Origin of the sequence: Bradyrhizobium australafricanum, from assembly GCF_020329495.1 — a bacterium.
GTDB classification, from domain to species: Bacteria; Pseudomonadota; Alphaproteobacteria; order Rhizobiales; family Xanthobacteraceae; genus Bradyrhizobium; species Bradyrhizobium australafricanum.
Genome location: NZ_JAGKJL010000017.1, coordinates 1 through 114825, shown reverse-complemented (window position 1 = coordinate 114825; position 114825 = coordinate 1). Strand labels below are relative to the sequence as shown.

The 114825-nt window shown below is 60.9% G+C and carries 112 protein-coding genes, 1 tRNA gene and 4 pseudogenes (1 of these 117 only partly in view); 82 read left to right on the top strand and 35 right to left on the bottom strand.

The genetic code is table 11. The features are described 5' to 3' along the window. The 5 genes from dxs to J6525_RS17405 form a co-directional block, all read right to left on the bottom strand. Positions 1-240 carry the beginning of a 1-deoxy-D-xylulose-5-phosphate synthase gene (gene dxs, locus J6525_RS17425; protein WP_050387827.1) on the bottom strand. The gene continues 1689 nt to the left of window position 1, outside the view, so the window shows 240 of its 1929 coding nt (coding positions 1-240); its start codon is at positions 238-240; the stop codon falls past the left edge of the window. A gap of 545 nt (positions 241-785) precedes the next feature. Continuing rightward, a complete protein-coding gene (locus J6525_RS17420; RefSeq protein WP_028334494.1) occupies positions 786-1037 on the bottom strand; it encodes an exodeoxyribonuclease VII small subunit in 252 nt (83 codons plus the stop codon). Positions 1038-1164: 127 nt separating this feature from the next. Beyond that, a complete protein-coding gene (locus J6525_RS17415) occupies positions 1165-2091 on the bottom strand; it encodes a histone deacetylase family protein (protein ID WP_092083616.1) in 927 nt (308 codons plus the stop codon). 330 nt (positions 2092-2421) lie between these two features. Continuing rightward, on the bottom strand, positions 2422-4092 hold the full coding sequence (locus J6525_RS17410) for a bifunctional metallophosphatase/5'-nucleotidase (protein WP_225645577.1): 1671 nt from the start codon (positions 4090-4092) through the stop codon (positions 2422-2424). 61 nt (positions 4093-4153) lie between these two features. Continuing rightward, entirely contained in the window at positions 4154-4915 is a 762-nt protein-coding gene (locus J6525_RS17405) for a crotonase/enoyl-CoA hydratase family protein (protein ID WP_092083615.1), read from the bottom strand. A 396-nt stretch (positions 4916-5311) separates the two neighbouring features. On the opposite strand from J6525_RS17405, the gene paoA reads away from it, so the two are divergent. The 3 genes and pseudogenes from paoA (at position 5312) to paoC (ending at position 9123) form a co-directional block, all read left to right on the top strand. Further along, a complete protein-coding gene (paoA, locus tag J6525_RS17400) occupies positions 5312-5953 on the top strand; it encodes an aldehyde dehydrogenase iron-sulfur subunit PaoA (RefSeq protein ID WP_057015220.1) in 642 nt (213 codons plus the stop codon). Further along, positions 5950-6900 carry an FAD binding domain-containing protein gene (locus J6525_RS17395; RefSeq protein ID WP_225645576.1) on the top strand — a complete coding sequence of 317 codons (951 nt, stop codon included), beginning with the start codon at positions 5950-5952 and terminating at the stop codon, positions 6898-6900. Before paoA ends, J6525_RS17395 begins: the two co-directional genes overlap by 4 nt. Positions 6901-6931: 31 nt before the next feature. Next, positions 6932-9123, top strand: a pseudogene (gene paoC, locus J6525_RS17390) (aldehyde oxidoreductase molybdenum-binding subunit PaoC). A 78-nt stretch (positions 9124-9201) separates the two neighbouring features. On the opposite strand, the gene J6525_RS17385 reads toward paoC, so the two are convergent. Continuing rightward, positions 9202-9930: an alpha/beta fold hydrolase gene (locus tag J6525_RS17385; protein WP_225645575.1), complete on the bottom strand. Its 729-nt coding sequence runs from the start codon at positions 9928-9930 to the stop codon at positions 9202-9204. A 107-nt stretch (positions 9931-10037) separates the two neighbouring features. After that, on the bottom strand, positions 10038-10601 hold the full coding sequence (locus tag J6525_RS17380) for a DinB family protein (protein ID WP_225645574.1): 564 nt from the start codon (positions 10599-10601) through the stop codon (positions 10038-10040). 144 nt (positions 10602-10745) lie between these two features. Here J6525_RS17380 and J6525_RS17375 point away from each other — a divergent pair, with 144 nt between their 5' ends. Together J6525_RS17375 and J6525_RS17370 are read left to right on the top strand one after the other, a co-directional pair. After that, entirely contained in the window at positions 10746-11438 is a 693-nt protein-coding gene (locus tag J6525_RS17375) for a VOC family protein (protein ID WP_225645573.1), read from the top strand. A 75-nt stretch (positions 11439-11513) separates the two neighbouring features. Further along, on the top strand, positions 11514-12584 hold the full coding sequence (locus J6525_RS17370; protein WP_225645572.1) for a lytic transglycosylase domain-containing protein: 1071 nt from the start codon (positions 11514-11516) through the stop codon (positions 12582-12584). A gap of 44 nt (positions 12585-12628) precedes the next feature. Here the strand turns inward: J6525_RS17370 and J6525_RS17365 are convergent, their stop codons facing one another. Continuing rightward, on the bottom strand, positions 12629-13015 hold the full coding sequence (locus J6525_RS17365; protein WP_225645571.1) for a DUF1330 domain-containing protein: 387 nt from the start codon (positions 13013-13015) through the stop codon (positions 12629-12631). 144 nt (positions 13016-13159) lie between these two features. Between J6525_RS17365 and J6525_RS17360 the strand changes: the two genes are divergently transcribed. The 3 genes from J6525_RS17360 (at position 13160) to J6525_RS17350 (ending at position 15015) form a co-directional block, all read left to right on the top strand. Continuing rightward, a complete protein-coding gene (locus tag J6525_RS17360) occupies positions 13160-14152 on the top strand; it encodes a LysR family transcriptional regulator (protein ID WP_225645570.1) in 993 nt (330 codons plus the stop codon). A 291-nt stretch (positions 14153-14443) separates the two neighbouring features. After that, on the top strand, positions 14444-14653 hold the full coding sequence (locus J6525_RS17355; RefSeq protein ID WP_028339489.1) for a cold-shock protein: 210 nt from the start codon (positions 14444-14446) through the stop codon (positions 14651-14653). Positions 14654-14757: 104 nt separating this feature from the next. Then, complete coding sequence (locus tag J6525_RS17350) at positions 14758-15015, top strand: hypothetical protein (protein WP_225645569.1); 258 nt, start codon at positions 14758-14760, stop codon at positions 15013-15015. 108 nt (positions 15016-15123) lie between these two features. On the opposite strand, the gene J6525_RS17345 is transcribed toward J6525_RS17350, so the two are convergent. Next, complete coding sequence (locus J6525_RS17345) at positions 15124-15366, bottom strand: hypothetical protein (RefSeq protein WP_092083607.1); 243 nt, start codon at positions 15364-15366, stop codon at positions 15124-15126. Positions 15367-15455: 89 nt separating this feature from the next. Between J6525_RS17345 and J6525_RS17340 the strand changes: the two genes are divergently transcribed. After that, the gene (locus J6525_RS17340; RefSeq protein ID WP_028334475.1) at positions 15456-15698 is read left to right on the top strand and encodes a DUF6894 family protein; all 243 of its coding nucleotides are present in this window, start codon (positions 15456-15458) and stop codon (positions 15696-15698) included. Between the two features lie 22 nt (positions 15699-15720). On the opposite strand, the gene J6525_RS17335 is transcribed toward J6525_RS17340, so the two are convergent. Continuing rightward, complete coding sequence (locus J6525_RS17335; protein ID WP_225645568.1) at positions 15721-15954, bottom strand: DUF6894 family protein; 234 nt, start codon at positions 15952-15954, stop codon at positions 15721-15723. A gap of 498 nt (positions 15955-16452) precedes the next feature. Here J6525_RS17335 and rpsU point away from each other — a divergent pair, with 498 nt between their 5' ends. Beyond that, on the top strand, positions 16453-16758 hold the full coding sequence (gene rpsU, locus J6525_RS17330; protein ID WP_075968627.1) for a 30S ribosomal protein S21: 306 nt from the start codon (positions 16453-16455) through the stop codon (positions 16756-16758). A gap of 85 nt (positions 16759-16843) precedes the next feature. Beyond that, positions 16844-17119, top strand: a complete 276-nt coding sequence (locus J6525_RS17325) for a hypothetical protein (protein WP_225645567.1) — start codon at positions 16844-16846, stop codon at positions 17117-17119. 384 nt (positions 17120-17503) lie between these two features. On the opposite strand, the gene J6525_RS17320 is transcribed toward J6525_RS17325, so the two are convergent. Further along, positions 17504-19294, bottom strand: coding sequence for an acyl-CoA dehydrogenase family protein (locus J6525_RS17320; RefSeq protein WP_225645566.1), 1791 nt, complete (start codon positions 19292-19294; stop codon positions 17504-17506). Between the two features lie 220 nt (positions 19295-19514). On the opposite strand from J6525_RS17320, the gene J6525_RS17315 reads away from it, so the two are divergent. Beyond that, a tRNA-Gln gene (locus J6525_RS17315) sits at positions 19515-19589 on the top strand. A 292-nt stretch (positions 19590-19881) separates the two neighbouring features. On the opposite strand, the gene J6525_RS17310 is transcribed toward J6525_RS17315, so the two are convergent. Both J6525_RS17310 and J6525_RS17305 read right to left on the bottom strand, forming a co-directional pair. Further along, positions 19882-21213: a hypothetical protein gene (locus J6525_RS17310; RefSeq protein ID WP_225645565.1), complete on the bottom strand. Its 1332-nt coding sequence runs from the start codon at positions 21211-21213 to the stop codon at positions 19882-19884. Positions 21214-21857: 644 nt separating this feature from the next. Continuing rightward, complete coding sequence (locus tag J6525_RS17305; RefSeq protein WP_225645564.1) at positions 21858-22148, bottom strand: hypothetical protein; 291 nt, start codon at positions 22146-22148, stop codon at positions 21858-21860. Between the two features lie 286 nt (positions 22149-22434). Here J6525_RS17305 and J6525_RS17300 point away from each other — a divergent pair, with 286 nt between their 5' ends. Together J6525_RS17300 and J6525_RS47475 are read left to right on the top strand one after the other, a co-directional pair. Beyond that, complete coding sequence (locus tag J6525_RS17300; protein WP_225645563.1) at positions 22435-22635, top strand: hypothetical protein; 201 nt, start codon at positions 22435-22437, stop codon at positions 22633-22635. Between the two features lie 916 nt (positions 22636-23551). Continuing rightward, entirely contained in the window at positions 23552-23734 is a 183-nt protein-coding gene (locus J6525_RS47475) for a helix-turn-helix domain-containing protein (protein WP_225645562.1), read from the top strand. A gap of 174 nt (positions 23735-23908) precedes the next feature. Here J6525_RS47475 and J6525_RS17290 read toward each other — a convergent pair whose 3' ends face one another. Then, positions 23909-24220 carry a hypothetical protein gene (locus J6525_RS17290; RefSeq protein ID WP_225645561.1) on the bottom strand — a complete coding sequence of 104 codons (312 nt, stop codon included), beginning with the start codon at positions 24218-24220 and terminating at the stop codon, positions 23909-23911. 63 nt (positions 24221-24283) lie between these two features. After that, positions 24284-24532 carry a hypothetical protein gene (locus J6525_RS17285; protein ID WP_225645560.1) on the bottom strand — a complete coding sequence of 83 codons (249 nt, stop codon included), beginning with the start codon at positions 24530-24532 and terminating at the stop codon, positions 24284-24286. Positions 24533-24617: 85 nt separating this feature from the next. Here J6525_RS17285 and J6525_RS17280 point away from each other — a divergent pair, with 85 nt between their 5' ends. The 6 genes from J6525_RS17280 to qatD all read left to right on the top strand — a co-directional run bounded on the left by J6525_RS17280 (position 24618) and on the right by qatD (position 30059). Continuing rightward, positions 24618-24887 carry a hypothetical protein gene (locus J6525_RS17280; RefSeq protein WP_225645559.1) on the top strand — a complete coding sequence of 90 codons (270 nt, stop codon included), beginning with the start codon at positions 24618-24620 and terminating at the stop codon, positions 24885-24887. A gap of 7 nt (positions 24888-24894) precedes the next feature. Beyond that, the gene (locus tag J6525_RS17275; protein WP_225645558.1) at positions 24895-25230 is read left to right on the top strand and encodes a HigA family addiction module antitoxin; all 336 of its coding nucleotides are present in this window, start codon (positions 24895-24897) and stop codon (positions 25228-25230) included. 242 nt (positions 25231-25472) lie between these two features. Beyond that, a complete protein-coding gene (locus tag J6525_RS17270; protein WP_225645557.1) occupies positions 25473-27236 on the top strand; it encodes a KAP family P-loop NTPase fold protein in 1764 nt (587 codons plus the stop codon). Beyond that, positions 27237-27992, top strand: coding sequence for a Qat anti-phage system associated protein QatB (locus tag J6525_RS17265; protein WP_225645556.1), 756 nt, complete (start codon positions 27237-27239; stop codon positions 27990-27992). Continuing rightward, positions 27992-29305 carry a Qat anti-phage system QueC-like protein QatC gene (gene qatC, locus J6525_RS17260; RefSeq protein WP_225645555.1) on the top strand — a complete coding sequence of 438 codons (1314 nt, stop codon included), beginning with the start codon at positions 27992-27994 and terminating at the stop codon, positions 29303-29305. The genes J6525_RS17265 and qatC overlap by 1 nt, the downstream gene beginning before the upstream one ends. After that, entirely contained in the window at positions 29298-30059 is a 762-nt protein-coding gene (gene qatD, locus J6525_RS17255) for a Qat anti-phage system TatD family nuclease QatD (protein WP_225645554.1), read from the top strand. Before qatC ends, qatD begins: the two co-directional genes overlap by 8 nt. Before the next feature lie 328 nt (positions 30060-30387). On the opposite strand, the gene J6525_RS17250 is transcribed toward qatD, so the two are convergent. The 3 genes from J6525_RS17250 to J6525_RS17240 all read right to left on the bottom strand — a co-directional run bounded on the left by J6525_RS17250 (position 30388) and on the right by J6525_RS17240 (position 35796). Next, complete coding sequence (locus J6525_RS17250; RefSeq protein WP_225645553.1) at positions 30388-32073, bottom strand: SIR2 family protein; 1686 nt, start codon at positions 32071-32073, stop codon at positions 30388-30390. A gap of 498 nt (positions 32074-32571) precedes the next feature. Continuing rightward, positions 32572-33465 carry a DEAD/DEAH box helicase gene (locus J6525_RS17245; RefSeq protein WP_225645552.1) on the bottom strand — a complete coding sequence of 298 codons (894 nt, stop codon included), beginning with the start codon at positions 33463-33465 and terminating at the stop codon, positions 32572-32574. Positions 33466-33972: 507 nt separating this feature from the next. Beyond that, positions 33973-35796, bottom strand: coding sequence for a hypothetical protein (locus J6525_RS17240; protein ID WP_225645551.1), 1824 nt, complete (start codon positions 35794-35796; stop codon positions 33973-33975). Positions 35797-36369: 573 nt separating this feature from the next. Between J6525_RS17240 and hxsA2 the strand changes: the two genes are divergently transcribed. The 15 genes from hxsA2 (at position 36370) to J6525_RS17165 (ending at position 53996) form a co-directional block, all read left to right on the top strand. Continuing rightward, on the top strand, positions 36370-36651 hold the full coding sequence (gene hxsA2 / locus J6525_RS17235) for a His-Xaa-Ser repeat protein HxsA2 (RefSeq protein WP_225645550.1): 282 nt from the start codon (positions 36370-36372) through the stop codon (positions 36649-36651). Continuing rightward, positions 36635-36985, top strand: a complete 351-nt coding sequence (locus J6525_RS17230) for an HxsD-related protein (protein WP_225645549.1) — start codon at positions 36635-36637, stop codon at positions 36983-36985. Before hxsA2 ends, J6525_RS17230 begins: the two co-directional genes overlap by 17 nt. A gap of 17 nt (positions 36986-37002) precedes the next feature. Further along, a complete protein-coding gene (gene hxsB, locus J6525_RS17225; RefSeq protein ID WP_225645548.1) occupies positions 37003-38451 on the top strand; it encodes a His-Xaa-Ser system radical SAM maturase HxsB in 1449 nt (482 codons plus the stop codon). Beyond that, on the top strand, positions 38448-39683 hold the full coding sequence (hxsC, locus tag J6525_RS17220) for a His-Xaa-Ser system radical SAM maturase HxsC (RefSeq protein WP_225645547.1): 1236 nt from the start codon (positions 38448-38450) through the stop codon (positions 39681-39683). Before hxsB ends, hxsC begins: the two co-directional genes overlap by 4 nt. Positions 39684-39799: 116 nt before the next feature. Then, positions 39800-40636 carry a hypothetical protein gene (locus J6525_RS17215; RefSeq protein ID WP_225645546.1) on the top strand — a complete coding sequence of 279 codons (837 nt, stop codon included), beginning with the start codon at positions 39800-39802 and terminating at the stop codon, positions 40634-40636. Between the two features lie 38 nt (positions 40637-40674). After that, positions 40675-41019: a KTSC domain-containing protein gene (locus tag J6525_RS17210; RefSeq protein ID WP_225645545.1), complete on the top strand. Its 345-nt coding sequence runs from the start codon at positions 40675-40677 to the stop codon at positions 41017-41019. Positions 41020-41394: 375 nt separating this feature from the next. Next, positions 41395-41736, top strand: a complete 342-nt coding sequence (locus tag J6525_RS17205) for a thermonuclease family protein (protein ID WP_312009801.1) — start codon at positions 41395-41397, stop codon at positions 41734-41736. A 140-nt stretch (positions 41737-41876) separates the two neighbouring features. Further along, entirely contained in the window at positions 41877-42059 is a 183-nt protein-coding gene (locus J6525_RS17200; protein ID WP_225645544.1) for a hypothetical protein, read from the top strand. Between the two features lie 438 nt (positions 42060-42497). After that, positions 42498-43460 (top strand): ArdC family protein, encoded by a 963-nt coding sequence (locus J6525_RS17195; protein ID WP_225645543.1) that lies wholly within the window; start codon positions 42498-42500, stop codon positions 43458-43460. 103 nt (positions 43461-43563) lie between these two features. Next, positions 43564-45678, top strand: a complete 2115-nt coding sequence (locus J6525_RS17190; RefSeq protein WP_225645542.1) for a ParB/RepB/Spo0J family partition protein — start codon at positions 43564-43566, stop codon at positions 45676-45678. Between the two features lie 186 nt (positions 45679-45864). Then, entirely contained in the window at positions 45865-50187 is a 4323-nt protein-coding gene (locus J6525_RS17185) for a strawberry notch-like NTP hydrolase domain-containing protein (protein ID WP_225645541.1), read from the top strand. Then, on the top strand, positions 50187-51248 hold the full coding sequence (locus J6525_RS17180; protein WP_225645540.1) for a DUF7146 domain-containing protein: 1062 nt from the start codon (positions 50187-50189) through the stop codon (positions 51246-51248). Before J6525_RS17185 ends, J6525_RS17180 begins: the two co-directional genes overlap by 1 nt. A 337-nt stretch (positions 51249-51585) precedes the next feature. Continuing rightward, positions 51586-52509 carry a DUF2493 domain-containing protein gene (locus J6525_RS17175; protein WP_225645539.1) on the top strand — a complete coding sequence of 308 codons (924 nt, stop codon included), beginning with the start codon at positions 51586-51588 and terminating at the stop codon, positions 52507-52509. Continuing rightward, positions 52506-53099, top strand: coding sequence for a hypothetical protein (locus J6525_RS17170; protein WP_225645538.1), 594 nt, complete (start codon positions 52506-52508; stop codon positions 53097-53099). The genes J6525_RS17175 and J6525_RS17170 overlap by 4 nt, the downstream gene beginning before the upstream one ends. Positions 53100-53675: 576 nt before the next feature. Further along, the gene (locus tag J6525_RS17165; protein ID WP_006018714.1) at positions 53676-53996 is read left to right on the top strand and encodes a DUF736 domain-containing protein; all 321 of its coding nucleotides are present in this window, start codon (positions 53676-53678) and stop codon (positions 53994-53996) included. Between the two features lie 102 nt (positions 53997-54098). Here J6525_RS17165 and J6525_RS17160 read toward each other — a convergent pair whose 3' ends face one another. Continuing rightward, positions 54099-54347, bottom strand: coding sequence for a helix-turn-helix domain-containing protein (locus J6525_RS17160; protein ID WP_104462270.1), 249 nt, complete (start codon positions 54345-54347; stop codon positions 54099-54101). A gap of 146 nt (positions 54348-54493) precedes the next feature. Here J6525_RS17160 and J6525_RS17155 point away from each other — a divergent pair, with 146 nt between their 5' ends. The 23 genes and pseudogenes from J6525_RS17155 (at position 54494) to J6525_RS17045 (ending at position 74957) form a co-directional block, all read left to right on the top strand. After that, positions 54494-54766, top strand: a complete 273-nt coding sequence (locus J6525_RS17155) for a DUF2285 domain-containing protein (protein ID WP_225645537.1) — start codon at positions 54494-54496, stop codon at positions 54764-54766. Positions 54767-54931: 165 nt separating this feature from the next. Then, positions 54932-55126, top strand: a complete 195-nt coding sequence (locus J6525_RS17150) for a transcriptional regulator domain-containing protein (RefSeq protein ID WP_130230439.1) — start codon at positions 54932-54934, stop codon at positions 55124-55126. 79 nt (positions 55127-55205) lie between these two features. Continuing rightward, positions 55206-55703 carry a DUF2285 domain-containing protein gene (locus J6525_RS17145; protein ID WP_225645536.1) on the top strand — a complete coding sequence of 166 codons (498 nt, stop codon included), beginning with the start codon at positions 55206-55208 and terminating at the stop codon, positions 55701-55703. Positions 55704-55835: 132 nt separating this feature from the next. Next, a complete protein-coding gene (locus tag J6525_RS17140; RefSeq protein WP_225645535.1) occupies positions 55836-56117 on the top strand; it encodes a helix-turn-helix transcriptional regulator in 282 nt (93 codons plus the stop codon). A 22-nt stretch (positions 56118-56139) separates the two neighbouring features. Further along, positions 56140-57021 (top strand): replication initiator protein A, encoded by an 882-nt coding sequence (locus tag J6525_RS17135; protein ID WP_225645600.1) that lies wholly within the window; start codon positions 56140-56142, stop codon positions 57019-57021. Positions 57022-57310: 289 nt separating this feature from the next. Then, complete coding sequence (locus J6525_RS17130) at positions 57311-57775, top strand: DUF2840 domain-containing protein (RefSeq protein WP_225645534.1); 465 nt, start codon at positions 57311-57313, stop codon at positions 57773-57775. After that, positions 57772-58284, top strand: coding sequence for a S26 family signal peptidase (locus J6525_RS17125; RefSeq protein WP_225645533.1), 513 nt, complete (start codon positions 57772-57774; stop codon positions 58282-58284). Before J6525_RS17130 ends, J6525_RS17125 begins: the two co-directional genes overlap by 4 nt. Before the next feature lie 2 nt (positions 58285-58286). Then, on the top strand, positions 58287-59117 hold the full coding sequence (locus J6525_RS17120) for a lytic transglycosylase domain-containing protein (RefSeq protein WP_225645599.1): 831 nt from the start codon (positions 58287-58289) through the stop codon (positions 59115-59117). 385 nt (positions 59118-59502) lie between these two features. Next, positions 59503-61266, top strand: a complete 1764-nt coding sequence (locus J6525_RS17115; protein WP_225645532.1) for a relaxase/mobilization nuclease domain-containing protein — start codon at positions 59503-59505, stop codon at positions 61264-61266. A 36-nt stretch (positions 61267-61302) separates the two neighbouring features. After that, a complete protein-coding gene (locus J6525_RS17110; RefSeq protein ID WP_225645531.1) occupies positions 61303-63291 on the top strand; it encodes a conjugal transfer protein TraG in 1989 nt (662 codons plus the stop codon). Positions 63292-63297: 6 nt separating this feature from the next. Continuing rightward, entirely contained in the window at positions 63298-63723 is a 426-nt protein-coding gene (locus J6525_RS17105; RefSeq protein ID WP_225645530.1) for a ribbon-helix-helix protein, CopG family, read from the top strand. A 134-nt stretch (positions 63724-63857) separates the two neighbouring features. Continuing rightward, a pseudogene (locus J6525_RS17100) lies at positions 63858-65184 on the top strand (MFS transporter). A gap of 228 nt (positions 65185-65412) precedes the next feature. After that, on the top strand, positions 65413-66327 hold the full coding sequence (gene trbB / locus J6525_RS17095; protein ID WP_225645529.1) for a P-type conjugative transfer ATPase TrbB: 915 nt from the start codon (positions 65413-65415) through the stop codon (positions 66325-66327). A 1-nt stretch (position 66328) separates the two neighbouring features. After that, a complete protein-coding gene (locus tag J6525_RS17090) occupies positions 66329-66652 on the top strand; it encodes a TrbC/VirB2 family type IV secretion system protein (protein WP_225645528.1) in 324 nt (107 codons plus the stop codon). Continuing rightward, on the top strand, positions 66652-66915 hold the full coding sequence (locus J6525_RS17085) for a VirB3 family type IV secretion system protein (protein WP_225645527.1): 264 nt from the start codon (positions 66652-66654) through the stop codon (positions 66913-66915). The genes J6525_RS17090 and J6525_RS17085 overlap by 1 nt, the downstream gene beginning before the upstream one ends. Positions 66916-66925: 10 nt before the next feature. Next, positions 66926-69367 carry a conjugal transfer protein TrbE gene (gene trbE / locus J6525_RS17080; RefSeq protein ID WP_225645526.1) on the top strand — a complete coding sequence of 814 codons (2442 nt, stop codon included), beginning with the start codon at positions 66926-66928 and terminating at the stop codon, positions 69365-69367. Then, complete coding sequence (gene trbJ / locus J6525_RS17075; protein ID WP_225645525.1) at positions 69364-70092, top strand: P-type conjugative transfer protein TrbJ; 729 nt, start codon at positions 69364-69366, stop codon at positions 70090-70092. The genes trbE and trbJ overlap by 4 nt, the downstream gene beginning before the upstream one ends. Beyond that, positions 70092-70460 carry a putative entry exclusion protein TrbK-alt gene (gene trbK-alt / locus J6525_RS17070; RefSeq protein ID WP_225645524.1) on the top strand — a complete coding sequence of 123 codons (369 nt, stop codon included), beginning with the start codon at positions 70092-70094 and terminating at the stop codon, positions 70458-70460. Before trbJ ends, trbK-alt begins: the two co-directional genes overlap by 1 nt. Further along, the gene (gene trbL / locus J6525_RS17065; protein ID WP_225645523.1) at positions 70457-71686 is read left to right on the top strand and encodes a P-type conjugative transfer protein TrbL; all 1230 of its coding nucleotides are present in this window, start codon (positions 70457-70459) and stop codon (positions 71684-71686) included. Before trbK-alt ends, trbL begins: the two co-directional genes overlap by 4 nt. Positions 71687-71785: 99 nt before the next feature. Further along, on the top strand, positions 71786-72469 hold the full coding sequence (gene trbF / locus J6525_RS17060) for a conjugal transfer protein TrbF (protein WP_225645522.1): 684 nt from the start codon (positions 71786-71788) through the stop codon (positions 72467-72469). Next, the gene (trbG, locus tag J6525_RS17055; protein WP_225645521.1) at positions 72466-73500 is read left to right on the top strand and encodes a P-type conjugative transfer protein TrbG; all 1035 of its coding nucleotides are present in this window, start codon (positions 72466-72468) and stop codon (positions 73498-73500) included. The genes trbF and trbG overlap by 4 nt, the downstream gene beginning before the upstream one ends. Continuing rightward, complete coding sequence (locus J6525_RS17050; RefSeq protein ID WP_225645520.1) at positions 73497-74708, top strand: TraB/TrbI/VirB10 family type IV secretion system protein; 1212 nt, start codon at positions 73497-73499, stop codon at positions 74706-74708. Before trbG ends, J6525_RS17050 begins: the two co-directional genes overlap by 4 nt. Positions 74709-74711: 3 nt before the next feature. Next, entirely contained in the window at positions 74712-74957 is a 246-nt protein-coding gene (locus J6525_RS17045; RefSeq protein ID WP_225645519.1) for a DUF2274 domain-containing protein, read from the top strand. Here the strand turns inward: J6525_RS17045 and J6525_RS17040 are convergent. From J6525_RS17040 to J6525_RS17025, 4 genes are all read right to left on the bottom strand, one after another. Next, complete coding sequence (locus J6525_RS17040; protein ID WP_225645518.1) at positions 74924-75883, bottom strand: LysR family transcriptional regulator; 960 nt, start codon at positions 75881-75883, stop codon at positions 74924-74926. The two genes, J6525_RS17045 and J6525_RS17040, sit on opposite strands and share 34 nt — an antisense overlap. 83 nt (positions 75884-75966) lie before the next feature. Beyond that, the gene (locus J6525_RS17035) at positions 75967-76599 is read right to left on the bottom strand and encodes an acyl-homoserine-lactone synthase (RefSeq protein WP_225645517.1); all 633 of its coding nucleotides are present in this window, start codon (positions 76597-76599) and stop codon (positions 75967-75969) included. Positions 76600-76684: 85 nt separating this feature from the next. Further along, positions 76685-77413, bottom strand: coding sequence for a LuxR family transcriptional regulator (locus tag J6525_RS17030; RefSeq protein ID WP_225645516.1), 729 nt, complete (start codon positions 77411-77413; stop codon positions 76685-76687). Between the two features lie 293 nt (positions 77414-77706). Next, positions 77707-78306 (bottom strand): TetR/AcrR family transcriptional regulator, encoded by a 600-nt coding sequence (locus tag J6525_RS17025; protein WP_225645515.1) that lies wholly within the window; start codon positions 78304-78306, stop codon positions 77707-77709. Positions 78307-78637: 331 nt separating this feature from the next. Here J6525_RS17025 and J6525_RS17020 point away from each other — a divergent pair, with 331 nt between their 5' ends. The 8 genes from J6525_RS17020 to J6525_RS16985 all read left to right on the top strand — a co-directional run bounded on the left by J6525_RS17020 (position 78638) and on the right by J6525_RS16985 (position 87516). Continuing rightward, a complete protein-coding gene (locus J6525_RS17020; protein WP_225645514.1) occupies positions 78638-79840 on the top strand; it encodes an LLM class flavin-dependent oxidoreductase in 1203 nt (400 codons plus the stop codon). A 28-nt stretch (positions 79841-79868) separates the two neighbouring features. Continuing rightward, a complete protein-coding gene (locus J6525_RS17015; protein WP_225645513.1) occupies positions 79869-80663 on the top strand; it encodes an enoyl-CoA hydratase/isomerase family protein in 795 nt (264 codons plus the stop codon). A gap of 162 nt (positions 80664-80825) precedes the next feature. Then, positions 80826-81692: an enoyl-CoA hydratase/isomerase family protein gene (locus tag J6525_RS17010; RefSeq protein ID WP_225645512.1), complete on the top strand. Its 867-nt coding sequence runs from the start codon at positions 80826-80828 to the stop codon at positions 81690-81692. Positions 81693-81694: 2 nt separating this feature from the next. Then, entirely contained in the window at positions 81695-83596 is a 1902-nt protein-coding gene (locus J6525_RS17005) for an AMP-dependent synthetase/ligase (protein ID WP_225645511.1), read from the top strand. Positions 83597-83610: 14 nt separating this feature from the next. Further along, positions 83611-84402 (top strand): creatininase family protein, encoded by a 792-nt coding sequence (locus J6525_RS17000; RefSeq protein WP_225645510.1) that lies wholly within the window; start codon positions 83611-83613, stop codon positions 84400-84402. Then, entirely contained in the window at positions 84399-84887 is a 489-nt protein-coding gene (locus J6525_RS16995; RefSeq protein WP_225645509.1) for a flavin reductase family protein, read from the top strand. Before J6525_RS17000 ends, J6525_RS16995 begins: the two co-directional genes overlap by 4 nt. 132 nt (positions 84888-85019) lie before the next feature. Continuing rightward, on the top strand, positions 85020-86246 hold the full coding sequence (locus J6525_RS16990; RefSeq protein WP_225645508.1) for an ABC transporter substrate-binding protein: 1227 nt from the start codon (positions 85020-85022) through the stop codon (positions 86244-86246). Positions 86247-86937: 691 nt separating this feature from the next. Further along, on the top strand, positions 86938-87516 hold the full coding sequence (locus tag J6525_RS16985; RefSeq protein WP_225645507.1) for an NADPH-dependent FMN reductase: 579 nt from the start codon (positions 86938-86940) through the stop codon (positions 87514-87516). Between the two features lie 295 nt (positions 87517-87811). On the opposite strand, the gene J6525_RS16980 is transcribed toward J6525_RS16985, so the two are convergent. Beyond that, positions 87812-88189 carry a helix-turn-helix domain-containing protein gene (locus J6525_RS16980; RefSeq protein ID WP_225645506.1) on the bottom strand — a complete coding sequence of 126 codons (378 nt, stop codon included), beginning with the start codon at positions 88187-88189 and terminating at the stop codon, positions 87812-87814. A 500-nt stretch (positions 88190-88689) separates the two neighbouring features. On the opposite strand from J6525_RS16980, the gene J6525_RS16975 reads away from it, so the two are divergent. The 6 genes from J6525_RS16975 (at position 88690) to J6525_RS16950 (ending at position 94504) form a co-directional block, all read left to right on the top strand. After that, positions 88690-88953: a hypothetical protein gene (locus J6525_RS16975; RefSeq protein ID WP_225645505.1), complete on the top strand. Its 264-nt coding sequence runs from the start codon at positions 88690-88692 to the stop codon at positions 88951-88953. Between the two features lie 240 nt (positions 88954-89193). After that, positions 89194-89889 carry a GntR family transcriptional regulator gene (locus J6525_RS16970; protein WP_225645504.1) on the top strand — a complete coding sequence of 232 codons (696 nt, stop codon included), beginning with the start codon at positions 89194-89196 and terminating at the stop codon, positions 89887-89889. A gap of 80 nt (positions 89890-89969) precedes the next feature. Continuing rightward, positions 89970-90989, top strand: a complete 1020-nt coding sequence (trxB, locus tag J6525_RS16965; RefSeq protein WP_225645598.1) for a thioredoxin-disulfide reductase — start codon at positions 89970-89972, stop codon at positions 90987-90989. A gap of 64 nt (positions 90990-91053) precedes the next feature. Further along, positions 91054-92418, top strand: a complete 1365-nt coding sequence (gene dctA / locus J6525_RS16960; protein WP_225645503.1) for a C4-dicarboxylate transporter DctA — start codon at positions 91054-91056, stop codon at positions 92416-92418. Between the two features lie 95 nt (positions 92419-92513). Further along, positions 92514-93953 (top strand): YbbN family protein, encoded by a 1440-nt coding sequence (locus J6525_RS16955; RefSeq protein ID WP_225645597.1) that lies wholly within the window; start codon positions 92514-92516, stop codon positions 93951-93953. Next, positions 93950-94504: a UGSC family (seleno)protein gene (locus J6525_RS16950; protein WP_225645502.1), complete on the top strand. Its 555-nt coding sequence runs from the start codon at positions 93950-93952 to the stop codon at positions 94502-94504. Before J6525_RS16955 ends, J6525_RS16950 begins: the two co-directional genes overlap by 4 nt. A 164-nt stretch (positions 94505-94668) precedes the next feature. On the opposite strand, the pseudogene J6525_RS16945 reads toward J6525_RS16950, so the two are convergent. Continuing rightward, a pseudogene (locus J6525_RS16945) lies at positions 94669-95601 on the bottom strand (cation diffusion facilitator family transporter). Between the two features lie 239 nt (positions 95602-95840). Here J6525_RS16945 and J6525_RS16940 point away from each other — a divergent pair. Next, positions 95841-96149 carry a UBP-type zinc finger domain-containing protein gene (locus tag J6525_RS16940; RefSeq protein ID WP_225645501.1) on the top strand — a complete coding sequence of 103 codons (309 nt, stop codon included), beginning with the start codon at positions 95841-95843 and terminating at the stop codon, positions 96147-96149. A 252-nt stretch (positions 96150-96401) separates the two neighbouring features. Continuing rightward, the gene (locus J6525_RS16935; protein WP_225645500.1) at positions 96402-97871 is read left to right on the top strand and encodes an aldehyde dehydrogenase family protein; all 1470 of its coding nucleotides are present in this window, start codon (positions 96402-96404) and stop codon (positions 97869-97871) included. Between the two features lie 56 nt (positions 97872-97927). Here the strand turns inward: J6525_RS16935 and J6525_RS16930 are convergent, their stop codons facing one another. The 3 genes from J6525_RS16930 to rpmI all read right to left on the bottom strand — a co-directional run bounded on the left by J6525_RS16930 (position 97928) and on the right by rpmI (position 99666). Then, the gene (locus J6525_RS16930; RefSeq protein ID WP_225645499.1) at positions 97928-98173 is read right to left on the bottom strand and encodes a hypothetical protein; all 246 of its coding nucleotides are present in this window, start codon (positions 98171-98173) and stop codon (positions 97928-97930) included. 732 nt (positions 98174-98905) lie between these two features. Further along, a complete protein-coding gene (locus J6525_RS16925) occupies positions 98906-99196 on the bottom strand; it encodes a hypothetical protein (protein ID WP_225645498.1) in 291 nt (96 codons plus the stop codon). Between the two features lie 269 nt (positions 99197-99465). After that, the gene (rpmI, locus tag J6525_RS16920; RefSeq protein ID WP_141340122.1) at positions 99466-99666 is read right to left on the bottom strand and encodes a 50S ribosomal protein L35; all 201 of its coding nucleotides are present in this window, start codon (positions 99664-99666) and stop codon (positions 99466-99468) included. 545 nt (positions 99667-100211) lie between these two features. On the opposite strand from rpmI, the pseudogene J6525_RS16915 reads away from it, so the two are divergent. After that, positions 100212-101160: pseudogene (locus J6525_RS16915) on the top strand (polyphosphate kinase 2 family protein). A gap of 380 nt (positions 101161-101540) precedes the next feature. Here J6525_RS16915 and J6525_RS16910 read toward each other — a convergent pair. Further along, entirely contained in the window at positions 101541-101906 is a 366-nt protein-coding gene (locus J6525_RS16910; RefSeq protein WP_225645497.1) for a type 1 glutamine amidotransferase family protein, read from the bottom strand. Positions 101907-101927: 21 nt separating this feature from the next. On the opposite strand from J6525_RS16910, the gene J6525_RS16905 reads away from it, so the two are divergent. The 4 genes from J6525_RS16905 (at position 101928) to J6525_RS16890 (ending at position 104690) form a co-directional block, all read left to right on the top strand. Continuing rightward, a complete protein-coding gene (locus tag J6525_RS16905; protein ID WP_225645496.1) occupies positions 101928-102185 on the top strand; it encodes a hypothetical protein in 258 nt (85 codons plus the stop codon). A 44-nt stretch (positions 102186-102229) separates the two neighbouring features. Next, positions 102230-102433, top strand: a complete 204-nt coding sequence (locus J6525_RS16900; protein WP_225645495.1) for a hypothetical protein — start codon at positions 102230-102232, stop codon at positions 102431-102433. Between the two features lie 70 nt (positions 102434-102503). Then, positions 102504-102803 carry a hypothetical protein gene (locus J6525_RS16895; RefSeq protein ID WP_225645494.1) on the top strand — a complete coding sequence of 100 codons (300 nt, stop codon included), beginning with the start codon at positions 102504-102506 and terminating at the stop codon, positions 102801-102803. Between the two features lie 1626 nt (positions 102804-104429). After that, the gene (locus tag J6525_RS16890; RefSeq protein ID WP_225645493.1) at positions 104430-104690 is read left to right on the top strand and encodes a hypothetical protein; all 261 of its coding nucleotides are present in this window, start codon (positions 104430-104432) and stop codon (positions 104688-104690) included. 557 nt (positions 104691-105247) lie between these two features. Here the strand turns inward: J6525_RS16890 and J6525_RS16885 are convergent. The 6 genes from J6525_RS16885 to J6525_RS16860 all read right to left on the bottom strand — a co-directional run bounded on the left by J6525_RS16885 (position 105248) and on the right by J6525_RS16860 (position 111613). Then, the gene (locus J6525_RS16885; RefSeq protein WP_225645492.1) at positions 105248-105598 is read right to left on the bottom strand and encodes a Mom family adenine methylcarbamoylation protein; all 351 of its coding nucleotides are present in this window, start codon (positions 105596-105598) and stop codon (positions 105248-105250) included. 270 nt (positions 105599-105868) lie between these two features. Next, on the bottom strand, positions 105869-106075 hold the full coding sequence (locus J6525_RS16880) for a hypothetical protein (RefSeq protein ID WP_225645491.1): 207 nt from the start codon (positions 106073-106075) through the stop codon (positions 105869-105871). Between the two features lie 432 nt (positions 106076-106507). After that, entirely contained in the window at positions 106508-107950 is a 1443-nt protein-coding gene (locus J6525_RS16875) for a hypothetical protein (RefSeq protein ID WP_225645490.1), read from the bottom strand. A gap of 115 nt (positions 107951-108065) precedes the next feature. After that, entirely contained in the window at positions 108066-109868 is a 1803-nt protein-coding gene (locus tag J6525_RS16870) for a DUF8225 domain-containing protein (RefSeq protein ID WP_225645489.1), read from the bottom strand. A gap of 845 nt (positions 109869-110713) precedes the next feature. Continuing rightward, on the bottom strand, positions 110714-110935 hold the full coding sequence (locus tag J6525_RS16865) for a hypothetical protein (protein ID WP_225645488.1): 222 nt from the start codon (positions 110933-110935) through the stop codon (positions 110714-110716). 402 nt (positions 110936-111337) lie between these two features. Continuing rightward, positions 111338-111613 (bottom strand): hypothetical protein, encoded by a 276-nt coding sequence (locus tag J6525_RS16860; RefSeq protein WP_225645487.1) that lies wholly within the window; start codon positions 111611-111613, stop codon positions 111338-111340. A gap of 116 nt (positions 111614-111729) precedes the next feature. Here J6525_RS16860 and J6525_RS16855 point away from each other — a divergent pair, with 116 nt between their 5' ends. From J6525_RS16855 to J6525_RS16845, 3 genes are all read left to right on the top strand, one after another. Beyond that, on the top strand, positions 111730-111924 hold the full coding sequence (locus J6525_RS16855; RefSeq protein WP_225645486.1) for a hypothetical protein: 195 nt from the start codon (positions 111730-111732) through the stop codon (positions 111922-111924). 1109 nt (positions 111925-113033) lie between these two features. Further along, positions 113034-113366 (top strand): S49 family peptidase, encoded by a 333-nt coding sequence (locus tag J6525_RS16850; protein WP_249796064.1) that lies wholly within the window; start codon positions 113034-113036, stop codon positions 113364-113366. A 1263-nt stretch (positions 113367-114629) separates the two neighbouring features. Further along, the coding region (locus tag J6525_RS16845; protein WP_225645485.1) for a transposase at positions 114630-114825 on the top strand (196 nt) is incomplete at its 3' end.

Genomic DNA, 114825 nt, shown 5'->3' with positions numbered 1-114825 from the left:
CTGGTGGCCGACGTCCCAGATCAGGCGGTCGCGCGGGGTGTCGAAGATGTAGTGGATGGCGGTGGTCAGTTCGACCACGCCGAGGCCGGCGCCGAAATGGCCGCCTGTCACCGACACCGCGTCGATGGTTTCCTGGCGCAGCTCGTCGGCAACCTGCTGCACCTGCTCGACCTTCAGCTTGCGCAGGTCATCCGGCGTGTGAATAGTGTCAAGAAGCGGCGTCTTACTAAATGTGGTCACAGCGAATTTCCAATTTTTGCCTGTCGGAACGAACCGCCCGACGCGAGATGGGATGGCGCGCACACCGCGCAGCGAATGCCAGACACTGGGTGCCGCCCCGGCAGGCCGGTGCCTGGTTGTAAGCCTAGATTCACTCCGGATTGGACCACGTGATATGCATCACCTTGGTCGCTCTTCACCCGTCCCGGTTCAGTTTTGTCGAACCATTTGAGATGCATGCCGCCCGAAAAGTCGGGCTGCCCGCCACTCTCAAATGCCCATAGAACTGGAAGCATTACACCAAAGCCGCAGCCAAAGCCAACCCGATAGGGGGCGCAGGGTTCCTACGCGGCGCGCTGGAAAAACCTAGTCTTTTCAATGCTTGGGTGGGGGCTGGGTTCCAGTTCGCCTAATTTGGCGGCAGCCGGCCGGGCCGGCTCGGCCTGATTCGCAGCCGTACCCGACCCCGCGGGTAGCCCCGGAGGTTTACGGGTGGCTGGAAATGCGCAGCAACAATTGCCCGCCATGGCGGCCATCGCGCCGCACGATCGAGGTCGTCGGTAGCGCTACTGCACGTCGAGCGGCTCGGTGCCGGTCGGCTGGCCCGAGGCGTCGGTGGTGATCTTGTCGACGCGGGCTTCGGCCTGACGCAGCAGTTCCTCGCAGCGCCGTTTCAGTGCCTCGCCGCGCTCATAGATCGCGACCGATTCCTCAAGCGGGACCTTGCCGTCCTCGAGCCGCTTGACGATCGATTCGAGTTCCTCGATCGCGCGTTCAAAGGAGAGCTTCTTCACGTCGGCTTGGGTGTTCTCGGCCATTCTTGCGTTCCCGATTGCGTGGATCAGATCGCAACCTGATCTTGTCGTCCAAACATGACCTGTCGCAGGCCATGCTCGCCCCGGCGCAGAATCAATCGAATTTTTGCGGGCGTATTGTGGCGGGGATTTACCCGTCCATCAATGCGGTGACGTGAGATGCCACCGACTCTTTCAGGCCCTGCAGGTCGTAGCCGCCTTCCAGGACGGAGACGACGCGGCCGCCGGCGCTCTTGTCGGCGAGATCCATCAGCTTGCGCGTGACCCAGCCGAAATCCTCGCCCGTCAGGTTGATCGAGGCCAAGGGATCGCGGTGATGCGCGTCGAAGCCCGCCGAAATGACGATAAGTTCGGGGGAGAACTTCTCCAGCTGCGGCAGGATCAGGTTCTCGAAAGCGGAGCGGAACTTGGCGCCGCCGTCGCCGGGCGCCAGCGGCGCGTTGACGACAGTGTCGTGCTCGCCACGCTCGCCGGCGGCCCCAGTGCCGGGGAACAGCGGCATCTGGTGCGTCGAGCAATACATCACGGTCGGGTCGGCCCAGAAGATATCCTGCGTGCCGTTGCCGTGATGGACGTCGAAATCGATGATTGCGGCGCGCTTGATGCCGTATTTGCGCTGCGCGTGGCGGGCGGCGATCGCGGCATTGTCGAAGAAGCAGAAGCCCATCGGCGTCGATTTCTCGGCGTGGTGCCCGGGCGGGCGCACCGCGACGAACGCGTTTTGATGCTTGCCCTCCATCACCGCATCGGTGCCGGCCACCGCGCCGCCGACGCCGCGCATCACCGCTTCCCAGGTGCCCGGCGACATCGAAGTGTCGCCGTCAATATAGATCATGCCCGAGGTCGGCGCGATGTGGCGGAGTTCGCCGACATAGTGCTCGCCGTGACAGAGCAGCACGGTGTCGAGGTCGCCTTCCGGCGCGGAATCGCGCACCAGCGCCTTGAAGCGATCCTCGCCGAGCACCTCGGCGACCGCCCGCAGCCGGTCGGGGCGTTCGGGATGTCCGGGAGGCGTCAGGTGGTCGAGACAGGCGGAATGCGTCAGAAGCAGTGTCATGCAAATTCCCGGCGCAATCGATGCGCGTGCGAGGGCGCATGATCCGGAAAAGTGCGCAGCGGTTTTCCGACCAAGATCATGCAAGAGCAGGCCCTAATCTAGGCCGTTAGCGGCGTTCCGGAAAGGGCCGCGTTTGATCTCGCTGTTCCGGTGCTCGTTCTTCGACACCTTGCCAAGGTCTCTGAGAGTCCGCCCGCCTGATCCCCGAACTCGTCATGCCCGGCCTTGTGCCGGGCATCCACGTCTTTGGTCCGAAGGCGCTAACGCTAAAGAGACGTGGATGGCCGGGACAAGTGTTTAGCCCGGCCATGACGAAGACGAGTTTGCGGCTCAATTGATCCGCTCGATCCGCTTGCCTGCCGTTGGGGCAACTGGGCTGTTAGCCTTGAAGTAGGCATAGAGCGCATCGACATCGTAGATGCCGAACTGCTGCGCGGTTCCTCGCTTGAACACCGTGAAGCCGTCGCCGCCCTCGGCGAGATAATTGTTCACTGTGATGCGGTAGCTCGCGGCCGGGTCGATCGGCTTGCCGTCCAGCGACATCCGTGCGGCGATGATGCGCGCGCCATCGGGCTTGCTCGCATCCCACGCATAGGAGAACCCCTTCGAGACCTGGAGGGCGCGCGGCCGCTTCGGATCGGCCCATTGCTGCTCCAGTGCGTCCTTGAGCTGCTTGCCGGTCAGCGTCATCGTCACCAGCTGGTTGCGGAACGGCTGGCTTGCGAAGATATCGGCATAGGTCACCGCGCCGTCCTCGCGCTTGACGATGTCGGTCCGCACGCCGCCGGGATTGGTGAAGGCGATCACCGCGCCGCCATTCGGCTCAGCGCTGGTTGCAAGCAGCTGTGCATCGGCGACGATGTCGCCGAGCGGGCTCTCGCCAGTTTCGGCAGGCGTACGCGACAGTGTTTCGGTGACCGAGCCTGCCGCGCGGCTCGCGATCGGCGCGGCCAGCCGGTCGTAGGATTCCAGCAGCGCGCTCTGCTCGGAATCCTTGGCGGTGCCGGCGATCCGCACGATGGTGTTGGCGGCCCTGGCGCTGATCACGTCATGACTGTTCGGATCGAGCTGAAGATCGATCGCGGTGACCAGGGTGCCGTACTTGTCGCCGGAGGTGACGAGCCGTCCGTCGATCTCGCAGACATAGGCCTGGTGGGTGTGGCCGGAGACCACGACGTCGACCGCGCGATCGAACTTCTTGACGATGTCGACGATCGGCCCGGAGATCCCTGGACATTCATTATAGTCGCCGGTCGGAAAGCCGCCTTCGTGGATCAGCACCACGATCGCCTCGACGCCCTTCGCCTTCAGCTCGGGGACCAGCGCATTGACGGTCTCGGCCTCGTCGCGAAAGTCGAGGCTCGCGACGCCGGCCGGCGACACCAGGTTCGGGGTGTTCTTCAGCGTCAGCCCGATGAAGGCCACTGCAATGCCGTCGAATTGCTTGATCTCGTAGGGCGGAAATACCGGCTTGCCGGTCGCCTTCTCGATCGTGGAGGCGGCGAGATAGCGGAATTTGGCTCCTGTGAACGGGTGCGGCCCCTGGCATTTGTCGATCGGATGGCAGCCGCCATTCTGCATCCGCAGCAGCTCGTCCTTGCCCTCGTCGAATTCGTGATTGCCGACCGAGGAGATCGCAAGCCCCATCAGCGAGAGCGACTCGATGGTCGGCTCGTCGTGAAACATCGCCGATAGGAACGGGCTTGCGCCGATCAGGTCGCCGGCCGCAACGAAGATGTTGTTCTTGTGGCCCTCGCGCAGCTGCTTGACGACGGTGCCCATCCGCTCGGCGCCGCCGGCGGGCTCCATGATCTTCCTGGTCGCGTCAGCGGGGTCAGTGATGCGGATGCCGCCCGGCGGCGGCCGCAGATAGCCGTGGAAATCGTTGATCGCGAGAATGCGCAGGCTCACCGGCTCCGCGGCCTGCGACGGGCAGGGGCTTGCTGCGGCCAGTCCGAACGCGCAGAGCGCGGCGAGAGGGAAAAGGCGGGGCTGTCTCATGACCTGTCCATGGAGCACGGGATCATGGCGCCGCGCCACTACAATATTGCGACGCTTCGTTTCAATCCTTCGGGCGAGCCATGAATGCCTTGAACGCCTCGACTGCTTCCTCGGAGCGCATCCGTTCGCTGAACAGATGGTTCTCCTGCTCGATGCGGCGGGTGACGTCCTCCGGCGGCAGCCGGATCAGGCGCCGCGAGATCGCCACCGCCTCGGCCGGCAGCGCGCAGATCTCGCGCGCCACCTTGTGCGCCTCCACCTCGGCATGCCCCGGCGCTACCACGGTATTGACGAAGCCGGCGACGCGGGCGTCGTCGGCCGACATGGTGCGGCCCATCACCAGCATCGCGAAGGCACGCTGGTGGCCCATCATGCGCGGCATCAACAGGCTCGAGGCGCCTTCCGGCACCAGGCCGAAATTGGAGAACGGCGTCGAGAACAGCGCGGTCTTGCTGGCGAGCACATAGTCGCAGTGAAACAGCATGGTGGTGCCGATGCCCATCGCGACGCCGTCGACGGCGGCGATGATCGGCTTCACATTGTGGGCCAGCGAATACAGGAACTTGACGAGGTCGGAGGCCGGCGGCGTCTCACTGGTCGAGGTGCCCTGCGCGAGCAGGTCCTCGATGTCGTTGCCCGCAGTGAACACGCCGGAGCCGCCGGTGATGATCAGGCAGCGGATCTTCGGATTGTTCTGCGCCTTGTCGATCGCGTCGCTGATCGCGCGAAACATCTCCTGGGTGATCGCGTTCTTCTTTTCGGGCCTGCGCAGCCGGATCACGCGCGTGGCGGCTTCGTCGGTCACTATGACATGCGCGGTCATCGAGCGGTCCCAGGGTCGCCGGCATCGTCGCCGGTGGAGTTCTGCCGCCATCCTACATGATACGGTGCAAGCCCCAAGAGCTCCAGCGTGTTCCGGGCCGCTTTTCCCCGTGGGCGAGCATGAGAGCGGCGCAATGCAGATAACCGGAATCTTGCGATTCCGGGCAGGGGACGTTGGTCGTAGGCCGGACGCGCACGGCGATATTGCCCTCCGCCCGCGCCACGATGGCGCCGGTGCTGCCCGCCTGCCGCGCCCGTGGCAATCGCGACGAGTTTAACTTCCCCGCGAGAAACATTCCGCTGTTCGCGGCATTCCCCCCTTTGCTGACAGGCCGAGCAGACCTCGACACGTCGTTGTCGTGGTTCCGGGTCCGGCTGACTTGAGGAGAGCGGCGGCATGCAGATCTCCGGACGTTTGGAACTATCGCGGCGCCATCTGTTGATTGTTGGAGCCGCCTCGCTTGCGGCGTCGTCGATCGCGACGCCTCCGCCTGCGGCCGCCCAATCTGCCCCGACCGGAGCGCCCGTGATGACGAGAGTATCCTTTGACGTGAACGGCGAAACCCACCAGCTCGAGCTCGACACCAGGACCACGCTGCTCGATGCCCTGCGCGAGCACCTGCATCTGACCGGCACCAAGAAGGGCTGCGACCACGGCCAATGCGGCGCCTGCACGGTGATCGTCGACGGCCGGCGGATCAATTCCTGCCTGACGCTCGCCGTGATGCATCAGGGCGACGAGATCACGACGATCGAGGGGCTCGGCACGCCGGACGGGCTGCATCCGCTGCAGGCGGCATTCGTCGAGCATGATGGCTATCAATGCGGCTATTGCACGCCGGGCCAGATCTGCTCGGCGGTCGCAGTGCTTGCCGAGGTCAAGGCCGGCATCCCGAGCCATGTCACGGCGGATCTGAATGCGCCGCTGCGACTGACCAATGCCGAGCTCCGCGAGCGCATGAGCGGCAACATCTGCCGCTGCGGCGCCTATTCCAACATCGCCGAGGCGATCAGCGAGGTCGCCGGGAGGAGCGCATGAGATCATTCAGCTATGAGCGCGCCGCCTCGCCGGGCGCGGCGGCCGCAGCCGCCGCCGGCACCGCGAACGCCAAGTTCATCGCCGGCGGCACCAATCTGCTCGACCTGATGAAGCTCGAGATCGAGACGCCGGCGCATCTGATCGACGTCAACGATCTGGCGCTCGACCGCATCGAGGAGACCGCGGACGGCGGCTTGCGGATCGGCGCGCTGGTGCGCAACACCGATCTCGCCGCCGATATACGCGTGCGGCGGGACTATGGCGTGCTGTCGCGCGCGCTTCTCGCCGGCGCCTCCGGCCAGTTGCGCAACAAGGCGACGACCGCGGGCAATCTGCTGCAGCGGACGCGCTGTCCTTATTTCTACGACACCAATCTGCCCTGCAACAAGCGCCAGCCCGGCAGCGGCTGCGCCGCGATCGGCGGCTTCAGCCGCCAGCATGCGGTGGTCGGTGTGAGCGACGCCTGCATCGCGACCCATCCGAGCGACATGGCGGTGGCGATGCGCGCGCTCGACGCCGTCGTCGAGACGGTGCGGCCCGATGGCACCACGCGCAGCATCCCGATCGCCGAGCTGCATCGTCTGCCCGGCGACAGCCCCGAGATCGAAACCAGCCTGGTGCCGGGCGAGTTGATCACCGCGGTGGTGCTGCCGAAACCGGTCGGCGGCGCGCAGGCCTATCGCAAGGTGCGCGACCGCGCCTCTTATGCCTTTGCGCTGGTCTCGGTTGCCGCGATCGTGCAGCGCGACGGCACCGGCCGCGTCGCGCTCGGCGGCGTGGCGCACAAGCCTTGGCGCGTCGAGGCGGCGGAGGCGGAATTGCCTGCTGGCGCCAAGGCCGTCACCGCGCGCCTGTTCGCCGATGCGAAGCCGACCAAGGACAATGCGTACAAGCTGCCGCTCGCCGAGCGAACGCTGGCGGCGGTGCTGCGCGAGGCCAGGGCTTAAGATCCAGGGCTTAAGAAGAGGGCCTGACATCATGCGTTTTGAACATCCCGCCACCTTCAATCCGATCGACCAGCTCAAGGTGATCGGCCACCCGACCAGCCGGATCGAGGGGCCGCTGAAGACCACCGGCACCGCGCCCTACGCCTATGAGCGGCACGACGTCGCGGCTAACCAGGCCTATGGCTATGTGGTTGGATCGGCGATCGGCAAGGGGCGGATCGGTTCGGTCGATCTCGAGGCGGCGAAGTCGCCATCGTCACAGCGGACAATGCCGGCAAGCTCGGCAAGGGCGAGCGCAATGCGGCGCCGCTGCTCGGCGGGCCCGAGATCGCGCATTATCACCAGGCCGTCGCCGTCGTCGTCGCCGGGACCTTCGAGCAGGCGCGGGCCGCGGCGCAGCTGGTCCGTATCGACTACGTGAAAGGCGACGGCAAGTTCGATCTCGCCGCGGAGCGGGACAAGGGCGTCACGCCGCACCCGTCATTCGGCGGCCCGGCCGATACCGCCGTCGGCGATTTCGCCGCCGCCTTCGCTGGTGCGCCCGTACAACTCGATGCCACCTACACCACGCCCGATCAGGGCCACGCGATGATGGAGCCGCATGCTTCGATCGCGGCCTGGGACGGCGACAAGCTCACGGTCTGGACCTCCAACCAGATGATCGCCTGGGGCGCCGAGGACATGGCGAAGACGCTTGGCATCGCCAAGGAGAATGTCCGTCTGGTGTCGCCCTATATCGGCGGCGGCTTCGGCGGCAAGCTGTTCCTGCGCGCCGAGGTGCTGCTCGCCGCGCTCGGCGCCCGCGCGGCCGGCCGGCCGGTCAAGGTCGCGCTGCAACGTCCGCTGATGTTCAACAACACGACGCACCGTCCGGCGACGATCCAGCGCATCCGCATCGGCGCCGAGCGCGACGGCAAGATCACCGCGATCGGCCACGAAAGCTGGTCCGGCAACGTCAAGGACGGCGAGCCCGAGATGGCGGTGAGCCAGACGCGGCTGCTTTATGCCGGCGCCAGCCGGATGACGGCGACGCGGCTTGCAGCGCTCGATCTGCCGGAGGGCAATGCGATGCGCGCGCCCGGAGAAGCCTCCGGCATGATGGCGCTCGAGATCGCGATCGACGAGCTCGCCGACAAGCTCGGCATCGACCCGGTCGTGCTGCGCATCAGCAACGACACCCAGGTCGACCCCGAGCATCCGGAGCGGCACTTTTCGCAGCGGCAATTGGTGCAGTGCCTGAGCGATGGCGCGGCGCGGTTCGGCTGGGACAAGCGCAACCCGAAGCCGGGCGAGGTCCGCGACGGACGCTGGCTGGTCGGAATGGGCGTCGCCGCGGCGTTCCGCAACAATCTCGTGACCAAGTCGGCGGCACGCGTTCGTCTCGACCAGAATGGCATCGTGACCGTTGAGACCGACATGACCGACATCGGCACCGGCTCCTACACCATCATCGCGCAGACCGCGGCCGAGATGATGGGCGTGCCGCTCGACAAGGTCGCGGTGCGGCTCGGCGATTCCGACTTTCCGGTGTCCTGCGGCTCGGGCGGGCAGTGGGGCGGCAACAATTCGACCGCCGGCGTCTATGCCGCCTGTACCAAGCTGCGCGAGGCCATTGCGCAGAAGCTCGGCTTCAATTCCGCGGAGGCGGTGTTTGCCGACGGCGTGGTCCGCTCCGGCAATCGCAGCGTGCCGCTGGCGCAGGCCGCCGGCGGCGGCGACCTCGTGGCGGAGGATGCCATCGAATACGGCGATCTCGCGAAAACCTACCAGCAGTCGACCTTCGGCGCGCATTTCGTCGAGGTCGGCGTCGATGCCGACACGGCGGAGATCCGGGTGCGGCGGATGCTTGCGGTCTGCGCGGCGGGCCGCATCCTCAACCCGAAGGCGGCGCGCAGCCAGGTGATCGGCGCGATGACCATGGGTGTCGGGGCGGCGCTGATGGAGGATCTCGTGGTCGACAGGCGTCATGGCCTGTTCATCAATCACGACCTTGCTGCCTATGAGGTGCCGGTCCATGCCGACATCCCGCATCAGGAGATGATCTTCCTCGACGAGACCGACCCGATCTCATCGCCGATGAAGGCCAAGGGCGTCGCCGAACTCGGCATCTGCGGCGTCGCCGCCGCGGTTGCCAATGCGGTCCACAACGCGACCGGCGTGCGGGTGCGCGACTATCCGATCACGCTAGACAAGCTGCTCGCAGGAATGCCGGAGCCGGTGTAGCGCGCGACGCTTCACCTCGCCCCGCGTGCGGGGAGAGGGAGCACAGCCGAGTCGGGGGCGCTGTTCGACCTAAATGCTTTAGCCGCGCCCGACGAACGAGCCGATGCCCCGGCCGATCGCGGCGCCGTGCTGAAACAGCGCGCCGAGGTGATCGCCGGGCACCGACATCGCATCGAGGCCGTTCTCCGCGGCGAAGCGCTGCATCGGCGCATGGGGTCCGTCGTCCTGTCCGTTCCACAACAGCACCGGCACGCGCGAGAGCAGCACCGCGTCCTTGGCGCCATCGACCTGGCCGAGCGCATTGAAGCAGGCACGCACTCCGCCTTCGAGATCCGGCGTCACCCATTCGGCGAGCTCCGGCACGGTGCGGCGGGCAAAGGTGATGAAGGCGCCATAGGTCAGCGGGCCGGCATTGCCGCGCGGCAGTCCGGTGAGAAAGTCCCAGCCGCCGATCGCCAGCGACGCCAGCCGTGCCGGGAAAAATCGGGCGACGCCGACCGCGACCCAGCCGCCCATCGAGTGTCCCACCACATGGGCGCGCTCGTCGCCGAGATCGTCGATCACGGCGACGATGTCGCCGGCGCGCTGCGCCTGGTTATAAAGCGCCGGATCGGCGGGCTTGTCGCTCAGGCCATGTCCGAGCGAATCGACGCAGACGACACGAAAGCGATCGGCAAGCGCGTCGACCACGCCGCATTGCTTCCAGCTCGCGGCGTCGAGCAAGAGACCGTGCTGAAGCACGATCATCGGCCCGGATCCCTCGACGGTGTAATGGATACGCTGGCCCCGGTGATTGGCGAATGGCATTGATAGAGTTCCCCACGTTTTACCAGAGGTGAGCGTGGAGGCGCCGGGTTTCAAGACCTCGTTCCGGATCAGGAACCGCATCGCCGATGGCGGGCGGAACCTCGCCTTCAGCCGCCCCACACGGTGGCTTCGCTCCAGCCGAGATCCCTGAAATCGGCTGCCCGGAGCGGGGCTTCGCCGGCGGCGAAGAATTCGTCGAGCTGCGGCGGCTTCACCGTGGTCTCCGAGAGCATCGCATGGGCCTGGCCGCGATGATGGATCTGGTGCTGGAACAGATGCATCAAGAGGCGGTCGCGCCGCTCGGTCTGCACGCTCGTGTCGCGATTGATCTTGACCACATCATCGAGCCGCTCAGCCGTCAGCGCATCGCAGTGCATGATCAGCTGCTGATCGATCGCGCGCTGGGCGTCTTTCAGTGCGGCGACTGACCGGTAGGGCACCTCGTTGGCCCACGCCTTCGGCCCGAGCCAGCCGCCCTCGAGCGCGTCAATGTAGAAGAGATCGATGACATGAATGTGGTTCAGCGTCGCCTGCAGGCTCGGGAAGAACCCGGTCCGCGCGGCGGCGAACTCCGCCTGGCTGAGACCGGCGCAGGCCGTGAGCAGGCGGTGATTGGCCCAGGCATTATTGTACGCAAAAGCGCGAAAGGTCTGAACGAGGCCTGCTTGCATATCGGTCCTCACTGGATTGACTGTTTCAGGCAGGTGCACCGGCAGGCCGGCCGACCTGCGACAGTGATCGTGGTGCTTGCGTTGGTGACTTGTTCCTCGCAAAGCTAATCCATCGTGGTGCACTTCATCCGAAGGCGGGAGCAGATGCAACTGGCAAAGAACGTGATCGACGTCGGCCTTTCCTTCAACGATCTCGAACCGATGCTACGGTTCTGGCAGCAGGAGGCTGGACTTCGCTTCGATCATGTGCAGCCGATCCGCCGCGGGCAGAAGCAGTATAGGCACGACGCGCACGGTTCGGTCATCAAGCTCAACCATCATGTCGAGCCTCTGCCGGACGTGGCGCCGAGCGGCTATCGCGAAGTGATCATTGCGCGCGCCGGCGTCGACGCACCGCAGCGCATGGCCGACCCCGACGGCAACAGCGTTTGCCTCGTCCCGCCCGGACATGACGGCATCGCCCAGATCGGCGTCGTGATGGCGGTGCGCGACCTTGCCGCGCATCGCAGGTTCTACGGCGACATCCTCGGCTTCACCGAGCAGTCATGGTCTGATGGTCCGGCGTTTCGCCTCGGCGACAGTCTGATCCTGCTCAGGGAAGATCGCGCCGCAACCGTCGATCCGGTTCGGGGCGCGCGCGGCTGGCGCTACATCACGCTGCAGGTCGCCGACATCGACGCCGTGCATGACGAGTTGCGCGCCAAGGGCGTGCGGGAAGGCCTTGCGCCGGTGACGCTCGGCGAGGCCGCACGGATCTCCATGATCCTCGATCCCGATGGCAACTGGATCGAACTGTCCCGCCGCGCATCGATCGTTGGAAGCCTGTCCAACCGCTAGGCAGCAAATTTTCTGGCCGCCCGGGCGGCGCCGATGATATGATTCCGCAAGTGCATCCAATTTGATGATCGCTTTATGCAGTCGATTTTCGGGCCGCGGCGGGTTCATCGATCGATTTTGCCAGCGGCTATCGGCTCGGCTTGCCTGCTGCTGTTCGTCCCCGTCGCAAGCGCCCAACCTCTCGGCGATCCAGCGGTCACGCCCGGCGCGCAACGCGCAGAGCCGGCGCAGACAGAAACATCGCAAACGGAAACGTCTCGTCCGGATAGCAACGCCGGAGTGCGCAACGCCGAGGCCGATCGGTCGGCGTCCGATCAGCAATCGTCATCTGTTCCGTCGCCGGCGCCGACACCTTTGCGTCCAAAGCTCGATGGGCCGCAGCAGTACTGCAAGGCGTTAGAGGAGGCTGCGTTAGAGAACGGCCTGCCGCCGGATTTCTTCGTCCGGCTGATCTGGCAGGAAAGCAATTTCGATCCCAACTCGGTCAGTTCGGCCGGTGCCCAGGGGATCGCCCAGTTCATGCCCGGTACTGCGCGGTGGCGCGGTCTGGCCGACCCGTTCGAGCCATTGCCTGCCTTACAGGAATCCGCGCGTTGGCTCCGCGAGCTGCGCGCGCAGTTCGGCAATCTCGGTCTTGCGGCGGCCGCCTATAATGGTGGTCCACGGCGCGTTCAGGATTGGTTGGCGGGACGTGGAAGCCTGCCGGGCGAAACGCGCGCTTATGTCAGGATCATCACCGGCAAGTCCGCCGAGGAATGGGCGCAGGGTTCGCTTGAGGATCGGGTCCACACCGACGCGGCCATGGCCTGCGGTGACATCGTGCGCGGCATGCTCGTTCGGGCGCTTCCCGCGGGCCCAAGAGAGTCCGTGACAATCGCGCAGCAAGCTGCGTGGGGGCCCTGGGGACTTCAATTGGCCGGCGGCCCGTCGCAATCGAGGGTCCTCGCCGACTACCAGCAACTTCAGAAACGATTTGCATCCGTGCTCGGCGATCGCGCACCGCTCGTTCTGAGATCGCGCATGGCCGGGCCAGGCTCGGCCACCTGGTATCTGCTCCGGGTCGCCGAGACGACCCGTGAGCGAGCTAATCAGCTGTGCGCCCGGTTGGAGGCAGTCGGCGGGCGCTGCCTGGTGTTTCGGAATTAGGTGGCGCACGTTGCAGGTCGCAGCGACCGACGGCGTGATGAGGGCTAATTGGCGACGGAGCCCTCGACCGCAAATGTGTGGTACCTCGCGTATTTCTCGCCGACCGCCCGAACCTGCACGTAGGCCGGATCGTGTCGCCAGGCCCAAAGCGCCTCCATGCTCGGATACATGTAGATGACGACGCGCTTGGGTGGATCTCCATCGACGGCAACGACCTGTGAACCGGTTGCCGCCGCGCCGGCAGCCGCGATCAGCTTGCCGCCATGTGCCTTGATGATCTCCTTCGCCTGCGGGAGATATTCCCTGGCATAACCATCTGGATCGGTGACCTCGATTTGGCCGATCAGATAGGCGGGCGGCCTGGCTTCGCCATGCAGTGCGTCGGTGCCAAGAGCGCCGATCGCGGTACAACTCAACATGGCCAGAGCCATCTTGCCTCCAGAGTTCATGGGAGCTCCTCCGATGCCAGTGCCGATGCCGCATGCCGCAAGCCTGACAGGACTCTCCACGAGGCTTCGAAATACGTCCAATACATATATTTTCTCGAACCTTATGCTCGAATGGTATAAGCGGGCATGAACCTTCAACAGGCGCTCACGTTCTTGACGGTGGCGGAGCTCGGCACGGTCTCAAAAGCCGCGTTGCGGTTGCGTGTCGCCCAACCCGCTCTGTCCAGGCAAATCATCGGTCTCGAACGGGAGCTCGGCTTGCAGCTCTTCGATCGCGTCGGGCGCCGGCTTCTATTGACCGGCGAAGGCGAGCAGTTGATTGCGGGCTGCCGTCTGCTGCTCAACAGCGTCAATTCCTTGAAGGAGCAGGCTCAGCTGCTTCGTCAAGGAGATACCGGGGTCCTAAGGATCGCCGGCTCGCCGCAACACATCGAAAGCGTGCTGTCGAAATTTCTGCACCGGTACGCGGAGCGATATCCCAGGGTCGAGATTAGGATCAGGGAGGGGACGGGCAGCGAGATATTGGCGATGCTTGAACGCGGCGAAGTTCATCTCGGCCAAAATTTGCTGCACGCCGTCAGACTGAACGAACAGCACTTCGGCAGCCTTCCGCTTGGATCCGTGCAGTTACTGGCTGCTGGTCATCCGTCGATGCCACTTGGTCCCCGTTGCACAATCGAGATCGCTGACCTCGCCGAACTTCCGTTGCTGCTGCTGGACAGCGGGTTCGGGTTTCGCCGTGCTTTCGATGCGGCAAGCCGTATGGCGGGGCTGAAACCGAAGATCATGTTCGAGAGTCGCAGTCCGCACACCTTGCTGGCGCTCGCCGAGGCGGGGCACGGCGTCGCGATCGTTCCCTCCCAGCTTCAGTGCTGGCGCTACGAATTAAGGATTGTCGGTCTCACGCACGGACGCCGCGTGTTGCAGGAGCCGCTCACCATCTCATGGGACAAGCGGCGTCCGTTGCCTCGTTTCGCGACTGACTACTGTGCAATGCTGGCAGCGCATATGCGGGAGACGTTTCCGATCACGCGCCCGACGGAGCCGGCAGCGGCAAAAGTAAGTGTTCGGACGCGCGCTAGGCGAGTTCCACGCAAGGCGAAAAGTTCGGGCGGTTGAATATCGCGATTTGCGTCCGCGTCACCGATCACCGAGTTGCGCGGCGGCTCAAGCCCTTACGCGAAACATGGTTCGGTTTATCGGAACGGCAGCTCGGTGAAGCTCCGCTCACCCCGATCGACGGCGCTTCCGAGCTTGCCCTAGCGGATTAAGTGTGTATGCTTGCAGCGTTCGATTTGCCGTTGTGCCTTGTTGAATGGTCAAAGCGGCCCTTTTCCAAAGAACATCGTCGGTTGAAGGATGATGCGGAACCAAGCGCGAATTCACGTGCGTCCGCTTTGGAGAAGACAAATGCCTACAGGTACTGTGAAGTGGTTCAACGGCCAGAAGGGCTTCGGTTTCATTCAGCCCGATGATGGCACGAATGACGTGTTCGTTCACATCAGCGCTGTCGAGCGGGCCGGACTTGGCGGTCTCGCCGAGGGCCAGAAGCTGTCGTTCGAACTCAAGGTCGACAAGATGCGTGGCAAGACCAGCGCCGAAGATCTTCGGCTGGCTTGAATCGATCTGTCATTCCACGGATGTACTGGGATGACAGCCGCGGCCCGCTCGATCCTCTGATGGGTTGAGCGGGTCTCGCTGCTTTTCAAAGGGCTCATTCGCTCATGGCCAAGAAGCCGGAAGAACTTTCCGCCGAGCGCCTGGCCAAGGCCCAGCGCCAGCGGCTTGCCGCCGAGGCGGGCGCGCAGGCAATCGCTGAGGTCGAGCGCGATGCGATCGCCGTGCGCAAGAACATGGTGCGTCTGCGGGCTCTCCGTGAAGCGCGTGACGCCGAGGCGGCCGCGCAGGCTGGCTCTGCACCCGCTGGCGCGGCATCTGTGGCTGCCAAGAGAACCAAACGGGTCAAGCGCATCGTGCGCTAAGCCGCGCAATCACGCACGTCTCCGAGTCCGTTGCTGATACGAAGCGGACCTGTTGTTTCGCGGCGTCGGCCGCTACGTTCAGGTCGCGAAGCCTGGCCGTTGCCCGAACTATTTGGGACGATCGGCTTCCTTCCTGTTCGCCGCCTTCAGTCTGATCCTGATGTAGTCAGTGACATCGCCGGCCGCATCACGCAGATCCTGTTCCGTCAGGCCTTGCTGTCCCGCCATCTCGATGCACCGGCGCGCCAACTCGGCAACATCCTGCGAGGCACCCGGCGTTCCATACTGCTCGGCAGCGTGGACGCTGTTTTCAATCCAGAAATCAAGGAACTCTCTCGCTTTTGCGGTCATGACTCACCCGGACGGCTCGCGCGCCACTGTCCTCACCGGCCACATTCCCCGGTCTTCGCAGGAACAATCGAGAGCTGGGGTAAATTACCATGCCGATGACGCGCTATTATTTCGATCTTCGTGACGGCGGCGGCCTGGCGATCGACGAAGAGGGCATGGAGATGTCCAGCTTCGGTGCGGTTCAGGAGGAGGCTGCGCGCGCCTTGGCCGACGTCATTCGGGATTCCTTTCGCGGTCACAATTTCCATCAGATTGCCATCGAGGTCCGGGACGGCGACGGGCCCGTGCTTGAGGTGGCTATCGCTTGGCGCAGTTGCCGGCTGGATTCTTGAGCTGGGCTACGCAGCGCGGCAGCTAGCACCTTGTGATGCCCAGACTGAGACTGACCTGAAACAGCGGGCCTTCGTCCGTCCGGACCTCAAACGCCAGCAGCCTGTGTTTGTCCAAAGGCGGGTTCTCCTTGGCTATGCTGAGCAATGACTGCATCGCTTCGTGCGCGGCAGTTTCCTCGTCGCGTAGCTCGATGCCCTGTTTGTCGGCATAGAGTTGCTCGCCGTTGCGGATATCGAAATAGAAGCGGGTTGCCATCTTCGGCTCCCTTTGGTGGCGGGAGCTGCCCAGGCTCTCAGGTGCCGGCGCTCAATAGTCATCCGGCAGCGCCGTACTCTGCGCCTGTTGGAGCGAATTTGCTACTCGGCAACGATGGAGATTTTTGGGGAACCGCTTTTCGCGTTCGCGGTCAAGCCGCCATCGCCGTTCAGCCATGATCTCGCCGTGGCTGAACCGTCGGATATAATTCTCGCGATCTGCGATTGCGTCTTGCATAGCTGAGATAAGTGCATAACTGTACTAGATCGACTGGCCTTGAGCCTTGTAGATCGGTCCCAGGACCTTTTTCCAAAGACATCGTCGGATGAAAGCGAGGACGCGTGCTTGTAGCACCGCGGCTGAAGCTTCCGCGACGTTGTCGGTCGGCTGCCGTTCCACGGATGTACTGGAATGGCAGTGCGGCCCGCTCTGTCATTGATAGAGCGGGCTCTGGTCTTGTTCATTCAAAGTGCGTTGTACCGCGAGAGAGGTGATCCGTTGCAAGTTCTTGTCAGGGACAACAACATCGACCAGGCGCTTCGAGTTCTAAAGAAGAGGTTGCAGCGCGAAGGCGTCTTTAGAGAGATGAAGCGCCGCAGATCGTTCGAAAAGCCATCGGAAAAAAGGGCTCGAGAGAAATCCGAGGCCGTGCGGCGAGCCCGCAAGCTTGCCCGCAAGCAAGCGATACGGGATGGATTGATCGCGGCGCCTCCGCGGAAACCCAAATTCCCGGCGTCCAAACCTTCGGCGCCAAGGCAATCACCACAATCGCCACAGCAAGCAGGCGGCACACGGGAGACTTAGCCCGTACCGATCCTGCTGGAAGGATCGTGCAGGATGACGCGGCGATCTTATCGAGGCAACGGATGCCTCCAGGAACGCATCTCCGATGAGATATGTCGTCGGCGAGCCGTGGATCGGGATGTTCGGTCGAGGCACGACGATCAACGGCGACGTGCGCAGAACCTGGCCGGCACGGCCATTAACGCAACGGCAGATCATTCCGCCAGCCAGTTCGATCGGGCCGCGCGCAAGCGTGACTTGCTCGACGGCCCGGAGGAATTTCGCGCGTTTCGCGCGGATCGCTGATGAAACGTATGATTCGGCGGTAGGCGAAAAACTCGATGTCGTCCCGGGCAAGCGAAGCGCGACCCGGGACCCATAACCGCAAGCGCCGAATGGTTTGCAAAGCTGTGGCCCCAGCGCGGCATCACAACTGCATGCGGTGGTTATGGGTCCCTGCTTTCGCACTAGCGTATATACATATCCTCCGCAGTCTTTCCGGAGTCTTCTCAAAGAGTTGGCCGAAAACCGCAGAGAACTTACTCATCTGCACTAGGGTTGCGCCCGCCGATTTCGGCTCTCGCCTAGTAGCTAACCCCTTGATGATGAGTCGGTTTTCTAGCCTCGAAGAGATGTGTAAATGCCCTAGTGCTTTCGCAGGGACGACAGTTGTGATGCCGCACGCCGTGTGCATCAAACGAGCGAGAAGGGCCTTTGAGCACAGCGCTTTGGGCCCTTCCACCTCGCAATGACGGTGGAAAGTATCTTACCCCGCCAGCACCGCATCAGCGCCAGTCACCGCCTCGGCGCTTTCGGTCACGGTCTTTTCCAGCGACGGCGCCTGCACGGCGATGTTCTCGGCGAAGAAGCGCGCCAGCGCGACATAGCGCTGCGGCTCGGCTTCGCCGTTCGCCTTGGCGGCCAGCGCCTCGCCGGCGAGCATGCAGCCGCCGAGCGTTGCGGCGAACAGCCGCAGATAAGGCGTTGCGCCGGCCAGTGCCTCGTTCGGCGCCGAGGCGAGGCGCTCGAGCAGCCATTTGCTGGTGCGCTCCAGCGCGGCGTGCGCGTCGCGCAGCTTGGCGCCCGTGGTGCCGAACGCCGGGTCGTTGGAGGTCTCGACCTGCTTGATGAGGGCAGCGAGCTCGTCCAGCAGCGCCCAGACCGAGGCGCCGCCATTGGCGCCGAGCTTGCGGGTGACGAGGTCGATCGACTGGATGCCGTTGGTGCCCTCGTAGATCGAGGTGATGCGGGCGTCGCGATAATGCTGCGCGGCGCCGGTCTCCTCGATGAAGCCCATGCCGCCGTGGATCTGCACGCCGAGATAGGCGACCTCGTTGCCGATGTCGGTGGAGAAGGCCTTGGCGATCGGGGTCAGCAGCGCGCCGCGGGCCGCGGCCTCGGCGCGCACCTTGGCGTCCTTGGCGCGCACCGAAACGTCGAGCGCGACCGCGGTGGCGTAGCAGATCGTGCGCGCCGCCGCCGTCATGCTGCGCATCAGCATCAGCATGCGCTTGACGTCGGGATGCACGATGATCGGATCCATCCCGTCGCCCTTGTGACCGATAGCCTTGCCGATAGCTTTCCCTTGCCTGCGCTCCTGCGCATAGGCCAGCGCCTGCTGATAGGCGCGGTCGGCAATGCCGACGCCTTCGAGGCCGACGCCGAGGCGGGCCTGATTCATCATCGTGAACATGCAGCGCATGCCCTGGTTTTCCTCGCCGATCAGATAACCGATCGCGCCACCCTTATCGCCCATCGTCATGGTGCAGGTCGGCGATGCGTGCATGCCGAGCTTGTGCTCGACGCCGCTGGCATGGATGTCGTTGCGCTCGCCAAGCGAGCCGTCGGCATTGACCAGGAATTTCGGAACCAGGAATAGCGAGATTCCCTTGGTACCCGAGGGGGCATCGGGCAATCGCGCAAGCACGAAATGCACGATGTTGTCGGTCATGTCGTGCTCGCCATAGGTGATGAAGATCTTGGTGCCCTTGATGCGGTAGGTGCCGTCGGGGGCGCGTTCGGCGCGGGTGCGCAGCGCGCCGACGTCGGAGCCGGCATTGGGCTCGGTGAGCTGCATCGTGCCGGTCCACTCGCCGGTGACCAACTTCTCGAGATAGGTCTTCTTCAGTTCGGCGCTGCCATGGGCATCGAGCGCCTCAATTGCCGACAGCGTCAGCAGCGGGCAGAGGCCGAAGGCGACGTTCGACGCGCTCCAGATCTCGGTGCAGGCGGCGTTGACCGCGAGCGGCAGGCCCTGGCCGCCGAACGCCTCCGGCCCCGACACCGCGTTCCAGCCCGCGGCGGTCCAGCGCTGGTAGGCGTCGGGCCAGCCCGGCGCGGTCGTCACCTTGCCGTTGTCGAGCTTGATGCCGTGCTCGTCGCCGACACGATTCAGCGGCGCCAGCACGTCGGAGGCGAACTTGCCGGCTTCTTCCAGCACCGCAGCGGTGATGTCGCCATCGAAATCGCCGTAGTGGCCGGCCTCCACGGCGGCAGCGAGCCCCGCACCGTGATTGAGGGACAGCAGGATATCGTTGATCGGCGCACGGTAGGTCATGGCGTTACTCCCGACGAAGCGTTTGCAAATTGTCATCCCATGAAACCGGCGGCCTCTCAACAGTCCGAACGGACATCGCACGGTCTGTTTCGGCCACCGCGGCGTCGCCTTATAATAAGAGTACCGTCATCATCCTGCGGCTTTCGTGCCTTTTCGATCGCCGCCCTGTTGAAATGGCGGGACTCACCCTATAGACCGACGTGGCCTTCGATCGGCGCGTTGGGGCGTAGCCAAGCGGTAAGGCAGCGGATTTTGATTCCGCCATTCGGAGGTTCGATCCCTCCCGCCCCAGCCACAGCCAACTCACTGATTTTGTTGCAAAAACGGCCTTATCCAAGGCAGAATTTCCCGCGCATTTGGAAATTCCGTTTGCCTCCCATTTGGAAATTCTGTGCTGGTTTCGTTTTTGCCTGAAGGCAGATGAAGGTCGGCGCGCGTTGAACGTCGCTCAACTTATAATAATACGAATTGAGCGGATGAACGCTGTCTGCGCGTTGCAGCTTCCGAGCTCTGCCGTTGACGTCGCATGCGGGATCGACAATTGCAGAACCCCGCCGCCTTTTGCGGCGTTCAACGAGGCGCCAAGTCTATCCTTGAGATCGGACGTTAGTCTTCGAAATTGGGGAGGTCGGCGTTCCGTCTCGAGGTGATGCTGCTACATCAGGATTCTGCTGATCGAGCTCCTTCTGCGCCAAGAGATGTGCATGCCGCTTACGAGTCGCAGCCAACGCTCGCATCATTGTTTCCTTGGCATAGCCGCGATAGGCCTGTGCGGTCTTGTGGCCCGAGAGTGCACGACCCTGGCCGTCCGTCAGCTCGGCTTCCTCGAGTTCGGTCATGCCGCCGTGTCGACAGGCATCAAGCGTGAAAAGCTTTGATACGCCGTCGATCTTCTTGCGCATCTGCTGCACCACTTTTTCCATGCCAGGGTAGGACCACACTTTGGCATCGCCCTTGCGTTCACCCTTTTTTATCCGACGCATGATCATCGGGACGCCGAGCTTGGGCAGATGGCTCAAAATGTCCTCCGCTTCGGCGTAAAACTTGACGGTCTCTCCATCGAGAGTCTCTTCGAGCGGATGCCAGACCAACGCCTTGTTCTTGTGGTGCTCGATGCGCACAGCGTGTGGCCAGTTTTTGCTGCGATAGTCGGGCCAAGTCAAAAACCCGGCCACCACGTTCTCCGGCCGTTGCAGCCATTCAAAGCAGATCACGGCGACGGCCGCTGGTTCAGGCCGCCCTTCTTTGATGCAGCCCCATGCAAATTTATAGACCTCTTCTCGAGTGACCGCGTGCTTCTTGGTCTTGGTACGGCTCTTGAGAGTGAAATCGTCCCAGGGGTTCGGGTGCTTCTTATCGAACAACTCCGGGTGCAGCCGACGCATGATCCGCCATGCCTTTCGGCAGAGGCCGACGACCTTTTCTCCCTGCCGCAGCCTGATCCCGTTCGGGCCGTTGATGATTTTGTCGTAAATCTTGTCAGCAGCTCGTGGTGTAACTTCCATGATCTGCCGTTCGCCAATCCGCCGTCCATTCTTATCGACGGTGTCGCAGATCATTTGCATGATCCGTTCGTAATCGGGGCGGGACCGAGGTGAGACCTTCTCGGTATACGCCTTCTCTGTCTTGTATTGCCGGAACAGCCAATCGACCGTGCCGTAGCGCGCGATTTTGCCCTGTTCAACCGGCTGCCCTCTACGCCGGTGGTTCCATTCATCGAAGAGGGCGTTGAGTGTGGCAGCGCGTCCGCCTTTTCCCTCCTCACCGCATGCGACTTCGTAGCTCGTCCCAAGTGGCTCATTCGCCATCTCGCAGCCGAGTTTCCTGTAGTGAGTGGGGATGCGGAAGTAGAAAGCCGCAGCCCCACGGGCAAGCCGCCGTACCTCGACGAAGCGTGGAAGTGGGCGCTCCAGCGTCACAAATCCTCGGCGAGGTCGCCCGGCACCATGTCCGGCGCGATGGCTCGGTCCAGATCGTCTCTCAACCACAGCTGACGCCTCCCTTCTTTCACACGTGGTCGAGGATACTCCTTACCGACTCGCTTGAGAAAGGCTTCGACAGTCAATTCTCCGCAGTACCCTGCTGCGATTCCAGCAGACATACGGCGTGGCCAAGAACCCGCTGGAATGATGGCAGGACGTGTCATCGGATAATGGCGTGAGCTGCTGAAATTGGTTCTTTGCTCCTACTGCCCATCATGATGATCACCAGCAGGATTTGAAACTGCGACGGCAACCGGATCGAACAGGAGCGTAGTGCAGCGCCTGAAAAGGACACCTCGGACCTACTTACCTCCGACGCTAGAGCGCGCCGTGAGTAGGCCCCGGGGCAGGAAGTGACCCGTCGGCGTAGCAGAGAGTGAGGCGGGAGGCGGCCGACACGGAGCTCGGAGAAATTGGTAGAGAGGGCAGTGGACCGAAGTCTGACGCGCGGAGGCAGTCCGCCCAGTAAGCTCGGCGCGTCGAGCTGGGGCCGTATGACGGCGGCCACGTCAAACCGGCTTTCGCGGAGCCCAGGGTCGTCGCCCAGATTGTTCTTCGGAGCTTTGTAGTCCTTCAGCATCCTAAACATAGATTTTCAAATGCGAAAACGGCTGGGTTACGAAGCGCGGGGGAAAGCATCCGAGCTTTTGAGAAAGCGTGACAAAGAAATCATCGGCGTCCCAATCACCCCAAAAGTGCGCGCCGCGTCCGGGGATGAGGAGCTGTTTGGAGACATTGGGCGGCGGCGTCTTTCCATAGCCTATCCAATAAAGCCCGTACTCGAACGTTTCGATGTTGGCCAGAAGATCAAAAACCGGATCGTTCTCGCCAACTATAACCGACCACAATCCAAATCCGGCCTTTGTGCGCATCCTCGAAAACAGGCTTCATCGCCGCGCATCCTCTGCCAGCAGGGTTACCAAACATCGCCGGCCCCACAGTGAAGTAGGATTTGGCCCTACATCGGTCAGTTTGCTTCAAGTTGTAATTCTGGCCTACCAGGAATTGCCGCAACAATTTGATAGGTCGGGCAAATCGGCTGCAATACCGACAACTCGAGCGAGTTGACGGATCGTGCCAGCATAGAGCCAAGCGATGGAGAGTTGCGCCTCAATGCGGCTGTGCTACTACGCCCTCGCTCGAATCGAGGAGTTAAAAGTGGCGAAGAAGGCAAAGAAGACGGCTACGAAGAAGAAAACTTTGCGTCGCGAATACACAAAGGCTGACGTGAAAGAGCTGCGCGCTCATTCGAAAGCGAAGACGCCGGTTGCAAAAATCGCGCAGCTCACAAAGCGCTCCGAAGGCTCACTCCGCCAAAAGGCGCTCAAGCTTGGTATCCGACTGGGTCATCAGCGCTAGAGACAGAATCGTGACGCTCTTTAATAGGGTGTTCTCGACCAGAACGTTGTTGCAAATCATCTGCGTTCTCGTCGCTGTTTTCGCAATGAGGTTGTTGAGCGCTCATTTTGACTTCAGCTGGGCAACCGCAGTGGCGGTTGAGTAGGGGGACAACCTCGAAGGCTGAGCAGAAAAGAAGCCAATCTAGTGGCGAGCTATCGCGTGGCGTTCAAGCGTGCGTAATGAAACCGGAGGGTAATGGAGGTGAGTCAAAACTCAAGCGCAGGTGATTTCCCGATATGTCCGGGAGGCCTCGAACCGGCAACCAGGCCGTTATGAGCGATGGACTATCGACCAGCTTTGTTGATTTCGTTACACTTTCGTTCGAGTTCGATTGCGTTCGTTGCGCCTCGAAACTGGTGCAGTGACGCCTGCTCATGCAGACGAGCCGGGCGACCTCCGCGAGGTATCCATCGCAGGACCTCAAGCGGATCGATCTTACCCTCTCAAGGCTGAAACAGGGGTTCGATTCCCCTAGGGAGCGCCAGCAATCTCAGGCACTTAGGTAGCCTTCAGCCGAATTCGTTGAATAATGGTTGAATAAGACGCTGGTGAACAGCGGCGAACGCTTGGGGAATTTGCTGCCGACATTAGCAGACTAGCCTCGTCGCGATGCTCTCACTGTGGATGGAGCATTCGCGAAAAATTTCCTCATCGCACTTGGCTATCCAGAAATACTCAAACCGTCGCTGACGTGCGCTGTCGTACGCCAGCGCCCTCGGACGTGCGCATTGACGTTGCTCCTCGCGCAACCAACTCTCGTATCAAGCTTTGTGCGAATAGGAGGGCCATGTGAGATACAATCGACGTGAGAAAACCAGCGGACAACAGTCACAAGTCAGTCTAGCCGCTCCGAAAAGCCGCAGAACCGAGCACGATGCCATTCGCCCAGCGGCTTACCTGCACGATTGACGATGCATGCGAAGTGATCGGCTTGGGACGCACAAAGCTTTACGAGTTGATAGGAGCTGGGCGTGTCGTCACGACAACGATCGGACGTCGGCGACTAGTAGTGGTGCGCTCACTTCTCGCACTCCTTGACACCAACGTGTCGAACTAATGCACGTGCGATACCCCCGAACTTCTCCCGAACTGGGAGCGGGGTCGTTCCGCGTTCCGCCGACACAACCTGTGATCGAGGGGACGCCCGGCCGGCCGGCGCCGGCGCGGCTGCTGCTTGGAAGCGCCGGAAACAACCGGGGTGGACTTGACGAATGTAATGATGTGCATTACATCATGTCTTATGATCGCAAATGCCAACATCAAGATCGATTGGGCTCCAAATCACGCCGGCATGTGCGTGGTGCTGGACACGGGCGTGCTCGTTGCCCAGGAACCGGACCTGTACCACTCGGTCGGCCTTGCCATCCTGGGCAGCAGGCAGGCGCAGGCCGCGCGCGCCCTTCGGCTCGAGCTCGAGGCGCTCGATCACGGCATCAAGGCGGTCTTTTCCCGCGCCCATGAGCAGGCCCACATCTTCGCCGAGGCGCTGTTCTCGCAAAAGCGGTTCTGGCGTCTCTACCGCGACATCGACAACACCGCCCACGGCTTCACCGGGTACGGCGCGTTTGGCCGGAACAGCGGCCCATGGCCAAGCCCGCTGCAGGGTCTAGTGCAGGGACCTACGGGTCCGCTTGCCGAGCTCGAGCTGTCGTCCCGCCAGATCGCCCACATCCTGCGCCACATGCTCGACGGCCTCAGCCAGTCCGAGCAGGACGACCTGGCGCTGGCCACCGCCCTTCGCGCTCTCCTGCTCAAGGAGATCGCTCGCCTCGCCGCGTTCAAAGTCGTTCAGTTGCGCCGCGCGCCGACCGCCGCCAGGTCGCTGCGCGACCGCGTCCTCTGTCTTGAGATTCACACCGGAAGTTCACCCCCGGCAACGGCTGCCGTCAGCCTTGCCGCGTGCAAGGCAACATCCCCGATTGCAGCCTTGCAGGTGAACCATGCAACGATATGCCACCAAGATCACCGAACTCATCGCAACGACCCGCTTCGGCGGCGGCATCCGCCAGCACATCACGGTGGCGGCGCACGAGATCATGCAGCTTCTCGTCGTCTGCCACTCCCTTCAGGACATCGGCGTCATCGGCCCTATCACCCGCTTTGCCAAGACCGAGGGGCTCTACGGCCTCAAGGTCGAGGGCAAGTGGTGCGTCACCTTCCGATGGTCGGAGGATTTCGGCGCCTACCTGATCCGGCTCGAACGACGATAGGCTTGCCATGACTACGGCGAAGTACGTTCCGGCACCCCCGGTCCCCCCCGGGGACGTGCTCCGCAAGCGCATCCTCGGCGCCGACATCACCCAGGACACGCTGGCCAAGGCGATGGACGTGTCGCGCTTCTCCGTCAGCCAGATCATCAACGGCAAGCGCGCCGTCACGCCCGAGATGGCGTTGCGCCTGTCCCATGTCACCAGCACCACGCCGGAGTTCTGGCTCGACCTGCAGCGTCAAGTCGATCTCTACGCGGCCCGTCGCAAGCTCGGCGCTGAGCTCAAGCGCTTGCAGGTCATCCGCGCGCCGAAAGCCGAGCGCGAGCTCTTTTCCGACGCGTAGGCGACAGCCCCGCCACCCTCAAGGCGCTCGCTCCCCGTCCGCCGCCGCAACTTAGCAGCCGTCCTCGAGAGCGAAGTCGTTTCCATCAACGGCGCAAATTCATAACGGTGCGCATTCGACCGCACCCGGCAACCCTAGTTGTTGCCCGAAACGGTGTACAACCAAATGAAGGTAGCGTAATTGAAGGATTGCAGCCGGCTGCTCAATCGCGGCGCTTGCATATGGTGGGGGAAGGGTAAGGGGTGTGGGCAGACACTGAAACCAGCGTCGATTATCTGAACTACTCGGAAGTGGCCGAGCTCGTATCGGAGCTGATCGCCAATCCCGATCTGCTGCCGCTGTCGCTCGGGGTGTTCGGAGGGTGGGGTGTCGGCAAATCCAGCACTCTTCGTCTGGTCGAAGCCGAGCTGAGCAAAACTGCCGATCGGTTCCTTCTAGTCCACTTCGATGCCTGGCTGTATCAGGACTTCGACGATGCGCGCGCTGCGCTCATGTCGGTGATCGCGTCCTCTCTCGTTGCGGCCGCGCCGGAAGGTCTTGTGCAAAAGGCCAAAAGTCTCGTCGGGCGGGTGAACAAGCTGCGTGCGCTGGGGCTTCTCGTCGAAGGCGGCGCTGCACTGGCGGGCTTTCCGACGTTTGGGTTTGCCAACAAGGCGATTGCCGCTGCCTCGGACCTGCTCACAGGCAATGTCACGAAGGAGGACGTCGACGCTCTGAAAGGGGCGGGCAAGGAAATCCAGGACCAGAGCAAGGGCCTGTTCAATCCCGCCGAAAAGCATGAGCCGCCGGAAGAGATCACCGCGTTCAGGAAAGAATTCGGCGAGGTGCTTGCGGGTCTCAATCGCACCTTGGTGGTCTTCATCGACAATCTCGATCGTTGCTTGCCGCGCAACGCGATCCATACGCTGGAAGCCATCCGGTTGTTTCTGTTCATGCCGAATACGGCCTTCGTGATCGCGGCCGACGAGGACATGATCAGGCACGCTGTGACGCAGCATTTCCACAACCCCAGCGAGCGCCACGTTGTCGACTATCTGGATAAGCTCATCCAGCTACCCGTTCGCGTTCCGCGAGCCGGCGTGCAGGAAGTGCGCGCTTATTTGTTCATGCTGCTGGCCTCGCCAAGCATAGATGCCGGCGGCCGCGAAAAGCTTCGCCTCTATCTCATCGACAAGCTTCAGCAGTCCTGGAAGGACGATAACGATTTCAAGATCGATGAAGTGTTGTCGCTCATCGGCAAGTCGGAGGATATTGAGCTGCGTCGTGCGCTGACCATGGCTGACCGCATGTCGCCAATGCTCGCCTATTCCGCTCGTGTCCAGGGCAATCCACGCATCGTGAAGCGGCTGCTCAACGTTGTCCGCATGCGCGCCGCCATCGCGCGCAAGCGCAAGATGCCGCTTGATGAGGCCGTCATCGCCAAGCTCGCCCTGTTTGAGCGGTGTACTGAGACGGCCGCCGTTGAATTCCTGCATGATCAGATCAATGCGGCCCCAAACGGCAGGCCCGATCTGTTGGCGCGGCTTGAAGCGGCAGAAACACCGACCGAGCTCGGTGAGCTGACGCCTGAGCCCTGGCAGAAATATGCGGATGTGGTGAAGGATTGGATCGGGCTGGAGCCGAAGTTGACGGGTATCGACCTGCGTTCGGCTGTCTATCTGGCCCGCGAGACCGTTCCGTTGCGACTGACTGCTGCGGCGCTGCCTGCCAAAGTGCGCATCGCCGTGGAGACGTTGCTTCAAACGGCAACTGTGAGCTCGCGCGGCGCTGCCGAAGCGATCGGGACGCTTGACGGCGGCGAGCGCGTTCTCGCCATGGAGCAGATCATTCGCGAGATGCAGAAAGATCCTGCCTGGGAAAGGGCCCGGTCCGATTTTCGCGGCGCCATCTTGCTTGCACGCAGCTCGCCGGAAGCTGCCAAGCAGCTTCGTCGCTTTGTCGAAGCATTGACCGAGCGTCCGGCGTGGCTCAACGCGCAAGTCCGAAACGAAGCATGGATGGTTTAAATGGGGACGTCAGCGTCTGGAAAAGGACCAAATTCCCGCTCGCCGCTGGTTCCTCCGCATGCCGATGCCAACCCGAACGCGCCGATCCCCGAGCCCGCGCCGCAGCGGTTCAGGAGCTTTCGGACCGAATTTGGCCGCGTTGCGGCTGGTGCGGCGGGCGCCTCGCTTCGTTCGGCTGTCCGCGAGTATGCGCGTGAGGCGACCGGTGGCTCTACGGTTGGGCCGCGACGTTTCGGGACAGCCTATGTCGCCGGGGCCAATCTTGCCCAAGCCCTCAACCAGCTCCGTTCCGGCGGACCAGTCCAAGGTCCAACGGGCGTCGACCTGGCACAACTTCGCGGTCAACCCATTGACTATGCCGCGCAAGAGCTGGCTCGCGCACTCGCGCCCGAAAATGCCGACGCCGAAATGGTTGCAAACGCCATCCAGGAGGCGGTTGCTGAAGCCCTGCCTGACGTGGAGGTGTTCGATCCCGCGACGATCATCGATGATCAGCTCATTCACCTCCTGGTGGAGTTCTTCAGTCGAATCCTGTTTCAGGAAATCACCACCGCGGCCGGCGATGCCTGGAATAAATCAACCTCATCTCGCCAAACAACCCGCGTTGAGGCTGACCTCCTCGAGCTCATTCGGGTGACGATGGACAAGCATCTTTCGCCCCGCCTCGCCAACGGTCTTGCGGGCTTCACCCGCGAGCAATTCCAGGCGATCGAGCGGGCCGCCGTGGATGATGTGTGGCGGGAGTGGGAGTCCTGATGCCACGCCTCGTCTTTCACGTCGAGCGAAAGACGTTGCCGCCAGCGCCCGTTGACGGGGAGATCCACGTTTGGCTGTACGGCGGCAGCGCGCCGGCTGCCCACATCGGCGTGGTGGGATCGCAAGCGTTTGATGCGGCATCGCGTCTCTGTGTCCAGCCAAGCCGCGCTGCGATGGACTTTCTGTCAATCGCTATGGCCGTGACCGCCGCAGACACATTCGTATTGCGCGACGCGGCCTTCAACCGTTGGAACAGAGGGTTCGAAATCGTGCTGCCGTTGGCCGACCCGGCGCGCTGGGAATCGGTACAGAGAGAACTCGAAGCCGCACTCATGTTCCTGAGCGGCGACACGTGGCGCTTCAGGTTCGAGGCCGGTGGCGTTTGGCCGCCGCCGATGGAGGCCATCCGGCGGCGGGTTGACGTCGTCGACCTGTCGAAGGTCGACTGTGTGGCGCTTTTCTCCGGCGGTCTGGACAGCGCCATCGGCGTCAAAGATCTCATTGGCCGGGGCGATCGTCCGCTGCTCGTCAGTCATGCGCCCCGAGGGGATGCCGACCACCAAAACCGTGTTGCAGCCCTTCTGCCGCCCTCCTGCCAACGCATGTCGGTCAACACATATCCGACGCTCAAGAACGTCGATGATGACAGCATGCGGACGCGCAGCTTCCAGTTTCTGGCGTTGGCTGCCTTGGCTTGCCAAACTCTTGCAAGCTTCAGAGGCTTGACTGCGGCCAAGCTCTACATTTGCGAAAACGGTCTGATCGCGCTCAATCCCCCTCTTACACCAAGGCGCATTGGGTCGTTGAGTACGCGGACAGCCCATCCACGCTTCCTCTCCGCCATCCAGAACGTCTGGACGACGGCCGGAATACCGGCGTTTATCGAGAATCCGTACGCGTTCGAGACCAAGGGCGAAATGGTGCATGCGCGGAGCGAAGACGAGGGCTTTGCGCATTTTGTGGCAGAAACAGTTTCGTGCGGTAAATGGAAGCGTCGCAACCAGCAATGTGGTCGGTGTATACCTTGCTTGATTCGACGATCCTCGCTTCATGCCGCGGGGGTTGCCGATGCGACCCCTTACGAGTTCGACAATTTGCACGAGGTGATGGCGGATACGAACGGACGGGACGACCTCATCGCCGTGCAAACTGCAATATTGCGCCTCCGCAATCAACCGATGGGGCGGTGGGTCTTGCAGGCGGGGCCATTACCTTCGGAACCGGAAATCCGGCAGAGATACTTTGCCGTCGCCCGACGTGGTATGAATGAGCTGGAGGGGTATCTGCGTTCGGTAGGGTTTGATCTTGATTGACTTCCATTGTCATTTGGATCTGTTCGACAATCCGGTGGATGTGGCGTCGCGGGCGGAGGCTGCGCATATCTATGTCCTCTCAGTCACAACGACGCCGAAAGCCTGGCGAAAGACGGCAGCGCTCGGTCATGGTAAGACATACATCCGGACAGCGCTGGGATTGCATCCGCAACTGGCGCACGAGCGCTCAAACGAATTGCCGTTGTTCGAGGCGCTTCTGGACGAAACCCGCTATGTCGGTGAGATCGGTCTCGACGGATCGCCCGAGTACGGCGCTTTCGCGGACGTGCAAAAACGTGTCTTCGAAACCGCCCTTAAGTGGTCGCAAGAGCGTGGCGGAAAAATACTGACAATTCATAGTCGTCGAGCGGCCGAGGAGGTCCTTCGCGCGTTAAAGCGGCACCAGTGCGCCGATACGGCGGTCTTGCACTGGTTCTCGGGAACTTCCCGTGAACTTACCGAGGCCATCTCGCTTGGGTGCTGGTTCTCCGTCGGTCCGGCAATGTTGCGATCGGAGCGTGGTCGTCAAATTACAGCGATGATACCTCGAGATCGACTTTTGACGGAAACTGATGGACCCTTTGGTCTGAGAGGAAACAAGCCGCTCGAACCAACGGACGTGAGATTTGCAGAAGCTGCTTTGGCGAAGATCTGGCAAGTCGAGCCAAAGGAGGTTTCACAAACACTTCTGACAAACCTCAAGACTTTGGTGGAGCGTGTTCCCGCCGATCCCAATAGAGCTACAGCGAATTGACAGCGTCAGTCTCGATAGGTCTCCTGGAGGATTCGAGAAGGCGATAGCTAACCAAAGCTAAAAGGACGGTAGCACAGGCGCGTGCGCAAAGGGGGCAATATTCGGAGCCGCGACACAGTCGTTTTCAGAATCTCGACGTGAGCGCCTTTACGAGTTCATGTGCCAGCGGGCGGGCACCACCGTGCACTCCTGCGCCCAGCGAAGGGAGCGAGCTAAACCTGGGCTAGATCTCGATCATTTGAGGCGCATAGCCGCGCGGAGCGAAACAATTATCGTCTACGCTGCGGGGGCTGAAGCTCAACCGCAGGCCTCTCGGCATCCGCCACCCCTACCTTGCTCCCTCGGACCGCAGAATGCGGCGCTCCAGATTGCGGCGCCGGCGCTTTTGTTCAGCGGACACGGCCGCGGCCTGCTTCAGATAAACCGCCTTTTCCTTTCCCTTCAATTTCTTGGTGAATTCCAGGATCGTATAATACCAGCTGTGATGCGCGGCTGTATCTGCCGGCTCAATCTCTGCAGCCCGGCGGTATTTCTCAAATGCCGCCTTATAGCTCTTGGCGGCGCCGGTCCTACGGGCGAGATCGGCAAGTGCGTGGCCCCAGCTCAGATAGACGCTGTAATAGTTTGGATTAGCCGCTCCTGCAGCTTGGAAATGCACCATCGACTTCTTAAACAGCACGAGGTCGTCCGTGATGCGCGCCAAATCATGTAATGCCTTGGCAAAATTATTGTGAACGACATCGGGCGTCCGGGTGTGTCGGAGCGCCGCTTCGTAGTGACCAAATGCTTCTCTCAGTATCCCATTGTCGCTGCGCGGATATTCTGCGCGCGCCAGATCTGTCAACGCATTTGCCAAATTGTTGTGGGCGTCTGAAAATTGAGGATCTATTGCCAGTGCAGCCCGATATTTCACAACGGCGCGCTTGAGCAGCGCTTCCGCCGCCCTGGTCATCACTTCCGTTGCGCCATACCGGGCTGCCCGAGACAGGTCGAACAGGACATTGCCCCAATTGTAGAGCGCATCAGCTTCTGTGACCCGAATTTTCGCGGCGATGGCGAAATGCTCAGCGGCTTTCCGATAAACGTCACGATCATCGTCGATTTTCGCCGCTGAATGCGCACGATCGCCCAGAATCATTTGGGACCAGCCGTAAGTGTCCCGTTCCCGTTCGGTCAGCTTCTTCAGCTGCCGGCCCTTGAACAACGCGGCAACGCGCTCATGCTCGCCTGCGAGGAAATAGTATTCGGCAGATAGGGCTTGCTCCTGGCCGGCGATCAGGGCGTCGAGCTGGGGCCGTATGACGGCGGCGACGTCAAACCGGCTTTCGCGGTGCCCAGGCTCGTCGTCCAGATTGCTTCTCGGAGCTTTGTAGTCCTTCAGCATCTGAAACGTAGATTTCAAATGCGAAAACGGCTGCGTTACGAAACGCGGGGGAAAGCATCCGAGCCTTTGAGCCAGCGTGACGAAGAAATCATCGGCATCCCAATCACCCAAGAAGTGGGTGCCGCGTCCGGGGGTAAGGAGCCGTTTGGAGACATGGGTCGGCGGCGTCTTTCCATAGCCTACCCAATAGAGCCCATACTCGAACGTCCTGACATCGGCCAGAAGATCAAAAACCGGATCGTTATCGCCACTATAACCGACCACAATCCAAATCCGGCCCTTGTGCGCATCCTCGAAAACAGGTTTCACATAGCGCCGATGTTTGTTCACCTCTTCGCGCGTGTTGAGAAGTACAAAGCCATCACGCTGCCCATGGAGATGGAATATCGATTTTTCACTCACCTGGTCGGGATTGAAAAGATGCGATGCGGCGAAGTCATAAACCGCCGGGAACGAATTTATAAGTGAGCAGGCCCTGGAAACGAGAGGATCAAAATTGGTGGTAAGTACCCGATCGATAAAGTCGTGATCAATAAGTTGAGCGAGCGCGAGGTGGGCCCAATTAATTTTCGCATTGTCGATGTATCCGCCAATAAGGTCGCGCCGGACCCCCCGGTCGAGACTGGCCATGCATCCAGGATAGTCTTTCGGGGTCGCGCGCGCGTAGGCGGCAGGATATGTGGTCCTAATATGCTCGACCACGGCACCTGCCGACGGAATCCCCGCGCTGATCGAACAGCCGGCACCGAGTAGCACGGTGCATTTTCGCGTTGTGCCTGGTTTCGGCCGCAGCGCCTCTACAATGTCTTCTAACGTACGCGGGGGCGTTGGCATCAAGCTAACTCATGTTGGGATTGACGATTCTCAGCGTTTCAAAAGGTCTACCGACAACCCTTGCGCGGATAGAATGCGAGGAGTCTTGGAAGGCTGCCATAGGTCCGCTCGGCAATCTAATAGTTGGCATGGGTCCCCGCGCATCTCTTCTACTAGTAGCGTTATCAAGCATCGCCGGCCCCACGGAAAAATTAGGATTTGGCCCTACATCGGTCAGATTACGTCAAGTTGCAATGTTGGCACAGTTGCGCCTCAATGCGGCTGTGCTAGTACGCCCACTTTGGAATCGAGGAGCTAAAAGTGGCGAAGGAGGCAAAGAAGACGGCTGCGAAGAAGAAAACTGTGCGTCGCGAATATCCGATCTACGCGTGGCAGGTTCTTGATTACAAGGTCTGCAATTTTCCGGATTTCAGAGTAGGTGCCAGCGTAGACGAGTGATTTCTGGTCGCCAGGAGAAATCAGCTCAATCAGCTTCGCGCCTTTCTTCGCGGGGTCTCCTCCAAATTCCTTGTAAGGTTCTTGGATATTCAAGTACACCGTATTGAAATTGAGGAGTTCAACAAACTCCATGTCGCGCGTGAACGCATTGTCATTGAGTTTTTTGATGTTCGGCGCAAGGTAGTACCGCTGGCTCGCCTTCTTCGAAAGTTTTAGAATTGCCTTTATGAGAGTGGAGGCCCGCTCGGGGTCGTGCTCTTGGCTCGCCTTGTAGAATTCATCGACTACGAGAAGGTCGATCGTTTCCAGGGCGGTCAGATATCCGAAGGCGCGCTCCTGCGGAAAGATGAAGATGTTCTTGGGGCCAAGCCGTGTATCTGGAGCGGTTATGATGGTGTAGTATTCAGAGAACTTCTTGAACAGCCGCCTTCGTGTTTCGTCCATCAGCGCAATTGTCGGAACGATGATCACAACGGTGTCGGGGTGCTTCGCCGCGACAAATGCGTCAATGATAAAGCTTTTTCCGAAGCTCGTTGGGGCGCTGACCGCGATGCTCTTTCCGTTCAGGAGCTTGGCAAGGACAGAGGATTGCTCTCGGTGCAGGGTTGCCAACCGGCGGCCAACGTCGACCTCAAACGCGTGATGCACGTATTTCTGATCCCACGATGCGCTCTCGAGCTGCAGGTAGGGAAACAGGCCGGTGGCTCGGATCATATGGTTCACTAACTGCGGGTAGGGCGTCTTGAGCAATATTGTCCCACAGGTAACTTTGGAATTTGAGATACCGCCACTCTGCGTCCTCGAAGTCGTTAATCAAGCTAAGGACCCGCTTGTTCACCAAAGTGGTGAGCTGAGACACGGAAGTGATTCCGGCAAGAGCGTCATCAATAAGAATTTCGAATGACAGGCCTGTCATTGATATAATTGCCCCCAAAAACATATACATAGTCCAGATTGGTGCAGGTTCCTACTGCACATTCGTAGGTAGCGAAGCGAGCCGCATGCATTTGCCCCGCTTTTTTGACTGAAGAGAGTTTCCGTGGTCCAAGGCGACGGCTAGGGGCTGGTTCAAGTGGAGGCGGAGACCACCGAAACGGCGCAGCAGGCCATGGCGCGCGTTCCCTACGGTGGTGGGCCACGAAGCGCGAAGAGAGCTTTCGCCAATGGCGCTAAGGCTCCGGCGGGAGATTGGCATGCCGCACGAAACGCAAGCATTGACTAGAGAACCAGCGAGAAAGCCTCGATTCTTAGCGTCAATCAGGGCTGGCAGATGACATAGCCGACCGCGCCGACCTCTGCGCATGCGGAGAAAAACGAGTTCAGCAACCAGTAGAGCTGGACAAAGTGTGCTGATGGACGCTTGCCATCCCCAATACTCGCGAACGCATCCTCAACGGCCTTACGGCTTAATGATGAGGTTACAATCGAGACACGTCTCACCACCTCGGGAGAGGTACGAAAACGTGCCAGATGCTGCTCTATTTTCGACCGCGGTCCGCCTCGCATCAGGCGTGCAATTTCGGTTTCCTTTTTCGCGTTCTCATAAGGCTTTGCTTCCCACCCGTCGAACTTTGCGTTCATGGCGGCCTGAGGAAGAGCAAGGCGGCCGAGATTTTTCTCCGCCTGGCTCACACTTATATGGAACGACGAAGCTCCTAGCGACAATTTGCCGTGTTTGGCATGATAAAAGGTTATCATGGGTGGCACACCCTTGGTGTTCAGTCCAATAAAGTCCGCCCATTCATCCCCCAAATCGTCGCAGATTAGCACGTCGTCTCCAACGGCTATCGTGCTCTCGATCTGAGCGAAGACGGACTTCGGAGCGAATTTCTTCTGCTTAGCTCGAAAGGCGCCTTTCTCGCTCGATGCGTCCTTTAGACACTTCTCGGGGATAAGATGGCGGAGGAAGGAAGCGCCGCCGTCACGCATTGCCTTGTCCTCAAAAAGCTCGCCGTTCAGATAGGCAACGCTCACGTCGTCGAACAGCACGAGAAACAGGTTTTCCCTGTCAAGGTACATCTTGAGAGCGGTCTGGTGATCCTTGTCGGTACTCTGATCGGCGGGTGCAACGTGGATCCTGTCGATCTCGCTCGGGGAAAAAGTTGAGAGGCCAATGCGAGCTTTGCCCCACTTTAAGATTCCAAGCACAGCTCCGCTCGGTCCGTCGAGGATACGGAGAGCGTCGCGAGGCCCCTCAATTTCAAACTCCCGGTCAAGCGCTTGCAGCACATCCTGGCATTCCTGGATTGTAAGCTCGCGGAACTTCCCGGACTTCTCCTTCTTAGTTAGCTTTATCAAAGGTGTCTCCGAGAAGAGGCGGTCGGCAAGCTCTGCTCCATCGACGGCGAAGCTGACCGGACTTGTGGCGGCCGACAACGAGGCCAAATCGATAGGACGGGCAAAGTTCGCAATAAAAGGGGCGACGTCTCCGGTCAGCCGCGTGAGCTCAGCCATGACCTCAACCGACCAATCGATAGCGGCTCCATACCCGGATCGGTCCGAGCTCTGAGCAATGCGGCCGGTCGTAGGGGTGGCCGTATAACGGGTACTTCCGCGCCGGACCCGATAGCGCTGAGACACATAACGGCTCGCACTAGCCATCGGCATTGCGTTCTCGAGATCGTCCGCTTCGAGCGTCTTCGTGCGAAGCGCCTGCTTGGACGTGGACATCGAGCGCATCCGCATCGATTCGAACTTAGCATCGGCCTTCGCGATGGCACGTTCCACGTTACTGCTGCCTACGTGTCGCAGCCACTCACTCTTGAAAGTCGCCGGAATCTCAAGGCTTGATTTATGGATTGCGACGAGTTCCTCGTGTTCAACGACGAGCATGAAGCCATGAATGCGATCCGACAGTCCTGCGTCCTCTGCGAGGAAGCTGGGCTGACGGTCGTAGGGGAAGCAGATTGCCGAGTAGGTGCGCGCGGCCTGCCTTCTGCGTACGTCTCGAAAAAGACAGACCCCAGCATTCGTAACCGAATCCCGGAGAGCCTCGAATAAGTCCTCGATGGCTTTACCGTTAAGTTTCTTGTTGCTTGAAAAGAAGTAGGCCGACCAGCCGATCCGCAAATGTTCAATCATATGAGCCTCCCGCAGCAATTCTAATACGGCGGGAAACCTATTCTAGCGCAAATCAAGCGCTGCCTATGCCAATCAACGGGCCATTTCGTGTGTCGATGTTGAGGGTTGATTGACGGCGTTGGGGAGGCCCGCCAGAGTGGGCTTCGGCCGCCCCAATGATGGCGAAGGCGGTGCTATCGCCGTTGGGATAGGAGTTTGCGCAAGCGCACATCATGAGCGGGGAAACGTTGGCACTCCTTGCGGCCGCGCCGGGCGCACCGAGTAGACCGTACTTGTATCGGGTCATAACCGGCCCCTCGAAAGAGGTTGCAGAGCGATCAGAAGCACCATCTGCTTGTTGTCTCGCGCGGAGTAGCGCGCCACCTCCCTTACGGCGCCGAAATCGCCGTAGTACGCTTCCGTAGCGCTGAGAGCTTCTCGAAGAAAAGATATAACAATATCAACTGGCTGTGCGTTTCTCGCTGCGAGACGCCGTGCGGACCGCAAGCGCCCTCGACCAATAGAACTATGGACTTTCCGCCCTCGGAAGTTGTAAGAATGCGTATTCTTTGAGCAAATTAAACGTGGGGCGATATGTCTGAGAAATCAAAAGCTGTGCTTTCGCTAGGCGCTGCACTCGCATCACTCACCGGAATGTCGGTTCAGGGCGCGGAAGCTAAGGCAGCAGTTGCCAACGAGGCAACCGCCGTAGCGACCGAAAAAACCGACATGCAGGTTCAGGCAAACGCCCACTATCAGGTGGGCGAAGAACTTCTGGGGTTCGTCATGACGAAGCAGGCCGACGGCACAATCGTCGCCCAGCATGCTTCCCACGCGTCGCATGCTTCACATGCGTCCCATGCCTCTAGCCGCTAAGATCTCTGCGGCGTCTCAGGTCGAGGTAGCTGTCGATTTCGATGCACGCATCCAAAGCCTTAGCGCTTTGGATGCGGCAGCCTATCGTCTGATCGGAACGGCGACCTGCCAGATCGACCAGGCTGGGGACCGCTATCTTTGCCGCTTGGTTTCTTCTGTCAATCCGCAAAAGGGGACCGTGCTCAGCTCGGCCGAGCTGAAGGAGCGGTTCCTGAATCTTGTTGCCGACGAAAACCTGCGGATTCGCGTCGCTGAAAAAACCGAAGGCGTTCGGAATGTCATCCTCGCGCTTGCCTTCGGAGCTCTGGCCGCTAACCAAAATGATGCCGGATAAAGTTCTGCCGGAGGAGCATGGCGCGGTTTTTACCTCGTGAGAACTTCAGCGCGGCAACCGAAGATCTTTCGTTGTTGCCGTTCAATTTTGAGCGCACCGGATCGAACGTGTATCTCGTCGCCAACATGGTCGGCGATTTCATCCGCCTGTCGGAAGATGAACTGAACAGGCTCGTCGACCTTCAGGTTCGGCCCGGCGACGGCCTCTACGAAAAGGCCTATGCCGCCCATCTGGTGACGGGTGCGAACCAAAAGGCACAGCGGCAGCTTTTGGCCGCCCGGCTGAGAAGCCGGATGTCGTTCCTGCAGCAGACGACGCCGCTGCACATCTTCGTTGTAACGCTGCGCTGCGAACATTCTTGCCCATATTGCCAGGTCTCGCGCCAAAGCGCCGACCGCTCGCGCTTCGACATGAGCGAACAAACTGCGATGCGAGCGCTGGACATTGCATTCGCCAGTCCTGCGGCTCGCATTAAAATTGAATTCCAGGGTGGGGAGCCGCTTCTCAATTTTCCGCTGATCAGGACGATCGTGGCAGCCGCGAGGGCACGGTCCGGCAAAAAACTCGACTTCGTCATCGCGTCAAACTTGGCCTTGTTGGACGACACCGTTCTCGAGTTTTGCAAGACGAACAACGTCCTCCTCTCGACGTCCCTCGACGGCCCCGCCGATCTGCACAACAAGAACCGCCCGAGACCTGGCGCAAACAGTCATGAACTAGCTGTTGCCGGAATCCGGCGGGCCAGAGAGATATTGGGCCTCGATAGGGTCGGGGCCTTGATGACCACCACGGAGGCGAGCCTCGACCGGGTCGATGAAATCATCGACGAATATCTTCAATTGGGGCTGGATGGCATCTTCCTGCGACCGCTTTCCCCGTTTGGTTTTGCAATTAAGACAAAGCAGTTCGCCAAGTACGACGCGCAGAAGTGGCTTGCCTTCTATGAGCGAGGGCTACGCCGGGTTCTGGAGATCAACCGACAGGGCACCCCGTTCCGGGAGTTCTACGCCGCGCTGCTTCTCATACGGATGTTCTCGGACCGCCCAATTGGCTACGTCGATTTGCGCAGCCCGGCCGGCGCCGGCCTTGGCGCACTGGTCTACAACTATGACGGCAGTGTTTTCGCGTCGGACGAAGGCAGGATGCTGGCCGAGACCGGTGATGACGCGTTCCGGCTCGGTCACGTAGATCACGACAGCTACGGTTCTCTCATCCTGTCCGATAAGCTGATAGGTGCGATTTCGTCGTCGCTCACCCAGTGCGCGCCCGAATGCTCGACCTGTGTGTATGAGAGTCACTGCGGCGCGGACCCCGTCTATCATCACGCGACGCAGGGTGACGCCTTGGGAATCAAGCCTTTGTCGGCATTTTGCGCTCGCCAAAAAGGCATCATGGGCCTGCTGCTGGACATTCTGGAGAACTCCCCGGAAGATGCTGCCATCTTGCGACGATGGGCCGCCGCATGACCCTTCCCCTCTATGGCACAGCCTCGCAGAGCGCTGGATTTTCCTCGGACAAGGCCCGATCGGTCCTCAGGCTCCGGTCGGTCGACAGTGCCGCCGAACGTCACGTGGCTGATTTCGCGCTCGCCCGAACGCCAGACGACATCCGGCGCGCGATAGAAGCCGATTGGCCGTCCATCCTTGTCGTCTCCGACGGCTCAATCGATCTACCCGGTACGTTTACAGGGCGGCTCGTCGCCGTTCCCCCGAAATATTGCTATCTCGCGGACGGCGATGTCATCGGCTTCGATCATGCATCGAGGAAATTCCGCACGCTGTATCGCCGGAATTCGGCGCACAACTCGTTTCTGGTCACGGAACGCTGCAACAATTACTGCCTGATGTGCTCGCAACCCCCGAAAGACGTCGATGACCGGTGGATACTCAGCGAAATCAAGGAAAGCCTGCCTCTCATTGACCCGGCAACGCGCGCGCTGACGTTCACCGGCGGAGAAACCTTGTCGGATTGGAAAGATTTCATCGCCGTCCTGAAGGAGTGCAGCGACCGGCTGCTGACGACCGCCATCCAGGTGCTGACCAACGGTCGGGCGTTCGCCGACTCGCAGATTGTCGATGCCTGGAAAGATATCGGCCATCCGAATCTGACGGCGGCCATTCCGGTCTATGCCTCGGTCGATCACATCCACGATCACGTCGTGCAGGCTAAGGGTGCGTTCGACGAAACAATTCTAGGCATCCTGAAGCTCAAGGACCGGGGACAACGCGTCGAAATCCGCGTCGTCCTGCATGCATTGACCGCCCCGATCATCGAGGACACGGGGCGGTGGATTGCCCGCAATCTACCGTTCGTCGATCACGTCGCCTTGATGGGTCTCGAGAATACGGGCTTTGCCATTGCAAACGATGCCGTGCTCTGGATGGATCCTGTGGACTATAGCGACGGGCTCGCCAGGGCCATCGATCATTTGAGTGCCGCTGGCGTCAATGTATCGATCTACAACCTTCCGAAATGTGTCCTTCCAAAGTCAGTCTGGCCACATGCACTCCAATCCATTTCGGACTGGAAAAACGGCTTTGTCGAAGAATGCGATCGATGCGACGAAAAGAACAGCTGCAGCGGCTTTTTCACGACCGGACGCCCGCGGTTCAGCCGGGGCGTACGCGCGATCACTTCCCAACGAAACGAATTGGCCGCTTGGCCGACTAGCAGACACAGAACTGGGGAACGAGCATGAGAATCGATAGTGGTCTCCTTGTTGCAGCTGCAGTTGCCTGCAGCGTCTCAATAGCTCCGGCCTTCGCAAAGACTGCGAAAGAGTGCACGGCGGAGTGGCGCGCGGACAAGGCCGGGATGCAAGCTCGCGGCGTGACCGAAAAAGCTTACGTCGAGCAATGCAAGGGTGGGGCGGCCCCAACTGTCGCGGCGCCGGCGGCCAAACCGACCGAGGCGCCGCCACCTGCACCGGCACCCAGGCAAGCGACGGCCACCGGATCAAAAACCGCGAAAGAATGCACCGCGGAGTGGCGCGCGGATAAGGCCGGGATGCAAGCCCGCGGTGTGACCGAAAAAGCGTACGTTGAACAATGCAGGGCAGGCGCGGCGCCAGAGGCTTCCGCTCCTCCGCCGCGGCCGAGCGCCGCGACGCCACCGCCCCCCGCAGCGCCGTCACCGTCAACCAGCACCTCGTCTTCCCAGAAGACCGCCAAGGAATGCACCGCCGAATGGCGGGCCGACAAGGCGGGCATGCAAGCCCGCGGCATCACCGAGAGGGCCTATGTCGAGCAGTGCAGGGCCGGCGGCACCATGCCGAGCGCGACCGCTCCCGAGCCAAAGCCAGCCCCTGCTGCACCCCCGCCGAGTCGGCCGGCGCCGACCGCGACGCAAGCTGCGCCAGCCCCAGCACCGCAAAAGCCGGCCCCCACAACGACCGCGGCACCTGCGCCGGCTCCACAGCAAACCTCCGCGCCGAAAGACCAGGCAACGCTCGAGGCCGGGCAGTTTGCAGATGAAGCTTCCGCAAAGGCACGCTGCCCGACCGACACCGTCGTTTGGGTCAACCTGCCGTCCAAGATCTATCACTTCGCGGGAACTAAGAGCTACGGCACAACGAAGCGCGGCGCCTACATGTGCGAGAAGGAAGCCATCGCCGCCGAAGATCGCGCTTCGAAAACCGAGAAACATCCCTGAGGCCAAATCCAAAGGGTGTGACCGAGGAGACATCCTCCATGCTTCGCTTTGCCGCCCTCATTGCAGCCTCTCTCGCCGGCGCCACCTGGGCGGCGGCGGAGACGATCGACGTAAAGTATTACGGCAAGCTGGATCTTGCGCCCTTCGCTTGCACCGATATCTCGCGGAGCAGCTTCATCAACCGAGCGTGCTATGACAAGTCTAAGCAGTTCATGGTCGTGCAACTGCGATCGGTGTATTATCCCTATTGCGAGATGCCCGCAGCGACCTTTGAGGCCTTTTTGGCGGCCCCGTCGATGGGGCAATACTACAACGCCAACATCAAGGGCTCTGGCTCAGACGGACCCTTTGACTGTCGTACGCATCGCGTTCCCCAATATTAGGTCCTTGATGCGCGGCCACCCGAGCGCAAGCCGGTCCGGTCCGGCGCGACGGGCTATCCTGAGAAAAGCTGCAGCTTCGTTGCCTCGATCGAGAGCTGCTGCCGCCAACCCCATCTCGGTTTGAGCGTTGAAACCCAAACCCAGGGAGTCCAATGCTCGGGGTTTCCGAACAGCACCACCATCAAGGGGCGGCGAGCGCGCGCTTCGCGTGACTTGATTACGCGCCGGATAGAGCGCCGATCGGTCCCACTGAGGTCGCCCGATCTTGCCTCGGGATGTGTGTGCCAGTCGCCGATATAGACGTGCGAACGCCCAGATCGATGATAGTGAAGGGCGATCTGGGAAAGCACGCAGCTATGCCGCGGTGAGGACAGTTTGCAGTACCGCTGTGGTTCGAGGGCTGCGAACGATCTCGATGCTTACATTGCCCGGCGCTCCGTCAACTGCATCCCTCTCAGTCTCGACCAATATGGCCGCACGGTCGCGATCTGTTCCGTCGCGGGCGGAGATCTTGGGGAATGGCTTGTGCGCAACGGTCTCGCGCTGGATTGGCCGCACTACTCGAAGGGCAGATATCACGAGTCTCAGCGCGAGGCTGAGCGCGCCGGCCTGGGACTCTGGAAGGGCAGCTACGTCGAGCCGTGGCTCTATCGTGCATGCATCCGTGCAGGCGGAAAGCCGTCCGACTGTTCGGGCGATGCAAATGCCCATCCCTGATGGGATGCAATGCGAGGCGTCAATCCACGATGTGCGATGGCCGGCCTCCGCGGTTTTGCGGGCGGCTCTAGTCTGGCGCAGCTTAGGCGACTCACGCTACTTCATCATTCTCAACCACCTCGCTACATAATGGGAATGAAATGGTTGCTGCCAACCGTGAACTGCCGGCCTCTGGTTACGCGCTTGAAGTGGACGGTCGACTCAAAGCCGAATTTGCAACCAGAGACGGCGCCAGAGCAGGTGGCAAAGAACTAAAGAAACGTTTTCCCACGCTCCAGATCAGGATCTATGACGCGCAGAAGAATGCGCTTGAGGAAATCTAGATCTTAGGTTTTGGCGGAGTCTTCCGCGTGCGCGCGTGCGGCTAGTGCCGCACCGGGCTCTCGTGAACCGAGCCGCTTTGCGTCTCGGCCGCCGTGCGGCTTCGATCCCTCGCGCAAAGACTTGCGGAACTCCTCGCCGGGGGCACTCGGGAAAGGGGCTCGCCTGCGGCGATCGCTATCACTGCCCCGTTCCCGGGTGCCGCTATTGAACCGGTCTCGTCGCTGCACTCGGTCCCGCGTGCCGCCTTCGGCGTCGCTATGCTCACGCTCCTGCGGGTGCCATTTCTCGAAGGCGATGCGCCGCTGGCGCACGCCGGATCAGGCCTGCGGCCTAAGGCAGATTGCGAAGAGGCTGAGAGTAAGAGTGCAGGCTGGGTTTTTCCGTGACGGGTTACAAGCTGCGAGAGAGGCTCGCGGTGCCCGTCGCGGAGACCCGCGATGTCAAACCCTACTGCTCGCGCGCGCGCCGGCCAGAACCACGCGAATCTCTATAACGAAATCACCGACAAGATCATCGCCGAGCTTGAGGCCGGATGCGTCCCCTGGGTTCAGCCCTGGGGTACGGCCGCGGCGAAAGCGCCGCTGGCGATGCCGAAAAACGCGTCGACCAACCGGCAATACAGTGGGGTGAACATCCTCATCCTCTGGGGAGCCGTGATCGAACGCGGATTTACAGGTCAAAGTTGGCTCACCTTTCGTCAGGCCCTCTCGCTCGGCGGCCACGTTCGCAAGGGAGAGCGCGGCACCACAGTCGTCTACGCTGATCGTTTCGTGCCGAATGACGAAAAGCGACGCGCCGCCGAGACCGGCGAAGACGCGCAGGCGATTCCATTCCTCAAACGATTTGCCGTTTTCAACGCCGATCAGTGCGAGCAACTGCCCGACGGCATTGCCGCCGCTGCGCCGCCACCGCCGGCTGGCTTCATCGAACCCACGGTCGACGCCATGATCAAGGCCAGCGGAATTCCATTTCGGATCGGTGGAGATCGCGCATTCTATGCAACAGCCGAAGACTATGTCCAGGTCCCGCCGCCGCAGGCCTATTTCGAACCCATCAACTGGCACCGTACGGCCTTGCATGAACTCGGTCATGCGACCGGGCATCCTTCGCGCCTCAATCGCGATCAGAGCGGATCCTACGGTACGAAGAAATATGCCTTCGAAGAGCTGGTCGCCGAGTTGAGTTCCGCGTTCAGCTGCGCGTCGCTCGGGATCGTCCCGACCGTGCGCCATGCCGACTATATCGGATCATGGCTTGAAGTTCTGCGCGAAGACAATCGGGCCATCGTGCGTGCCGCCTCGCAGGCGAGCAAGGCCGCGGATTATTTGCTCGGCTTCATTCCCGGGTCCATTGAGCACGCGTCGCTGTATTCGGTTGTCGCCGATCACGAGGCGGCGTGATGCTCGGCCTCGTGGCCGCGCGAGAGTGAGAGGAGGGGAAGCTGTTCGCGACGGGTTGGAAGCCGAGAGAGAGTCTCACGGCCGCCCGTCGTGGAGAGCCAAAATGACGAAAGCCGTACAAAAGATCACGCTGTCGCCTTCCCGGGACATTCCCTTCAACAAGCTCGTGCTCAGCCAGTCGAACGTTCGCCGGGTCAAGGCCGGTGTCTCGATCGAGCAGCTAGCCGAGAGCATCGCGCAGCGCACGCTTCTGCAAAGTCTGAGTGTCCGGGCCGTTGTTGATGCAGATGGCAACGAGACCGGCATGTTCGAGGTGCCCGCGGGCGGCAGGCGCTATCGCGCCCTCGAGCTCCTGGTGAAACAGAAACGTATGTCAAAGACGCAGGCGGTACCGTGCGTTGTGCGTGAAGGGGGCATTGCCGCGGACGATTCGGTGGCGGAGAACGATGAGCGGGTCGGTCTGCATCCGCTCGATCAGTTTCGGGCCTTCCAGACACTCCGCGATCTCGGCATGACCGAGGAAGACATCGCGGCCCGGCACTTCGTGAACCCTGCGATCGTGAAGCAGCGGCTGCGGCTGGCGTCGGTGTCGCCGAAGCTGCACGAGGTCTATGCCGAAGACGGCATAACGCTCGAGAAGCTCATGGCGTTTTCGGTCACAGCCGATCACGCTCGCCAGGAGCAAGTCTGGGAGAACGTCAGCCGTTCCGGTTATGACGAGCCTTACCAGATCCGCCGGCTGCTCACTGAGAACACTGTGCGCGGGTCCGATCGCCGAGCCCAATTCGTGGGACTCAATGCCTATCAGCACGCAGGTGGCGGCGTTCTGCGGGATCTGTTCGAGCACGACGACGGCGGCTGGCTTCAGGACGTCGTGTTGCTCGATCGCCTCGTAATCGAAAAGCTCAAAGCTGAAGCCGAGACGATTTCTGCCGAAGGCTGGAAGTGGATCTCGGTCGCTGTAGAGTTCTCCTACGGTCACACTCAAGGCCTACGAGAAATCGAGGGCAAACCTGTCGATCTCTCGCCTGAGGAGCAGGCCACCATCGATGCCCTGAATGCCGAGCAGGTCAAGCTTGAATCGGATTACCAGGATGCCGACGAACTGCCCGACGAGGTCGATCAGCGTCTCGGCGAAATCGAGGTGGCACTGGCGGCATTCGAAGATCGGCCGATGCTTTACGAACCGACGGAGATCGCCCGAGCGGGTGTCTTCATCAGCATCGATTCCGAAGGACGCCTCTCGGTTGACCGGGGTTACGTCCGGCCAGAGGATGAGGTGCCGGAAACTGATGCTGGGCCGGGTGTCGATGCGTCGTCGACTGAAGGTCAAGAAGAGGGCCCTTCCGTCCAGCGCACGGTGATTGCGCTTGCGGGTAGTGTACCTGATGCCGAAGAAGATGATGAGGACGACGCGGCCAGGCCTCTGCCGGATCGGCTGATTATCGAGCTGACCGCACATCGCACACTGGCGTTGCGGGATGCGCTGGCAGAAAATCCAGCGGTTGCGTTCCAGGCAGTGCTGCATAACTTCGTGCTGACGGCCTTTTACCGGTTCGCGTCGTCGGGGAGCTGTCTTGAGATCAGCCTTCGCACGCCGAACTTTCCCGCCCAAGCTCCGGGGCTGAGGGAAAGCGTCTCGGCCAATGCAGTCGAGGCGCGGCATGAGGCCTGGAAGGCGCGGTTGCCGAAGAGCGAGAACGATCTCTGGGATGCGCTGACGGCTCTCGATGGTGGTGCACAGGCATCGCTGTTCGCCCACTGTGCATCATTTGCGGCCAACGCCGTCTATGAGCCGGCCAACCGCTACAACCAAGGCCGTGTCTCCGCTCAGGGTGTCCGGACGCGTCTAGACCAAGCTGATGTGCTGGCGCGCGCGGTCGGGCTCGACATGGTGCAGGCTGGCTGGCGACCGACCGTCGACAACTATCTCGGCCGGGTCACCAAGCCGCGTATTCTAGAAGCGGTGCGGGAAGCCAAGGGCGAGCCGTCGGTCCAACTGATCGACCATCTGAAGAAGGCCGACATGGCCAAGGAGGCCGCGCGTCTTCTGGATGGCTCGGGCTGGTTGCCGGAGCCGCTGCGTCTCGTCGATCCCGATGCGGCGCCAGTGGGGCAGGAGGGCGAAGCGGGCCCGCTGCCCGAATTCCTCGCCGACAAGGAGGATCCGGAGAACGCCGGCGACGATGATCCGCAACAGCTCGACGCGGCTGAGTGAACGTCATCGAGCGGGATGGCTCGGGCCGTCCCGCAGTTGCTTGGGGACCGGTGTACAGCGCCGGTCCCCATTCTTATGGGCGAGCGCTGAGAGGGAGAGCCGGGCCGGGAAGGGTTTGAGCCGTCGGGGTCAGAGGAGGGCGCCTGATGGTTCGACCCATTCCTGCTCTCCGAAAGAAATCCTGCCATGACCGAATCTCTTGCCGGCGGCGCTGCCGCTGCGCCGCTGTCGATGCGTGCCGCTGCAAGTCTCACCTCCGCCGCCGTCAGGGCCGCGCGACAGCTCCTGACCGAGCTCGAACGCGGCCGTCGCATCGATGCCGCTGTTCTGCGTAGCGCCATGGAGGCTGCCTTCGGCGCCTCGGACACGGCCGGCGTCTGGAACTGGAAGACCGCCTATGACGTCTGCGAAGCGGCAACCGTTCTGTTCCTTCGCAAGTTCGGTCCGGCCATCCGGACCAAGGCCGGTTCGACGGCCGCCATGTTGCCGATGCTGGCGAAGATCGCGAGCTGTCTGCCAACCCATACGCGGCGCTCCGAGGACAGTCAGGCGCTTCAGCAATTCTCGACGCCGATCCCGCTTGGGCTGGCTGCAAGCACCGCAGCCGGCATTACGCCGGCCGATCGCGTTCTGGAGCCTTCCGCCGGGACCGGTTTGCTCGCCATCTTTGCCGAGCTCGCCGGCGGCGCCTTGGTGCTAAACGAGTTGGCCGAGACCCGGGCGGGGCTCCTCGATCATCTATTCGCAGGCGTTAAGGTCACGCGGTTCGACGCTGCCCAGATCGACGATCACCTCCACGCCAGTGTCGTACCGAGCGTTGCTCTGATGAACCCGCCGTTCTCGGCATTGGCGAATGTCGATCGACGGATGGCGGACACGGCTCTCCGGCACATCGGTTCAGGACTCGCGCGTCTTTGCGATGGTGGGCGCCTCGTCGCCATCACTGGCGCAAGCTTCGCACCGGATAACCCGGCATGGCGAGATGCCTTTGTGCGGCTCCAGGAGTGCGGGCGGGTGGTGTTTTCCGCCGCGGTCGATGGTGCCGTTTACGCCAAGCACGGTACTCAGACGGACACAAGGCTGCTTGTGATCGACAAGCTGCCCGCTGCCGATCCGACGGCTTTTCCTGCCTCGCCAGGCATGGCGGCCGATGTCGTCACCTTGCTTGGCTGGGTGAATCTGCATGTGCCGCCAAGGCTGCCCGTCGCCACGCCATCGGAGATCGTTGTTATTGGGCGGCCAACGATGTCGCGATCGGTCAGCGCCGTTGCACCACGCATATCGTCGACTTCGAGAGACGCCGCGCCAGTAAGCGCAGAACTGATCTATGAGACGGTTGAATGGTCCCCGCCGGAAGGCGCCCGGCTGACCGATGCGATTTATGAGGAATACGGACTACAGTCGATCTGCATTCCCGGATCGTGCGCACATCCGACCAAGCTCGTGCAATCTGCCGCGATGGCGTCCGTTGCGCCACCGAAGCCATCCTATCGTCCGCACCTGCCGGCCAATGTCATGGCCGACGGAGTTCTGTCGGATGCTCAGCTCGAGAGCATCATTTATGCCGGCGAGGCGCATTCCAAATTTCTTGCGGGCTGCTGGACGGTCGATACGACGTTTGATGTCGTGGCGGCCGCGCGCGACGACGCAGAGAATGCCGTCCGTTTTCGCCGCGGCTGGTTCTTGGGCGATGGTACCGGCGCGGGCAAGGGGCGGCAGGTCGCCGGAATTCTGCTCGACAACTGGCTCAAGGGTCGCCGCCGTGCGGTTTGGATCAGCAAATCCGACAAGCTAATCGAGGATGCGCAGCGCGACTGGTCTGCGTTGGGTATGGAGCGATTGCTTGTTACGCCACTGTCCCGGTTTCGCCAGGGCACGCCGATCCGGCTCGCGGAAGGCGTCCTTTTTACCACCTACGCCACGCTACGGACCGACGACCGCGGCGAGAAGCTTTCGCGTGTCAGGCAGATCGTTGAATGGTTGGGCTCCGACTTCGACGGAGTGATCGTCTTCGACGAGAGCCACGCCATGCAGAATGCGGTGGGGGGCAAGGGCGAACGCGGCGACCAGGCGGCCTCTCAGCAGGGACGCGCGGGCCTGAGGCTCCAGCACGCCTTGCCGAATGCTCGCGTGGTTTATGTATCGGCGACGGGCGCCACCACGGTCCATAACCTGGCTTATGCCCAACGCCTCGGCCTTTGGGGCGGCGCTGACTTCCCGTTCGCCACCCGTGCCGAGTTCGTCGAAGCGATCGAGGAAGGTGGGGTCGCGGCCATGGAGGTGCTGGCGCGCGATCTCAAGGCGCTCGGTCTCTACGCGGCACGCTCGCTCTCGTACGAGGGCGTCGAGTACGATCTCGTTGAGCACCAGCTTACGCCGGAGCAGGTTCGCATCTACGACTCCTATGCAGATGCGTTCGGTATCATCCATAACAACCTCGACGCCGCGATGCGAGCGGCCAACATCACCGGCGAAACGGGGACGCTGAACGGGCAGGCCAAATCCGCCGCCCGGTCGGCCTTCGAGAGCGCGAAGCAGCGCTTCTTCGGTCACCTCCTGACCTCGATGAAGACGCCGTCGCTCATCCGATTGATCGAGCACGATCTTGAGGCTGGAAGCGCCGCTGTTATCCAGATCGTGTCGACGGGCGAAGCGCTGATGGAGCGCCGGCTCGCCGAGATCCCGACTGAAGAGTGGGGCGACGTCCAGGTCGACATAACGCCGCGCGAGTATGTCCTCGACTATCTCGCCCATTCCTTCCCGGTCCAGCTCTATGAGCCGTTCACCGACTCGGAAGGCAACCTCTGCTCCCGGCCTGTCTATCGCGACGGCCAGCCGGTCGAGAGCCGGGAGGCCGTCGCGCGCCGCGACCGCCTCATCGAGAAGCTTGCATCACTACCGCCGGTACCTGGGGCACTGGATCAGGTCATCCAGCGCTTCGGCACCGAACTGGTCGCCGAGGTGACGGGCCGCTCGCGCCGCATCGTTCGAAAGGGCGACCGGCTGGTGGTCGAAAATCGAGCCGGTTCAGCCAACCTCGCTGAGACCTCGGCTTTCATGGACGACGTCAAGCGCATCCTCGTGTTCTCCGACGCCGGGGGCACGGGGAGGAGCTACCATGCCGAACTGTCGGCCCGGAATCGCCGTTTGCGGGTCCACTACCTGCTCGAGCCTGGCTGGAAGGCCGATGCCGCGATCCAGGGCCTGGGCCGCACAAACCGGACCAATCAAGCGCAGCCACCGTTGTTTCGTCCGATTGCGACAGACGTGAAGGCCGAAAAGCGCTTTCTCAGCACCATTGCCCGCCGGCTCGATACGTTGGGAGCCATTACGCGCGGCCAACGTCAGACCGGAGGACAGGGCCTGTTCCGGCCCGAGGACAATCTCGAAAGCCAGTACGGACGTGATGCGTTGCGTCAGCTCTACACGCTGCTCGCGCGAGGCAAGGTCGACGGCTGCTCGCTGGGGAGGTTCGAGGATGCGACCGGTCTGAAGCTCATGGATGCCAATGGGCTCAGGGATGACCTGCCGCCGATCACGACCTTTCTGAACAGGTTATTGGCGCTCACCATCGACCTCCAGAATGTGCTGTTCACCGCCTTCGAGCAGCTCTTGACCGCTCGGATCGAAGGCGCGGTTGCATCCGGCACCTACGACGTGGGGTTGGAAACCCTCCGTGCCGAGAGTTTTGTCGTCACCGACCGGCGGACGATCTATGACCATCCGGGGACCGGCGCCGAGACCCAGTTGCTTACGGTCGCCGAGCGCCAGCGCAATCATCCGGTGAGCCTGGATGACGCTCTTGCTCGTCTTTCCGATCGTCAGGCCGTCCTGCTCGTCAATGAGCGCTCGGGACGAGCCGCCGTGCAGGTCCCGGCGGCGAGCGTCATGCTCGATGACGGCGAGATCGAGCGGCGCGTCCGTCTGATCCGGCCAGTGGATCAGCACACGGTCCCCTTGAGCATGATGGCGGAGAACCACTGGATCGAAGCGGACCGTGGGCGCTTCGCTGCGGCCTGGCTGGCGGAGCTTGCCGAGGTGCCCCAGTTCACGGAAAGCACGATCCACGTCGTGGCGGGCTTGCTGCTTCCCATCTGGAAGCGACTGCCGAACGAATCGACCCGCGTCTATCGCCTTCAGACCGACGCGGGCGAACGCATCATCGGACGCAGGGTTTCTGCCGCGTGGGTCGCAAACGTCGTTACGACGGACGCGCCTTCGCTGACGCCGGACGCTGCTTTTGCTGCACTGATGCAAGGACGGACCGTCCTCGACCTCGCAGAGGGACTTCAGCTTCGCCGCGTCCGGGTGATGGGTGCACATCGCATCGAGCTGTCGGGATTCAACGACACGATACGCGATCGCCTCCGTGCTTACGGCCTCTTTGGGGAAATCATCTCCTGGAAGCTGCGCATGTTCGTACCCACGGACGCGAGCGGCATCGAGGTCCTGTCGAGGGTGCTCGACACCTATCCGGTTACGGGCGTCAGTGAGCGGGAGGCCGCGTGATGTCCGGCGATGTCTCCGAGCTGGCACGCCGCCTCGCGCGCGAGGCCGAGGCGGTGTGCCGACACTATCTCCCCAATGGTAAGCGGGCGGGGCGGTACTGGGTGGTTGGCGACGTCCACAACACTCCGGGCCGCTCGTTATTTGTGCGGCTCCAGGAATCGTCGAAGGGCCCCGCCGGCAAATGGACCGATGCCGCGACCGGGGAGCATGGCGATCTTCTCGACATCATCCGCGAAAGCCTTGCCTTGCGAGACTTCCGCGAGGCGGCCCAGGAGGCGAAGCGCTTTCTGAAGCTACCTCGTTCTGAGCAGCAACCAGCTCAGAAACCAATTCGTCCAGCAGTGCCGGCCGGATCGCAGGAAGCCGCCCGTCGGCTCTTTGCCATATCCGGTCCGATCGAAGGGACGTTGGTGGAAACGTATTTGCAACGTCGTGGAATAAGCCAAATCCACCATGGTGGTAGCCTGCGCTTCCACCCACGTTGCTACTACCGACCGGACGAGCATTTGCCGACTGAAACCTGGCCGGCGATGATAGGCTCTGTCACGGACCTCGAGGGACGGATCACCGGCGTGCATCGCACCTGGCTAGATCCACACGGCTTTGATCGCGTGCGGCTCGGCAAGGCCCCGATCGACACGCCACGACGGGCCATGGGCGACCTGCTTGGTAACGCCGTTCGCTTCGGCGTGGTGGACGACGTGCTCGCTGCGGGCGAGGGGATCGAGACCATGCTGTCGCTGCGTTATGTACTGCCGACCTTGCCCATGACCGCTGCTCTCTCGGCCAATCACCTCTCAGCCATGTTGCTGCCGTCTGGCCTACGCCGACTCTATATCGCCCGTGACGCAGATGCCGCCGGAGATGCCGTACAGGCTATTCTCACCCAGCGCGCAGAAGCCGCCGGCATTGAAGCGATCGCATTGTCGCCCCGGCTGGGCGACTTCAACGAAGATCTGCACATCTTCGGCCTCGAGGCCCTCCGAGCAGCGTTGCTACTTCAACTCGTACCGGAGGACGTCGTCCGCTTCCTGCATTCGTCGATAGCAACCGCGGAATAGCCCCGTCAATTCGATGGGCGTCGACAGGTCGGTCGCGGTGCGGCCACTGCCGGAAGAGGACGCGACCACGGCCTTCTAGAGGGCGATCGGACGGCAAGCGGCTCGGGCCGGCAATGGCTGCGTCCGGCTATTTTCCGCCGCGCGCCGGCGACGAGAAGACACATTAGCCATCTGGCGAGCGCGCTTTGCATCGCGAAGCAAAATAGCCGGCCTCCGCCATCCTCCGCGCGCTTCGGCCCTCCGCTCTGCTCCGGGTTCTGGCCCGCTCCGCCTGCCGTCTGAGAGATCGCCACGAAGGCCGCGATGGTCGCGGCCGATCCGGCAAAGGATCGCCTCCATGACCGACCACGATGACATCGAACCGCCGCACGCCTCTTCTCCGGCCGATCACGTTCTCACCGAACTGCAACTTTACGGCTACCGCCCGTTCGACGATCAGCCTGATCCACGGCCGCTCCCCGAGGGCAGGATCATCGCCGGCGCCGTCGCCGATATCTTCGATGCCCTTGTCACGAGTTTGAGCGACACTCGGCTTGAACCGGACCTCGACGATCTGCTCTGGTCGACCGTCAACCTGTTCCACCGAGCTGTCGACCGCATCGGACGTCAACTCGACGACAACGAGCGAGCGCAGCAGAAGAGCCAGCGCGAGCAGGACGGCTCCGAAGTTCGATCAGTCGAACTTGAGCGCATGACAGCGGAAGGCATCACACTGATCGAGCGCCGCAACTGCCTGGAGCTCTTCCGCGATCAGGCCATAGAGCGCTTCGAGACTTACACCGGCTCATTCTGGCGCCCCCGATCGGGATCGCTGGTGAACCACCGTACGCTGACCGCAGCGATGATCGACTCCCGCGACTTCATCGCGGCCAAGCGCCGCGCCGAGACCGAGGTCATGCTGCCCGCTGGGCCGAAGATCGCGCTCACCGGAGGGCTCGACTTCAACGACCACCACCTCATCTGGGACCGTCTCGACAAGGTTCACGCCAAGCATCCCGACATGGTTCTGCTCCATGGCGGCTCCCCGAAGGGTGCCGAACTGATCGCATCCAAATGGGCGACGATCCGCAAGGTGCCTCAGATCGCCTTCAAGCCTGATTGGACGAAACATGCCAAGGCAGCGCCGTTCAAGCGCAACGACGCCATGCTTGAACTCCTGCCGATCGGCGTCATGCACTTCCCGGGCACGGGAATTCAGGACAACCTCGCCGATAAGGCGAAGCGGCTCGGCATCCCAGTCTGGAGGTTCGGCGGCGCGTGAGCGCCGTCTGCTCGACTGAAGTCTTCGAGGCGAAATTGCTCACGCCGCAACTCTGCCTCGTTTCGGTCTCATATCCAGAGTTGCGCCGTGGGGGTGGTGGAAGGCGCAACTGGTATATCTATGCACACGGAGCCACCACCATGCTCGCTATTGGGTTTGTTCTCAACACACTCGGCATCGGCCTATTCTGCTGGGCGATTTTCGCGCTCGCAGTGTATGCCCTGCCGTTTTTCGTCGCCCTGAGTATCGGGATGATAGCGTTTCAGAGCGGCGCCGGCCTCATTGGCTCCCTGCTTATCGCAACGGCCAGCGGTGCGCTGACGCTCGTCCTCGGCCAAGTCGCCTTCGCTGTTACTCGGTCCTCGGCCTTGCGCATCGCGATCGCGACAGCATTCGCTGTTCCCGCCGCCGTCGCTGGCTATCATGTGGTGTTCGCCGTGTCCCACATCGGGGTGCCTTCGCTGGCCTGGCGTGAGGTCTTCGCTTGCCTCGGCGCAATCTGCATTGGCGTTACGTCATGGACGCGCTTGATGGTTTTGGCGAAGACCCGCCCGTTCGAGCCGGCCGGGGTGGTGGAGAACCCGTCCTAACCAGTTCTTACGGCCGCATGGCCCGAGGGTGACCATTTACCGCCTTCGTCGTCGAACAGGTGCGCGTATCGGCGGGGTGAATCGGGGATGATCGAAACCTGAGCACGGGCGAGGCAGTCCTCCTCGGAACCCCTCGATCAAGCTTGCCAGCATTCGGTCTGGCCCACGCAGCTGCGGCAGAGCGATGTTACGTCGATCGGTTCTTGGGAGACGATGTCGCCTTTTGCAGGAGATTGTTTCTCTTTCCGCGCTGAATTGTTCCGACCTCTTGTTCATCAAAACCGAGATAGCCACGCTTCTCCGTAAGATTGTGGTTCAGCACGCGGACGCACGTGGCCTCGTTGATGGCTTGATCTGGCCGAAGACCGGCTTCGCCTCGATCGTCTGAGCCGCAACGCCGTTGATGCGACTTTCTTCCCCTGGGCTTCGCCCATTCCTCGCGAGACAAGAAAGTCGCCACAACGACGTCCTCCGCTGCGCTCCGGCCCGAGCGGGTGCGTCGCCAATCGTCCTCGGCCCTAGATCGCCATCGAGGCCGCGGTGGTCGCGGGCTCGAAACACAACAGGAGAAGTGACATGGCTAACATCGGTTCTTTCAAGAAGGTCGGTAACGAATTCCAGGGCGAGATCGTGACCCTGAGCCTGAAGGCCAAGGGCGTCCGCATCGTCGCCGAGACCAACCGATCCAACGACAACGCTCCCAGCCACCGCATCTACGTGGGCCGAGCCGAGATCGGAGCAGCTTGGTCGAAACGCTCCGAAGAGGGCCGCGACTACCTCTCGCTCAAGCTCGATGACCCCTCGTTCAACGCGCCGATCTACGCGAACCTGTTCGACGACGAAGGCGGTGAAGGCTACACCCTGCTCTGGTCGCGGCCGCGCAAGACCGGCGAGTAAGAGCGCCCCACCAAGCCCCGTCCGGTCCGCCGGGCGGGGCTTCTCATCCTTCCAGGCATCAGTGCGCGCAAACGGCCGCCGGATCGAGCGGCTCGACATCAATCACTCGGCTTGCCCCCGAGTCTTTTTCTTGGCGCTTGCGGGCGGCCGAGTGAGCAGGTCGGCGGCCTCGACACCCAGGCTGCGCGCGAGCCGATCGACAACGTCGATACCCGCCGCATAAACGCTTCGCTCCAGTGCGCTGATATAGGTGCGGTCAATTTCAGCACGATGAGCCAATTCCTCCTGTGACAAACCACGGGCCTGCCGGAGCTTCCGCAAATTGATTGCAAGGATCTCGCGTATATCCATACGCGAGAGGGCATGTCCTTGAAGAGTATTTCACCACGGAGTATTCTCGACAAAACGCCCTCCGGACGGCTCCCGCGACAGCTTTAACGCTTCTGCTCCTTCCGGCTCGCGTGTTAGAAATTGTCTATTCTAAGGCGTGGAGTTTTATGAGGAAGCCGCCGCTCGACCCAGACGTCGCCGATGCTGCACCGGCAGATCAAATTCTCACTGCCTACGATGAGCAGCATGTGGTGACGTACATGCGCCTTCTGCAGGCCGAAAGGGAAGGGGCTGACTGGATGGAAGTCGCTCGAATCGTGCTGCATATCGATCCGGTACGGGAGCCGGACCGAGCGCGAAGCGCATATCAGAGTCATCTTGCCCGCGCCAAATGGGTGACCGAGCAGGGCCGCCTGTTGCGCGGTACCGGCCAAAAATAGAAGAAAATCGCCGGCTGACGACTTGCAGGCAGAACTATTTTCTTTTCCTGACGGGTGGTCATTCCGGGGCACCACGTGGTGCCAAACTAGGGGCTTCCTACAACCGCCTCGTTCATACCTATTGCGCCGCAATCGTTGTTAGCTGCGTGCAATGGGGCGGAAGCAATGCCTGAATTCGACTGGCGGTCGCCGGAATCCTACAAGAGCCTACAAGACGCCGAAATCACCGACATCGCCTGGGAATGTCTTCGCCGCAACGCCGACTATCGGCGTGAGTACGAGGTGATGATTGCCAACAGTCCGAACGGCGAAGTGACAGACGAATTCAGGAGGAGGTGGGGCCTCTGCTTTCGCCCATGACCCGCAGAGGTCCTTTGACGAGCAGACGATCTTTTGGGCGCCTGAGGTTCTAGCGGCGGTCGTTCCGGTCACGGTTGCAGTGGCCGACGCCGGCAGCGCGCCGTCTCAGCCACTGCTTGACCTTTCAGCTGGCGAGGTGCGCCGCGCTGTCGACGGCTGGCATGCCGTGCTGCGCATCGGTGCGGTGGACCACCGCATTTGGTCCAAAGACGCGCCAGTACTTGGCGTGTCATATTCAGCCGAATTGCCGTTTGACAGCGATTTCGAAGCGCGCGCGTATGCAGCCCGCCGGCTGTGGCGCGCGATGAATGGACGCGCGCCAAGTCCTGCCTTTCAACAATTATCTAAACAGCGGCGCGAACGTCTGAGCGCCGCGATCCGCGCGCTCGATGCTCGCAGCGGCGGCAGCAGCTATCGCGTTATCGCCGAAGCGCTCTTCGGCAAAAAGCGAATCCCCGATCGTGCCTGGAAGACGCATGATCTGCGCAATCGAACGATCCGCCTAGTGCAAGGCGGCGTCGCGTTGATGCGCGGGGGTTACCGCAAACTTCTGCGGCCCGGGCGCAAGGACGGGTAGTCCGTCGCTGAGGGGTATCGAAAATCGACTCCTCCATATTCGGCATCCCCCTCCGAGATATTGCTCCTCCATGATGACCGCACACACGCCGGCCTAGCCAAGCGTAGTGCGATGTCCTCCTGGAGTCCTCAAATGCCCGATCCGATGGCCGGTCTACCACCGCGATTCCTGCGTACACCGGAGGCCGCGCGTTATCTTGGCCTGTCCGGCCGCACGCTGGAGAAACATCGCACGTACGGTACTGGACCGACGTATCGGAAGATCGGCGGACGTGTTGTCTACGCCGTAGATGACCTGAAAGCGTGGGCCGACCGGGGTACCAAGACGTCGACGTCCGACCCCGGCAACGGAACGGTGCTGCCGGCGAAGAAGCATCCCGCGCTGCGCCCGTATGCGGGCCAGGAACGTCGCTGATTGCCGCGTGAGAGCAGTGACCATGCGGCGCAAACACCATTCCGAACGCGATCAGCTTGAGCTCTTTCGGGCGTTACCCGGCGATCTTGCGCCCCGCGACGCGCAGGATCTGATGGCGTATCCGTTCTTCTCGCTCGCAAAGACCAAGCGGATTGTGCCGATCGATTTCCGTGCCGGTGCGATCGCAATTCGTGTCGAAGCCGTGCCGGAACACGGCATGGCGACCATCTGGGATGCAGACGTTCTGATCTGGGCCGCGTCCCAGATCGTCGAAGCCCGTGACGCAGGTCTGAAGACGTCGCGTCTGATGGCTGCAACGCCTTATGAGATTTTGACGTTTGTCGGCCGCGGCACCAGCGCGCGCGACTATGACCGGCTGAAGGCGGGTCTCGACAGACTTCAGTCGACGACCGTGATGACATCGATCCGACAGCCGACAGAACGACGGCGGCATCGCTTCTCCTGGATCAACGAGTGGAAGGAGACGGCCGATGCAAATGGTCGTCCATTTGGGATCGAACTGATCCTGCCGGATTGGTTCTACGCTGGCGTTATCGATGACGCGCTCGTGCTGACGATCGATCGCGCCTATTTCGAGCTGACGGGCGGACTTGAGCGGTGGCTCTACCGACTCGTGCGCAAGCATGGTGGGCGCCAGGACGGCGGCTGGAGTTTTGACCTTGTGCACCTCCATGCCAAGTCCGGCATCATCTCGCCGCTCAAGCACTTTGCTTACGACGTACGCCAAATCGTCCAGCGCCAGACGTTGCCCGGCTATCAGCTCGTGCTCACGCGCGACCGGAACGGCAGCGAGCGACTGAACTTCGCCCCTCAACCTGTTGATCCCTCAACGGCACGCTTGCGCCGCCGCGGTCTCATTCCAAATTCGGAGGACAACCTGTGAATCAGCTCGTGCTATCGGGGACCGCAACCCTCGTGCTATCGGGGACCCGATCCTCGTGCTATCGGGGACCGAAATCGAGCTTAAGAGCTTGTTTCTCCGCGCTTTCCCGCCGCTCTAACTTTACTAACCGGAAATCCTTCGGATTTCTTCTAACGGAGCAGGCCGAAAGCCATGTTGGCGGCGCTCGGCAACGGCGGTCCGACAGTCCAGCCTGCCTTTGCGGGCCACACACGCTCTCCACGGAGCCCCAAGCTCACGGCTGCCAGCTCCAGCGTCAGGGAGCCACCGCATGAGCGATCTCACGGAAGTGGAAGTGTTGTGGCTCGAGAAGCGCATCGAAAACCGCATTCGGTTCGGTCGTGTCGTCAAGGAACGCAAGCTTGATGGCCATCGGCGCGTCCTGTCATTTGCGCCGGGCAGCATCTTTGCCTTCGTCCGTTGGACCTCGAACGACTTTGGGACGATTATTTCGCGCATCGACATCTTGCGCGCGGTCGCTCCGGGACAGCGCTGCTCGACCGTCCCTTATGTGACACCCGGCGGAGAGATTTTGCTGCGGCTCTCCGGTTGGCCGAAGGTCGAACGGGTGCTGCAGATGGTCGACGCCGTTGAGGCCCTCGGCATTGATCCGGCTGATGTCGCTCCTGATCACTGGCATCACGTTCACAACCGTCTGTCGGTCAATGAAAACCCGCGCTCTTACACGAAAGCGCGCCATCAGGCCTGGCTCCATCGCCAAAGGGTGATGCGATGAATGGCTCCCTGAAGATACTCATCGCGACGTTTGGAACTGCTGCTGCACTCGTCACGACAATCGTCCTGGAGCCGCTTCCGCTCTACATTTGGAATGCATCGGTGAGCGTGCCAATCGGTCTCTACGGCTTACGACCGGCGAAGCACTTCCATGTCACCGAGCTTGTCGCCGTTCAGCCCCCGGAGCCGCTTGCGACCTTTCTCGATTTGAACGGCTATCTGCCGGTCGGCGTTCCCATGCTCAAGCGGGTCTTGGCACTCCCCGGGCAGACGGTCTGCAGACGCGGCCTCACGATTTCGGTCGACGACGTCGCCGTGGGCGAGGCGAAGGATCACGACAGACGAGGCAGGCCTCTGCCGAAATGGCAGGGCTGCCGCGTCGTCGGCGACGGCGAGCTGTTTCTGATGAACTGGCAGTCGGACGATTCTCTTGATGGCCGGTATTTTGGATTTCTTCCGGCATCCAGCGTGATCGGCCGTGCGAAGCCGGTGTGGATGTGGGAGGAGTGATCGTGCGTATTCGACGTGTTCTCCTCGCCATTCCCTTGTTCGATCGATTGCGAGATAATTCCTCCGTCTCGATCGATGTCTGCAAGGCTGGCGCGAGCCCAACCGCGTGCTTGGGTCGGTTGGGCACGCGCATTTGTGCTGTCGTGCCCCTGATGCTTCTTCTGACCGCGTTCGACAGTGCTGCTTTGGCCCAGAGCGGATCAACCGCCGAGCCGGCGATCAGTCAGACCGCCCCTTCATTTGCCGGCTTCATTAATGAAGCCTCACAACGATTTGCGATTGCGCCGAACTGGATCCGATCAGTCCAACGCATCGAGAGTGCTGGTGACGTGCACGCCAGATCGGCAAACGGCGCAATGGGCCTAATGCAAATCATGCCGGCGACTTGGGCGGAACTTCGCGAGCGCTACAATCTCGGGAACGATCCCTACGACCCGCACGACAACATTCTGGCTGGCACGGCCTATCTGCGCGAACTGCTCGATCGGTATGGCTCGCCCGGCGTGTTTGCCGCGTACAACGCGGGACCATCCCGCTATGAAGAGCATCTGGCAGGCGGCCCTCTGCCGGACGAGACGCGAGCATACGTCGCAAAGCTTGCAAATCTGCTTGCCATCGAACTGCCGCCGAGATGGACGTCCAGCGGACAGTCATCAGCAGCTGCGACGCTATTCGTCACGCGATCCGATCTCATGAAAACGCGCGTTCGGTTACCGGCACTCATGCCGTCGAGCGGCGTCACGACAGCGATCTCGGCGGCCGATGTTTCGCCCATGGTCCCCCGGCCAATTGGCATGTTCGTCCCTCGATTGGATTCGGGAGCATCGCAATGACCAAGTGTACGGGTTCGCAAGCTGATGGCGTATGGGCGATGCCTTCGGCCCGCGCTCTACTCGTCGCTTCGCTCCTCACCGAGCCACCCTGCGGGTGTCTCGGCCCTTCGGGTAACGATCGCTATCGCAAGCGCTCGGAAGCAGCGGGGGCTTCGCGAGTTGGCTGCCAACTCGCGGCGGCTCTGTCGGGATCCGGCGACTGGGAGAGCACGACGGCAGAACGGCGAGATAAAAGGGGCTCGCCGGTCGAACCGCAAGCCATTGGCATGGCTTGGGTTCTGGCGTGCCGGTCGGTCGGGGCGCGTGCCGCGCCCTGCTTTTTGACGAATGCAGTCAAAGGCGTTTTCGGCACCGTGCCCGCTTTTGATCGTTGGGAGGGCCTGCCGTGAGCGTGGGCGACAGCGATCTACGTATTCGGCCCGGGCGCATTCGCGGCACCCGCGCACCTAACCAGAAGAGTTTCATCAACCAGGTGCTGCGCGCCGCGAAGAGGGCCGGGCACACCTCTAGTCAGTCTGCGGTTGGCAGGCGTTCGGCGGCCTACGGGCGCTCGACGTTTGGCCGCGGCCGGCTGTCGTTTAGCCGCACCAGATTGTTCAGTCCGACGCGGCGCGTTGTGGTGAAGGCGCGCGTGGTTCGTCACAAAGGGCGGGCGTTCCGCTCAGCGCCATTGACGGCCCATCTCTCGTATCTGAAGCGCGACGGTGTGAGCCGGAGTGGTGAGCGGGCCGAGATGTTCGATGCCGGCAGCGAACGCGCCGATAGCGCAGCTTTCGCGGAACGGTGCAACGACGACCGGCATCATTTCAGGTTCATCGTCTCGCCCGAGGATGCCGGCGACATGACCGACCTGAGGGCCTTCACCCGCGACCTCGCCAGGCAGATGGAGACCGATCTCGGCACGCGGCTCGATTGGGTGGCTGTCGATCATTGGAATACCGACAACCCTCACGTCCACCTTCTCGTGCGGGGCGTAGATGAGGAAGGGTCGGATCTCGTGATCTCCCGCGACTACATCAGCCAGGGCCTGCGCTCACGTGCTGAGGAACTGGTGGCCATTGAACTCGGTCCAAAGCCGGAGCACAACATCCGCAATTCGCTGGAGAGGGAAGTCACGGCAGAACGATGGACGCGGCTCGATCGAGAGATCCGGCTGGAGGCAGACGAGACCGGCTACATCGATCTACGTCCCGATAATCCCGGCAAGTTTGATCCCGAGATCCGGCGGCTGATGGTCGGTCGCCTTCAACACCTGGAGAAGGTGGGCCTTGCCGCGTCCGCTGCGCCAGGGGAATGGATGGTAGGGCTCGAGGCCGAGCGTAGCTTGCGCGACCTCGGTATGCGCGGCGACATCATCAAGACCATGCACAGCGCCTTTACCGAGCGTGGGGAAGCGCGCGGCGTTGCCGACTTCGTCATCGAAAGTGGACAGCCGACGTCCCAGATTGTCGGACGGCTGGTCGACCGGGGATTGCATGACGAACTGACTGGCGAGGCCTACGCCGTGATCGACGGAGCAGACGGACGCGCGCACCACGTGCGCTTTCGAGGGCTCGAAGCCTTCGAACACGCGCCGCCGATCGGCGGAATCGTCGAAGTCCGACGCTTCGGTCAAGCCGGCGATCCGCGCCCCACGTTGGTGCTCGCGACCCGTTCCGATCTCGATCTCGGCGAGCAGATTACTGCAAAAGGGGCGACTTGGCTCGACCACAGGCTGGTCGAGCGCGAAACTTTGCCGCTCGCCATGGGCGGATTCGGTCGCGAGACCCGCAACGCCATGGAAGCTCGTACCGAGCATCTGATCCAGAAGGGTCTGGCACGACGGCAGGGCCAACGCATCATCCTGCAGCGCGACCTCCTGAACACGTTGCGCCGGCGTGAACTGGATGAGGTGGCATCAAAGGTATCGGCCCACACCGGCTTGTTTCATGTGGACGCCGCCTCCGGGGAGCATGTGGCGGGCACGTATCGTCAGCGACTGACGCTCGCCTCGGGACGCTTCGCCATGATCGATAGTGGGCTTGGCTTCCAGCTCGTGCCCTGGTCGCGCGAGCTCGAACAGAAACTCGGTCAACACGTCACCGGCGTCGTGAAGGACGGCGGCGGCATCGAATGGGGTTTTGGTCGCAAGCGCGACCTCGGCCTCTAGCAATCTCTCCAATTCAGTTGCGGAAGGACGCTCGGAATGTCCGGAACCAAAATACTCTGGGGGCAGGTGATCGTTGTCGGCCTGATCGTCTTGCTGGCCATCTGGGGAGCAACCGAGTGGACGGCTTGGCGGCTCGCCTGGCAACCTGAGCTTGGGCGGCCCTGGTTCGAACTATCGGGCTTCAAGGTCTACTATCCGCCCGTCTTCTTCTGGTGGTGGTTCGTCTACGACGCCTATGCGCCACAGGTCTTCGTCGAGGGTGCCTTCATCGCAGCGTCGGGGACCTTCGTGTCGATCGCGGTGGCAATCGGCATGTCGGTCTGGCGGGCACGCGAGGCCAAGAATGTCGAGACCTATGGTTCGGCGCGCTGGGCTGGTCTGGAGGAGGTTCGAGCGGCGGGACTTCTTGGTCCGGATGGTGTGGTGCTGGGCAAGCTCGACCGCGACTACCTCCGCCATGATGGACCGGAACATGTGTTGTGTTTCGCGCCCACCCGGTCCGGCAAAGGCGTCGGGCTTGTCGTCCCCTCCCTGCTGGCTTGGCCAGGCTCGGCCATCGTTCACGACATCAAGGGCGAGAACTGGCAACTGACCGCCGGCTTCCGCGCGCTGCATGGCCGCGTCCTGTTGTTCGATCCCACCAATCCAAAATCATCAGCCTACAATCCGCTGCTGGAGGTCCGGCGCGGGGAATGGGAGGTTCGCGACGTCCAGAACGTGGCTGACGTCCTGGTCGACCCCGAAGGCTCGCTCGACAAGCGGAACCATTGGGAGAAGACCAGTCATTCGCTCCTGGTCGGCGCCATCCTCCATGTCCTCTATGCTGAGGCGGACAAGACCTTGGCTGGCGTCGCCGCCTTTCTGTCCGACCCGAAGCGGCCGATCGAGGCAACGCTGAAGGCGATGATGACCACGCCGCACCTTGGCGAGCCGGGTGCGCATCCCGTGGTCGCATCTACCGCGCGCGAACTCCTCAACAAGTCCGAGAATGAACGCTCTGGCGTCCTGTCCACCGCGATGTCGTTCCTCGGACTTTATCGCGATCCCGTGGTGGCCCAGGTGACCCGCCGTTGCCACTGGCGGATCGCCGATCTGATCGCAGATAGCCGCCCTACGACGCTGTATCTCGTGGTGCCGCCATCGGATATCTCACGGACCAAGCCGCTGATTCGTCTGGTGCTGAACCAGATTGGCCGACGTCTGACTGAGGACTTGCACGCCCGCGACCGCCGGCATCGGGTCCTGATGATGCTTGACGAGTTCCCGGCGCTCGGGCGGCTTGACTTCTTCGAGTCCGCGCTCGCCTTCATGGCCGGGTACGGCATCAAAAGTTTCTTGATCGCGCAGTCTCTCAATCAGATCGAAAAGGCATACGGGCCTAACAACGCCATTCTCGACAATTGTCACGTCCGCGTCAGCTTCGCGACCAACGATGAGCGGACCGCCAAGCGGGTGTCCGACGCGCTGGGCACGGCGACCGAGATGAGGGCGATGAAGAACTATGCCGGTCACAGGTTGAATCCCTGGCTGGGTCACCTCATGGTCTCGCGCCAGGAGACGGCAAGGCCGCTCTTGACCCCGGGCGAGGTCATGCAGCTTCCGCCGATAGACGAGATCGTTATGGTGGCAGGGACGGCGCCGATCAGGGCGAAGAAGGTCCGCTACTACGAGGATCGCCGGTTCACCGAGCGGGTTTTGTCACCGCCCGATCCGGCGAGCGCCGGCCGATCGCCGCGAACGGACGGATGGTCAGCGCTCGGACCGTTGAAACCGACGGCAGGTCCAACTGAAAGAGCCACGGAGGCCGAGGAAGACACAGCGAATAGCGGGCTCCGTCGTGAGCCCGAACTCCCCGATCACGTCGCGATCGTCAAGGAAACAACCGAGCCGACGCCAGCCGAGGAATTTGCTGCTGTTCTCGACGATGACGAGGATGCGGTCCGTCAGTCCAAGCTGATGCGTCAGCAGATGCGTGGCGTCGCCCGTCAGGTCGCCATGGATCCGAATGACGGCATGGAGCTCTAAGACATCATGCGCGACCGGATGAACGTCTATTTCCCGCCAGAGCTTCTGAAGCAGATCTCGGATCTAGCCGATCGCCAGAAGCTTTCCCGGTCTGCGATCGTAGAAGCAGCTGTCGCTTCGTTTCTGTCACCGGATGCAGCGGACAGGCGGGAGGCAGCGTTTACCCGTCGCCTGGATCGGCTGTCGCGTCAGATCCAAAGGCTGGAGCGCGACGTTGGCTTGACGGCCGAGACTTTGGCCCTCTTCATTCGTTTCTGGCTGACGATTACACCCCCGTTGCCCAACGATGCACAGGCGGCCGCGCAGATAAAGGGCAGGGAGCGCTTTGAAGGATTTGTCGAGGCGCTGGGGCGCCGCTTGCAGAAGGGGCAAAGCTTTCTGCACGAAATTCCGGAAGATATCCGCCGTCAGGAACCGGCCGACGAGTCCTGACCGAACGTCCTGGATGCGCTATCGCGCCTGACCTTCTTTTTCTACGCCAACCCACGACGGCAATGATTTAGCCGGACTGGCAAAAAGCTGGACGCGCTATCGGCTCGAAAGAGTTGACAGCGAGAGGGGCCGGCATGCAAATCTCAAAAGGATGGTGTGGAATTGCTCGCGTTTTTCTCCCTTTTGCTGCTGGATACTATCTTTCGTACCTGTTTCGAACGATCAACGCTTTGATCGCCAGTCAGCTCAGCTCGGACACCGGGCTTGGGACTGCCGACCTCGGGTTGCTTACGTCAGTCTATTTCTTTGTGTTCGCGGCGGCTCAGATCCCCGTCGGCATATTGTTGGACCGATTTGGTCCGCGGCGCGTCCAAAGTGTTCTGCTCTTACTCGCAGCAACGGGCGCTGGGCTATTCGCGGTATCGACCAGCTTCGTCACTTCTGATCGCGCGTGCAATGATCGGGCTTGGCGTGGCGGCTGCACTGACCGCTGGATTGAAGTCCATCATCCTTTGGTTCCCGAAGGAGCGAGTTGCCTTGCTGAACGGCTACATGGTCATGCTGGGCTCGCTAGGAGCGGTGACCGCTACGACTCCCGTCGAACACCTGCTCGCTTGGATGGGCTGGCGGCAGCTCTTTGAGATCCTGGCGGCCGCCACCGGTGCGACTGCCATTCTCATCTATGTCGTGGTGCCTGAACGAATCGTTGTCCCATCAACAGCGCATGCCACCCTCGGCTCCGTTTTCGGCGATCGGCGCTTCTGGCGCGTTGCCCCGTTGTCGGCGACATGCGTTGGTTCGGCCTGGTCTCTGCAGGGATTGTGGGCATCGCCGTGGCTGACCGACGTGGAGGGGCTTGATCGCGCAAGTCTCGTCAAACAGCTTTTTATGATGTCCATCGTATTGAGCGCTGGCGCCTGGTTATTCGGTACGACCGTCCATTCCATCAAGCGGAGAGGCATCGGGGCGGAGGCGGTGTTAGCGATGGTTGCGGTGCTGTTCATCGCGGCTGAGTTATCACTGATCCTGCGAGCGTCTTTGCCGTCCATCTTTCCTTGGTCTATTGTCGCAATTGTCGGAACGGCGACAGTGGTCAGCTTCGCGGTGATAGCGGATTACTTCCCGCCGGAGCTTGCCGGCCGTGCCAATGGTGCCTTGAACGTTTTGCACTTCGGTTGGGCATTTCTGGCGCAATACTCGACAGGTCTTATCCTGGAGCAATGGTCCGCAAATGATGGGCATAGGCCAGTCCAAGCCTATCAAGTCGCGTTTGGTCTCAATATAGTACTGCAAATCGCGGCGTTGGTCTGGTTCGCGCTGCCTTGGTGCCAATCCATGGCCTCGTGGATGAGTTCAATCCTCTTCTTCAAGCCGGCAAGTGACTCCAACGCTCTCGAACCCCTCGGCGTGTATGAGAACTCGGTAATACTGGTGCCCGCGGATGACAATGCGGAGTGGTGAGCGGTAGATCGCCGAGCACGATACGATTGAGCAGACCACAAGCATCAGTTCTCGGTCTTTCTTTTTCTACGCTAGTCTACGATCACTGAAGTCGCTTATTGCGCTAGGTCCATCGGTGCCTTTTCTAATCATCCCCATATGAGGACGCTCGTTGGAGTCCTCATTCGGTGGGGGCGAACGGTGGTAATCCATTCCATTCAATCGGAAGCGAGTTCGCGCGGTGCGCGAATGCTGCGCAGCGCGCTGGGCGCGGCGATCGCTGGCTACCTCGAAGACGAAGCGATCATCGAGGTAATGCTCAACCCAGATGGGCGGCTGTGGATCGACCGGTTGTCGAATGGCCTGATCGACACAGGCGAAACTCTGTCGGCCGCGGATGGCGAGCGCATCGTTCGCCTGGTTGCGCATCACGTAGGCGCCGAGGTGCATGCCGGCGCGCCACGGGTTTCGGCCGAACTGCCAGGGAGTGGTGAGCGCTTCGAAGGTCTCTTGCCGCCGGTCGTTGCAGCACCGGCCTTTGCTATCCGCAAACCGGCCGTCGCCGTGTTTACGCTCGACGACTACGTCGCCAGGGAGATCATGACCTCAGAGCAGGCCACGATCCTCAAGAGCGCAGTCGCCGCACGCAAGAATATCCTCGTCGCCGGTGGGACATCGACCGGCAAGACAACCTTGACGAATGCACTACTGGCCGAGGTGGCGAAAACTGCTGATCGGGTCGTGCTGATCGAAGATACGCGCGAACTCCAGTGCAAAGCACCCAACCTTGTCGCGCTTCGAACAAAAGATGGCGTGGCCACGCTGTCGGACCTCGTTCGGTCTTCGCTGCGCCTACGGCCTGATCGCATTCCCATTGGCGAGGTCCGAGGTGCCGAGGCGCTCGATCTCCTCAAAGCTTGGGGGACCGGGCATCCAGGCGGCATTGGGACCATTCATGCGGGTACCGCACTCGGTGCGCTGCGGCGGCTCGAGCAACTCATCCAGGAAGCCGTCATCACGGTTCCGCGCGCCCTGATTGCCGAAACCATCAACCTCGTCGCCGTCCTTGCAGGCCGCGGCGCAGACCGCCGCCTTGCTGAGCTCGCCACTGTCTTAGGGCTCGGTGTGAGCGGCGACTACAGCCTTTCATCAGCAGGAGACTGACATGAATAAGAAGTTTGGCTTTCTTCGAGGTGCATCATTCGCCGCCTTCGGCGCGGTGCTTGGGGCAGCCCAGCCGGCGTGGGCGGCTGGCTCGAACATGCCGTGGGAACAGCCACTCAATCAGATCTTGCAGTCGGTGGAAGGGCCGGTCGCCAAGATCATCGCCGTCATCATCATCGTGGTGACCGGGCTCACGCTGGCCTTCGGGGACTCCTCAGGTGGTTTCCGCAGGCTGATCCAGATCGTGTTCGGTCTGTCGATCGCGTTTGCCGCTTCGAGCTTCTTCCTGTCGTTCTTCTCCTTCGGCGGCGGCGTGGTGATCTGATGGATGATCAGGTGGCTGGCTTTGTCGTGCCCGTTCACCGGGCGCTCACTGAGCCGATCCTGATGGGCGGCGCGCCGCGGTCCGTTGCGATCATCAACGGTACACTTGCGGCAGCGCTTGGGCTGGGATTGCGGCTCTGGATTGCGGGTCTTGTCCTCTGGTTCATCGGTCACATGGCCGCCGTCTGGGCTGCGAGGCGCGATCCTGCCTTTGTCGACGTCGTGCGCCGGCATCTGCGCATTCCCGCACATCTCAACACCTGAGCCCTCAGTCATGATGAACCTTGCCGAATATCGCCATTCCAGCGTGCGTCTCGCCGACTTCCTGCCCTGGGCAACTCTCGTCGACGAGGGTATCATCCTGAACAAGGACGGCTCGTTCCAGCGGACGGCAAAGTTCAGGGGGCCTGACCTCGATAGCGCAGTGCCGGCTGAACTCGTCGCCGTCGTGGGTCGCTTGAATAACGCCTTGCGTCGCTTGGGATCAGGCTGGGCCGTCTTCGTCGAGGCGCAGCGTCATTTTGCTGGGGCCTATCCTCCGGGCACATTTCCGGATGTCGCATCCGCACTGGTTGACGCCGAGCGCAGGGCCCAGTTCGAAGAGGCCGGAGCTCACTATGAGTCCAGCTATTTCCTAACTTTCCTCTATCTGCCGCCGGAGGAGGGAGCAGCTAAGGCGGAGCGATTGCTCTATGAAGGTCGCGACCGCACCGTTGGAGCAGATGCCCGGGAAGTGCTGCGCGGGTTTGTAGATCAAACCAATCGCGTGCTTCAACTCGTTGAAGGATTCATGCCCGAATGCGCCTGGCTCGATGATCCGGATACGCTGACCTACCTGCACTCGACGATTTCGACCAAGCGTCATCGCGTTCGGATGCCAGAAATTCCGATGTACATCGATGCGCTATTGGCCGACCAGCCGCTGACTGGCGGGCTCGAGCCGATGTTGGGTTCAGCCAATCTTCGGGTCCTGACGATTGTTGGCTTTCCGAGCGCCACGACCCCGGGGATCCTGGACGACCTGAATCGCCTGCCATTCTCTTATCGTTGGTCGACCCGGGCGATCATGCTCGACAAGACCGACGCCACCAAGCTGCTGACCAAGATTCGGCGGCAGTGGTTTGCCAAGCGAAAGTCCATCGGCGCCATCCTCAAGGAGGTCATGACGAACGAGGCGTCGACGCTGCTCGATACCGACGCCCACAACAAGGCGGTTGATGCCGACGCGGCGTTGCAGGAATTGGGTTCGGATCAGATCGGACAAGCCTTTGTCACGGCGACCATTACCGTCTGGGACCGCGATCCCAATGCCGCCGATGAAAAGCTGAGGCTGGTCGAGAAGGTCATACAGGGCCACGATTTCACCTGCATGATCGAGACGGTGAACGCCGTCGAGGCCTGGCTCGGCAGCCTGCCGGGGCATGTCTATGCGAATGTGCGGCAGCCACCGGTATCGACCCTCAACCTCGCCCATATGATTCCTATGTCGGCCGTGTGGGCCGGCGAGGCGAGGGACCTGCATTTCAAAGGCCCGCCGCTTCTATTCGGCAAGACCGAGGGCTCAACGCCGTTCCGTTTCTCGCTCCACGTCGGCGACGTCGGCCATACCCTCGTGGTTGGCCCGACTGGCGCCGGTAAATCCGTGTTGCTGGCTCTGATGGCGCTGCAATTCCGCCGCTATCCGAACTCTCAGGTGTTCGCGTTCGATTTCGGTGGTTCGATCCGGGCGGCCGCACTCGCCATGGGTGGCGACTGGCACGATTTAGGTGGTGCCTTGTCGGACGGGGACGAAAACCCCGTCGCCCTGCAGCCGCTAGCCTGGATCGACGATCCTTCCGAGCGGGGATGGGCCACCGAGTGGATCGGCGCGATCCTGGCGCGGGAAAAGATCGAGATCACTCCGGAGGTCAAGGATCACTTGTGGTCGGCGCTGACGTCACTCGCTTCGGCGCCCAGGCAGGAGCGCACCCTGACGGGCCTGTCAGTCCTGCTGCAATCGAACTCCCTGAAACGCGCCTTGCAACCGTACTGCCTGGGCGGCCCTTCCGGGCGTCTGCTCGATGCTGAATTCGAGCGCCTTGGCGAGGCCTCGGTCCAGGCGTTTGAGACCGAAGGCTTGATCGGAACGAGTGCGGCGCCGGCCGTGCTGGCGTACCTCTTCCATCGTATTGGTGATCGTCTCGATGGCCGGCCGACACTCCTGATTGTCGACGAGGGTTGGCTTGCCCTCGATGACGATGATTTTGCGGGGCAACTCCGGGAATGGCTGAAGACGCTTCGGAAGAAGAACGCGTCCGTCATCTTCGCCACTCAGTCGCTTTCGGACATTGATGGTTCCGCGATTGCGCCGGCGATCATCGAAAGCTGCCCAACGCGATTGTTGCTGCCAAACGAACGGGCGATCGAACCGCAGATCACCGCCATCTACCGCCGCTTCGGCCTCAATGACCGCCAGATCGAGCTTCTGAGCCGGGCAACGCCAAAGCGCGACTACTATTGCCAGTCTCGTCGCGGCAACCGGATGTTCGAACTTGGCCTTGGCGAGGTTGCGCTCGCATTCACCGCAGCCTCTTCCAAGACAGACCAGGCCGCTATCTCGCAACTCATCGCCGAACATGGACCCGGCGGCTTCGTGCCTGCCTGGCTCCAGCACCGCGGCGTCGCCTGGGCGACAGATCTGATCCCCAATCTCGGCAATCTGGAGAAATCGCTATGAGACCTCTTGGCCTATTGGCGACCACGGCCGCCTTCGCGCTGTTGCTTGGCGTCACGGTGCCCGCACGGGCGCTGATCGTCTTCGATCCCACCAACTACGTCCAGAATGTCCTGACGGCCGCGCGGGAACTCCAGCAGATCAATAATCAGATCACCTCGTTGCAGAACGAGGCACAGATGCTGATCAATCAGGCGAGGAATCTGACAAACCTGCCGTATTCGTCGCTGCAGCAACTGGAATCATCGATCCAGCGCACCCAGCAATTACTGGCCCAGGCCCAGCGCATTGCCTTCGACGTGCAGCAGATCGATCATGCCTTCTCGACAAGCTATGCGCCAGCGACCAGCAGCCAGTCGAACCAGTTGCTGATCTCCAACGCTCAATCGCGATGGCAGAATTCCTATGCAGCGACGCAAGACGCACTTCGTGTCCAGGCCGGCATCGTTGGCAACCTCGACAACAATCGCATCCAGACGTCTGCCCTTGTAACCTCGAGCCAGAGTGCCAGTGGCGCCTTGCAGGCAACTCAGGCCGGCAACCAGATCCTCGCGCTTCAAGCGCAGCAACTTGCCGATCTCACAGCGGCCGCGGCGGCGCAGGGCAGGGCGCAGAGCCTCGAAGCGGCTCAGCGCGCTTCGGCTCAGGATCAGGGGCGAGAGCAGCTCAGGCGCTTCCTGACGCCAGGACAGGGCTATCAATCCTCCAATGTGCAGATGTTCCACTGATGACTGATGTAAGGGCATTCAAGGCGCTGTCGCTGCTTACGACAATCGGCCTCGTCGCCGTCGCGGCCTGCACCATTCAGTTGCGTGGCCGCGACGAATTTGGGTCGGCGCCGAAGGCGGAGCAGGAGACCGATGCAGCCAACGCCGACCTCGTACGTTGCCGCGGCGTCACTCCGCAGGAGACGGCAGGCTATCGCCACTGCCAGCAGATTTGGGCTGAAAACCGGCGCCGCTTCCTTGGCAGGAAAGATGGCGTTGTAGCTCCCGGCGACGATGACTCAACCAGCTCGATACCTGCCCAAAAGGATCAAAGCCGGATCCCGCAGGGATATCCGAACCCGGCGACACCCGAGGCGAACAAGCCATGACTGGTACGGGGATCATTGACCAGTTCCTGGAAACGTTCACGCGTTATATCGACAATGGCTTCGGGCTGCTGGGGAGTGATGTCGGATATCTCGCAACGACCCTTGCCGCGATCGACATCACGCTCGCCGCGTTGTTCTGGAGTTGGGGAACGGACGAGGACGTCATCGCGCGCCTCGTCAAGAAGACGCTCTTCGTGGGGGTCTTTGCCTACCTCATCGGCAACTGGAACAGCCTGGCGCGTATCATCTTCGAGAGCTTTGCCAGCCTTGGGCTGAAAGCATCCGGCACAAGCCTGTCCGCATCCGACTTCCTTAGACCGGGAAAGATCGCTCAGGTCGGACTCGAGGCCGGCCGACCGCTGCTCGATTCGATCTCCTACCTGATGGGCTACATCAGTTTCTTCGAGAATTTCGTGCAGATCGTCGTTCTCCTGTTCGCCTGGGTCGTGGTGTTGCTCGCCTTTTTCATTCTGGCGATCCAGCTCTTTATCACCCTGATCGAGTTCAAGCTCACTACGCTGGCCGGCTTTGTGCTCATTCCATTTGGCTTGTTTGGCAAGACCGCCTTTGCCGCGGAACGGATCTTGGGCAACGTCATATCTTCAGGGATTAAGGTCCTAGTCCTGGCCGTCATCGTCGGCATTGGATCGACCCTGTTCTCGCAATTCACCGCTGGCTTCGGTGGCAATCAGCCAACCATAGAAGACGCGATGACACTGGTGCTTGCTGCGCTCTCGTTGCTGGGCCTCGGTATCTTCGGTCCGGGTATCGCAAACGGCCTGGTGTCGGGCGGACCCCAACTCGGTGCGGGTGCCGCGGTTGGAACAGGCCTTGCTGCCGGCGGCGTTGTTGCGGCAGGCGCAGGTGTTGCTGCCGGTGGCGCTGGCCTTGCTGGCGGCGCGATTGCGGGCGCCGCGCGCGGAGGCGGCGCTGTCATAAGCGGAGCGTCAGCCGCCTATCGAGGTGGCGGCCTTGCCGGCGTCGCGGAGGCGGGCGCTTCCGCCGCCATGAGCCCGTTACGTCGCGCAGCTGCTGCCCTCGGCGGAGGTGGGGAAGCCGGCGCGCAGGCCGCGAGCACTTCAGCCGAAGGGCAACCCGATTGGGTGCGGCGCATGAAGCGTGCCGAGACTATTCGGCACGGTGCATCGGCAGCCGGCCACGCGGTCCGCTCAGGCGATCACGGTGGCAGCGGCTCGTCCGTCGATTTGTCTGAAGGAGAGCGCTGACACGCAGCCACTGCGCCTTCGCCACCCGGTGCACGGGCAACTCAAACGCGGACACCGCACGACTCGAAACCGATCACTTGATCTCAGGGGCAACTATCGATGTTCAAACGACCTTCCGTACACTACGGGCGCATGCCCGAGCCGGTTACGCCTTATCAAAAGGCGGCTCAAGTTTGGGACGAGCGCATTGGATCCGCTCGCGTGCAAGCCAAGAACTGGCGCCTGATGGCGTTCGGCTGCTTGATGCTGTCCGCTGGCCTCGCGGGCGGACTTGTCTGGCAATCGAGCCAAGGATCGATTACGCCGTGGGTTGTCGAGGTCGATCATCTTGGCCAGGCTCAGAGGGTTGCGCCGGCCAACTTCGATTATCAGCCCACAGACGCGCAGATCGCCTATCATCTGGCCCGCTTTATCGAGGATGTCAGAGGCCTGCCAGCCGACGGCATTGTTTTGCGCCAGAACTGGCTTCGTGCGTATGATTTTACGACCGATCGTGGCGCGACAGCGCTAAACGACTACGCGCGCAACAACGACCCTTTCGCCAGGTTGGGCAAGGCCCAAGTCTCAGTCGACGTATCGAGCGTCATTCGCGCGTCTTCTGAAAGCTTTCGGATCGCATGGACGCAGCGCACCTACGACAACGGCTCGTTGAGCTCAACTGAGCGCTGGACTGCAATTCTCTCGATCGTGATTGAGACACCGCGCGATGCCGAACGTCTGCGCAAGAATCCCCTTGGCGTCTACGTCCACGCCATCAGCTGGTCAAAGGAGTTGGGGCAGTGACCAAGACGCCGTCTGACGTACATTCGAAGCATCCCGTCCCGTACAGCAGGATCGCTCCGACTCCGCCCCAATTCGTGACCGCGAAGCGAGCAGCCTTGTTTGTTCTCCTGCTTGCTTCCTCGGCGATCGGTGGGTGCGCGGCGTACATTCCGCCCGAGATCAGCTATGACGCGGAAGTCCCGCCGCTGCCGGCGGTACCAGCGACTCTCGACGACAGACCGCGACCGCTTCACGTTCCACCCCTCTGGAAGCCGGCGCTCGGCGGCAAGTCGGGAGGGAAGGAAGACGCTGAACCCGTGAGCCGGGTTGAGACCGCAAACAGCGCAGCCCGGGTCGAACCGCGCAAGCGGGGGTATTTCAACGCGGCGCAAATCTACGCCTACAGTCCCGGGGCGCTCTATCAGATCTACGCCGCACCGGGGCAGATCACGGATATCGCCCTCGAGGAGGGAGAACAGTTGACGGGATCCGGGCCGATCGCGGCCGGAGATACCGTACGCTGGGTCGTGGGTGATACCGAGAGCGGGGGTGGTGACACGCGCCGCGTCCATATCCTAGTCAAGCCGACCCGCGCATCGATCGAGACCAATCTGGTGGTCAATACCGATCGGCGCACCTACCTGATCGAGCTCCACTCCCGCGAGCGGCCGTACATGCCATCCGTTGCCTGGTACTATGCGGAAACAGCACGTGACCGTTCCCGTGCAGTCGCTCTGAAACCCGTTCTTCCGGATCCGGCGCAGCGCATCTCGCGCTATGCCATCGAAGGGGACAGTCCTCCCTGGCGGCCCATCGCCGCATATGACGATGGCCGCAAGGTCTATGTCGAATTCCCGCAAGGCATCGTGCAGGGCGAGATGCCTCCGCTCTTCGTCATCGGTCCAGACGGCAAGACCGAACTCGTCAACTATCGCGCGTACGGCAACGTGCTGATCGTCGATCGGCTGTTTGCAGCCGCCGAACTCCGGCTCGGCGGCGACCACCAGCAGAGGGTCCGTATTGTCAGGACCGACGGGAGGCCGTCATCATGAACACTCATAATGTAAACGATCACGAGCAAGCAGTTCCGCCGGAGACACGAGAGGAACAGTCCGAAAGCTTCCGCTTGAGAGCAGAGCATCCGCGCGTGACACGATTGTCGCGGAAAGTCTTGGCCGGCGGGAGCGCGGTTGCCCTGCTTGTCATCGGCGGAGCGGTACTGTGGTCGCTGCAGAGCAATCGCTCCCGTAATCAGGCGGCTGATGAGCTTTACAGTACCGACCATCACAATGTGGCTGACGGCATTACGACGCTGCCGAACGATTATGCTGGCGTACCGCGCCAGCCAATCCCGCAGCTTGGCCCGCCGCTCCCTGGGGACCTCGGTCGACCGATCCTTGCCGCTCAAGGCCAGTCGCCGACGATCGGTGGTGATCCGGAGCAGCAGCGCCGAGATCAAGAGACCGAGGCAGCCCGCATCAGCCATTTGTTCGCTGCGACCAATGGACGAGAAGTGCGTCCGACCACCGCTGCGGCAGTTGAAGGTGACCGCGTCGTGCCGGCGAGCGCGACGAGCACCGGCGACGATGGATCTGCGCAGAACGGTCAAGACCGGAAGCTTGCCTTCGTGAACGCCTCTGTGGACCGTCGCACGGTAAGCCCTGACCGTGTTACTAAGCCTGCTTCACCCTACATCGTGCAGGCTGGAACGGTGATTCCAGGAGCGCTGATCACTGGGATTCGATCGGACCTGCCAGGCCAAGTTACCGCGCAGGTAACCGAGAATGTCTTTGACACGCCGACGGGTCGCTTTCTGCTTGTCCCTCAGGGAGCGCGTCTGATCGGCATCTACGATAGCCAAGTCACGTTCGGCCAATCCCGCGTTCTGCTGGTCTGGACCCGGCTGATCATGCCGAATGGACGATCTATCGTTCTCGAGCGGCAGCCTGGCGCTGACACCGCTGGGTATGCTGGCCTTGAAGACCAAGTCGATAATCACTGGGGCGAGCTGTTCAAGGCTGCGGCACTATCAACGTTTTTGGCGGTCGGGACTGAACTGGGGGCCGGCTCCGACACTAACAGCAACGACAGCGCGATCATCCAGGCATTGCGACACGGAGCCTCGGACTCCCTGAACCAGACCGGACAGCAGGTGGTTCGACGAAGTCTCAATATCCAGCCCACTCTGACCGTGCGATCTGGTTTCCCGGTTCGCGTTCTCGTCAATCGCGACCTCATACTTGTGCCATACGGAGGATAGGGGATGCCCAAGTTGAGAATAGGGGCCCTGCCGGACGACAAGCCGGTCAAGCTCACCACTGAGCTTCCAGCATCGGTGCATCGGGATCTCGTCGCCTATGCGGAGGCCTTGGCACGCGAAAATGGGCAGCGCATCGATCCGGCGAAGCTGATCGCGCCGATGTTGGCGCGCTTTATGGCCACGGACCGCGGATTCGCCAAGGCGAGACGAGCCGCTCAACCCCCGAGAGCCGGCGAAGGTGAGGGATAGCGCTCTGCCAACAGATTGAGGAAACGGCTTAGAGCCGGATTTTCATTGTCGTCGCGCCAACGCGCAAAGAAGTCCACCCGGCTAGGTCCCGTCCCGTCGTGCAATTCCCGGTACACGAGCCCAGCGAAACTTGCGCCGACATCCGATTCCATCACCAAACTGAGCCCCATGCCCATACTCGTCAGATTTTTGATAATGCCGCGGCTTACGTCGTGGCGCTCTACTGCGGGCCGGTCGCCAGGTGAGGCGAGCTTCGAAATCAGGAGATCCTCGAGTTCGCGTCCAGGATCAATCTTGCTTAGAAGTATCTTTTCGTTGCGCAAATCGGCCCAATAGATGATCTCGCGTGCCGCTAGGTAGTGATCCTGAGGCAACGAGATCAAGATGCGCTCGCTCCACAGCAGTAGTGATTTGACGTCCAGACAAGCCAGACGTCCAGGGCTAACGACGACGTCGACGGTCCCGTTACGCAGCGCGGTCATCAGATGAAAGCGAGAGCGCTCCATCGTTGCCAATTCGATCTGCGGGAGCAGCTTCTTAAATTCACCTATCGTCGCTCGCAAATTGCCGGTGGACACGGACGTATAGAAGCCAATAACAAGATGGCCAGTATCGCCGCGACCACCGGACCGCCCGGTTTCGACGAGTAGGTCGACCTGTTCCAGGATCAGCCGCGCAATTCGCAAAACCGCTTGGCCAGCGATAGTGGGCTTGATTCCCCCGCTGGAACGTTCGAATAGTGAAGTCCCAACCAGATATTCAAGCTGACCGATGGATCGGCTCAGGACAGTGTGCTTGATCGAAAGGACATCAGCGGCTCGTCGAAAGCTCCCGTAGTCGCTGGCAACCACAGCGAATCGAAGCTGTTGCAGGTCAATCGCGCTCGCTGTGTTCCGCCGATTGTGTTGGATCCCGGTTTCTGTCATTTTCGAAGCTCGGTAACAAACCACAAGACAGGAAGTCCCCGATCTAGGCGAGGACCCTATCTCGTTCATTGGCAGGGATCGTTCTAGGCGGCAGCAAAGATTACTGGCGTCCAGAGAGTCGGTGTCGAAAGACCTCCGGCCTTACGGAGATTCCGGAGAACTTCGCTCGAAATCGCAAGGTAACCCGCCAAGGCCACGGTGTTGCCGATTGTGGCCGGATTGCCAATGCGTCGCAGCGGCCAACCGACCCGTCGAAGGATCCGCTCCATTCGGAGATCTGTGACAGTAACGATATCAGTGAGTTGTCGTGAGAGCCCGAACTCGACCATTCCGGCAAACAGCTCGTATGCGGCGCGAGTTATGCCGTGATTTCCTTTGGGGGCGTCGGCTGCAATGTCGATAGCGAACCTGCTGCTTTCCCATACTAGCGGAGTTGACGGCGCGGGTTGACCTTCAAGAAGCGCGGGAAAGGTGTCGCGAAGCATGGTTGGGCCGAGCGTGGGGAGCAGGCGTACGGAACCTTGCACTTGGCCGTTTTCATCTACCTGGATTAGATAGTCAGGATGCAGCGCGTCGAATTCGTCGATCTCCATGTCGCTGCTGGTTTCAACCTCCCATGCCATGCGCAGTTTGAAGACACGATGCCGCAACCGATGCATCTCAACGAGGGCGTCGGAAAGCTCTCCATACGAAGGTGGTGTGATCAACTGGATCATAATCCCTCCAGAAGTGTTGAAGAGCCTTCGTTGAAGCGCGATTATCGCCTCAAATCATCACCTGTAGTTGTAGGGGGAAGGCACCCTAATTTTGCTTTTTTCTATTTGCAGCCGCCAAGTGTGTTACCGCCTGCGCGATTGTGCGAACGCCGAGCTTTTCCTTCGCATTCTCTAAGTAATACGCAACGGTGTTGCGCGAGATACCGAGAATGCAGCCGATTTCCCAAGAGCTTTTTCCTTGAGCCGCCCACTCCAAACATTCTACTTCGCGGCGCGATAGCCGAATTCCGTCGAGACCACGTTCGTTTCCGAGCTTGCGACGAACGTGAGCATGAAAATACATCGCCATGAGTTGAAGGACATGCGTGTACGAATCAATGCATTTCTCGAATTGTGGCCGGCTCTCGTCAGTAGCGAAAGTCAATGCGGAGATTGGCCCATGCCCGTCGTGAATCGGCACCGTGAAGCCGAACCGGATTCCGCATTGCGCGGCTTCATCGAATAGTCGCCGCTGCTCTTTTGAACTGGTTTGTGATCGAAAATCGATTCCCCATCGAAAAGGCTCCGGGCTCTGAAGGGCTTCTCGAATGACGGGATCAATGACTTGGTATTTCTTATCTAGATAATGGGTCGTCCATCGCGTTGGATATGTTGAGATAAGTCGAGGCTTCCTGTCTTCTTCGCTCTGGAGAGCGAGATAAGCGAAACAGGATAGGTCCAAAGCCGATGCTGTTTTTGCCAGCGCGTTGGAGAAGCCTTCGGCATCTTCGGCGCCGACTATTGCATCAATGAATTCTCGGAAGACCCGATGCATATGCTTTCCCCTAGACCGATACGCGCAGAAGCCGTGTAGGCGACTCACCGCAGCGTCGTCGCAGTGCTGCGCTTGAGGACGCCTTGCCCGTCGGACCCAGGGAAAGCCTGCTAACATCAAGCACTACACGCCTCCGCAGCTAGGGCCGAAGGAAATTAGGCAAAACCTGGCTCGCGCGGGACGCGCCAATCACAGTTCGATCTCTCACGTGCAGCCATGGCTAATACGTGGGATTCTGCGCGCCGCGAGTACCGTCTGATTGATGGGGTTTGCACCGGCAGGCCCGGTGTAGATCAGAGGTCGCCGCGACCGAGCAGCGCGTGCAGCGCGGCCTGCCGCATAGTGGAGAAGATCGACTCCTCGTCGAGGCCCTTCCTAAGCGTCGCAGCCGTGTTGAGCAAGGAGAACACGGCCTGGGTCAGCAGTCGTGCCTCGGGTTCGGACAGGTCGGGCCGCAGCGGGATTATCACGGAAATCCACTCTTCCGCGTACAACGCCATCTCGCGCCGGATCCGTCTGTGGTCGTGTTCAGGTAGAGCGTGCTCGTTCTTGGTGAAGATCAGCGTGCTTGGTGGTCCTTTAAGGATCAACCGGATGTGCGACTCGACCATCGCTATCATGGCGGCCTTTGGGTCCTTCGTCGTCTCCGCGATCCGTTTCGCAACCTCGTGCACGATCCGCGTCGGTTCCTCCAGAACCGCGATCAGGACTGCCTGCTTGTTCTGGAAGTGGCGATACAATCCAGGACCAGTGATGCCGGCGCGCGCAGCGATCATTTCAACTGTGACCGCGTCGTATGAGTGCTGCAGGAAGAGCTCAGCAGCGACCGCGATCAACTGTTCGCGCCGCCCGCTGCTGTATGCCCGCTTGATCGGTAATGGCTGAATATTCATGGAGGCGCACCGTACCACGTGGCGGCCGCGAAGCACCGTGTCATCCCGCGCGCCAGCATCGTCTGTGCCGGGCTCAATGAACGAATCATGTGAACATCTCATTTCGTCTTCATGTAAATATAGATTCACTTTTCTGGGCCGTCGCCAGATCGCTAGGCGAGGGGCTGAAGATTTTCCATCGCGCGCCTTATCAGGAATTATACGGGATATAAAGCAAATATCGTAAAGAACGGTTCTAGATGGTCGGCGACGAAAGGTTGTTGACAGGACGCAATTGCTGATCATAAAGTTAGTTTAGATTAACATTGAAGGTGCGAAGGAGGCACAACGCATGCGGTTCATCTTCTTCAGCGAGGGAGAGACCCAGCCGGGACACACCCACGCGCACCGCTATCGCGAGCTCATCGACGAAGTGATCCTGGCGGAAAAAGTCGGCTTCGACGCGTTCGGGTGCTCCGAACAACATTTCGCGATCGGCACGGCCTCGACCTCCGCTCCCGAGGTGATCTACCCGTACATGATGGCGCTAACCAGTCGGATCCAGTTCATCCACCTGATCACGCCGCTGCCCAAGAAGATCAATCACGCGCTGCGCGTTGCTGAGCGGCTGGCGACCGAGGATATCCTATCGAATGGCCGCGTCGGGCTCGCCGTCGGCCGCGGCAACACCACCCTCGCGCTGCGCGCCTTCGAGGTCGACCCCGAGGAGACCAAGGCGCAGCAGATGGAGGGCATCGAGGTCATCCGCCGGGCCCTGTCGAACGACATCTTCTCTTTCGTCGGCGAGCATTACAAGATTCCGCCGCGCAGCCTGACGCCCAAGCACGTGACGCTGCCCTATCCGCCGATCATGATGGCGACCTCGAGCCCGCAATCGATCACCGCCGCGGCGCAGATGGGCATCGGCGCCATGATGGGCGGCGGCTATAGCGGGTTCGCCTCCGTGCAGAGGTCGGCCGAGCTCTATGACAAGGAGCTGGCGAGCGCCGAGCACGTATACCCCCTGCAGGCGCAGAAGGTGGCGGTGATATCCGGCGGAATGCATTGCGCCGATACAAACGAGGAGGCGGAGCGCTGGGCGGCCACGCTGGCTCACAGCGTCGCATTGTCCATTGACGCCTACGAGCGGCTTTCGAAACTGTCCGCCGACTATGGATCTCTCGGCAAGATCAAGAACATCGACTTCAAGAACGAGCGCTATTTGTTCGACGAGTCCGGGAGCTTCATTGTCGGCGACGTCGAGACCTGCGCCAGGCAGGTCCAGCGGTTCGTCGATATCGGCATCGACGCGCTTGCTCTGCGGATCGACGGCATGCCGCACAAGGAGCTGATGAAGTCGATCGAGCTGTTCGGGAAGTACGTCATCCCCAGGTTCAAAAACCCCCGGTCGGTCGTGCGCACGTCCGACGCGATCCTTGCCGACATCCGCGCCGCCCGCCCCGCCCACTATGCCGAGCGAGAGGCCTTCGAGAACGCCAAGGCGGCCGCCGGGACGGTCGCTGGCGCAGTCCGTCATCCTGCGGCCTCTGCCTGACGCCCATTTGAAGAACTGGAGACTGATGATGAAAGACAAGAAATATGAAGGCTTGCTCGTAGAGATGCGCCCGAGCGGTGTGGCCGTGATAACCATGAACCGGCCTGAAATCCTCAACGCCATCAATTGGCCTATGCATACCGCGTTGGAGGAGGTGTTCCTAGACCTAGACAACGACCCGGCGGTGAAGGCCATTGTGCTCACCGGCGCCGGTCGGGGCTTCTGCTCGGGGGGCGATCAGAACGCGCTCGATACCGGCGGGCATCCGATATCGCCCACGCGCTCGGGTCGACATCTGATCAGGAACATCCTCGAAGTCGAGTCCCCCGTCATCGCTGCCGTGAACGGTGTGGCGGTCGGGTTGGGCGCCACGCTCGCCCTGTTTTGCGACGTTATCTTTGCCCAGCCAAGCGCGCGTTTCGCCGATACGCATGTTACGGCCGGTGTCGTCGCCGGAGATGGGGGCGCTGTAATTTGGCCGCTTCTCCTGGGTCCGGCACGGGCCAAACACTTCTTGATGACCGGTGACTTCATTTCGGCGGAAGACGCGGCGGCTGCCGGGATGATCAACAAGGTCGTGCCGGAAGGTACCGTTCTTGATCATGCGATCGGATACGCCGAACTGCTCGCGGGCGGTCCCCGCAACGCAATCGTCTGGACGAAATACAGCGTCAACAAGCTGCTCAAGGAGCAGGTGCATCTCAATCTGGATACCGCGATGGCGCTCGAGGCGCTGACCTTCAAGAGCCCCGATCGCAAAGAAGCCGTCGTGGCCTTTCGGGAGAAACGCAAGCGCTTCGCGGAAGCCAAAAAGCCGACGTGAGCCCGGCGCGACGATGCGGTGCCAGACTTCGATGCATGATGATGGTCCGCTACATCGAGGCCTGGCGGGCGTTCCGCGAGAAGCGGTCGCCGCGCCCTCCCTCGACTCACGGCGAGGGCGGGTTCGCCACCCGCCGAGGCGATCAGACGCGAGAGACATCCGATGACGGCTCTATCCGCGCGGCATGAAAGCGATGCGGCTGCCGGGCTGTGGACGGCCGACCACGACGGCGTCGTGGTCGCGACGCTCGACAGGCCTCCGGCGAACGCCCTGAACCGTGCGCTGTTGCTCGCTATGACGGCGCTGTTCCGGGATCGTGGCCAGGGCGACCCGACGCCGATGGTGATCACCGGTGCCGGGGGGCGGTTCTTCTGCGCGGGCGGTGACATCAAGGAAGCTGACGGAGCCGTCGCTGACCCGGTCGAAGCCCGCATGCGGGGTTTCCATAACCTTCTTGTCGCGATGGAGCGATATCCGGCTCCGGTCATTGCCGCCGTCAATGGCGACTGTGTCGGCGGCGGCGTAGAGTACGCGCTGTTTGCGGATGTGGTGCTCGCGGCGCCTCAAGCCCGCTTCGGATTCCCCGAGATCAGGCATGGCCTGCTGCCCGCGGATAAGGGAATCCAGCGCCTCATCCGCCTGATCGGAACACGGCGCGCACGTGACTTGCTGCTGAGCGGTGAACTCGTTGGCGCCGAGCAGGCGGCACGGTGGGGCCTCGTCGACGCGATTGTCGAGCCTGGTCGACTGGTGGCGGAGGCGCTTGAGCGGGCCCGAGAGGCCGGCCGTCGAGCGCCTGTGCTCTATGCGGCGCTCAAGCAGGCCGTGAACGACTACGACGACGCTGTTGATCAACGCCAAGCCGAACTGACGCTCGCCAAGGCCGCCTCCTGGTTCAACGACCCTGTGGCTCGAGGCCTTCGCGAAGGATGGAGACAGACGCGGGGGTCGTCGCAGCCTTCAGACCAGGGGGCACCAGCCCCAGACCCCACACTCAGGCCGGTAGACCTGCACAAGTCGGAGCGATGACCATGACCACAAATCCCGTCCCCGCAGCCACTGCCCGCGTACGGCAGGTGCCAGTACTGAGCGGCGCCACCGACATCGGCGTCGCCAACTTCGAGGCCGTCGAGCGCACCTTCGCCCAGATGGTGCAGGACCGAGCGGAGGTCGAACCCGAGGAGGTCGCGTTTTGTCAGTGGGACGGGACGCACGCGATTCCGACCACGTGGGCGCAGTACGCATCGACCGTACGGGAGGTTGCGCTCGGGCTGGCAGCCCTCGGTGTAGCGCCCGGCGACAGAGTTGCCATCATGGCGCCGGGCCGGGGCGAGTGGGTGATTGCGGCGCTTGGCATTCTCTCGGCCGGAGCGATTCCGGTCGGTGTCTACCCCATGAGTTCCGCTGCTGAAGTGAGGCAACTGCTTGGACACAGCGAAGCCGTTGCCATGGTTGTTGGCGACGACAATGACGTGGCAAAGGTCGCCTCAGTTGCCGCGGAGCTTCCCGCCCTGCGAGCCGTGATCAGCTTCGATGGCTCCCCGTCAGGACTTCCAGGAACGATTGTCGGCAAGACATGGGCCGCACTGCGCGAGACTGGTCGAACTCACGATGCGGCCAACCCGGCGCTTTTCGACGAGCGCCTTGTCGGGGGGCACATCGACCAGCCAGCAGCCTTGTTCTACACGTCCGGTTCCACCGGAGCGCCCAAAGGCGTCATCCATACCCACCGCACGCTGCAATACTCTGTCCTTGGCTCGGCCGTACTCAACCCGGAGGTGACCACAACACGCCGAGACTCGCTCAGCTTCCTGGGCCTCTCCCATGTTTCTCCGGCCATGTCCGGCGTCTACGTGCCGATCATGACCCGGGCGGTGGTGACCTTCTGCCGCCTGGATCAGCTTTCGGACGCCCTCCGCGGAGTGCGTCCGACCGGGATCGTCTGGCCGCCGCGGCTGCATGAGAAGTTGCTCAGCGTGGCGCTGGCCGCGATCAAGGGGGCGCCGGCATCTTTCCAGAAATCTTACGAGGACGCGATGGCGGTGGCCCGCGAGGTCGCCGCCGCGCGCCGACGCGGCGAATGCGTGCCTGCCGAGCTACAAGCACGCTACCATCAAGCCCAGGAACAGGTATTCCTGCCCCTACGCGCAAAGGTAGGCGTGGACCGGGTCAACATCGCATGGACCGCGTCGGGAGCGATGACGCCTGAGGTGCATGCCTTGTGGCAGCTGTGGGGCGTGGACTTGCGCGAGATGTACGGCACCACCGAGACCTGCGGCTGGGTCCTCGCGCAGTGGGATCGCGCCTTTCCGCCCCCTGGGACCGTGGGCAAGGCCATGCCCGACCCGCGATTTGGGATCAAGGTCAGTAGCGAGGGCGAGCTGCTGGTGAAGGGGCCTCTGCTGTTCCGCGGCTACTGGAACAACGCGGAGGCGACCGCGGATGTGATGGATGGCGAGTGGTACCGCACCGGCGACCTCGTCGAGATCGACGCCTCCGGCGAGGTCAAGCTTATCGGACGGGCCAAGGACATCATCGTCACCAGCGGTGGCAAGACCATCAATCCGCAGCCTACCGAGGTGCGCCTCAAGGCCAGCTCTCTCGTTGAGGAGGCCGTGGTCGTCGGCGACGGCCGCAAATACCTCACGGTCCTCATCTGGCCGACTGAGAACGGCAGCAAGCTCGACAGGGACGCCTTGCACGAGGGCTTGCGAAAGCAGATTGAGGATCTCAACACCGAGCTTGCGCGTCCCCTTCAACTCAAGGACTTCCGTATCGCGCCACGTGCGCTCTCGCCAGGAGCGGGAGAGCTTACTGCCAAGGGCACAATCCGTCGGGCTGCGGTGCTCACCTCGTTCAGCGCACTCGTGAACGAGATGTACGATTCGGCGGAGCAAAACGCGTTCGCTGACCAAGCGCGGCTCCAAGGTTGAAGGAGAGAGAAGCGATGCGTTCCGGGCAACCAAGTGACCTGCGGATCGAACACCTGACCAGTTCTGAGATCGCTGAGGCGATCGCGGGCGGCGCCCGAACAGCGATCCTTCCGCTGGGCGCGATAGAGCAGCATGGACCTCATCTTCCGTTGTCAATGGACAGTGATCATGCCGATGTGCTCGCGCTCTGCATCGCTCGCAAGCTTGGCGCTGCACTGGTCCTGCCAACGGTCAGGGTTGGGTACTCGCCCCACCACCTCGGCTTCTGCGGCTCGCTTTCGGTGCGTCCCTCTACGCTAGAAGCGATCTGCCTGGACTACTGCAGCAGCCTGGCTGCGCACGGGTTCGCTCGCGTGGTCCTCTTCTCCGGGCACATCGGAAATTACCCGATCATGCGCGACTTCGAGCCGCGGCTGGCCGCAGCGCTCGCTCCGGCGCTTCAGGTCATCGTCTATGGAGACAGTGCCGCGATCCTCGACGCGTGGCGGACGTCCGCGGAGTCGGTCGCCGGTCTGGGAAGCCATGTTGGTGGCCACGCAGACGTGGCGGAGACCTCGGTGATGCTCGTCCTCCACCCCGAGAGGGTTCGGGCCGACCGGACGGCGGCGGGCTACCGCGGCACGGTCGACGAGGAGTTCCTGCGTCGGGCGTTCGTCGAGGGCATCGCCGCGGTCTCACCCAACGGTGTCCTCGGCGACCCCGCCGGGAGTTCGCAAACGATCGGCCACGCCGCGTTGGACGCCGTGACCGATCTCGTCGTCGAGTACGCCTTCGCACACGGAGCGCGAGCCGCATGCCATCCATGAGCGAGCAGATGGACAGCAGGATACTGCGCGAGGCCTTCGGCGCGTTCCCGACGGGCGTCGTGGCCGTTGCTGCGCAGGTCGACGGGAGGCTGGTCGGTCTCGCGGCCTCCTCGTTCACCTCGGTCTCTCTCGAACCCCCGCTAGCGTCATTATCAGTTGCGAAAGGTTCGACCACGTGGCCCAAGCTGCGCCGAGCCAAGCACCTAGGAATCACCGTGCTCGCCGAGGACCACGGCGCATTGTGCCGCCAGCTCGCGGGTCCGGCCCAGGAGCGGTTCAACGGCGTTGCCTTCGAGATCACCGACAGTGGTGCGGTGATGCTCGCCGAGGGGATCGCCCAGTATGACTGCACTGTCCGCGAGGAGCTGGAGGCGGGCGATCATGTCATCGTGCTGCTGAAACTTCATGCCGTCGTCGTTCATAGCCGCAGGCAGCCCCTCATCTTCCACCGTAGCGGATTCGTAAGGATCGCCTCGCTTGCATAGCGAGAGCACTTATGACGGCCCCTTGTCTCGCGCTCACCCCCGACGCAGTTGCCTCAGCTTGAGGGAAGCGCCCGCCGCACTGTGAAGGGCTTGATACCCCGTTTAGCAAACAAGCTGCGAAGGAAATTGCGAATGAGGAAGCGAATCTTGCATCTGGCCGCGGCAATGGCGTGGACCCTGGCGCTGTCGATCTCTGCGGCCAATGCTCAGAAGAAATACGACCCAGGCGCCAGCGACACCGAGATCAAGATAGGCCAGACCATGCCGTTTTCGGGACCGGCGTCGGCCTATGCCTCGATCGGAAAGACCGAGGCCGCCTACTTCAGGATGATCAACGACCAGGGCGGCATTAACGGCCGCAAGATCAACCTGATTCAGTATGACGACGCCTATTCGCCACCGAAGGCGGTGGAGCAGGTGCGCAAGCTCATCGAGAGCGACGAGGTGCTGCTGACTTTCCAGATTGTCGGTACGCCTTCGAACGCAGCCGTGCAGAAGTATCTCAATTCCAGGAAAGTGCCGCAGCTGTTCGCGGCTGCCAGCGCCTCGAGGTTCTCCGATCCGAAGAACTTTCCCTGGACCATGGGCTACGATCTAAACAACTTCGTCGAAGGGCGCATCTATGGCCAATACATCCTGAAGGAGTATCCGAGTGCCAAGATCGGCGTGCTTTATCAGAATGACGATTTTGGCAAGGACTATCTGAACGGCATCAAGGCGGGACTCGGTGACAAGGCCGCCACGATGATGGTCGCGGAGGCGTCTTACGAAGTGTCCGATCCGACCGTCGATTCCCATGTTCTCAGGATCAAGGATGCGGGCGCCGACCTGTTTTTCATCGCCGCCACGCCGAAGCAGGCGGCGCAGGCGATCAGGAAGACCGCCGAGATGGGCTGGCATCCGGTGCGGATCGTCGACATGAAAGCCACCTCCGTCGGAAGCGTCCTGAAACCATCCGGGCTTGAAAATGCCAAGGCTCTCATCAGCACCAACTATGGCAAGGAGCCGCTCGATCCGCAATGGAAGGACGACCCGGGCGTGAGGCGCTACCTTGCCTTCATGGAGAAGTATTATCCAGATGGAGACAAGAGCTCTAACTTCAATACCTATGGCTATGGTGCTGCACAGCTTCTGGTCCACGTGCTACAGCAGTGCGGCGCCGATCTGACGCGCGAGAACGTCATGAAGCAGGCGGCATCGCTCAAGGATGTCACAGGCGACCTCGCGCTGCCTGGGATCAAGATCAACACCTCGCCGACCGACTACCGTCTCCACAAACGGTTGCAGATGATGCGCTTCAACGGCGAGCGCTGGGATCTGTTCGGCCCGATCCTTGAGGATGCCGGTCCGGCGGGTTAGTTGCTGAACTCTGATCCGATCGACGGCCTCTCGCCGCAGACGTTGTCTTCCGCTCCTCCCCTGGCCCGGCGGACTATCGCCGGGCCCGTTTTCTAAAGCGGATGGGCGCAGACGATAGCTTATCGTACCGTCAAGCCTCTCTTGTCTCTCGGATGACCTTCTTCAGTGTCTCCGCAAGCATTCGGAACTCTTGCTGGTTTAGCGGGGAATATGTCTCACTGGAAATCTCTCCGACGGTCTCGATCGCGGCATCGGCTATTCGCCGACCTTTCTCGGTCAGGTCGATTTCCCGTCGTCGAGGATCCGGTGGCTCTTTGTAACTCGTGATCAGGCCGGAGGTCTTTAGACGTGGGATGACACCGTTAATCGTGGCGGAATCATAGTAGATCAAGCGTCAAGGTGATACTGCGAGCAAGCTCCGACCTCGCGCAACTTCGCAAGGGTCGAGAAACTGCGGAACGTCAGCCCGGTTTGCGTCGGTCCCAACGGACTCACGTCGTGGCGGATTTGGCTATGCCATGAAGCACTGTTGCAGAAGCCAAGTCAATCGGCCGACCGACCTTAGCCCGCGCCCGGTATCCGCGAATCGGTCCAGCCGGCTGTTGCAAACTGGGATGCTGACGATGCTCGTAAAGGCATAGCGCGCATTCGGCCCGATAAACCGGGCTTAGAAACAAAAGGAGATGTATCTTTGCAATCACCCGTTCTCGTCATCGTTGGAAGCGTAAGGCCTCGACGCATTGCGCCGCAGGTTGCGGCTTGGATCGCCACGCTCGGGCGGCACGCGACGTCCTTATCGTTCGAACTGGTCGACCTGTCGGACTGGCCGCTGCCGATGGATGACGAATCCGCAACGCCGAACACGGGTCAGTATGAGCACGAGCGTACACGTGCATGGAGCCACAAGGTCGCCGCCGCGCCAGCGTTTGTGTTCGTGACGCCTCAATATAATGGCGGCTATCCAGCGCCGCTCAAGAATGCGATCGACCACCTCTATAAGGAGTGGGCCGGAAAGCCGGCGATGATCGTCTGCTACGGTGGCCACGGCGGTGGCAAATGCGCCGAACAACTCGTGCAGGTCTGCCGATACGTCAAAATGAAGCCGGTCGCCATTCGGCCGGCGCTCATACTGCCCCACGAACACATCGTAGCCAATGCGGGCCAGATCGATCCGGCCGCCATATTCGCCAGCCAACTCGCCGAGGTCGAACAAGCGTTCGCACAATTGAAAGACGCCTTGGCGGACGATCAGGGCGCTACTGAGACATAGGGGGCCACACGTGAAGATCGCGCGGTCCATGAACTGGGCGCACACAGCAGCCGCTAGGGCCAAGCGATGGATATTGATCGGCGCATCTGCGAAGTATGCACCCAAATGGCCGGTGACTGACAACTCCGCAGATCACCTTCAAGAGGATAGACGCAGGGCCCCTACTGGTCTTCAAAAGGCGTATCAAATGGCTTGCGACCCAGAGCAAGGCCAACTCGATTATCCGCAAGACAATGGCATGGCGCTTCCGCCCGCTGGAAATGGTTTGGCAAGCGACGACGGGCGTGCGGAGGCGTCACCGCTGCCGGGCTGGGGCGCGGGGAAAATAGCGCGCCGGCGTTGTCCTGAATGTGCGCCGGAACAGCGCGATGAATGCACTTACCGTTTCATAGCCGAGATCGAGGGCGATGGTGGTCACCGGAATTTCGTCGGCGAGCATTTCCAGCGCTCGCATCAGACGTACGCGCTGCCGCCACTCGGTGAAACTGAACCCGGTTTCGATTGGAAATCGTCGCGTCAGCGTCCGCACCGGGCTTCCGGCGAGGATGGCCCAGTCGTCTAGGCGCCGCTTATCGGCAGGATCGTCTGCAAGCGCGCGCAACCCGAAGCAGTCGTGGATCGGTTGGCATGGGCAAACCGAATTGCTCGCGCGGCAGCGATCGGATTTCGTCACAGATTACCTCGGTGACATGAGTTCTGGCCAAGCCTTGGTCGCTATCTGACCAGGTTGCCGCGCGTGCCACGCATTCGCGCAGCAAGCTCGACATTTGCATCGTTCTGGGTGCCGCCGGTAAGTCAACGCAGCAGTCCTCAGCGACATAGACGCTCCACCCGATGAAAGGTCCATGGGAGCACAGCGCATGAGAATCATGCGGCGGTATCCATACGCAATGAATCGCCGGTACAACCCAATGGCCCGAGTCCATGCCGACGGTCACGAGCCCATGCGTTGCCCCGAGAAGTTGTCCGCGCGCATGTTGATGCGCGGGAGTAACCCGTGGTTCGCCACCGTTTGCCAAGACGGCGACCAGCGGAGGGCCCGCGTCCGTATCGGCGCGGCTAGGTTCGATCAGTGGCTTCGACATGGCCTCAACTGCGTATTGTATGGCCTAGATCGCGCAGCAACGCCAGCGTCGCATGCTATTCTCGGGTTGCGATCGAAGGAGAAATACGATGCGTGCAAAAGAAATGATGCCGGACGACGTCAACCAGGCTGTGATCAATGGAGTTAACGTTCGCAAAGGTTCTGTGGGTGCGTTTCTCGCCAATGCCCGGATGCTGGCTGCGCCCGAAACCAGCGTTGAGGATCGGCAAACGGCAGAGCGCGATGTGATCGAGGCGCTTCCGGCTTTGCAGGCCTTGGGGCTGTTCGATGTACTCGATATACGCGACGCACACCTTCGCGCCTTTGTCGAAACGCACTCCGGGCCGCGCTAAGGGGCTAGAAGCGAACCGTTTGGCTTTTGGATGCCACCGACGAGGGGGCCGCCCTCCACCTCGCGATAGTGTCGCCGTCGCACAGTCGAGCGCTAGCGCGGCGGCCTACTCGCAGCCGAGACAAGTTAGCGAACGCAACCGTCGAGCAGCTCCCACTTCGAGCCGGGCGGCTTGCCGCAACGAGCCGCGCCACCCGCTCATTTTCTTGCCCGCGATCAAGGATTCTGGTATTCCAGTTGCATGGATCAATACGTAGACCTTGCCGCCCAAGCCGAGAAAACGATCCGCGATGGCATCATTCGAGGCGATTTCGAATTCGGCGAGAAATTGTCGGATCGCGCGCTCGCTGCTTCTCTAGGGATCAGCAGAACGCCCGTGCGCGAGGCTCTCGCCAGTCTCGCCCGGGACGGGCTCGTCGTGATCCGTCCTCAGAGCGGCACCTTCGTCATGGTCCTGGACGAAGCGTCGGTGCGGATGTTGTGCGAGATGCGTACCGTCTTGGAGCTGGGCGCTCTTCGTCTTCTGGCGGATCACCCCGAAAAGCTGGCGGCCGCCGTGTCCAAGCAGATCGCCGCCGGCGCGCTCGCGGTCGAAGCACAGGACGTCGAGACCGCCGAACGGATGGATTCCGAATTTCATCAGGCACTGGTTCACGCCGCGGAAAACCCACTCTTGACTGACGCCTATCGGGTCATCACTCACAAACTCAACGCGATCCGCTATCGGCTTCCGGCCGATCTCGAAAGGATGAGTCGGGCAGTCGAACAGCATCGACGGATCGTGGACCTGACCGTCACGGGCCGCATCGAAGCAGCAAACGTAGAACTCGTCTCGCATCTGAAGATCGTCCAGGGGCTTGCTTTGCAGATCGTCGGCAGCGAACCGACTGAAGCCACTGCGGGCCGACGGCCGAAGAGAACCATTCGAAAGAAATAGCTTCCGCCAAACTGGAATTCCAGTTGACATCATTGGCCGATCTGCCCTTAACTGGAATTCCAGTTTTGGAGGGAGACGGCGTGGTTGAAACTAAGACGCGGGTACTCATCATTGGCGCAGGCCCGGCCGGCTACAGCGCGGCAATCTACGCTGCGCGGGCCAATTTGAAGCCGATTCTGGTCACGGGAATCCAGCCTGGTGGTCAGCTCACAACCACCACCGACGTCGAAAACTTCCCTGGGTTTGCTCAGGCGGTCCAAGGCCCTGAGCTGATGGAGCAGATGCGGCAGCAGGCCGAGCACGTCGGCACGAGCATCGTCTTCGACACGATCATGTCGGTCGATCTCTCGCAGGATCCCATCGTTGCCCAAGGCGACTCCGGCGACACCTACCTGGGAGACGCGCTGATCATCGCCACCGGTGCACAGGCGAAATGGCTCGGCAGTCCCGGCGAGGCTGATTATTCGGGATACGGCATCTCGGCTTGCGCGGTTTGCGATGGCTTCTTTTACCGCGGGAAGGAGGTCGTCGTCATCGGCGGCGGCAACACCGCGGTCGAGGAAGCTCTTTACCTTACGAACCATGCGTCCAAGGTCACGCTGATACATAGGCGGGACAAGCTCCGCGCAGAGCAGATACTGCAGGATCGCTTCTTTGCCCATCCGAAAATCGAAGTTGTCTGGAACACTGAGGTCGTGGCGTTTCTCGGCGAGAGCGAGCCTTCGCGTCGTCTCACGGGACTACGGTTGCTGGACCGGGCCACGGGAGTGGAGACGTCCGTCTCCGTCGGAGGCGCATTCGTCGCGATCGGCCACGACCCGGCCACCGCGCTCTTCCGAGGCCAGCTCGACATGACGGATGCCGGTTACATCAAGATCGCGCCGTGGTCGACGGCGACCTCGCGAAAGAATGTTTGGTCGGCCGGTGACGTGAGCGACGACCGCTACAAGCAGGCTGTGGTCGCCGCTGGGATGGGCTGTATGGCCGCGCTTGAGGCGGAAAAATATCTGGCGGAGCGGACAGCGTCGCAGCCAACGGCCGAGAAAGCAAGAAAGGCAAGGGAATCCGCAAACTGGAATTCCAATTTGACTATTGCATAGCCTAGTGCAGAACTGGAATTCCAGTTTCTCCGGATAAGGCGAACGGTTGTGGGAGGTTCTTCCGATGTCGATATTGCTCCGCAAATTCTCGAATAATCTCACGGCGCAGGTTGTGCTGGCGCTCCTGCTGGGTGCAACGGTGGGCGCGCTTTGGCCGGGCATCGGCGCCTCGATGCAGATGTTGAGTGATATCTTCATCAAGCTCATCAAGATGGTCATCCCGCCGATCGCCTTCCTGACGATCGTCATCGGCATCGCCGAGGTCCGCGACCTGCGCCGCTTGGGCCGCGTCGGGGGGCAGGCGCTGATCTATTTCGAGGTCGCCTCTACGATCGCCCTGATCGTGGGCCTGATCGTCATGAATGTGTTGAAGCCGGGCGCGGGCTTCGACAGGGCCGCGGTCGGCAGCCAGGCTATCGACATCTCGAAATACAAGGCAGCGCCGGTTGGATCGTACTTCTTCAATTTCCTGTCTGGCATCGTGCCCGATAACGCGATCGCGGCGTTCGCAAAGGGCGACCTGCTCCAGATCGTCTTCTTTGGCGTACTGTTCGGCTGCGCCGCAGTGCTGGTCGGCGAACGCGCCAGGCCGTTTGTTCTGCTAGCTCAATCGGCGAACGACATCCTGTTCAAGATCGTGGGGATGATCATGCGTCTTGCGCCGGTCGGTGCGTTCGGCGCGATGGCCTTCACCGTTGGCCGCTATGGCATCGGATCGATTCTCGTGTTGGGCCATATGCTTATCGCCGTCTACGCGACGTGCATCATCTTCCTTTTCGTGGTGCTCGGCGCGGTCGCTCGATTGAATGGCTTCAGCTTCACGCGCTTCCTGCGCTTCATGAGCGACGAGGCGTTGATCGTGCTCGGCACCTGTTCGTCCGAAAGCGTGTTGCCCCGCTTGATGGACAAACTCGAGCGCTTGGGATGCACGCGTTCCAGCGTAGGCCTCGTCCTTCCGGTCGGCTACTCCTTCAACGCAGATGGCACCGCGATCTATCTGTCGATGGCGGCGCTCTTCATCGCGCAGGCCTACGGAATCGAGATGTCGTTGGCCCAGCAGTGCGGACTTCTGCTGCTGCTGCTCATTACGTCGAAGGGATCAGGTTCGGTCGCAGGATCCGGATTCGTCGTGCTGGCAGCAACGCTGTCCGCCACCCATGTTCTGCCGGTCGAAGGTCTGGCTCTGCTGATCGGCATCGATCGTTTCATGTCGGAGGCGCGCTCGGTAACCAATATTATTGGAAACGGTGTCGCGACGGTCGTCGTCTCGAAGATGAGCGGGGAATTCGATCCCGTCCAGGCTGACGCGGCCTATGCGGAGCGTTTCGGCGCCGGCGTGAAATTCAACCTGAAACCCGTGACCGTTCCGGCGGACTGTTCTCCTGTTCCCACGGCAGGGATCATGTCGCCCGAGCCGCAACCAGACTGAACTGAAAACGTTCGATCGGGAAAAACCGAAAGCGCCGAACTCTTGCCGAATGGCAACGGAGGAGGGCGCAGCAACATGGAGGCAGTGCCTTGAATATGAATGTCAAACTCCAGGACGGCATCCTGATCTTCGCCAAACGCGAATGCGAGACCTGTCAGATGGTGGAGCACGTGATCGGTCAGATCGCCGACAAGATGCCGACCGTCGTCTACACTCAAGACGATCCCTCCTTTCCGTCAACCGTGTCGGCGCTTGACGACTCTTCGCTCGAATCGTCCTTTGCGTTCGACGTGGAAGCGGTGCCTACGGTCGTCCGCATGAGGGAAGGCAAAGAGGTCGCCCGCACCTTCGGCTGGAGCCGCGCGGATTGGGAGAAGCTCACGGGCCTTGAGGGATTGGGCGAAGGATTGCCCGAGATGCGGCCGGGCTGTGGTTCGAAGTCACGCGAGCCGGGCGTCTACGATGTCTTGCGTGCGAAGTACGGCAAGCTCGATTTCAAATCGCGGCAGATCAGGCTCGGAGAATGGGATGACGAGATCGAAGCCTGCTTCGATCGTGGATGGAGCGATGGCCTTCCTGTTGTTCCTCCGACGGATGTGCGCATTCTCCGCATGCTGGAGGGCACCTCGCGCAAGCCCAACGAGATCATCGGCGCCGTGCCTCCGAACCTGTCGCCGATCACCGTTGAGAAGGTCGCAGTCAATGCCGTAATGGCGGGCTGCCGTCCCGAGTACATGCCAGTGGTTCTGACGGCGCTGGAGGCGGCGCTGGACCCTCTGTTCACGATGCACGGCCTGCTCTGCACGACGTGCTTCTCAAGCCCGATCATCGTCGTGAACGGACCGGTCGCGCGGGAAATCGGCATGAACTCCGGCATCAACTGCCTCGGCCAAGGTAATCGCGCCAATGCGACCATCGGCCGGGCCCTTCAGCTGATCATCCGCAACGTGGGCGGCGGCCGTCCCGGCGAACTTGACCGCGCCGTCCTCGGCGGTCCAGGCAAGTACACGTTCTGCTTCGCGGAGGACGAAACGGATCCCACGTGGATGCCCCTGTCGGTCGCGCGTGGGATCGAGCCCGGGAAGAACGCCGTAACGCTCTTCCAGGGCGATGGCATTCAAGGGTTCATCGACCAGCGGTCGAGGACTCCCGAGCAACTCACGAAATCGCTAGCCATGTCTTTGCTGGCCGTCGGGCACCATAAGTTGTGCGAATTTACGAACGCCTTGTTGGTCCTCGTTCCGGAGCATTACGCCATCTTCCGCGAAGCCGGGTGGGATCGCGGGCGCATCACCGAAGAGCTTCACAGGGCGATGGTGCGTCCCGGCAAGGACGTCATACAGGGTGCCCATGGCGTCGGCGAAGGGGTCGACACGCGCCGGGCGGACGAGATGGTCAACAAGTTCTGGCCGGAAGGTCTGCTGGTCGTGCAGGCGGGCGGGCAGGCAGGCTTGTTCTCGGCGATTTGCGCCGGCTGGACCGGCGGCCGGTTTCGCAATGAATCCAAACCAGTGACGATGGAGATCACAACATGAAATACGGCATCAGCTTTCGCGACCCCACCTCGGAGACTGCATCGGAGTTGCGCGAACGGGCGGCGCCACTCGACTCGGTCGTCGGTAAGACGATCGCGCTCATGGACATCGGAAAAATGCGCGGCGACGAGTTCATCGACCGTCTCGAACAGCTCTGCACAGAACGCGGTATCGAGACGCGTAGGTATAAGAAGCCCACCAACACGCGGGTAGCCCCTCGCGAGATGATCAAGGATATAGCCGACAATTGCGATGCCGTCATCATCGCGCTGTCCGACTGCGGATCCTGCACGTCGTGCTCTACGCACGACCTGAACGATCTCGACAAGAAGGGGCTCGCCGGTGTCAGCGTACTGACTACCGAGTTTCAACAAGCTTTCGAGTCTCAAAAGGGAGCGATCGGGCTCGACGCTGCAGCAGTTTACGTACCTCATCCTCTGCAAAACAAGACGACAGCCGAACTCCATCAGTGGGCGAATGTAGCGGTGGATAAGATTCTCCGGGCCATCGCGCACGACACGTCGCGCGCGACCGCTTTGGAAACTGTCTGAATAGGGTCGGTCCGCTCGAGATAAAGGATCTGCGCAGCCGTCCCCGCTGGTGACGGTTGATGCTCCAAATCCAATCTGATTTCGAGGAAGATGTTCAAATGACCGCGCGTCTGATATCGCTTTCTAGGATCCTTCAGCGCCAGCCCAGCGAGCACTGATCAAGCTTAATCGGAGCTTCCCGCCTGGAAGGTTCGGGCTGTCTGCGGTTTGACAAAAACGGAAACGACTTCAGGATGCGTCTCCCGAATGCGGCGCTCAAGCGACTCTACACATTGCTCGATTTCTGGCGTGCGCAGATCATCCGAAAATTCGAGGCTCAGTGTCATAACAATCTGGTCCGGCGCAAGATGCACAGTGAGCGCGCCGTTTGCGCCCTCCACTCCCGGTGGCTTGCCGCAAGCTCAAGTATCGAGGTGCTGATTGCTTCATCGGCGCGCTCGCCGATCAACAGCTCCTTGTTCTCTCTCGCCAGGACCGGCGCCGAGATCGCCAGAATGCTCCCGATCAGAATCGGGGCGACGCCATCGATGGACGGAAGGCGATCCGCCAGGAAGATGCCGAGGGCGGCGATCGAGATGCCCATTAGCGCGGCCGTATCTTCTAGAAGTACCATGAAAGACGGCGGGTCTTTGCTGCGCCTGACGGCGTCCCCAGTAGCTGAGATCGCCCTTCACGGCACGGAACGTAATGAGCGCAATACACTAAGACGTGCCCGCGAATGCAGCCGAAAGCGCAAGAACGATGTAGTTGACGACTATGTTTTCAATCTTAGAAGGCGCCGCAATATGTGTTATTCCTTCGTAGATTGACACTCCAGCCCAAGCGCGAAGAGCGGCGACCACAAAGCCCCAAAAGTATAGTTCCCTGCCGTAGCCTAATGGGTGACTAGGATCGGGTGTCCGGCGCGACCGGTAATAACCATAGAGCAGCAATGCCTCGTTGCCGGTGTCGACAAAGGAGTGCGCACGTTCGCTGAACATGGAAGAGGAGCTGCCGGTCAGCCGGGCTGCCGTTAGCTTGGTAAGAGCCACCAGGAGATTGCTCACAACGGCAGCGTAGACGACCTTCTCTGATTTTGGCGGGGTGCTGGCTGCCATGATTGATCGTGAGTGAAACGGGGGCGCGCGTCGACAGTTCCAACGATTGGGCTCTCTCATTGAAACCCACAAGCACGATCTACAATTGTCGAGCCGATGATGGTGAGTGCCACGCATATCTGTTCATGGGGGATGCAGCCCCTAAAGGCAGAGGCACTGGAAAGTTGACGACCGTCAAGGCAGGCCGGCCGGCCTGCACGCTATGCTATCATTGAAGTAGAGTAGACATTGAGTTTGGAATGGCACAAGGCTGCAGGCATTTGGCGGGAATTCGCGACGTCGTTCCCAGTGCCCTTGGGTGCGAAGAATGCCTGCAACTGGGCGATCCATGGCTGCATCTGCGCGTCTGCCGAACCTGCGGTCATGTCGGTTGCTGTGATCAATCGCCCAACCGCCACGCGACGAAGCATTTTCATGCAACCAATCACCCGATCATTGAAGCCTATGATCCGCCCGAAGGCTGGGGCTGGTGTTACGTTGATGAAATCATGTTTGACTTGTCGGATCGGCCGACGCCGCAAATCGGTCCGATCCCGAGATTTTATTGATGCCATGCCGCGCTGCAGGTGGGCTGTGAAGGCGTGGGCAATGCCCGGCCTAGGCGAGACCGACTGATGGCGCATGATGCTTTGACGGCCCCCAAGATGGAGCATCGTCATTGTCGGTTACGAAAGCCAACCTGGTAAGGTGAAGGACATGGCCGCGCGTACTGCCAAACGGAATTCTGATCGAGGCGAAGCCACAAAACAGCCTGGCGCGAGAGTTCAAACGATAGACCTGCAACCCTATGACCACTTCGAGTGCTTCCGATCGCTGGCGACTGGCGCCACGGACGGGCGGAAAGCAGGTTGGTTGACACAAATCCTTATACCGACGACGTCCTCCTCGAAATCAAGCAGGCGGATCGCAGCGATCTTGATGCGGCATTTGCAGGGGGTGCCAAGGCTCAGGTGGAGTGGGCTGCCTCAGCACCGCCCGCCCGAGCGCATGTGTTTCGTCGGGCGGCAGAGATCATGGCAGCGCGCCGCGGCGAAATCGTCGATTGGCTGATCAGTGAATCCGGCAGCACGCGGCTCAAGGCGAACCTCGAGTGGGAAGTGACTCATACCGTCATGCTTTGGGCCACCTCGGTGCCGCATGCCGTCGAAAGCCGCGTCATTCCGTCCGACATTCCGGGCAAGGAAAATCAGGTGCGGCGCAAACCGGTCGGCGTTGTCGGCGCGATCAGTCCGTGGAACTGGCCGCTCCACCTGAGCAACCGCACCATCGCGCCGGCGCTGGCGGTGGGAAATGCCGTCGTGGTGAAGCCGGCGAGCGATACGCCGGTGACGGGGGGATTACTGTTAGCGAAAATTTTCGAGGAAGCCGGCCTGCCGGCGGGTCTCCTCAACGTCGTGGCCGGCGCGGGCAGCGAAATCGGCGACGCTTTCGTCAGTCATCCCGTTCCGCGGTTGGTTTCGTTTACCGGCTCGACGCCAGTCGGCCGCAACATCGCGGAACTTGCAGCGAAGGCGCCGATCATCAAGCGTGTTGATCTGGAGCTCGGTGGTAATGCTCCCTTCGTTGTGCTCGCGGACGCCGACCTGGATCAGGCCATCGAGGCCGCAGTGTTCGGCAAGTTTCTGCACCAGGGCCAGATCTGCATCGCTATTAACCGCATCATCGTCGAGGAGGCCGTTTATCATACGTTCGTCGAGCGCTTCGCCGCGCGGGTCGCGAGGCTGAAAATCGGCGATCCCAGCGACAGTGACACCATGGTCGGCCCGATCATCAACAACTCGCAGCTTCGCAAGTTGATGGAGCGCATTGGCCGCGCGCGCGAAGACGGCGCGAAGCAGGTGCTCGGCGGCGAGCCGAACGGATTGGTGTTGCCGCCGCATATCTTCGTAAACGTTACTAACGAAATGGAACTTGCAGCAGAGGAAATATTCGGGCCGGTGGCGCCGATTCTCCGAGTCGGCAATGCCGAAGAAGCGTTGGCTGTAGCCAATGAAACGAGTTTTGGATTAAGCGGCGCCGTGTTCACGCGCGACGTGCACCGGGGCATGCACTTTGCCCAGCGAATGCAGGTCGGTATGGCCCATGTCAATGATCAGCCTGTCATCGATTTGCCGACCTGTCCGTTTGGCGGCGAGAAGAACTCCGGCCTCGGCCGGTTCAACGGCTCTTGGGCCATCGAGGCTTTCACTACCGATCAGTGGCTGACAGCACAGCACGCGCCGCGAGGCTTTCCCTGGAATGCTTCCGCCGTACAGGGGCCATGGTCCTGAAGGTGCATAGCGCGGACGATGTTGCTCAGCAGGCCAATTCCCCCTGATAAACTACGCTACCGGCTTTTGTTTTGCGGACTGTTGCTGCCCCTGGCGCTGTCGGCACGGGTATCGTTATTGGGCGCCGGAACCGCTGGAACGGGGCTCGCATTGGGCTGCGTATATGCGCTTCGCGGCGTGTCAGAGGCTTGGAACTCCCGTCGTCCGCTTCTTGTTTCTTTCATGGCCCAGAGCATCAGAACTATGGCAACGCAGACCATCGCGATCAGGAAGATAATTGCAAAGGGTACATTTCTGTTCATGCGATGCTCCTTCGCGCTCGGGCGCAGCGAATGTGGCAACCAGTGTGCCAGCGAACTCATCAATTATGGAGGTCGGACGGCGCGGCGCGTTGACATCACGCAACCTCCGCGACTTTCGAACAGAGCTACCTGCATCATGTGCGCTCGGAAGGAGCGGACCGGCCGATGTCGTCGTATGATTCGCCTTGAGCTCGCAGGGTTCGGCGCAACGCCGTTGATCGAACTCTAGTTGATCGAACTCTATCTGACGGCCAAGGCGCCGGGAGAATTGGACGCTTCCGAGCTCAAAGCGACGCGTTTGCTGACCGGGTCCTGCCGTAACATCACTCGGCATGGCCGGCGCATCGATGAGTGCATGTCATGGCAGATGGCTAATAAATGTAACGATGCGGCCGATACTTGGCCGTGGACAATCCTCACTAGCGCACTGAGTTCAGGAGATGGTTGGATAGAGGTCTCGCGCCCGGAACGCCATCGAGGCGCGGCATCAGCAAACAGTCGATCCAAGCAGCGGACGAAAATGCGCTGGTCGAGGCATACGGTGCAGCTGATTTTTCTGAAGAACGTCCGGCGGCGTCATGAATGGTCTCATGACAGATGTCGTCGGCGGCCTGATCGAAAGAATGCGCGCCGGTTGGTCCGTCGGAAGGCTGGTTGACGGCCGTAAAGCAAGTCAGGGCTAAAGGCGCAACCGGACCTAGCGCTTAACTGACTTGGAGATAGACTTGGGCCTCAGCGGTTATCCCGGCGCCACTCTTCCGTTGCCAGTCGCATGGCTTCCGTGCGGTCGCAACCCGTCCGATCCATCCAGCGCTTGATCAGGCCCTCCTTCCCCTGCGCGCGCGTCATTGAAAAGACGCGCTGAAAATCCCGTTGGGTTTCCGATTGCCGTCGCAAGTCGGCTTGTCGCCGCGTTGCCGGATCCGGCCGCAGGGACTGCGATCCATGCAGCAACAGGTAATAAGCGACGCCACCGACTAACAGCAGCAGCAACAGGCCTAGAATGATTTGTTCCGTATCCATGTTCGCCACTCCGCTTGAGCTGGCCCAATATCCCTCCCGGCCCGGCCATTCGCATTGACGGATCGCAAGCCGGTGGGTGGCGGATCCAAGGGGTGGTTAGCTAAGGAGCACCATTGAACATTTTGGCCCGTTTTGCGTGTAAAATTCGCCAACTGCCCACATTTCCCGTATTGAATGTCCGTTTTGTTCCCACCAGCAGAGGAAAAGCGACATGCCGGGTCGAGCGGGGGCGCGACTCGGCTAAGCGGGAGCGTGATCGCGGGTCGCGCTCAGACGTTCGGCAAGAAGTATCTCTTGATGTTGTCGCCGTCGGTCTTGAACAGCACGCGGGTGCCACGAAGCTGCCGAATCTGCTTCTTGGTCCTTTTGATCATGCCGTGCCGCTTGCCGGCGTGGGCCGCCATTACTTTGCCGGTGGCAGTCACCTTGAAGCGCTTCTTTGCGCCTGATTTGGTCTTCAACTTGGGCATTCTGGCCTTCCTATGCCTGCGAGATGACAAAGCGACTCGGCGATGGCCTCAATCGTCGCTTCGTTCTGAATATCCGAGACAGCGAAATCCTGCGGAAGCATTAGATCAACGATCTGCCGCTAACCGTCTGGACGCACGGCCCATTATTTGGGAATTTCTTGAACATGATGGCGGGCTTAATCTTAGCGAACGATCCAGCCGCTTCACTGCGCACCATTGTACTGAGAGTATCCGCCGATAGCAGGCCACGGGATAAGTTCTCATACTCGCACCCTTGCGGGGTAACGCTTTCGAGAGAACCGACCGGAAAGATGAACGATCGCCTCGCAAGAACGTTCAACTAAATGCTGCGAATTCCCGCACCGTAAAAGTACGTAATGCGGTCGCCGATATCACAAACGAAGCGGCGCAGAGTTGCACGCTAGAAATTGATTGCAGCCAACGAGACGATGCTGATCGTTGAACGGGAAGAAGCGAATCGCGCTTTCGATACCTTTGCACCGGATTTCATACTGCGGGCCACCCCGACCAACACCTCAACCACCATGAACAAAAAGCCTTCGCATTCTCTCGCAGCCGAGTTGAGGCCTTTTGTAGCTCTGTTCCGCTTCGACGGATCGAGCGAGTTTCACCTCAAATCGCAGAAGACCAGAGAGAGGGGAGGTCTCGACAAGGGCCAGGGCGAGGAGATCATCGAGGCCAACCACAAGCGGTTGAGTGATTTCCAGGAAAAGCTCTACGCGCAGAACAGTTGGTCGTTGCTGCTGATCTTCCAGGGCATGGACGCCGCCGGCAAAGACAGTGCCATCAAGAGCATCTTCAAGGGCATCAACCCGCAGGGCTGCGAGGTCCATTCCTTCAAGCAGCCGTCAACGCTTGAGCTCGATCATGATTTCATGTGGCGCAGCGTGATCGCGCTGCCGCGGCGTGGCCGCATCGGCATCTTTAACCGTTCTCATTATGAAGAGTGCCTGGTGGTGCGGGTGCATCCGGAGAGTCGCGCTAAGGAGAAGATTCCCGCCCGGCTGATTACCAGGAATATCTGGCGCGAGCGGTTTGAGGACATCTCTTCCTTTGAGCGCTACCTCGCGCGCAATGGCACAATCATCCTGAAGTTCTTCCTCAACATATCAAAGGAAGAACAGCGCCAGCGTTTTCTCGCGGCGACTGGATGAGCCTTCGAAGAACTGGAAGTTTTCGATGGCCGATATCGCCGAGCGCGCACTGTGGGAGAAATACCAAGCGGCGTATCAGGAGGTTATCAGGCATACCTCAAACGAGGCGGCGTCGTGGCACGTGGTACCGGCCGATCACAAATGGTTCGCGCGAGTGGTGATCGGCTCCACTGTCGTCAGCGCGCTCAACAGGCTCGATTTGCAGTTCCCCAAGGTCGACCCTGCTTCGCTGCAGGAGTTAAAGCTGGTCCGCAAGGCATTGCTGGCGGAAGGGCAGGAGCGAAAAGTCGGTAAAGTCGCCGGTCAACAGGTTAAGTGAACCTAGAAAGGGTTTCATGCGCTTAGCAGACCCAGCACAGCCGCGGCGTCCGGGCTGGTCGGGTGGTTCGGGGTGACTTTCTTTATGCGTCCATGGTGGCAGGTCCATTGGTACCGATGCGTGCCCACAGCATCAGCACGATTGCAAAACAGACGAGCGCGACGATGACCAGGACGGCATAAGGCTTTCGGGGCCCATGGGAGTTCTCCTTTGCCTGGATTATCAAACCCAAGAATGAACTTGAGCGCGGCGCAAAGATCGCAGCCATAACCGTATCATTTTGGCGATGGCGTTGTCCCGTCGCTGACCGCTGCTGCTCACTCGACGAGCGCCTGCTATTTTCCCAATTAACCGGCGCCGCATTCGGGCAGGCCGCAGTACTATTCAAGCGCTCCGAGCCGCGACGTCACCAACTTTTGCGTCTGGCCCTTGATCCCCAGTCGATCGAGTAGAGCGTTGGCAACAGCTTCCGAGGATGCTGGATTCTGTCCCGTGATTAGGTCGCCATCGGAGATGGCATAGGGCTGCCATTTCTCTTTCCGGGAATAGTTGCCGCCGTTGTTCCTCAACATATCTTCGACCAGGAACGGTAAGACGTCAGTCGGTTCAATTGCAGCCTCCTCGAGGTTGGAAAATCCGGTGACGGATTTGCCGGCGACAAGGGGCAGCCCATTGGATGCCCTGGTAGAACGCAACGCGCCGGGCCCATGGCAGACGAGCCCTAATGGACGACGCGTGCGGGCCATGGTTTCGATCAGTGCGATTGAGTGGGGATCACGAGATCCCATACCGGCGCGCTTGCTGCCCGCCTCATCAAAGCGATCGAGTGGTCGAAAGGCACCCGTAAAGCTGTCGATGACGCGACAAAGAAGCTTTCTGATGCCCTTGGCGGCGAAGCCGCCATCGATGCGATAAGCAAAGCGCTAAGCGAGCGATGGAAGGAATTGCACGACGAGGAGACGGACACCGATCCAAGCCTTACACTCGTCAGCAAACGGTTCGAAGAAGTCGTCGCGCATATATAAGTGATGTTCCGCACGGACCAGCAAAGATTGAGCGCGGCCTGGATGTGCTGAGCGACGGTCAGCAATCACTGTTTTATTTCGCGCTCGCCGCGGCAGTCTTCGATCTGGAGCGCGATGCTGTGGCCACCAAGATCAAGGGTTTCCGCGGGGAGGAGCTGCGCATTCCCGCTCTGAGTATCTTCGGGATCGAGAACGCGCGTTTAAGCCGCGCCAGCATCGTCTCTCGTCCGCCCCTTATGAGATCATGAGCCTAGCCGAACGTGCGGCGCGGAGGGAAGATGTTCCCGGAAAACTACGGATACGATGGTTCGAAAATGCGTGACACAACCGCTGCGGTTGAGCCATAGTTATTACACCACTCAAAGGGTCGCCATGATTGCGAGCGAGGATGAGCATTTAAAGCAGGCTCAAGGTGAGCATGCTGATGGCCGCCCCAGGCTCGGCATATCGGCAATCCTGATGCCAATTGTGCTGCTCATCACCTTGCCGCTCTCGATCATAATCCACCTCGTCGTGCTGCTCTGCCGAGCGCTTGGCTTTCAAGTGCCGACCGTCGATGAGCGCATTGCGCGTCAACGAAGACAGAAGGATGTGCAAAACGCCGTCGAGACGCGCTGACCGATGCCGATCAAAATTACCAACGCCAGATGGCAGAGCTAGCCACCCAGCTAGCCGATCGCGGAATGCTGTCACCAGACATGCGCCCCTGGCTACCGGCTGACTATGAGCCAAAGAAGGGCGAGCTTCCGAAGCGTTGAACGGCCAGACCGCGAAAGCAACCCGAGGAGAGTGTTATGAGGGGGAAGAAAACCGCCGACGAGCTACGCGCAATAATCATGGACGAGGTAGCGAAGCATCCTAGCTGGAGCCACATCACGACCGTGGCCATCACTAGATCGATTTCTACTGTGACCGGTGCATCAAACTGGAACCCGGGCTTTGTCTGCGACGGCCCCGAGATGGCACCGGCAGGCGCTTTCATATTCGCGAGAGACCTTGCCAGACAATACGATCTCGACGGGGACCCATCATAGGAAGCGCCGGTTCAGTGGCCGTCGTCTTCGGTCGATGATTTCGTTAGCTAGTGGTGCGCCAGCAAATGGATCGCTGACCCGTGCGACCGATACCTACGCAAGCTGGTAGGTGTGGGCCTTGTATTTCCGTGTCAGGTTGCGGAGCATAGATCGTTGGTTTGTGTTGGAATGCACGCTCCGTTTAGTGCTGGAGCTGTGTAGTGCGCGGCGACCTCCCGTACATAGCTTGCGTCATTTTGCTGGGATTGGCTTCGCTGGCCGTCCTTGCGGCCGCAACATTCATGCAATGAGGTGACCGAGGCGATCCTTTCCGGAGCGCAGCAATATGGATGGTTGGTTAGTAACAGTCGCCATCAAGGAAGACGACGAAGGCGACGACGAGTACAGGCACGTAACTTACGCGGTCGCAGTCGCAGACCAAAGGAAAGCCGTGAAGCTAGCCTTGAAAGATAGCGGCGCAAAGGCCGCAATGGTCAACTGCCCGCTCGAAAATGGGATGTTGCAAACTTTGGGCCTAGAGCCCGGAGAGCTCATCGTTGTGCATGATGACGAGATTGATCCGATCCCTGGGCGGCCTCGGCGCGACTAGGGGCACGTTCGATCTCGTTCAACCGCGTCGGATTGACGACATGCATGTCCGGAAGCTCCCACGAGCAGTAAGCTGGCGTGCTGTGATAGCGCGCAATTTGCTTCCCTCCTCTTTCTGATCTTCTGGCACGCGGGTTGCTGAGCCATGCATGGCTTAGCTCTCTGACTGACTGACCTCGTGAGGGCCAAGCCGCGCATCGCAACTCGCACGGTCGGCGGCCCCGCCGTCCGTGCGCTTTTTCTGACGGCGCGATGATAAGTCGAGCGCGTGGCATCATGATCGTCTGGCACGCGAATTGCGAGGAGACGTACGGGCTTGGCTGCTCATGCATTCGCGCTGCACCTTGCGAGCCGTCAAGCCTGCGCGGGTGGACCTCCCTCCACCCGCGCTTCCTTCTCCGTCGCCCTTGAGGCCGCATTAACAGCGGCACGCCGTGGAGATCATGGCATGACCCGTGACGAGGCTTTGAAGAACGCTATAGCAGCGCTCAGAGGGTGGTCGGAGGGGAAGATCGGAACCGGCGCCGTACTCGCCGCGATTGCGGAGCTTATGGCGACTGGTCCGCCACCTAGAAAACAGAAGCTCTCTTCATAGGCTAGAACTGAGATGGCAGGAGGGTGGATGGTTTCGGTCGGCGTCGTCAAAGACGGCAAGCTTCGATATGTGACTTATGCCGTCGCTATGGCTGATCAGGCGGAAGCCGTGAAGGCCTCATTGGCTGCCAGCGCCGGTGATGCAACGATCGTGAATTCGGAACTCCGCGAAGCTGATTTGAAGGGCCTCGGGCTGAAGGCTGGCGAGCTTGTGGCCGTATACGATGATCGAAATGATCCGCTGATGTCGCGGACGTGGCGTCCTGTCCGACCGCGCGACACAAATTAGCGGGCGACCGCCGGGATCAATGTCACTTGCTCGGGAAATGTGGTCGCCCATTGCAGAAGGCCCCACAATGTCAGACATTTCACGTAAGGTCCGCCATACGGTTCGGCAGTGTGTCCCACGAGCTCAAGGGTTTTTGGGCCGATGAACCTTCTCTAGGCATTGGTGCCCGTTGCGCTCGAAAACTCTCATGGCAATCATGCTTTGCTCCTCGATCGTTCGGATCGTCTACTCTATCAGTTCGGAGTGATTCGACCAAAAGCGAGAGGCCGGCGCAGTGGCCGGCCCCGTCAAACTTCTATGGCATGATGTGCTCAGCGGAAGTACGTCGTGATCACTTCGATAGCCTGTCGAGCGGCACGCCCTAACCCGACCATGATCCCGCCAGTCTTGGCGAAATGCGCGGCGCGGTTCTTTCCCGTCACTTGCCGTCTTGTGCGTGACCGAGCCATCGGGTAGTCGCAACAGACTCTTGTTGTTCAATTTGATGCCGGTCATCACGAAGGACACCGCGCGATAGATAGTTCCATCGCCGCACTGGCATCCATCGGCGAACGAGATCACTCACCCATGTGCGGGTAATTCTTCCTGATTATCCGCATGGCGATTGCCAGCGCGCGGCTCTCGCTATTGCGCGGGAGCGCCTCCGAGAGCGCCAGCCGGTTCAATTCGAGGAAGCCGTTCCATGACGTCTCGCGCACCAGCCCTTGAATATTGCTCTTGTCCATCGACGGGCCGAACGTCATCGCGCCTTCAAGGCGCCCGTTGAGGAAGACGCCAAGTGCGAGGAAAGCATTGTTGACCGTCTTGTGGCTGTAATGGAGCCGGCTGATCATCTCGTAGTCTGACTGGCCTCGCCTCACCAAATTTGGCGATAGCTCATGAGCGGCCGCAGTGGTCAAATGATCCACTCACCGTTCGCTCGAATGTTCGGATTCAAGGCGGCCGTTTCCGCGGTGCCAGTCATCTTCAAGTTGAACTACATCATCCAATTCCGGAGTGGAGACCTCTACAAGAGTGATGTCAGCCTTGGCTTCAATGCGATGCACCATGCCGGGCATGATGTGGACAATATCGCCAACCCTAAGATCGATTGTCCTCAAACATCTAGTGCGTCGCTCGCGACCATAAAAAAGTCGAAGCGACTATAACGATGAGCGGCGACATGGTGACGGACCACCTCAATCATCACGGCGCAATTGCGCTGAGCGCATCAGGCCATCGAAGGCGGATGGGGTAGGCCATTGCGCGCGCCTTTCTCGGTCGATGTCTTCGGTCGCTCTGTTTGCCCGCACATATAGCCGCCATGCTGTGCAAGCCACATTGACGATGGATACCGCCGCGTCGGCGATGAGAATGGTATGGTTTCGAGCCGGGTTGATGCTCATGGGCGGCGCTCCTCAGCCGACGAGGAATCTTATACCCTAGGTTGAGGCTTTATGGTCCGATATTTTTAGGCAACTAAGGCTGACGGAAGCTGTACCGCTAGCCAGTTTTGCCGGAAGAGCACATCCCCGGAGCAGCGTCTTCGCGCCACAGGGGGAAGACTGAAGGTTGGCGCACGATCCGAACTCAGGGCTTGACGCCGTGTCTAAGTGCCGTTGGGCGGTCGCTTTCGAACCGTGTACAACGAGCCTTCCTGGCTATGGCGACACGCGCGAGTCCCGCGCGTCGGGTGACACATCGATAAACCGGCAGGCCGAAGTTTTCGAAGCCGTGTATCGTCGTGCCGGCGACCCCATGCCTGCCTTCGGAGGTTTCGTCAGAGCTGCTCTGGCCTGTCTGGACGTAGCGCTGTGTGGGCTTGGACTGCTCTCAGCTCATCGGTTCGTTTCCACAGTAAATACGAAGGAATAATCGGACGCGTAGTCCGGATTATCAGTTGCGCCCATTCGCACTTTGGGCGGCGCGACCAGCACGCGGCGCAGCCGGCGGCCGGCAACTTTAGCCATTATTTGCTGCGATGGGTTGCCTATCCTGGCGGATTGATGGCAATCCATGCATGACTTCTGGGTCTGCAAGTAGGTCTCAAGTGTGGTGTTGGCCACGATGTGACTGGCGCTCGACGGCGTGATGTCGCCGGTCGAGAGCGGTACAGTGCTCTGCGGCGGTACTGGCTGCGGGCTGTTCGGCCATTGCACGTCGATCAGGCGGTAATAGTTGAACACCGAATCCGCCGGCAGGATCTTCCAAGCATAATCAGTGACGGAATTCGCCTGCGAGTCCACCGGCGTGATGCGGGTGATTTGCATCGGCGCCGAATAGGGAAAGCAGTCTGGCGTCGACGGCTTGCCAATCGGGCACGCGTCGCCCGGTGGGGTGTTGGGCTTGCAGCGATAATAGATATCGGTCTGCGGGTTGCAGTTCGTATTGAAGAACGTATAGCCTGGAGGTGGCTTCTGGTTGGGATTGCGCGGCAAGGTTGGCGCGACCGGATTGCCGTTGTTGTCATCGGGATCATTGTCAATCTGCTCGAAGGTTGCCCAGACGAACTGGTTGGCCCCAGGCACCTTGTGGATGATATGCAGGCCGACGAGGCCCATGGTCGCCTGAACAGGCTTTCCGCCAGGCAGGGTGTATTCAGCCAACGTCGTCTTGTAACGGTAGTTGAGCGAACCGTCCGAGGGCAGCGCGACCCAGGCAGCCTTGATCTCGATGGCGCCGACGCCTTGGCCATAGGTAGTGACCTTGCCCTTGCAATCGACGTCTGTGTTGCCTTGCGCATTTCCGGCTGGCAGATTGAAGCCGCCGCGTCCGCCCTGGCCCTGCTGCGAGGCGCAGGCGCGCTGGCCGGCGAATGTGGTGAGATCCGAATCGTCGAACACATTGGTGGTGATGTAGGCGTACTCGTCCTCGTTCAACAGGATCTCATAGAACGCCGGAACGCCGCGCTGGTCGGTGATCCATTTGCCATTGCCAGCCTGGCCGATGTTTTCGAGCACAGCGTCTCCGAGCTTCGACACATTGAACAGCATTTTCGTTGACGGACGCTTGTCATGCCAAGCCGATTTGGCGCGCGCGTCCGATCGCGTGAACGCCTGGCTCGCCGAGAGGAAGCTTTCCCAGACCGTCGCCGAGGTATCGCCCGGCATGCCGAAACTCGACCACGGGGTATTCGCATCCGGCGTCCCCGAAACCTTCGGGTCGGCCTTCCAGTTGAGGTAAATGAACTCCTGCCAGGCGAAGCAGTCTGCTGCGATCTGATTCTTCGAGGCGGCGCTGAAATAAGTTGGCAGTATCGGCTTCGGCTGCACCTGGGTCACGCCGATGGCACCGCAGGGATTGGTGTCAGTCGGCTGGGCCAGCGCCGGACCGCCGCGCGCGAATGCGAACAGAGCGGCGGCGAGGACGAGTGTCCGCGAACAGTAAGCCATGGCTCTAGCCCGTGATGTAGACCGCGGCCGGAAGAGCCAGTACGGTTTTGCTGGTGATCTGGGTGATCTGGATGCCGCGCAGGCCGGGGTTGGCGCCGCTCGGCACCGTTACGGTGACAGCAAGTACCGTATAATTGCCCGGATAGGAATTGCCCGGCACCGCGTAGAAGGTTGGCGTCGCGCTGTGGAGGGTAACCGCAATGCTTGGATCCGGCCCCGAGCCGTCGGCAAGCTGGACCTGTACCGAGACCGGCTCACTGGTCGGATTGCAGGTCAGCACGAGGTTCTGCGCCGAACCGTCAGCCGGCAGCCAGGGCGCGATGAAGGTGCTGTTGCTGGTGAGCGGCATCTTGGCGCCGGTCGGACACGGCTCATTGACTTCGCTCATTGCGTCCCACAAGCCCGCCCACACGCATTGCAGTGGCGCGCCGGGCGTCGGTGTCGTGCTGGAGCAATCGGCGAGCGGCGCAGCCCGGTCCGCCGACAGCGGCCGCGCGAACAAGCCGATCTTAAATTGGTTCGCAATTTGACCGGCCCATTGAATTGGCTGACCATTAATCAGCATGTCGGCCAGCGTGAGATTGGGATTCATGGCGAGCCAATTCCCTGGAATCTGCACGGCCGCATGTAGCACCATGTTGCCGCGGAACGGTGCCCGACTGATCGGATCGACGACCTCGGCCGAGCCGCGCAGAATCTGGTAGATGTCGATTGGTTTGGCGTCGCCGGGCACGTCGACGCCGATCTCGATGTTGGGCCCAAAGGCGAATCTCGACGAATCCGGCACCTGGATATAGAGCCCGACCGGATTGGCGAGGCAGGCGCGCAGTGGCACGCCAGCATATTGCCCGCCTACCACCTGATTGACGGTCTGGCCGATGGTTGGATCGCTGTGGCGATATGCTTGGCCGTAGTTGCCGCAGCAGATCAGCGCCTGGGAATCGCTATTGCGGCTGGCCGGATCGCTTTGAAACTGGGGCGGCACGTATTGCACCGTTGCGGCGCCGGCGAGGCCGAGCTCGGTCTGCAAGGTATTCGGCGTACTGGTGAGATGCATAACCCCGCCATACGGATCGGCGCCGCCGCGCGTTGCAATCGGCCCCGAATTCCATTTGTTGAGCGGATTGTACGCGCGCTTGCCGGTGTCGGGATCAATCACGGGATTGCCACTCGAATCCATTAGCGTAAGCTCGTCGAGCGTGACCTCGATTTGGTTTACGACTGGCGCCCCGTGGTTAAGCGTCTGTTCGTAGAGCTCGCGCACCCGCTCCTGTGACACCTTCCACATCGTATTCCAGTACTCAGGGTTTTCGCAGGCAAAATCGACACGGACGAGATTGCCGTCCCCATCGCGCACCGTCGACCATTCGCAATATTCGTCGAGCCAGCCGCGCGGGCCGTATGGTCCGAACGTCTTCAGCGTTCCGCTCCAATCGGCCTGCGGACAGAGCGTCGCCGGAATGTTCTCGAACGTTTTCCGACCGGCATCGTAATAGCCGGTGTCGGCCAGTTCATAAACCTGGGTCTGGAGGAGATTGTATGGGTTCGGTGGACTGACTGGCGGCGTCTTGGAATAGTACTGGTCAAGTCGACCCGGAAACGCCACCCATTCGACCAACACTGCCTCCGTGCCCAAAGGGATATCAGTGTAGAGTGGATTGTAGAAGTAGTAGGCTGGGTCAGGAGTCGCCTGCTGGATCCAGCCGTTGACGTTGATGGTCCAACGATGGCTCAGGTCGGCATACTCGGGACTATTCGGCGGAAAGTCCTCGATGAAGGCAGGGAGTCCGAAATTGGTGATCTCCATAACCTGATCTCCTCCGCGGTTCGCCGCGGTTTGTATCGCATTCGCAGGTGATTGTGTTTGTCGCGTTTTGCGTCGCTCGCCCGCAGGTGTTTTGTATCGTGGCTCCGGACACCGAATATGCCCCAGCTTTCTAAACCGGGTGTCGACGACAAACCTCTCTGCCTTCTGTCGTTCGCGGGCCCTGACTTAGATGGGCTCCGGCAGCATGGTGGACTCTAGGGTCCTTCGATTCGGAAATACGTTTTGGCGTATCGCGGCAACTCGAGGGTCCGTGGTGTTCTACGGATCGTTGAGACGCTAGCTGCTGGCACTCATTTGGACTACTACCAAAACCGGGAGGCGTTCATTCGCCTCCGCCGCGAATGCCAAGGGTTCACAACAGTTGATCGGCAACTTGGTGCGGTTCGGCGCATTGGGCCGGAACGGAAGTGAGCTCGCTTCTGTAGGAGGTACAGCGTGAATGTGGTTCGCCGACTTCTGGCGGTAAGGCGGCTCGCCATTGTGTATATTTGGCGACGGTGATCTGGGCCAGAAGCGCTTCTGCCGTCAAAGCTATTGGAGTGCCGGAAACGAGACGCGGACGCCAGCTTCAGCGTCGCCGGCCGCCTCGCAGCTCTCCAGTTCGACGTCGTGCCGGCCTAACTCCGCCGTAGAAATCACCCGGCTCAGCAAACCAAGGTATATCAACAGCTATCGGATTGCGCGCTTCTCCACCATATTGTGTATGTGAAAGGCCAGGACTAGGCAGCAATCAAATACCTGAACGTGACCGCTGATGATTTTCACCGAGAAGAGGACGATGTGTCGTTCCTCATAGCCGATCCATATCTCCGACGTCCCGGGGCTCAATATCCAAGGCGATTTCGCGCCGTGGTGATATAAGTACGGTAACAAACCGCTGACCTGGCATTCACTGTCGTGGTCGTATCCGTCCACTTGTTTTCCGCATACGGCAACACTAATCTCGTTGCACGTTTTGTTTCGCGTTCGTACACGCCGATGACATCGCAGCGGCGATGGTAAGCGAACGCGACCGCAGCTGACGCCGCTCGGAGCTGCTGTTTCATGTCGCCTATCTAATGCGGGGCGGACGAAGGGTGGGATGCGCCGAGTTCGCCCCCGTGTCGTCACTAGCCGGCAACGATCGCCGAGAGCAAAGGAGTCCAAATAAAAGACGCCGCTCCTCTTCATCCTAACTCACCACCGCAGTCGTTTCTTTAGGCGTGCAAGGGTGGTGACCCGGGCTCTGATCGCCGACTCACTACGCTTTAGCTCAGTCGCAATCTCTTTCGCAGTTCGCCCGGCTTCCCACAGTTCGATTACCCGCTGGTCGTCCAGCTTAGACCATCGGGTAAATCGCTTGCCTGGCAACTCCCACCTAGAAGAGTTCATTTATCTAGGCTCCCCCAGCTAAATGCGTGTGCTACGGCTGTGCGACGTCAGTGCCTTGCCTGACCAGCTCGCGACTCTTACGTGACAAAATCTCGTCTGAGGATGCTAACCCGTTTGTTCAGTGCTCGGCGCAGCGCATTGCCCTCACATGTCGTCATCCTGCCAGCAGACCGCTCGGACACACAATCCATCATGACCCGTTGAATCTGGACCAGCGTCATACTTTCGATCTGGGCGATGCGCTTCTTAACTTCGGGGCGCAAGCTAGCCGTCTTTTTAGACATCCTCAGATCCTGATGCTCACGGAGACCAGCCCGAAAAGCTAACGACGTTTGAAGGTACAGCATCAACATTGGATCGGGCTCCTACCTACTCTGGGGGGCGGTCGCTCCCTGGCCACTCATCCTCTATTCATCCTCGGGCGGCCGAACTAAAGAAGTCGGTGAAAGTACTTGAAGAGGAGTGCGGCATGGTCAGCCGCGCGCTCGACGAAGTTGTTCGTGCTGGAAACAAACAGTCAATCCGCGAAGGTCGCCTGCGCGGCGAAGGCTGGAAAGAGCTGACGAAAGCTGACGTCCGCACGCGACGGCTTTTACGTCCTGCGGGCGATATCGAGATAGTTCGGGGAGCAGCTGTGTTCCCACTCCTGCGAGCATCCTCTTAGATTACCGGTTCAGAGAGGGGCGTGGATCGTAGTCTCACGATCGGCGTCCCACAGAAATCTGAAGCGCTCGAGATAATTTTCTGATGGGCGTCGACTGAATGACGCCAATACACTTTTCGTGCGCGTTGTCGATTATGTCAGTTGCGACCACGCATCCAAAGTACCATGTCGCTCGACCCAATTTTGCGCCTTGGATAATGTGGATTTATCGCGCCTGCCAGTATGGTAGGCGAACTCGCGGGCGGGCTGTTCAGCAGTTCGTCCGCGAATCTCTTCGCGTCAGCCTCACTTGGAAAGGTTCTGGTTTCTCGAATGGGGTATCGATTTGGCCCCTTCGAATGGTTGAAGGAAACACACCAAGTGTGTTGTAGCCTATCCTTCTCGTGCTCATCGGCCGATGATGACTTTATGCCCCAACGCATGTGATGCAGCCGGATCGGCACAGGTTTTCAGTAACGATCATTATCTAGGTTGGTCATGCCTCCATCAGCATGTCAATTGCGAGTATTGGTAGTTGATCGTTTGCCAATTGTCGTCGATGGAGAAGCTTGACTATTTTGCAGAGCCGTCGGATCGACCCGGCCCGGAAGGACGGCGAGAAGATCAGGTTACACCGGCACGCACCGCGTCGCCGATGCTGGACAGGTTCACCACGCCTGCTGATTTCCTCAAGCCGAAGGCTGCCATCCAAGATGCGACCCAGCCGGCGGGAGCGAAGCAATGGTGTGTCCGCTATCTAACGCAGCCCCGATGTTTGGCTTGCTCGCGCAATGCGCGGCCCACGCTGAGGAAAGCACGCTCGAGCTGATCCTGCGGGTGACGCTCGATCCGCCGTGCGTCGTGGTGAGACAGGCCGCCACGCTGCGGAGGTGCTGGCGCCGGACTACATGACGGCGCCGCCCAAGCTGCCAGATTTCCAACTCCGCAATGCCATGGCGCGCCCGCTACGCAGCCCCAATGAGAGCGAAGAGAGCGACGGCCTAGCCTATTGGCGGTGCGGGCTCGCAGGGCACTGAGCTCGTCATGACGCCTTCCGCCGACGTCGGCTCGATCGGCGCAATGATCATGCATCAGGATATTTCCGGCTGGCTGACCAGGTCGGCCTCAAGATGACGATTGTTCGCTCCGAACAGTCGCCGCTGAAGAACGAGACGCATCCGTTTGCGCCGCTGTCGGATGAGGCGAGGGCCTATCTGCAGGGCCGCGCAAACGAGGCCGCCGCCGATTTCATCAAGGCGGTCGCGAGCGGCCGCCGTGTGTCGCAGACCAAACTCCATGAGGAATTCGGCCAGGGCCGCATGGTCGGAGCGCGCGAGGCGGTCGCCCGCGGCATGGCCGATAGGATCGCAACGCTTGACCAGGTCATCGGCGGCATGCTGCAGCAGCGCGCGCCGCGGCCGAGCTCGCGCCGGAGGTCGGCGCTGGCATTGCATAGGGCGTGAGCGTTTGTCTTGATTTGCCTCAACCTTGGCTGGCCACCTTCGCTATTGTGTTCAACGCTGCGGGCGAGCGTGAAGGTGGACCCATGGACGATTTATCTAGGTGCAAGATACAGGCATTGCTCGATCAGGATCGCATCATGCGTATCGGGCGCTGCGGCCGGACGGCTGGCCCCAAGTAACTACAGTGGGCTACGCCAACGACGGCTTTGCGATCTATTCCTATGCGGGAAAGACAGCCAGAAAGCAACCAATCTGACCCGAGACAACCGCGTGTCGCTCGATCGACGACACCCCGCAGGTGATGGAAATCACCGGGCTGTCAATTGCGGCGCGGGCCGAGGTTGTGGATGATCCCGCGGAGGGCGAAAAAGCGCTGCGCCTGCTATTCGAGAGGTATCCAGAACAGAACTCCATACTGGGTCCACTGCCGACGCCCTCAGATGTTCGCATTTTTCGGCTAACGCCAACTGTGATCTCACTGCTCGACTACTCCACGGGATTTGGCCATACTGTTCTCATTACGTGCTGAACGTAGGGGTGATCGGCACTGACGATCATGACGTGTATTCCAGGCGGACGGGTATAGTGTCGGATCAATCCATGTGTCCTCAGACTACTACATCGCGACCTTTGAAACGAATAAGCGGCCAAGTCGCTGGTCGTGGGAAATTTGCCGCCATAGCAAGCCCATGGGAGTCAGGATCACGGCTGATGGATTTCGGTCAAGGATGGCAGCAGAGTATGCGGGTGAGCGAGCACTGGCGGATTTCCTGAATTTGCTCGCGAAAGAAGAATGGCGCGACCGCTCTAGGCCGCAGCCAAAGAACGGTAACCAGAAGGCTTAGCCAAGATGCGGCAAGTTGCAGCAGCGTTCACCGCGGCCGACTTCGCGCCGGAGGTCGGCGCTGGTCTTCGAATGAGCGAGGTCGGGAAGGAAAATGGCCCCAGCGAGAGTATTCGCTGAGGTCTGCTCTGTCATCGAATATGGCCGACCACTGGGTCTAAATAACGGTGCAATGAAAGGGTATTCTGCCCAGCAGTCGGAAGATCCGCGTAAAGTCCAGTCCAGCGAATTACAGTTGTTAATAGTTCCGAATGAAGGTGCCGATTTTCCCGATCTGGGGCTTAATCTGACTGAGCCACAAAAACCGCAGGCTCATAGCCGGCCAGAATCAGCGATGGTTGCAGCGTGGACCATTAGCCGATGAGGCCGACATGAGCGGGTGAGGCACCAAGACGAGCGAGAAGCGATTTGCGGCATATTTGGAAGGGCTTGCCAGTGTCATCGGTGATGCTGATCGGAAGGCGCCGCTGCGCGACTATTGCGTCGGCCTGATGGCCTGTGGCGGTCGCAAGAGCGTGGAGCCGATGGCGGCGGTGACGGCTCCGGAGCGGACGGCGGCCCAGCATCAATCGCTGCTGCATTTCGTCGGCAGCGGCGCCTGGTCGGATGAGAAGG

Coding starts and splice junctions, on each gene's coding strand:
- J6525_RS17130 (WP_225645534.1), top strand. CDS start 57,311: ATGAGCGATCTCACGGAAGTGGAAGTGTTGTGGCTCGAGAAGCGCATC.
- J6525_RS17350 (WP_225645569.1), top strand. CDS start 14,758: ATGGCCAAGAAGCCGGAAGAACTTTCCGCCGAGCGCCTGGCCAAGGCC.
- J6525_RS16910 (WP_225645497.1), bottom strand. CDS start 101,906: ATGGCCCGCACGCGTCGTCCATTAGGGCTCGTCTGCCATGGGCCCGGC.
- J6525_RS17215 (WP_225645546.1), top strand. CDS start 39,800: ATGCAAGCTCGCGGCGTGACCGAAAAAGCTTACGTCGAGCAATGCAAG.
- J6525_RS17210 (WP_225645545.1), top strand. CDS start 40,675: ATGCTTCGCTTTGCCGCCCTCATTGCAGCCTCTCTCGCCGGCGCCACC.
- J6525_RS17025 (WP_225645515.1), bottom strand. CDS start 78,306: ATGAATATTCAGCCATTACCGATCAAGCGGGCATACAGCAGCGGGCGG.
- J6525_RS17385 (WP_225645575.1), bottom strand. CDS start 9,930: ATGCCATTCGCCAATCACCGGGGCCAGCGTATCCATTACACCGTCGAG.
- J6525_RS17085 (WP_225645527.1), top strand. CDS start 66,652: ATGGATGATCAGGTGGCTGGCTTTGTCGTGCCCGTTCACCGGGCGCTC.
- J6525_RS17230 (WP_225645549.1), top strand. CDS start 36,635: ATGCCTCTAGCCGCTAAGATCTCTGCGGCGTCTCAGGTCGAGGTAGCT.
- J6525_RS16880 (WP_225645491.1), bottom strand. CDS start 106,075: ATGAGCATCAACCCGGCTCGAAACCATACCATTCTCATCGCCGACGCG.
- rpmI (WP_141340122.1), bottom strand. CDS start 99,666: ATGCCCAAGTTGAAGACCAAATCAGGCGCAAAGAAGCGCTTCAAGGTG.
- J6525_RS16890 (WP_225645493.1), top strand. CDS start 104,430: ATGGTTTCGGTCGGCGTCGTCAAAGACGGCAAGCTTCGATATGTGACT.
- J6525_RS16950 (WP_225645502.1), top strand. CDS start 93,950: ATGAAATACGGCATCAGCTTTCGCGACCCCACCTCGGAGACTGCATCG.
- trbL (WP_225645523.1), top strand. CDS start 70,457: ATGACTGGTACGGGGATCATTGACCAGTTCCTGGAAACGTTCACGCGT.
- J6525_RS17410 (WP_225645577.1), bottom strand. CDS start 4,092: ATGAGACAGCCCCGCCTTTTCCCTCTCGCCGCGCTCTGCGCGTTCGGA.
- J6525_RS17045 (WP_225645519.1), top strand. CDS start 74,712: ATGCCCAAGTTGAGAATAGGGGCCCTGCCGGACGACAAGCCGGTCAAG.
- J6525_RS17160 (WP_104462270.1), bottom strand. CDS start 54,347: ATGGATATACGCGAGATCCTTGCAATCAATTTGCGGAAGCTCCGGCAG.
- J6525_RS16850 (WP_249796064.1), top strand. CDS start 113,034: ATGACGATTGTTCGCTCCGAACAGTCGCCGCTGAAGAACGAGACGCAT.
- J6525_RS17375 (WP_225645573.1), top strand. CDS start 10,746: ATGCAACTGGCAAAGAACGTGATCGACGTCGGCCTTTCCTTCAACGAT.
- trbK-alt (WP_225645524.1), top strand. CDS start 70,092: ATGACTGATGTAAGGGCATTCAAGGCGCTGTCGCTGCTTACGACAATC.
- J6525_RS17030 (WP_225645516.1), bottom strand. CDS start 77,413: ATGCATCGGGTCTTCCGAGAATTCATTGATGCAATAGTCGGCGCCGAA.
- hxsC (WP_225645547.1), top strand. CDS start 38,448: ATGACCCTTCCCCTCTATGGCACAGCCTCGCAGAGCGCTGGATTTTCC.
- J6525_RS17405 (WP_092083615.1), bottom strand. CDS start 4,915: ATGACCGCGCATGTCATAGTGACCGACGAAGCCGCCACGCGCGTGATC.
- J6525_RS17155 (WP_225645537.1), top strand. CDS start 54,494: ATGAGGAAGCCGCCGCTCGACCCAGACGTCGCCGATGCTGCACCGGCA.
- J6525_RS16970 (WP_225645504.1), top strand. CDS start 89,194: ATGGATCAATACGTAGACCTTGCCGCCCAAGCCGAGAAAACGATCCGC.
- J6525_RS47475 (WP_225645562.1), top strand. CDS start 23,552: ATGCCATTCGCCCAGCGGCTTACCTGCACGATTGACGATGCATGCGAA.
- J6525_RS17365 (WP_225645571.1), bottom strand. CDS start 13,015: ATGGCTCTGGCCATGTTGAGTTGTACCGCGATCGGCGCTCTTGGCACC.
- J6525_RS17275 (WP_225645558.1), top strand. CDS start 24,895: ATGACTACGGCGAAGTACGTTCCGGCACCCCCGGTCCCCCCCGGGGAC.
- J6525_RS17415 (WP_092083616.1), bottom strand. CDS start 2,091: ATGACACTGCTTCTGACGCATTCCGCCTGTCTCGACCACCTGACGCCT.
- J6525_RS17010 (WP_225645512.1), top strand. CDS start 80,826: ATGACGGCTCTATCCGCGCGGCATGAAAGCGATGCGGCTGCCGGGCTG.
- trbB (WP_225645529.1), top strand. CDS start 65,413: ATGCTGCGCAGCGCGCTGGGCGCGGCGATCGCTGGCTACCTCGAAGAC.
- J6525_RS16930 (WP_225645499.1), bottom strand. CDS start 98,173: ATGAACAGAAATGTACCCTTTGCAATTATCTTCCTGATCGCGATGGTC.
- J6525_RS16860 (WP_225645487.1), bottom strand. CDS start 111,613: ATGTTGATGCTGTACCTTCAAACGTCGTTAGCTTTTCGGGCTGGTCTC.
- J6525_RS17380 (WP_225645574.1), bottom strand. CDS start 10,601: ATGCAAGCAGGCCTCGTTCAGACCTTTCGCGCTTTTGCGTACAATAAT.
- J6525_RS17325 (WP_225645567.1), top strand. CDS start 16,844: ATGAGATATGTCGTCGGCGAGCCGTGGATCGGGATGTTCGGTCGAGGC.
- J6525_RS17190 (WP_225645542.1), top strand. CDS start 43,564: ATGACGAAAGCCGTACAAAAGATCACGCTGTCGCCTTCCCGGGACATT.
- J6525_RS17135 (WP_225645600.1), top strand. CDS start 56,140: ATGCGGCGCAAACACCATTCCGAACGCGATCAGCTTGAGCTCTTTCGG.
- J6525_RS17040 (WP_225645518.1), bottom strand. CDS start 75,883: ATGACAGAAACCGGGATCCAACACAATCGGCGGAACACAGCGAGCGCG.
- J6525_RS17015 (WP_225645513.1), top strand. CDS start 79,869: ATGAAAGACAAGAAATATGAAGGCTTGCTCGTAGAGATGCGCCCGAGC.
- J6525_RS17165 (WP_006018714.1), top strand. CDS start 53,676: ATGGCTAACATCGGTTCTTTCAAGAAGGTCGGTAACGAATTCCAGGGC.
- J6525_RS16975 (WP_225645505.1), top strand. CDS start 88,690: ATGCGTGCAAAAGAAATGATGCCGGACGACGTCAACCAGGCTGTGATC.
- J6525_RS16865 (WP_225645488.1), bottom strand. CDS start 110,935: ATGAAACAGCAGCTCCGAGCGGCGTCAGCTGCGGTCGCGTTCGCTTAC.
- J6525_RS16940 (WP_225645501.1), top strand. CDS start 95,841: ATGGCACAAGGCTGCAGGCATTTGGCGGGAATTCGCGACGTCGTTCCC.
- J6525_RS16925 (WP_225645498.1), bottom strand. CDS start 99,196: ATGGATACGGAACAAATCATTCTAGGCCTGTTGCTGCTGCTGTTAGTC.
- J6525_RS16870 (WP_225645489.1), bottom strand. CDS start 109,868: ATGGAGATCACCAATTTCGGACTCCCTGCCTTCATCGAGGACTTTCCG.
- J6525_RS16855 (WP_225645486.1), top strand. CDS start 111,730: ATGGTCAGCCGCGCGCTCGACGAAGTTGTTCGTGCTGGAAACAAACAG.
- J6525_RS17335 (WP_225645568.1), bottom strand. CDS start 15,954: ATGGCAACCCGCTTCTATTTCGATATCCGCAACGGCGAGCAACTCTAT.
- J6525_RS17355 (WP_028339489.1), top strand. CDS start 14,444: ATGCCTACAGGTACTGTGAAGTGGTTCAACGGCCAGAAGGGCTTCGGT.
- J6525_RS17420 (WP_028334494.1), bottom strand. CDS start 1,037: ATGGCCGAGAACACCCAAGCCGACGTGAAGAAGCTCTCCTTTGAACGC.
- J6525_RS17125 (WP_225645533.1), top strand. CDS start 57,772: ATGAATGGCTCCCTGAAGATACTCATCGCGACGTTTGGAACTGCTGCT.
- J6525_RS17340 (WP_028334475.1), top strand. CDS start 15,456: ATGCCGATGACGCGCTATTATTTCGATCTTCGTGACGGCGGCGGCCTG.
- J6525_RS17395 (WP_225645576.1), top strand. CDS start 5,950: ATGAGATCATTCAGCTATGAGCGCGCCGCCTCGCCGGGCGCGGCGGCC.
- J6525_RS17180 (WP_225645540.1), top strand. CDS start 50,187: ATGTCCGGCGATGTCTCCGAGCTGGCACGCCGCCTCGCGCGCGAGGCC.
- J6525_RS17185 (WP_225645541.1), top strand. CDS start 45,865: ATGACCGAATCTCTTGCCGGCGGCGCTGCCGCTGCGCCGCTGTCGATG.
- J6525_RS16990 (WP_225645508.1), top strand. CDS start 85,020: ATGAGGAAGCGAATCTTGCATCTGGCCGCGGCAATGGCGTGGACCCTG.
- J6525_RS17320 (WP_225645566.1), bottom strand. CDS start 19,294: ATGACCTACCGTGCGCCGATCAACGATATCCTGCTGTCCCTCAATCAC.
- J6525_RS17175 (WP_225645539.1), top strand. CDS start 51,586: ATGACCGACCACGATGACATCGAACCGCCGCACGCCTCTTCTCCGGCC.
- J6525_RS17050 (WP_225645520.1), top strand. CDS start 73,497: ATGAACACTCATAATGTAAACGATCACGAGCAAGCAGTTCCGCCGGAG.
- J6525_RS17345 (WP_092083607.1), bottom strand. CDS start 15,366: ATGACCGCAAAAGCGAGAGAGTTCCTTGATTTCTGGATTGAAAACAGC.
- trbE (WP_225645526.1), top strand. CDS start 66,926: ATGATGAACCTTGCCGAATATCGCCATTCCAGCGTGCGTCTCGCCGAC.
- J6525_RS17105 (WP_225645530.1), top strand. CDS start 63,298: ATGCGCGACCGGATGAACGTCTATTTCCCGCCAGAGCTTCTGAAGCAG.
- hxsA2 (WP_225645550.1), top strand. CDS start 36,370: ATGTCTGAGAAATCAAAAGCTGTGCTTTCGCTAGGCGCTGCACTCGCA.
- J6525_RS17240 (WP_225645551.1), bottom strand. CDS start 35,796: ATGATTGAACATTTGCGGATCGGCTGGTCGGCCTACTTCTTTTCAAGC.
- trbF (WP_225645522.1), top strand. CDS start 71,786: ATGTTCAAACGACCTTCCGTACACTACGGGCGCATGCCCGAGCCGGTT.
- trbJ (WP_225645525.1), top strand. CDS start 69,364: ATGAGACCTCTTGGCCTATTGGCGACCACGGCCGCCTTCGCGCTGTTG.
- J6525_RS17035 (WP_225645517.1), bottom strand. CDS start 76,599: ATGATCCAGTTGATCACACCACCTTCGTATGGAGAGCTTTCCGACGCC.
- J6525_RS17370 (WP_225645572.1), top strand. CDS start 11,514: ATGCAGTCGATTTTCGGGCCGCGGCGGGTTCATCGATCGATTTTGCCA.
- J6525_RS17090 (WP_225645528.1), top strand. CDS start 66,329: ATGAATAAGAAGTTTGGCTTTCTTCGAGGTGCATCATTCGCCGCCTTC.
- J6525_RS17150 (WP_130230439.1), top strand. CDS start 54,932: ATGCCTGAATTCGACTGGCGGTCGCCGGAATCCTACAAGAGCCTACAA.
- J6525_RS17140 (WP_225645535.1), top strand. CDS start 55,836: ATGCCCGATCCGATGGCCGGTCTACCACCGCGATTCCTGCGTACACCG.
- J6525_RS17110 (WP_225645531.1), top strand. CDS start 61,303: ATGTCCGGAACCAAAATACTCTGGGGGCAGGTGATCGTTGTCGGCCTG.
- J6525_RS17305 (WP_225645564.1), bottom strand. CDS start 22,148: ATGCGCACAAAGGCCGGATTTGGATTGTGGTCGGTTATAGTTGGCGAG.
- J6525_RS17280 (WP_225645559.1), top strand. CDS start 24,618: ATGCAACGATATGCCACCAAGATCACCGAACTCATCGCAACGACCCGC.
- qatC (WP_225645555.1), top strand. CDS start 27,992: ATGCCACGCCTCGTCTTTCACGTCGAGCGAAAGACGTTGCCGCCAGCG.
- J6525_RS17000 (WP_225645510.1), top strand. CDS start 83,611: ATGCGTTCCGGGCAACCAAGTGACCTGCGGATCGAACACCTGACCAGT.
- J6525_RS17265 (WP_225645556.1), top strand. CDS start 27,237: ATGGGGACGTCAGCGTCTGGAAAAGGACCAAATTCCCGCTCGCCGCTG.
- J6525_RS17020 (WP_225645514.1), top strand. CDS start 78,638: ATGCGGTTCATCTTCTTCAGCGAGGGAGAGACCCAGCCGGGACACACC.
- J6525_RS17250 (WP_225645553.1), bottom strand. CDS start 32,073: ATGGCCAGTCTCGACCGGGGGGTCCGGCGCGACCTTATTGGCGGATAC.
- J6525_RS17195 (WP_225645543.1), top strand. CDS start 42,498: ATGTCAAACCCTACTGCTCGCGCGCGCGCCGGCCAGAACCACGCGAAT.
- paoA (WP_057015220.1), top strand. CDS start 5,312: ATGCAGATCTCCGGACGTTTGGAACTATCGCGGCGCCATCTGTTGATT.
- J6525_RS16995 (WP_225645509.1), top strand. CDS start 84,399: ATGAGCGAGCAGATGGACAGCAGGATACTGCGCGAGGCCTTCGGCGCG.
- J6525_RS17005 (WP_225645511.1), top strand. CDS start 81,695: ATGACCACAAATCCCGTCCCCGCAGCCACTGCCCGCGTACGGCAGGTG.
- hxsB (WP_225645548.1), top strand. CDS start 37,003: ATGGCGCGGTTTTTACCTCGTGAGAACTTCAGCGCGGCAACCGAAGAT.
- J6525_RS17200 (WP_225645544.1), top strand. CDS start 41,877: ATGGTTGCTGCCAACCGTGAACTGCCGGCCTCTGGTTACGCGCTTGAA.
- dctA (WP_225645503.1), top strand. CDS start 91,054: ATGTCGATATTGCTCCGCAAATTCTCGAATAATCTCACGGCGCAGGTT.
- J6525_RS16955 (WP_225645597.1), top strand. CDS start 92,514: ATGAATGTCAAACTCCAGGACGGCATCCTGATCTTCGCCAAACGCGAA.
- J6525_RS17360 (WP_225645570.1), top strand. CDS start 13,160: ATGAACCTTCAACAGGCGCTCACGTTCTTGACGGTGGCGGAGCTCGGC.